The following is a 113,448-nucleotide window of genomic DNA, read 5'->3' on the forward strand; positions in this document are numbered from 1 at the left end:
GACGCCGGAGTCAGACCTCGGCCGGCCCGAGCCCCGCCCGTTCCAGGATCACCCCGACCTGCACGCGGCCCCGCACCCCGAGCTTCACGAACACCTGCTCGAGGTGCGTCTTCACGGTGCCTGCGGAGATGTGCAGGTCGGCCCCGATCTGCGGGTTGGTCGCGCCGGATGCCACGCCCCGTGCGACCGCCAGCTCGCGCTCGGTGAGCCCGGAGATCCGCTCCAGCGCGGGCTGCCGGCCGGCACCGCCCTCGCTGCTCACCGCTCGGCGCACCAGCTGTGCGGTGCTGGTTCCCGAGACCACGATCTCGCCCCGTGCAGTGCTCAGCACCGCGTCGGCGAACCGCTTCACATCGTCCTTCATCAGGTAGCCGCTCGCCCCCGCCGTCAGCATCTTCAGCAGCTGGTCCTCGGAGTCGAAGCTCGTCATCGCGAGCACCCGAGACGACGACTGCTGCACGATCGCCGCGGTCGCCTCGGGGCCGGCGACTCCCGGCATCCGCACGTCCATCAGCACGACGTCGGGGTGATGCGCACGCACGAACTCGACGGCCGCGCCGCCGTCGGCGGCCTCGCCGATGATCTCGATCCCCTGGTCGGGCTTCAGCAGCAGGCGCAGCCCGCTACGCACCAGCGGGTCGTCGTCGACGAGCAGCACCCGCACGGGCGACGGAAGTTCGGTGGTCACACTCCCGACCATATCGGCGACCTCGGACGCCCCGAGTGCTCAGGCGACCTCCTGCCACGGCAGGGTGACGTCGATGATGAATGCGCCGTCGTGCGGACCAACCCAGGCGGTGCCGTCCAGGGCCGCCGCACGCTCCCGGATGCCGAGGAGGCCGTTCCCGCCGCCCGGCATCGACGAGACCGCTCCCGGCGTCAGCGGATTCACGACGCGGATGCGCGCGCCGTCGGAGGGTTCCACCTGCACGTACAGCTCGATCGGCGCGGTGCGCGCGTGCTTGGCCGCGTTCGTGAGCGACTCCTGCACGATGCGATGTACCGCGCCGTGCAGCTGCGCCGATGCGCGCTCCGGCGCCTCGATGAGGATGAACGCGTTGATCACGACACCGGCCGCGCGGTACTCGGCGACCAGCGCGCCGATCGCCCTCAGGGTCGCCGGCGCGGACGAGCGGCCGGGGCCGGTGCGCAGATCGCCGATCAGCCCGCGCAGGTCCTGCAGCGCGGCGCTGCTCTGCTGCTGCACGACACGCGCCATCTCGGCGACATCCCCTCCGGCATCGCGTTCTCGAGTGCCCCGGCGTGCATCGACATGACGGCGAGTCGGTTGGTGAGGGAGTCGTGGATGTCGCGGGCGATGTTCTCGCGCTCGGACTGCCGCACCATCTGCTCGTTCAGCGCGTCGGCACGACGGTGCTCCTCCTCAGCGCGCACGTCGCTGCGGCGCGCGCCTTCGCGGGCCCGGCCGACGATCACGACCGCCACCGTCACCCCGAGCGAGATCACGGCCCAGATGAAGGATGCCGCGATCCATGTCGGCTCGTACTGCGCTTCAGCGCGGGTGGTGAACAGCCACGGCAGCGCACCGCCCAGGGGGTGAGCGCCTCGCGGACGACGAACAACAGCACCAGAGCGCCGACGCCGATGGCGATCCGCCACATCCAGGCGGGACGACGACGGATGCAGCAGACAGCGCCGATCAGCAGCAGCACGTACGAGACGCCGATGAGCGCGAGCACGGCACCGGCCAGCAGCGCGAGGAGCGGACCTCTGCGCCGCCAGAACACGGTCACCCAGGCGGCGATGACGACGACGGTCATGATGCCGCCGAAATCCGTGACCTTCGTCTCGCCGCCGCTGGTCGCCGGCAGGTCGAAGGTTCCGGGCACGTTGATCGTCGCAAAGACGTCGAACAGCACCCCGCCGATGAAGAGCGCGATCGTGCCCGCGTTCGCCGTGATACGGCGGCGCGGCGCAGCGGAGGAGTTCGGGGATGCCACGACCCGAGCCTACGGCGGGCCAGCGACGCCCGGCCCCCGCCGACCGGCGGCATCCGCCTCCGCCGTTCGGCAGAGGCGGATCCGCCCGGTCGGCCGATCCGCCGACCGGCGCGCGCCCCCGAGGATCGGATCGACATCGACCCGCACCTGATCACAGAGGACCCGGACATGACCTTCGATAACAGCAGCCACACCCCGCCGCCCGCACCGCAGGCTCCGCTGCAGACTCCACCGCCGGCATCCGGGCCGTTCCCCGCCCCGCCCGCCGGCGCACCCGTGCCGGCCGGCGAGCGCTCCTTCCTGCTCACCTGGCTGTTCGCGCTGTTCCTCGGCTTCTTCGGGGTCGACCGCTTCTACCTGGGCAAGGTCGGCACCGGCATCCTGAAGATCGTCACCTTCGGCGGCGCAGGGATCTGGGTACTCGTCGACATCGTGCTCGTGCTCACGAACCAGACGAAGGATGCCGACGGGCCGGCCTCTCGCCGGTTACCAGGAGCAGAAGAAGATCGCGTGGATCGTGACGGGCGCCCTGGTGGTGCTGAGCATCATCCTCGGTGCCGTGAACGGCGGATCCGGCGGCGCCGCGACGCCTGCGGCGGACAAGCCGGCGGTGAGTGCGCCGGCCGAGCAGCACGCCACCGATGCGGCCGAGGAACCGGCATCCGCCCCGGCGGAGGAGCCGTCCGACGAACCGGCCGAGCCCGCCGTGCCCGCCGAATACGCCTCTGCCGTGAACAAGGCGCAGTCGTACGCCGACATGATGCACATGAGCAGGCAGGGCGTCTACGACCAGCTCACCAGCGCCTACGGCGAGAAGTTCTCCGCCGAGGCCGCGAAGTACGCCATCGACAACGTCGAGGCGGACTGGAACGCCAACGCGCTCGCCAAGGCGAAGGACTATCAGCAGCTGATGTCGATGTCGCCCGCTGCGATCCGCGACCAGCTCACCAGCCAGTACGGCGAGAAGTTCACCGCCGCCGAGGCCGACTATGCGATCGCGCACCTGAACGACTGATCGCGGGGAGGAGAAGATCATGGAGACAGGCGCCATCCTCAGCTGGACGCTGCAGCAGGAGATCCCGGTTCCCGCGGACGTGCAGAACGTGCTCGCCCAGGGTGAGCAGGCCGTGGCCTCGTTCCGGACGTTCCGCGACTCGGCGACGTTCACCACCCGCAGGCTCATCGTGCGCGACGCGCAGGGCATGACCGGCAAGAAGGTCGAGATCTACTCGCTGCCGTACAGCTCGGTGCTGATGTGGTCGTCCGAGAACGCCGGGACGCTCGACTGGAACTCCGAGCTGGAGCTGTGGACCAAGGCCGGGCACATCAAGGTCAAGCTCGCGAAGGGTGTCGACGTGCGCCGGCTCGACAGCCTGATCGCATGGGGCGTGCTGAACGCACACTGACCGCGGGGCCGCGTGGGGACGCGGGAGGGGGCGCGGGTGGCCGGGGATGCGAAGATGTACGCGTGAGCGAAGCACTGAGCATCCCCGGCTGGCGGCACCTCTACTCGGGCAAGGTCCGCGACCTGTACGCCTCGGACGACCCGGCCGACACCCGCCGGCTGATGGTGGCGTCCGATCGGGTGAGCGCGTTCGACTTCATGCTCTCCCCCGCGATCCCGCAGAAGGGGGCGCTGCTCACCACGCTGAGCAACTGGTGGTTCGACCAGCTCGACTTCCCCAATCACCTCGCCGAGGGCGATGTGCCGGAGGAGGTCGCCGGTCGCGCGATCCTCGCGCAGTCGCTGGAGATGCTGCCGATCGAATGCGTCGTGCGCGGCTACCTGACCGGATCCGGATGGGCCGAGTACACCGAGCAGGGCACCGTCTGCGGCATCCCGCTGCCGGCCGGCCTGCACGACGGCGACCGCCTGCCCGAGCCGCTGTTCACCCCCGCTTACAAGGCGCCGATGGGCGAGCACGACGAGAACATCTCGTTCGAGCGCGTCGCCGAGATCGTCGGCCAGGAGCGCGCTGAGCAGCTGCGCGACGTGTCGATCGCGATCTATCGCCGTGCGGCGGAGATCGCCGAGGCGAAGGGCCTCATCCTCGCGGACACGAAGTTCGAGTTCGGGACGGATGCCGCCGGCACCCTGCGTCTGGGCGATGAGGTGCTCACGAGCGACTCGTCCCGGTACTGGGATGCCGAGGCCTGGCGCACCGGCACCACGCCGGCCGAGCGGATGGCGAGCTTCGACAAGCAGATCGTGCGCAACTGGCTGGCCGCCAACTGGGACAGGCAGGGCGAGCCACCGGCGCTGCCGGAGGACGTCGTGGAGCGGACCGCAGCCCGCTACCGCGAGCTGATCGAGCGCCTCACGGCGTGAGTCGGCCGCCGGTGCCTTCGACAGGCGCAGGGAGCCACCTCGTATCCCGATAGGGTTTGTGCAGCCTCCATCCCTATCCCCGAGGAGCCCGCATGTCGCTGTGGAAGATCCACGGCAACGGACGCACTGTCGCGCCCGACGCCGTCGTCCGTCCTGATGAGCGCCTGAACTGGCCCGCCACGATCGCGATCGGCGTGCAGCACGTCGTCGCGATGTTCGGCGCCACGTTCCTGGTGCCGATCCTCACCGGGTTCCCGGTGCCGACGACCCTGCTGTTCAGCGGTGTCGGAACGATCCTGTTCCTGCTCATCACGCGCAACAAGCTGCCCAGCTACCTGGGCTCGTCGTTCGCGTTCATCGCGCCGGTCACCGCCGCGACCGCGGTCGGCGGCACGGGCTCGGCACTCGCCGGCATCGTCGCGGTCGGCGTGCTGCTGGCGATCATCGGTGTCGTCGTGCACACGGCGGGCGTCGCGTGGGTCGACCGGTTCCTGCCGCCGGTGCTCGCCGGCACGATCGTCGCGCTGATCGGATTCAACCTGGCCGGCGCCGCGCACAACAACTTCGCCGCCGCCCCGGTCACCGCCACCGTCACGCTCGGGCTGACCATCCTGTTCGCGGTCGTGTTCCGCGGGTTCCTCGGCCGCATCTCTATCTTCCTCGGCGTGATCGCGGGATACATCTTCGCCGGCATCCGCGGCGAGCTCGACTTCGAGGCGGTCGAGAAGGCCGACTGGGTGGGTCTGCCCACCTTCCAGTTCCCGGACTTCGTCGAACCGAACACCTGGTCGGCGATGGCGATGTTCCTGCCGGTCGTGCTCGTGCTCATCGCCGAGAACGTCGGCCACGTGCGTGGCGTCGCCACCATGGTGAACGACCCGAAGATCAACGAGAACACCGGCAAGGCGCTGATCGCCGACGGCATCTCGACCACGCTCGCCGGCTTCTTCGGCGGTTCTGGCACGACGACCTACGGCGAGAACATCGGCGTCATGGCATCCACCCGCGTCTACTCGACCGCGGCGTACTGGGTGGCCGGCATCACGGCCATCCTGCTCAGCATGTCGCCGAAGTTCGGCGCCGTCATCAACTCGGTGCCCGCCGGCGTGCTCGGCGGCGTGACCACCGCGCTGTACGGCCTGATCGGCGTCATCGGCGTGAAGATCTGGGTCGACAACAAGGTCGACTTCTCACGCCCCGTGAACCAGTACACCGCCGCGGTCGCGCTGATCGTCGCAGTCGGCGGGTTCGCGATCAAGGGCGAGAGCGGCTTCGAGCTGGGCGGCATCGTCATCGCCACGGTCGCCGCGATCGTCATCTACCACGGCGGCAACGCGATCGCCCGGCTGCGGAAGACCGGCGCCGACGACCCGAAGCCGCTCGCGGCGGTCGGTCCGATCGGCGGCGACCCCACCGATCGTTGAGCGAGCGATGGTCGTTGAGCGAGCGATGGTCGTTGAGCGAGCGATGGTCGTTGAGCGAGCGCAGCGAGACGAAACGCAGAGACGAAACGCAGAGACGAAACGCCTTCAGCCGACCTGAGAGCGTTTCGGCTCTGCGTTTCGTCTTCGCTCCTTCGTCGCTCCGCGGGGCGACCACCTTCGTCGCTCGCGGGGCGACCCGGGGCTGAGAGCGTTTTCGTCTCGCTCGTTCCTCGCTCGCTCAACGACCGGGCGGACGCACCCAACGACAGGGAGGCGGCTACGCGTCGATCGCGCGCAGCGCGGTGGACGCGGGGTCGGATGCCACGAAGGGCAGCGGCTCCGCCGGATCGCCCAGCCCGTACATCCGGTGCACCCAGCACCGCGCCGCCTGCAGCGGATAGGTCCTCCCGTACACGGCGCGCTTGACGATCACGCCCTCCAGCACACTGCGCAGCATGACCTCCTCGAGGGCGGGGTCGTCGGCGCCGCGCTCGCGGAACAGATCCTGCATGAGCTCACCGGCCGCGAGCACCGCCTCGAGGCTGCGCTGCTCGGACTCGGCGTAGATGCGGTGCGTGGTGGGCAGAATGGACAGACCCAGGGTGATGCGCTGCTGCGGCATGCTCTGATCCGCGCCGATCAGTGACATGTCGATGATCGTGCGCAGCCGCTCGTCGGCGCTCTCGTCGTCGAAGGCGAGCGCCGTCATCTTCGCGAAGTAGGCGTCGAGCACGGCGCCGACGAGCTGCTCCTTGCCCCCGAAGTAGTAGCTGACGAGTCCCTGCGCGACCCCCGCGTGGCGGGCGATCTCGGCCAGACTCGCCTCGTGATATCCCTTGTCGCCGAACACCTCGAAGGCGGCGTGCAGGATGGCGGCCTGCGAGCGCTCGCGGGCGTCGCGGTTCTGCGCTGCGGAACGCGGCATCCTCAGTCTCCTTTCCGATGCGCGGGCGGTGAGACTCCCCAGTTCATACGGCTCCCCAATGTCCCCGAGTGATGATATCGTGTTCGTTGATTGGACCCTCAATCAACGAACCAGTGGATGGCGATGGGAGTCGCCATCCGATCGTTCCGAAGTCGATCCGGCACCCGACGGGATCGCGCACGGAGGAACGGTTGACCTCTCCGCGGTCGTTTCGGCGCTCACCGCGAGGAGCCGCTGCGACGCACGGGGGCTTGCGCGCAGCTCCGGGAGGAGGGAGGGGAGGGGGAGTCCCGGCTCCCTCCTCCCGGACTTTCAGGAGCGTCCCCCGGTTCACTCGATCGTCGCGAGCGGCGCGTCCGGCTCCAGCAGCGCGCCCACCTCCGCACGATACGCGATGGTGCCGCCGCGGTGCGCCGTCACCTGCGTCTCCATCTTCATGGCGTCCAGCACGGCGACCGCATCCCCCTCGGACACCTCCGCCCCGTCATCGACGAGCCAGCGCACCAGCGTGCCCGGCGACGGTGCGCGCAGCTCCGCCGGGTCCGGCCCGTGCTGCGGAGCGGATGCCGCCGGCACCGGCGAACCCGGAGAGCAGAGCCATGGGCAGTCCGAGCATCACGCGCCGGCCGTCGATCTCGACCGGGAAGCGCGCCAGCCCGGCATCCTCCACGGGTGCGGGCCGCAGCTGCGGCTCGAGCCGCGGCAGCAGCACCTGCTCGATCCACTGAGTGTGCACCGCGAAGCCGAAGGTCGAGAACTCCGGGGCGTCCACGGCGAGGCGATCGAAGCCGATCACCGTCGCCGGCCCCTCGACGTGCAGCTCGCGCAGCGCCCGGCGGGCACGGACCAGCGCCGCATCACGCGAGTCGGCGTACACGATGAGCTTGGCGATCATCGAGTCGAACGCGGGCTGCACGGCATCCCCCGCCTCGACTCCCGAGTCCCAGCGCACGCCGGGGCCGCCGGGGACGCGCAGGACGTCGACGCGAGCCGGGCTGGGCAGGAAACCGCGCCCCGGATCCTCGGCGTTGATGCGGAACTCGAAGGCGTGACCCAGCGGCCGCGGAGTCTCCCTGACCGAGGGACCGTCGCCGAACGCGATGCGGAACTGCTCCCGCACCAGATCGACGCCGGTGACCTCCTCGGTGACCGGATGCTCGACCTGAAGGCGCGTGTTCACCTCGAGGAACGAGATCGTGCCGTCAGCGGCGAGCAGGAACTCGACGGTGCCCGCGCTGCGGTAGCCCGCCTCGACGCAGATCCGTCGCGCGGCCTCGTGGATGCGCTCGCGCTGCTCGTCGGTGAGCCCGGGCGCGGGCGCCTCCTCGATGAGCTTCTGGTTGCGGCGCTGCATCGAGCAGTCCCGGTCGCCGACCACGACCACGCCGCCGCGGCCGTCGCCGAGCACCTGCACCTCGACGTGCCGCGGCGATTCCAGGAACCGCTCGACGAAGCACTCCCCTCGCCCGAAGGCGACGATCGCCTCGCGCGTCGCGGCGTCGAACGCCTCGGCGACCTCATCCAGCTCGCGCACCACCTTGAGCCCGCGTCCGCCGCCGCCGAACGCCGCCTTGATCGCGATCGGCAGACCGTGCTCCTCGGCGAAGGCCACAGCCTCTGCGGGGCCCTCGAGCGGATGATCGGTGCCCGCGGCGAGCGGAGCGCCGACCTTCTGCGCGATGCGCCGAGCCGTCATCTTGTCGCCCAGCGCGTCGATGCTCTCGGGCGAGGGCCCGATCCAGACCAGTCCGGCCTCCTCGACGGCGCGCGCGAACGCGGCGCTCTCGGAGAGGAAGCCGTAGCCGGGGTGCACGGCGTCGGCCCCGGCCCGGTGGGCGGCGGCGAGCAGCGCCTGGATCGACAGGTACGTCGACGAGGCGGTGGAGCCCCCCAGTCCCACCGCCTCGTCGGCCAGACGCACGTGCAGTGCGTCGGCGTCCTGGTCGGCGTACACGGCGACCGAGGCGTATCCGGCCTCGGCGCATGCGCGGATGACGCGCACGGCGATCTCGCCGCGGTTCGCGATCAGGATCTTCTTCATGACGGTGTCCCTTCGCCTTCTTCTTCGGTCGTTGAGCGAGGAGCGGAGCGACGAGACGAAACGCCCTCGGGTGGCCCGATGCGTTTCGTCTCCCTCCCTCCGGTCGGTCGCTCAACGACCGGTTGTGCAACGCGGAACCGCACCCGTGCCCCCGGCGGTAGCTGCCCGGCGAGATCGAGATCGGCGTCGATGACCGCGCCGATGATCGGATATCCCCCGGTGAGCGGATGGTCGGGCAGGAACAGCACCGGTTGGCCGTCCGGCGGCACCTGGATCGCGCCGGTCACGGCGCCCTCGCTGGGCAGCTCCCCCGCGACGGCGCGCTCCAGCGGCGTCACGCCGTGCAGCCGGATGCCGACCCGGTCGGACCGCGGGGTCACGTCCCACTCCTGGCCGGTGAGTGCCTCCAGCGCGCCGTCGGTGAACCAGTCGTCGCGCGGGCCGAGCAGGATGCGCAGCTCGGCGGTCTCGCCGGGCGCGGGCAGGTCGCGGGTGAGCGGCTCCGGCTGCACCGGGTGCGGAGCCGTGCGCGGGTCGCCCACGGCGATCAGATCACCGGCGGCGAGCGGCGCGGGGCCGAGCCCCGCGAGAGTGTCGGCTGCCGCGCTGCCGAGCGCCGGTGCGGTCCGGATGCCGCCGCGCACGGCGATCGCGTAACGCAGGCCGCGCACGGGGTGACCGATCCGCAGCTCGTCTCCGTCATCGAGGGCGAACGGCGCGCCGAGTCGGATGCCGCTGCCCATGCCGTCCGCGGCATACAGGCTTATCTCGCCGACCGCACCCGCGATTGCGGCGACGGTGGGCACGCCGTGATAGCGCAGCGAGGCTCCCCCGACGAGCTCCAGCACCGCGGCATCCGTCGCATTGCCTACGGCCCGGTTCGCGTCGCGCATCGCCGTGCGATCCGCCGCGCCGGAGGCGGAGACGCCGAGGGCCGCGTGCCCGGGACGTCCGGGGTCCTGCACGAGCAGCTGAAGGGCGGGGCGGAGCACCTCCAGCGAACCTCCCTCCGCGTCGTGACCACTCGGGGAGGGTGAAGGCGTTTCGTCTCGCTCCGCCCGCTCGACGACCGAAGAGCGACCACCCGGGGAGACCGAAGGCGTTTCGTCTCGCTCCGCCCGCTCAACGACCGAAGAGCGACCATCCGGGGAGACCGAGGACGTTTCGTCTCGCTCCGCCCGCTCAACGACCAAAGGGCGACCACCCGGGGAGACCGAAGGCGTCTCGTCTCGCTCCGCCCGCTCAACGACCGAAGGGCGACCATCCGGGGAGACCGAAGGCGTTTCGTCTCGCTCCGCCCGCTCAACGACCGAAGGGCGACCATCCGGGTCGTTGAGCGGAGGCGAGGAACGAGCCGCAGACGAAACGCCGTGAGACGCCTCCGCAGCTGAAGGCGTTTCGCCCGCGGAGGATGCGCCCTCGACGATCTCCCTCTCCGCACGCTCGAAGCGCACCAGCGTCCCCGGCGCGAACAGCGCCGGCGGGTCGCGGTCGATGTCCCACATCACCGCATCCGTCCGGCCGATGAGCTGCCAGCCGCCGGGGCTCTCCCGCGGGTACACCCCGCTGAACTGCCCGGCGAGGGCCACCGATCCGGCCGGCACGCGAGTGCGCGGGGACGACCGCCGCGGCACGTCGAAGAGCGGGTCCGATCCCACCGCGTAGCCGAATCCCGGGGCGAAGCCCGAGAACGCCACCTGCCACTGCGCGGCGAGGTGCCGGCTGACGACCTCGTCGGTCGAGACGTCGAGCAGCGCGGCGACGTCGGCCAGGTCCTCGCCGTCGTACCGCACCGGGATGGCGACCTCGCCCACGTGCGGCACGTGGGCGGCATCCACCGTCGTCGACGACAGCACCTCGGCCAGCGAGGCGGCGTCCACGAGCACCGGATCGAAGCGCACCAGCACGGTGCGCGCCCCGGGGATGAGCTCGACGACGCCCGGCACGCCCGCCCATGCCAGGTTCAGGCGCATCGCCTCGTCGAGGTCGGCGGCCTCGACGAGCAGCGCCCGGTCAGATGCGGTGAGGATGCGCATCAGACCACGTACTCCGCGTCGGGGATGTCCGTGAGGAACATGTAGCCCGGAGCGTGGGTCACCGCGAACGGCGGCTTCGATGCCATGATCGCAGCCTGTGGGGTGACCCCGCAGGCCCAGAACACCGGGATCTCGCCCTCGCGCACCTCGGGGGCATCGCCGAAGTCGGGACGGGAGAGGTCGGCGATGCCGAGCGACGCCGGGTCGCCGATGTGCACCGGTGCGCCGTGCACGGCTGGGGTGCGCCCCGAGATCTGCACGGCGTCGGCGACGCGGGATGCCGGGATCGGCCGCATCGACACGACCATCTCGCCGCGCAGCCGGCCGGCGGGCGCGCAGTCCACGCTCGTGCGGTACATCGGCACGTTCCGGCCCAGCTCCTGGTGCCGGATCGGGATGCCGGCCTCGGCGAGCCCGGTCTCGAACGTGAAGCTGCATCCGATCAGGAAGGCGACGAGATCGGGATGCTCGTCCCAGGCGCCCGTGGCGTCGGAGACCTCCTCCGCGAGCTGCCCGTCGCGCCAGATGCGGTACCGACCGATGTCGGTGCGGATGTCACTGCCCGGCGCGAGCTGGGACTCCACCTCGCCCTGCTCGATGACCTCGAGCACGGGGCACGGCTTCGGGTTGCGCTGCGCGTAGAGCAGCGTCTCGAACGCCCAGTCGGCGGGGACCGCGATGAGGTTGGCCTGCGTGAGGCCCGCGGCGACGCCGCTGGTGGGCTCGGCGAGGCCCTCGCGATAGGCACGACGAGCAGCGCGGGCCGATTCGCGCTGGGCGGGCGTGGCGACGACGGTCATGTCACCCTCCGGCGAACGGGGTGATGCTCACGCCGGAGGCCTCGAGCAGGCGCCGCGTCTCGGCGGCCATGGCGACCGAGCCCTTGCTGTCTCCGTGCACGCAGATCGACTGCGCCTGCACGCGCACGTCGGTGCCGTCGACGGCCCGGATGACGCCGGACTCGGCGAGGCGCAGCATCCGCTCGGCGACGGCGCTCGCGTCGTGCAGCACCGCCCCCTCCTCGGTGCGCGAGACCAGCTGGCCGTCGGGCTTGTAGGCCCGGTCGGCGAACGCCTCGGCCGCGACGGCGAGCCCAGCTCGCTCGGCGACGTCGAGCACGACACCGCCGGCGAGGCCGAGCAGGACCAGGCTCGGGTCGATCGCGCGGATCGCGGCGACGACGTCGTTCGCCTGCCGCTCGTCGCGGGCGATCGTGTTGTACAGCGCGCCGTGCGGCTTGACGTAGGCCACGGTCCCGCCCACCGCCTTGGTCAGGCCGGCGAGGGCGCCGAGCTGGTACTCCACATGCGCCTGCAGGGTGGCCGAGTCGATGTCGACCTTCGTGCGGCCGAAGTTCTCGTAGTCGCGGTAGCCGGGGTGCGCGCCGATCGTGACCCCGTTCTCGACGGCCGCGGCGAGAGTGCGCCGGATGCCCTCCGGGCTGCCGGCGTGGAATCCGCACGACACGTTCGCGCTGGTGACGATCGCGAGCATGCTCTCGTCGTCCGACACGATGCGGTCGGACACATTCTCGCCCAGGTCCGAGTTCAGATCGATGGATGCCATGTTCTTATGCTCCTGTCCCGAGGAAGGCGAAGATCGGGCCGATCGACACGGCGCCCATGTACCAGGTGAGGGCGGTGACCAGCGTGCCGGCGATGAGCAGCCAGCGCGGGTACCGCTCCACGCCGAGCAGGTCGGCGCGGAACCATCCGATGTACATGAACACCGTGAGGCCGATCGGCAGGATCAGTCCGTTGAAGCCTCCCACGAACACGAGGATCGCGGCGGGCGCGGTGCCGATGGAGAGGTACACGATCAGCGAGACGACGATGAACACGACGGTCGCCCACTGCAACGACCAGCCGCCGAGGAAGCGCTTGTGGAATGTCGAGAGGAACGTCGCCGAGGTGTAGGCGGCGCCGATCACCGAGCTGATCGCGGCGGCCCAGAAGATCGCGCCGAAGATGCGCATCCCGGCATCTCCCAGCACCGCGCCGAACGCCTGTCCTGCGGGGTTCGCCGCCTGCGTGGTCAGATCGAGCGTGACACCGGACGCCACGACCCCGAGGATCGCGAGGAAGAGCACGTACCGCATGATGCCGGTGACGAAGACGCCGTTCGAGGCGGCTCGCATGACGGGTCCGGCGTGCTCGGGGCCGGTGTTGCCCGAGTCGAGGTAGCGGTGCGCACCGGAGTAGGTGATGTACCCGCCGACGGTGCCGCCGACGATCGTGGTGATCGTCGCGAAGTTGATGGTGTCGGGCAGGAAGGTCTGACGCAGTGCGTCGCCGACCGGGGGCTGCGAGATGAACGCCACGATGACGGTCATCACGATCATGCCGACACCGAGGACGACGAGCACGATGTCCATCACCCTGCCGGCCTTCTTGATGAGGAAGATCGCGATGGCGATCGCCGCGGTGACGAGGCCACCGAGCTTCGGGTCGATGCCGAGCAGGGCGTTCAGGCCGAGTCCGCCGCCGGCGATGTTGCCGATGTTGAACGCCAGGCCGCCGATGATCACCAGCACGGCGATCACGTGGCCGGAGAACGGGATGGCGCTGTTCGCGAGCTCGCCGGCGCGCTTGCCGGACGAGGTGATCATGCGCCAGACGTTCAGCTGCACGGCGATGTCGATGATCACCGAGATGAGGATCGCGAAGGCGAAGGAGGCGCCGAGGGTCGCGGTGAAGGTGGCGGTCTGGGTGATGAACCCGGGGCCGATGGCGCTGGTGGCCATCAGGAAGATCGCGCCGATGACGCCGCTGCGGCCTACGCGCTTCTTGGTCGCGGCCAGGCGCGCGGCGTCTTCGGTGCTCGCAGAGGTGGTGGGGGATTCGGACATGGGGTTCCCATCGTCTTTGGTGGGCGGGAGGGGTTTCCATGATTGTAGAGCAGACGGCGACGGATTGTTCAACAATATTTCTCGTCGACGGACGCATATCCTGAACGCATGACCAACGCGGCTCCGCTCGCCGACGCACTGCGCCAGCGCATCATCGACGGCGAGTTCGCGCCCGGTTCGCGGCTGTCCGAGTCGGCGCTCGCCGAGCGGCTCGACGTGTCGCGGAACACGCTGCGCGAAGCGTTCCGGGTGCTCGCCGAGCAGGGGCTCATCGAGCACATCCCGCACCGCCGGGTCTCGGTGGCCTCCCCGTCGATGGCGGACGTGGTCGACATCTACCGCGCCCGCCGCGTGATCGAGTGCGCCGCGCTGAAGCAGGCCGAGCCGGAGCATCCGGCCGTCGAACTGATGCGCGCGGCCGTCGACGAGGCCGAGACGCATCTGAGCGGCACCGACTGGCGTCTGATCGGCAGCGCGAACATGGCGTTCCACGACGCGATCGTCGCGCTGGCCGACAGTCCCCGTCTCGCGCGCACCTATCGCGACGTCGCCGCCGAGCTGCGCCTGGCCTTCCTCGAGATCGACGACCCTCGTGCGCTGCACGAGCCGTTCGTGCGCAAGAACCGCGCCGTGCTGGACGCGTTCCTGCGGCGCGGCCCGGAGGAGGCCGCCGAAGAGCTCGAGAAGTACCTGATCCGTTCCGAGCGCACGGTGCTGGGCGCGTTCGCCCGCATGGGCAAGAGCTAGTCCCCCGGCACCGACCCGGTGCTCAGACCACGACCCTGCGCCGGGTGAGCTGCTTGAACCATGCTGCGTCGGGAACCCGCGCGATGATCGTTCCGAGGATGATCGTGGTCAGCACGTACACCGCCGCCAGCGCCGCGAGCTGGGGGACCACGCCCGCCGCGATTCCGGCGATCACGATCGAGAACTCGCCGCGCACGGTCAGCGCCACGCCGGTGCGCCATCGTCCCGGGATGCCGATGCCCGCACGCCGGGCAGCGATGTAGCCGGTCGCCACCTTGGTCGACATCGTCACGAGGGCGAGCAGGATGCCCGGGATCAGCCAGTCGGACAGATGCGTGGCATCCGTCGCCAGGCCGAAGAAGACGAAGAACACCGCGGCGAACAGGTCGCGCAGCGGGCTGAGCACCTGCTGCGCCCGGTGCGCCACTCTGCCGGAGAGAGCGATGCCGACCAGGAACGCCCCCACCGCCGCCGAGACGTTGACCTCTTCGGCGAGACCGGCCACCAGCATCGTCAGGCCGAGCACGCCGAGCACCAGGGGCTCGGCAAGATCGGGCGTGAACAGGCGCGAGACCAGCCTTCCGAACCGCATCGCCAGGAACAGGATCAGAAGCACGACGCCCACGGCGATCGCCACGGTGACGGCTCCGCGCAGCAGGCTGACGCCCATCACGAGCGCCGACAGGATCGGCAGGTAGAAGGCCATCGCGAGGTCTTCGATGACGAGCACCGAGAGGATGACCGGGGTCTCCCTGTTGCCGACGCGGCCGAGGTCGCGCAGCATCTTCGCCACCACGCCCGACGACGTCACCCAGGTGATGCCGCCCAGTGCGACCGCGGCGACGGGTCCCCAGCCGAGCAGCAGCGCGAAGGCCGCTCCCGGCAGCGCGTTCAGCGCCGCGTCGACGATGCCGGCGACCTTCGACCTGCTCAGGCCCTGCACCAGCTCCCGGGGGTGTACTCCAGGCCGAGCAGGGCGAGCAGCAGCAGCACGCCGATCTCCGCGCCGATCTGGAAGAACTCCTGACTGGCGTCCAGCGGAGCGATACCGCCGGTGCCGAAGGCGAGACCGGCGACCAGGTAGAACGGGATCGGGAGAGACCGATGCGGTCGGCGAGCCGGCCGAGCAGGCTCATCCCGAACAGCAGCGCGCCGACCTCGATCAGGATGATGGTGGTCTCGTGCATCGGCGCGGCGAGTTCTTACTCGGGACCGTGGTCGACGAGCTTCATCGCCGCATCGAGGCCGCTGCGGGTGCCCACCGCGATGATGATGTCACCGGCGATGAGCGGCTCGTCCGGCACCGGAGAGGGGATGACCTTGCGTTCGCGCAGCAGTGCCACGATCGACACATGCGTACGGGTGCGCATCTTCGTGTCGCCCAGAGTCCGGCCCGCGAACGGCGACGACTCGCCGACCTTGATCTTCTCCGTGTAGAGGCCGTCGGTCTCATCGCTGAGCTTCGTCAGCCGGGTGACGGCGACGGATGCTCCGAAGATGTCGGCGAGCGCCTCCGCCTCGTCCTCGGTGATCGACACGGAGTAGCGGCAGGAGTCCGGATCGTCGGCGTCGTAGATCGCGAGCTCGCGCTCGCCGTCGCGGAAGGAGATGACGCCGAGGCGGCTGCCGCTCTCGGTCACGAGGTCGTTGCGCACGCCGATGCCCGGCAGGTCGACCCTCTCGATGCGTATTGTCACGAGTGTCGAGGATACGCCGATTTCGGAGACGCGGCGCGAAAGGCGGATCAGGCGGACGCCCGCACGACGAGTTCCGTGGTGAGGATGGTGTGATGCGGAGCATCCGTTCCGGCGAGCACGTCGATCAGCACTGACGCCATCGCCTCGCCCTGGGCGAACATCGGCTGCCGCACGGTGGTCAGCGGCGGGTCGAGCTCCGCGGCGACCTGGGAGTCGTCGAAGCCGACCAGCGCGAGGTCGTCGGGCACGCGCAGGCCTGCGGCGCGCAGCACGCCGCAGGCGCCCCGCGCCATCAGGTCGCTCGCGATGAAGATCCCGTCCGGCGGCGAGGGCAGTTCGAGCAGGCGCCGCGCAGCGGCAGCACCGGATGCCTCGGAGAAGTCACCCGCCTCCTCGGCCACCGGCTCGAGACCGGCATCCGCCAGCACCTCCCGGAAGCCCTGCAGCCGGTCGAAGGTCACCGGCATGGAGGGCGGACCGGTGATGGTCGCCACCCTGCGGCATCCGCGATCGATCAGCCGCTGGGTGCCCTGACGTCCGCCGAGCACGTTGTCGACGTCGACAACGTAGTCGGTCTCGCGCTCCACTGCCCGGCGGCCGCCGAAGACCACCGGCACCGCCTCGGCGATGCGGTCGACGAAGGCGTCGCTGGTGTGGTGCGAGACGATCATCGCGGCATCCACACCGCCATTGCGCACGAAGCTGGTCATCTTGTCGCCGGGGTCGTCGCTCGCGATGAGCAGGTTCAAGATGTAGTCGGACTGCGTGACCCTGGCGCTGATGCCGGCGACGACCGCGGCGAAGAACGGGTCGCCGAAGAACGTCGTGGTGTCCTCGGGCACCACCAGGGCGATCGCGTGCGTCTGCCGGCTGGCCAGCGTGCGCGCAGCACGGTTCGGCACGTAGTTCAGCCGGCGGATGGCCTCCTGCACCGACTCCAGCGCCTCCGGGCTCACCGCCGTCGATCCGTTCACCACGCGTGACACGGTCGATCGCGAGACACCGGCTTCGGCGGCGACCTGTTCGATCGTCGGTCGTGCCATCCGGCGTCCTCTCCCTGTGGCGCGCGGGAATCAGACCGCCCGCGCGGCGATGATCCGAGAGTACTCGCGACCGCTGTCCTTCACGGTGCGCTCCTGGGTGTCGTAGTCGACGCGCACGATGCCGAACCGCTTCTCGTACCCGCACGCCCACTCGTAATTGTCCATCAGCGACCAGTAGAAGTAGCCGCGCACATCGACGCCCGACTCGATCGCGTCGAGCGTCGCAGCGAGATGGTCGCGCAGGAAAGCGGTCCGTTCCGGGTCCGCGACCCGCCCACCCTGCAGCACGTCGTCGTAGGCGGCGCCGTTCTCGGTCACGTACAGCGGCACCCCGACGGCGTACTCGCTCGAGACCCGCTGCAGCAGGCGCGTGAGGCCCTCCGGCTGCACCTCCCAGTCCATCCCGGTGCGCGGCAGACCGCGCTCGACCCAGTGGATGCCCTCGACAGACGGGAACGGCGACGCGATCTCGCGCTGCTGGCCCTGGGTCTCGTGCCCGGTGCCCTCCGGGCCATCCGGCTGCGGATGCCCCGACACCAGGTCGCCGTGGTAGTAGTTGACGCCCAGGGTGTCGATCGGGGTGGAGATGATGCCGAGGTCACCCTCGTGCACGGCTGCCTGCCAGCGCGTCACCGCCTCCGCGTCGACCTTGCGGAGGTCGCGCACGACGTCGTCCGGGTACTCGCCGTGGAACAGCGGCGAGAGGAACCAGCGGTTGAACTGGCCGTCGATCCGGCGGGCGGCGTCGAGATCGGCCGGGTCGTCGGCGTCGGCGGGATCGGCGACCGTGAGGTTGAGCGTGAGCCCGAGGTCGAGCGACTCGTCGCGAGCGCGCAGCTCCTGCGTGGTGCGGCCGTGCGCGAGCAGCAGGTGGTGGGCGGCGAGCAGCCCGTCGCCGACGTCGGTGCGCCCGGGAGCATGCACGCCGGCGGTGTAGGAGAGGAACGATGAGCACCACGGCTCGTTGAGCGTCGTCCAGGTGGGTACCCGGTCGCCGAGCGCGTCGTGCACGGAGAGCGCGTACTCGACGAAGCGGTCGACGGTGTCGCGGCTGGTCCAGCCGCCGCGCTCCTCCAGGGTCTGCGGCATGTCCCAGTGGTACAGCGTCAGCCAGGGCGCGATGTCGTTCGCGAGCAGCTCGTCGACGAGCCTGCTGTAGAAGTCGAGCCCCTTCGCGTTCACCGGCCCTCCGTCGGGGCGCACACGCGCCCACGAGGTCGAGAACCGGTAGGTCTGCAGGCCGAGGCTCTTCATCAGCGCGACGTCCTGCGGCATCCGGTGGTAGTGATCGCAGGCGACGTCGCCGGTGTCGCCGTTCACGACCGCGCCGGGCACGCGGGCGAACGCGTCCCAGATCGAGGCGGTTCGACCGTCTTCGAAGGCGGCCCCCTCGATCTGGTAGGCCGCGGTCGCGGCGCCGAACAGGAAACCATCGGGGAAGGAGCGAGTCATGGCCTCCATGATGCCACCATGGGAGCGCTCCCATCTACCCTGGATCGCGTAGCCGACGACGGATGCGCGGAGCAGGAGTCGGCGTACCCTTGAGCGGTGACCTCAGACGCCCTGTCCCGCGCCGAATCCCTCATCCGCTCCGTTCCGGACTACCCGCAGCAGGGCATCCTGTTCCGCGACATCACGCCGCTGCTGGCGGATGCCGAGGCGCTGCGCGTGACCACGGAGGCCCTGGTCGCGCCGTTCGCCGGAGAGTTCGATGTGGTGGCCGGAATCGAGGCGCGCGGCTTCATCCTCGCCGCGGCCGCCGCCGTCACCGCGGGGGTCGGGATGCTGCCGATCCGCAAGGCCGGGAAGCTGCCGCGGCCGGCGGCATCCGTCGACTACGACCTCGAGTACGGCACCGCGACCGTCGAGATGCACGACGACCTGCCTGGCGGGTCGCGCGTGCTGCTCATCGACGACGTGCTCGCCACCGGCGGCACGCTCGAGGCCGGGCGGACGATCGTCGACCGTCTCGGTTACCGGCTCGCGGGCATCTCGGTGCTGTTCGAGATCGACGGCCTCGGCGGCCGCGATCGCATCGGCGACCTGCACACCGTCTTCCGCTCCTGAGGTCCGCGCGTCAGCCCCGGGCGGGCGGCCGAGCCAGATCCTCCGGCGCATCGCCGCACGCGATCGCCGCCCGGATCGACACTGCCGCGTGGGCGAGACTGCTCACCGCGACCAGCTGCCGGGCGCGGGCGTTGATCGCCACGAGCATGCGTCGCGCGATCTGGTCGGCCGAGCCGGTGGGGCCGAGCGCCGTCACATTTCGATCGGCGAGCGGCTCCAGGGCGTCGGCATAGGCCATCAGATCATCGACGTCGTAGTCGAGTCCGACCGCGGCGGCCGTGGCCAGTGCGTGCGCGAGACCCTGTTCGGCGGCCCCGGGTAGCCGCGCCAGTCGCGACGTCGCATCAGCTCGTGCGTGCGCTCCCGGAAAGGCGCGAGAGCGGGGTCGTCCGCGCTGGCCGGCGGTGTGCCGAGCGCGAAGAACTGACACGCGTTCATCACGTCGAGCGTGCTCGACTCCTCGTCGTCGATCAGAGACGTGAGCGCGCGGATCTGCTCGACGGATGCCCGGTACTCGTCGCGCATCAGCGCGATCAGCTGAGCGCGATCGACGTGCCGCTGGTCGTAGACGGCCGTCGTCTTGTTCCGCAGCCGGCCCGGCGGCAGGATCCCGACACGGATCCAGTGCTTGAGCGTCGACGACGCCACACCGCTCCGCACCGCCATCTCGCTGAGTTTCACGACTTCCCCCTGCCTCATTGGAGAGCACGAGCCCCTCCTGCTCTCCACGATGCGCACACCTGTCGAAGACTCTAACCTCGGGTTGGGGAATCATCCCGCACCCGGCCTCCGGCCGCGGTGCGATGAGCGTGGGGTATCGCTCACCGGGCCGGGCGGATGCACGTCGGGGGTGCTGCATCCGCCCGGACGGACTCCCTCCGCCGGACGATAGACTTGTCGCATCCCCGCCCGCGACCTTCGGAGCCTGCTATGCCCACCATCGTCGTCGACGTCATGCCCAAGGCCGAACTGCTCGACCCGCAGGGGAAGGCCGTCTCCGGCGCATTCTCCCGCCTCGGGGTCGAAGGCTTCGAGGGCGTCCGCATCGGCAAGCGCTTCGAGCTCGCCGTGCAGGGCGAGGTCACCGACGAGCTGCTCGCCGAGGCCAAGCGCGTCGCCGACGAGGTGCTGTCCAACTCCGTGATCGAGGACGTCGTGGGCATCGAGGTCGTCGAATGACCGTGCGCATCGGGGTCATCACCTTCCCCGGTTCGCTCGACGACCGCGACGCGCAGCGCGCGATCCGCATCGCCGGCGCCGAGCCCGTCGCCCTCTGGCACGGTTCACACGACCTCGACGGTGTCGACGCGCTGGTGCTGCCCGGCGGCTTCAGCTACGGCGACTACCTGCGCTCGGGTGCGATCGCCGCGCTCTCGCCGATCATGACCGAGGTCAAGGATGCCGCGGCATCCGGCATGCCCGTCCTCGGCATCTGCAACGGCTTCCAGATGCTGGTCGAGGCGCACCTGCTGCCCGGCGGGCTGATCCGCAACGACAACCAGCACTTCGTGCGTCGCGACCAGAAGCTCACCGTCGAGAACTCCTCGACCGCGTGGACCTCGGCATTCGACGCCGGCCAGGAGATCGTCATCCCGCTGAAGAACGGCGAGGGCGGCTACATCGCCAACGAGGACACGCTCGACCGGCTCGAGGGCGAGGGCCTGGTGGCCTTCCGTTACGCCGGCGTGAACCCGAACGGGTCGCTGCGCGACATCGCCGGCATCACCAACCCGGCGGGCAACGTCGTCGGCCTCATGCCGCATCCCGAGCACGCCACCGAGCCGGGTTTCGGCCCCGACACGGCTTCGGCGATGCGCTCCGGCGTCGACGGCCTGGGCTTCTTCCAGTCGGCCATAGAGGCCGTCGCCCGCGTCGCGGCCTGACCCACTTCTTCCGAGGGCCACATCGCGGCATCCGGCTGCCGGGACGCAGCATTTGCTGGCCCCTCATCCGAGGGCGGCGGAACGGATGCACGACCCGGGCACGGATGCACGACCGGGAGCGCGCCGACGCCGTGCATCCGTTCCGCCGTCGTGCAGGTGTACCCGATCGACACGGCGCCAGGCGGCGGCTCAGAGGCCGGCCGGCGGCCAGACGCCGATGATCAGCGCCATCACGACCACGGTGATCAGCTCGTGCGCGATGTTCAGCGTGGTGAGCCTCGTCGACCGCCCTTCGAAGGCGTCATGCGTGATGAAGCGCGCGGCGGTGAACCCCGCCCACAGCACGATCGAGGTCGCGACGGCGGCCCACAGGAACGAACCCTCGTAGAAGTGCCACGAGATGGATGCCGCGCCGGCGAGCACCCACGCGGTGATGAAACTGACGATCACGGTCGTGATCATCGGCCACAGCGGTCCGCGCGACGGCTGGTCCAGGTTCACGCCCGCGAGCTTCGCCCAGCGGTCGCCCATCACGGGCCGCGCGTACCAGACCGCGCCCACCACCATGCTCGACACCGTCGCCAGCAGCACCGCCCAGTAGTTGATCTCGGGAACCATGAGAGCCTCCTCGCTCGTGCGGCCAGGATACTGCGCCGTGTCCGTTGCCGCGGGAGCAGAATGTACGCATGACCGCATCCGACGATCACGTGCTCGGCCCCGGCCTGCTGCCGACGCCGTTCACCGCGGCGCAGATCCGCGACGCGAGCCGGAGCGGCAAGGAGATCCGGATGCTCGTCGAGCAGGCCGACGGCACGTCGTCCGAGCGCCTCAACCGGTTCCACGGCGCCGACGACGAGGGCGCGACGCTGGACCAGTGGAACGCCGACACCCCGGCTGAGGTGTCCTCACGACGCGTCAGCTGGAACGAGCTGCAGGAGCACGCCGCGTTCCCGATCGACAGCACCACCTCCTCGAGAGAGACGGTCGACCTGCCGCTCGGACGGCTGGAGTGCCTGCGCTACGACACCACCGGTGGTCAGGAGACGGCGACCTTCTGGCTCTCGCCCGCCCACCCCGGCATGCCGGTGCGCTACGAGTTCCGGACGGATGCCGGGACGATGCGCACGACGGTCCTGGATATCCGCGTTCCGTGAGGCGATCGGCGGTCGTGTGACACGGAACGGGGTCGACACGCCAGATGTCGGACGGTTCCGCGGAATCCGTCCGACAAGTGGCGTGTCGGCCCCGAAGTGTGCCGGCCTGACCTCAGGCGATGCCGCCGCCGTCGACCACCAGGGCGGAGCCGGTGACGTACGACGACTCGTCGCTCGCCAGCCACACCACGGCGGCGGCGATCTCACTCGGCTGGCCCATCCGGTTCAGCGGACGCTCGGCCGCCTCGGCGAGGAAGCCGGCCTGGTCCTGACCCAGCTGCTTGGCCTCGTCGCGCAGCATCCCGGTGTCGACGTCACCGGGATTGACCGAGTTCACGCGGATGCCCTGCGGGCCGTGGTCGATCGCGAGCGCGCGCGTCATGTTGACCACGGCGCCCTTCGAGGCGCAGTACGAGATGGCCTGGCCGCCGCCCTTGAGACCCCACCCGGAGCCCGTGTTGACGATCGAGCCGCCGCCGGACGCGGCCATGACCGGCACGACGTGCTTGCACATCAGGAAGATCGACCGCACGTTCACGCCGAAGACGCGGTCCCACTCCTCGACGGTGGTCTCCACGGCGGTGGTGCGGCGGATGATGCCGGCGTTGTTGAAGACGACGTCGATGCCGCCGAGCTCGTCGACGACGGATGCCACGACCCGCTCGATGTCGGCCTCGCTGGACACGTCGGCGGCGAGCGCGATCGCGGTGCCGCCGGCCGCGCGGATCTCCTCGGCCACAGCCTCGGCGGCATCGGCGTTCAGGTCGACGACGGCGACCGACGCCCCTCCGCGGCGAAGGCGAGCGAGGTGGCACGGCCGATGCCGCCGGCCCCGCCGGTGACGATGGCGTTCTTGTTCTGCAGACGCATGGTTCTTCCTTTCAGGCGCTTCCGGAGACTAGCGTTCCCGCAGCTCCGGTCGCGATGGTTGCGGGTGTTCGGCGCCGACACCCGCAAACGTTGAGACCGGAGCGGGCGGGGCGTCAGGGGTGGGAAGGTCGTAGAGCCGCTCGGGGGCGGCGACAGGGTAGAACGCGGTGGTCGACGTCCCGGTCGCGATGCGGACATGGCCGGCCAGGCGCGCGTCGAGGTCCGGGTCGCCGGTGTCGACGATGAGCGGATGCCCGCCCAGGTCGATGAGCTTCTGCTCGGGGGCGACGACGAGCAGCGGGTCGTCGCCGAGCGCCCGGATGACGCGGGCGGAGAGCTGCTGATTGCCCCTGCCGAGCAGGAACCCCTGCCCGCCGATCACGGTGACGACCGCCTTCGCCGGGCCCTGCGCGACCTCGTCGAGCAGCTGCTGCTCGGATGCGGCGGAGACCAGCAGCTCGCCGTCGCGGATCACATCGACCCCGAGCGCCGTCGAACGGATGCCGAGGATGCGGGCGACCTCGGCCGTGGTGCCGCCTGGGCCGAGCAGGTACCGCACGCCGGGTTCGAGGCGGGCGACGATTCCGCGTGCGGCGGCCTCGACCGCGGCCTGCTCGCTCGCCGGCGTCGCGGCCTTGCGGGCCTGGGTGCGACCGGGAACGACGGGGACCGGCAGCGTGCCGAACAGGGTGGGGCTGACCCGCACCCGCCGCAGCTGCTCCTCGTCGATGTCGAGCACCTCGCGCTCGGTCACGGGCAGTCCGCCGCGGCTCAGCCACTCGGATGCCACGGAGCCGGCAGCCCGCGGACTCACTGCGAACACCGGCGAGTACATCTTGACGCCCGCCGGGATGCCCAGTACCGCCGGCATCCGCTCGTCCGAGGCGCACGTCTCTCCGGCATCCGGCTTCCCGGCACCCGTCTCTCCGGCGTCCGCCGCTTGCAGATGGCGGACCGATCTGCGCGCGGCGGCGGCCACGCCGCCGGATCCTCCGCCATCTGCAGATTCGTCCGCCCGCCGCGGCTCCGGGGCATCGATCACGGCGTCCGGGTCACAACTCGTCCCGCTTTCCGTGCCGAAACACGGAACGGACTGCGACCTGAACGGGGTGGTGAGTCCGCGAACAACGTCGCGCATCGTGCCGTCGCCGCCGGCAACGAGGATCAACTCGCAGCCCGCGGCGGCGAGAGCTGCGACCGCCGCTGCCGTGTCGGCGGCATCCGTCGCCGCTTTCGAGTCGCGCAACCTGCCGGAATCCGCGCCCAGATGCAGCACATCGAGCGATTCGAACCGAGATACGGGGTCGTACACGACCCACGGCACCAGGCCGGCGGCGCGCACGGCATCGGCGCCCATCGCGCCGGATGCCGTGGCGATCACTGCACCCGGATGCCGGGAGGCGAGGACCTCGAGCGCCGTCAACGCGCGCAGGCCGGCGCGCGGGGCGGCACCCCGCTCCCGCGCCGAGCGCTGCACGTCCGCGCCGTCGGACCCGGCGAGCCCTGCGGGCCCGCCGACTCCGGCGACGGGGTTGACGACGAGTCCGATCACGCGACCACGGACGCTTCGACAGGCTCAGCGACCCAGGTGGACTCCACGCCGTCGGCCGGAATCTCGCCGAAGTGCTTCCGGCGGTAGGCGCGCCAGGTGATGGCCCAGCGCTCCGGGTCGTCGAGGTCGTCGTGGTGAGTGTGGTGCACGGTCTGGTTGTGCGGGGCGGTGCGGACGACCTCGGGGGTCTCGCGCGCCTCGCGGGCGACCTCTGCCAGCGCCGCGACGTACTCGTCGATCTCGGCCTTGGAGTAGCACTCGGTCGGCTCGAGCGTGAACGGCTGCGGCACGACATAGGGATGGTGACTCGTCCAGTAGTGGAATCCGTAGTCGGCCATCCTGATGCCGATCTCCTCGGAGGTGATGCCGGTCTGCTCGTACAGCTCCTGCCACGAGTAGCGCACCTGTTCGATGCGACGGCGGCCCGGGGCGTACGGTGCCGATGCGCCGGGGATCTCGAGGACGCGCTTCAGCAGGTAGTTGTTGTTCAGCACGGCGACCTGCGAGGCGGTCAGCATTCCCTCCGCGCCCAGCGCCATGATCCACGCATAGGCCCGGACGACGTGCAGGATCACGCCATGCGCGGGTGCGACGTGCCCGATCGACAGCTCGCCCGGTTCGCGCACCACGAATCCGTCGTCCGTCTTCTCGACGCGAGGACCGGGCAGGAACGGGGCGAGCGCGGTGCTGACCGCGTTCGCGGCCGCTCCCGGCCCGCCGCTGCCGTGCGGCGCGGCGAACGTCTTGTGCAGGTTGAACTGGCACACGTCGAAACCGGCGTCCCGCGCCCGCGTGATGCCGAGGACTCCGGCGGCGTTGGCCTGGTCGTACGAGGCGAGGGCGCCGACCTCGTGCGCGGCGTCCACCCATTCCTTGATGGCCGGGTTGTAGATGCCGGTGTCCTCGGGGTTGGTCACCATGATCGCCGCGGTGCGGTCGGACAGTGCCGCCTTGAGGGCGGCGAGGTCGGGATAGCCGTCGGCGTCGGGATAGATCGTGATCACCTTGTAGCCGGCGACCTTCGCCGCCGCCGCGTTCGACGGGTGGCTGAAGATCGTCGTGATGACCTCGTCGCGCTGCTCGCCCTCGCCACGGGACTCGTGGTAGGCGCGGATCATCGCGATGTTCGTCCAGATGCCCGCCGATCCGCCGGGCGACGCCAGCGACACGGCATCCATTCCGGAGATCTCGGCCATCAGCTGCTCGAGCCGCCAGATCATCTCCAGCGCACCCTGCGTGTCGGCCGGGTCCTGCGCGGGGTGCAGCGCGCGCAGCTGCGGCACCTCGATGAGCTGGTCGTTGATCTTCGGGGAGTACTTGATGGTGCAGGTGCCCTGCCCGATGTCGACGTTCAGGTCGGAGCCGAGGTTCTCCTGCGAGAGCCGCAGGTAGTGCTTGAGCACTCGCATCTGCGCCATCTCTGGGAGGGCCGGCGGGGCGGGCCGGCGCATGCCCTCGGGCAGGTCGGCGACGACGTCGCCGACGGCCTCGCGCACGGCGGGCTCCACGGCCGGGATGGCGAGTCCCCGCTCGCCAGGCGTGCTCAGCTCGAAGACGATCGGCTCGTCCCAGCTGGCCTGATGGAACCGGCGGGGGCTGGTCTTGGGTGCGATGGGAAGGCTCACTTCGACTCCTCCCTTCGGTCGTCGCTCAGTGCATCGCATGCCGCCTGCTCCTCGGTGTCGATGGCGGCCGCGATCGCCGCGGCGAGTCGGTCGATGTCGGATGCCGGGGTCGCGTCGGTGACGCACACCAGCAGAGTGCGCTCGTCGATGACGACGCCCGGCTCGATGCCCTGCGCACGCAGCGCCGTGACGAGGTCCGGTGCCGAGTGCACGGTGATCGTGAACTCGCGCAGGTGCAGCGCGTCGTCCCCCAGCGCCACGCCGGGGATCGCAGCGAGCCTCTGCTGCGCGTAGCGGGTGCGGGCCAGCAGCAGCTCACCGAGTTCCGCCATGCCGGACGGGCCCATCAGCGCGAGGTGCACGCCTGCGGCGATGCCCCACAGCGCGGCGGCCGTGCCGACCCATTCCTTGCCCTCCTCCCGGTGCGCGAACGACGTGCGGTCGTAGGCGACGTCGCCGAAGCCGTACTCCCCGGGGACGTCGGTGGACTCGAGGCCGAACAGGCGGGAGGGCAGCTCCATCACGAAGCGCGGGTCGTCGTGCACGGCGATGAAGCCCGCGTGCGCCCCGCCGAACCACTGGTGCAGACCGAGCGACTGGATGTCGCCGGTGACGATGTCCGCACCCTGCAGGGCGGGCGGGGTGAGCACGCCGTAGCCGATCGGGTCGGTGCCGACGACGAGCACCGCGCCGGCTGCGTGCGCGGCATCCGCGATCTCGCGCAGCCGGGTCTCGACCGCGCCGGTGAAGCTCGGCGTCTCAACCCAGACCGCGGCGACGTCGCCGCCGAGGCGCTCGCGCAGCGCGTCGAGGTCGGCGACCCCGCCGACCGGTTGGATCGGCTCGATCTCGAGCTGGGAACGGGTGTAGTCGCGCACCTTCGACGCCTTCTCGGGCAGCACGTCGCTGACGGCCAGCACCCGGGTGCGACCGGTGAGCCGCCCGGCCATGGCCAGACCGGTCGCGGTCGCCTGGTACCCGTCGTAGGTGGGGACGTTGACGACGTCCATGGCCAGCAGCTCCGCCATGAGCGACTGGTACTCGAACAGCGCCTGGAAGCGGCCGTGGTCCTCGTAGGGCTCCCCGGCGTAGGCGGTGAGGAACTCGCTGCGGCGGATCACCTCGTCGACGACCGCCGGCACGTAGTGGTTGTAGGTGCCGGCGCCGAGGAAGCTCAGGCGCTCCTCCGTGGTGCGGTTCTGCGCGAGGATGCCCCGCACGTGCCGCGCCAGGTCCTGCTCGGCCGGCAGCGGATCGGGCACGTCGAGCGGACGACGCAGCCGCAGCGCCTCCGGCACGTCGGCGTAGAACTCCTCGATGGACTCGGCGCCGACGGCCGCGAGCATCGCCGCTCGCGTCTCCGGCGCCGTGTTGGGGATGTAGGGATGCACGAAGGCAGTCGTCATGCTTGCTCCTTCACGGTTGCGGTTGCGGTCAAGAGTTCAGGGAAGGGGATGTCGTCGGTGTGCGGTGCGGCGAGCACCGCGACGCCGTAGGGGCCGAGATCGACGCGACCGTCGTGGGCCGTGCCGGTGAGCAGGTCGGTGCCGCGGGCGCTCCACGTGATCGGCTCGGCGCCGTGGTTCAGCAGGAAGGTGTAGTCGGTGCCGCCGTCGGTGCGGGTCACCGCCTCGGCGTTCACGTCGACGTCGGCGCGAGCCGGCAGGCCGGCCTCCCGGAGCACGTCGCGGAACACGGTGACCAGCCCCTCGGGCCGGAGCATGGCGCTGACGTACCAGGCGGTGCCGTCACCGGCGCGACGCCGGGTCACGGCGGGCAGCCCGTCGAGCACGCCGCCGGCGTAGCCGCCGCGCACCTCGGTGCCCTCGTCGGCCTCGAGCCACTCGCTCCAGTGCGGCACGACCAGATCCTGGTCGCCGTACCGGATGCTCGTGACGAGACCGTCGGGGATCGGCCACTGCTCGTCGACCTCGACGCCGAGCAGGTCGCGCAGCGGGCCGGGGGCGCCGCCGTCGTGCACCTTCTCCGTGGCATCCACGACGCCGGAGAACGGACCGACGACCAGGTGCCCGCCGCTCTCGACGAAGGCCCGCAGAGCGTCGGCCTGAGGCTGCTCGAGGATGTAAAGGTTCGGCGCGATCACGACGTCGTACCCGTCGAAAGGTCCCGAGGCGCGCACGGCGTCGACCGGCTGGCCGAGCGCGTGCATGCCGCGGTGCCAGGCGCGGGCCTGCTGCGCCCACTGCAGTCGCTGCGAGGGCAGCGACTCGATCTGCGTCGAGCCCCACCAGGAGTCGTGGTCGACGACCAGGGCGACCCGCGAGCGCACCCGGGTGCCGCGCACCGGCTCGAGCCTCTTCAGCTCGAGGCCCAGAGCCTTGGTCTCCCTGAAGCTGCGCGAGCGCTCACCGCGGTGGCCGAGCATAGACGAGTGGAACTTCTCCTGGCCGTACCTGGCCTGACGCCACTGGAAGAACATCACCGCGTCGGACCCGTGCGCGACGGCCTGCAGGCTCTCGACGCGGATCTTGCCCGGGGCCTTCGGCACGTTGATGTCGCGCCAGCTGGTGGCGCCGGCCGACGACTCCAGCAGCAGCCACGGCCGTCCGCCCTTGAGCGAGCGCATGTAGCCGTAGTTCAGCGCCGCCCCGACGTGAGAGGCGGGGTCGGCGGGCTCCGGGTAGGCGTCGTCGGTGACGACGTCCTCGACGGCCGCGAAGTCCCAGTAGTTCAGGTCCCGCAGCATGCTCATGAAGTTCGTGGTCACGGCGATGTCGGGGGTGACCTCGCGGAGCACGTCGATCTCGACCTGGAACAGCTCGAGCATCGCATCCGACGAGAACCGCTCGAAGTCGAGCAGCTGGGTGGGGTTGACCGGGCCCGCCGCCTTCTTCGGCGCTTCGATGTGCTCCCACGAGGTGTAGCGCTGCCCCCAGACGCTCACGCCCCAGGCCTCGTTCAGTCCGTCGAGAGAGCCGTACCGATCGTGCAGCCAGCGACGGAAGTGCCGGGTCGACTCCGGACACCAGCAGCGTGAGACGTGGTCGCCGTACTCGTTCGAGATGTGCCACATCGCCAGGCCAGGATGGTCGCCGTAGCGCTCCGCCATCGTGCGGGTCATCCGGGCGACGTTCTCGCGCCAGACCGGCGACGACGGGCAGTAGGTCTGCCGCGAGCCGAACTCCAGCCGGTGCCCGTCGGCGTCCCACGGGGCCATCTCGGGATGTGCGCGCAGCAGCCAGGACGGCGGGGTGGCCGTGGCGGTGGCCAGGTCGATGCGGATGCCGGCGTCGTGCAGCAGATCGAGGATGCGGTCCAGCCACGCCCAGTCGTAGACCCCGGGCTCGGTCTCCAGCTGCGGCCAGCTGAAGACCGGCAGGCTCACCATGGTGACGCCCGCCTCCTTCATCAGGCGGATGTCCTCGACCCAGGTCTCCTCAGACCACTGGTCGGGGTTGTAGTCGCCGCCGAAGGCGAGGGAATCGATCCGGACCTCCCGGATGCGCTCGTCGTCGCGCTGCTGGGTCACGAAGGCTCCTCTCTGAGTCTGGACAGAACCACTGTTCAATGTATTCTGTATACAGCAAGCGTATGGCGAATGAGGAGTCCGGTCAAGCCGTAGGCTGACCGCACCGGCCGAAGGGGAGTATCGATGCCTATCGAGCGCAAGAACCTGCGATCCCAGGTTCGTGAGGAGCTGCTCACGCGCATGCGCACCGGACAGGTGCAGCCGGGCGAGAGCATCAACGAGGTGCAGCTGGCCGGTGAGCTGGGGGTCAGCCGCACTCCCCTGCGCGAGGCGCTGATCGCTCTGGAGTCCGAGGGACAGATCACCAGCGAGAACGGCAAGGGCTTCCGGTTCGTGCCGCTCAGCGCCGGGGAGTTCGAGGATCTCGCGCCGGTGATGGCCGCCCTGGAGAGCCTCGCCCTCGAGCTCAGCCCGCCCGACGAGCTGAAGCGCGTCGGCGTTCGGCTGGTCGAGCTCGCCGAGGGCTTCACCGACGAGCACGTCGAGCACGCGCTCGTCATGACCAAGGACGACGAGTGGCACGCCCTGATGCTCTCGGTGTGCCCGAACCGGCGGCTGCTCGACGTGATCGAGAGCGTGCGCGGTTCGTTCCACCGCTACGAGGCGCTCCTGGTCGCCGACGACGTCAAGGTCGACCGTGTCGCCGCCGAGCACGCCGCGATCGCGCACGCACTCGCGGAAGGCGACGTGCCCGCCGCGGTCGAAGCGCTCAAGCTGAACTGGATGCAGGGCATGCGCCGCATCCTGGACAACTCGTCCAGCGCGTACTTCGAGGCCTGAGAGGCGCGGTCAGCCCTTGACCGCGCCTCCGAGGAGTCCCGCGACGAACTGCTTCTGGAACACCAGGAACAGGATGAGCAGCGGCAGCGTCGCCAGCAGCGAGCCCAGCATCAGCCCGGAGTAGTCCACCCTGCTCAGCCCGATCATCGTGTTCAGCGCGACCGGGATCGTGTACCTGTCCTCGCTGTTCAGCATGAGCAGCGGCCAGATGAACGAGTTCCACTGGCTGATGAACGTGTAGATGATCAGCGCCGCGATCTGCGGGCGGGCCACCGGCAGCACGATCCGGTAGAACGTGCGCAGCTCGGAGGCCCCGTCGATGCGCGCCGCCTCGATCAGCGTGGCGGGGAAGTCGAGGAACCCCTGCCGCATCAGGAAGATGCCGAACGCGTTCGCCAGGAACGGGATGATCAGGGCCTGATACGTGTCGATCCAGCCGGCGCTGGCCATCATCTGGAACAGCGGCACCAGAAGCACCTGCATCGGGATCATCATCGTCACGAGGATGACGCCCAGCAGCACGCCGCGACCGTCGGAACCGGTAAGTCGCGAGCCCGTACCCGCACATCACGCTGATGATCGAGCTGAAGACCGTGTAGAGCACCGCGACCAGCACGCTGTTGAGCATCACCTGGCCGAAGCCGATGCTCTCCTGCAGCCGTCCGAGGTTCGCCCAGAACTCGCCGCCGGGCAGCAGCGGCAGCGGCGTGACGAACAGGTCGCTGGTCTTGTGCGTCGAGGCGATGACCATCCACAGGAAGGGGATCAGCGCGAGCGCGCTCGCGATGATCAGCACGAGGTAGACGGGGCTGCGCAGCACCATGCGCCGCAGCAGCGGCTCTCCGCGCCGGCGATCAGGCATCCCGCTGCGTCGCTCGCGGCCGGTCGTGATCAGCTGCGTGGTCATGGCTTCTCCCTCATGATGCGGAACTGGATCACGGCGATGATGCCGGTGAGGATGACGAGCATCCACGCCAGAGCGCTCGCGTACCCGAAGTCGAACTGCTGGAAGCCGATCTTGTAGAGGTAGAGCACCGGGGTGAGGGTGGCGTTGTTCGGGCCGCCGCCGGTGAGGATGAAGTTCTCGTCGAACAGCTGCAGCGCGCCGATCGTCGAGGTGACGGTCGTGAAGATCAGCACCGGGCGCAGCTGCGGGACGACCACGTGCCAGAAGGTCTGCCAGCGCCCGGCGCCGTCGATGCGCGCCGCCTCGTACAGCTCGGCAGGGATGGACTGCAGCCCGGCCAGGATGATGACCATGTTGTAGCCGGTCCAGCGCCAGGTGATCGAGGCGATCACGGCGACGCGCGCCCACCACTCGTTGTTCAGCCAGTCGATGGGCCCGGCGCCGAACAGGGCGAGGAACTGGTTGAGCATGCCGCCGTCGGTGGTCATGATCACCCGGAACACGACCGAGTAGGCGACCAGGGTCGTGATCGCGGGCAGGAACGTGATCAGCCGGAAGCCTGACCGGAACCGCAGCCAGGCCTGGTTCAGCAGGTAGGCGAGCCCGACCGCGAGGGCGATCATGATCGGCACCTGCACCACGAGGATCAGCAGCGCGTTGCCCAGGCTCTTGAGCACCAGCGGATCGCGGAGCATCCGGGTGTACTGGTCGATGCCGACGAACGTCGACACACCGCCCGAGGTCTTGAAGAAGCTCTGCAGCAGCGAGACGGCGAGCGGATAGGCGAAGAAGATCACCAGCAGCGCGGCGGCGGGAAGGGCGAACCACATGCCGGGCCGGTGCATCCGAGCGGCGAACCGCCGGGCGGATCGGGATGCTCGGGGCTCAGGGCCGCCGGCATCCTGCGGGGCCTCGGAGCCGCGGCGGCTCGCACCGCGGCTCCGGGTCGTACTGGCGACGCTCATGTCAGCCGGCGATCTTCCGGCCGGTGGAGTTCGCGATCTGGGATGCCGCGTCGTCGAGCACCTTCTTCGGGTCCTCGCCGTTCAGCACGGCCGCCGCGACCGCGTTGGAGACCGCGTCGGCGGCGACCGACTGGTCTGATGTGAACGTGATCGACGGGATCTGCGGCGTGAGCTCGGCGAAGGTCTGGAACACCTTCTGTCCGCCGAAGTACTCGCTCGGCTGCTGGAAGTAGTCCGACTGCAGCGCGGGCAGGTAGGCGGGGAACAGCCCCTCCTCCTTCATCATGCTCGCCTGGTTGTCGCTGTTCGCGAGCACGAAGTCCATGAAGTCGGCCGCCAGCTGCGGGTTCTTCGCCTGAGTGGGGATGGCCAGGCCGGAGCCGCCGTTGTTCGACGTCGGCGCACCGCCGTCCTCGAACACCGGGAGGTCGCGCACGGCGTACTTGCCGGACAGCTCGGGGGCCTCCCCCTCGAGCGTGCCGATCCACCAGACCGCCTCCGGGGTGACGGCCGAATCGCCGTCCTTGGCGCTGGTGACGCTGGCGTCCCAGCCCTTGGCGTTCTTGATCAGCCCCTTCTGCTGCATGCTCTGCAGCAGTGTCAGGGTCTGCACGGCCTGGGAGGTGTTCACGGTGATCTCGCCGTCGGCGTCGAACAGCCCCTGACCCTGCTGCTGCAGCATCATCGAGAACGGCCCGCCCGACGACAGGTCGGCGGTGAGCAGCGTCTTGCCGGTCTTCGCCTTGATGGTCTCGCCCGCGGCGACCAGGTCGTCCCAGGTCTTGACGGATGCCGGGTCGATGCCGGCCTGCTCGAAGTAGTCGGTGCGGTAGAACAGGCCGACGGTGCCGGAGTCCCACGGCGCCATGCGCAGCTTGCCGTCGTCGTCGGTGCCGGTGTCCCATTTGAACGGGTCGAAGTCGGCCTTCTGGTCGCCGAACACCGGCGAGAGGTCGGCGAAGCCCTTCGGGAACTGGGTGATGTAACTCTGGTTCTTGTCGGTCTCGAGCGTGATCATGTCGGGAAGTCCGGTGCCCGCCTGCAGCCCGACCGAGATCTTGTCGTAGGCGTTGTCGTAGCCGATGTCGACGACCTTGATCGTGACGCCCTCGTGGTCCTTCTCGTAGTCGGCGCCGAGGCGCTTGAGCGCCGTGGCGGCGACATCCCAGGACCAGATGGTGATCTCGCCGGTGGCGCCGCCGTCCTTCTTCAGGGCGTCCCCTTCGCCTGCGGGGGCACCGCCGCCGAAGGCGCATCCGGACAGGGCCATGGCCGCCGTCGCCGTGATCGCCACCGCAAGAATTCCGCGTCGCTTCATCCTGACCTCCTCGTCATGAATTGGATATTGCATACAGTACACGGATGTTGACGTGGCCACCAGACCCCGCTCTCCATCTGCCGAGACCCCTCCAGAATGCCGAGACCCCTCCGCAGCGACGTGACTGCGGAGGGGTCTCGGCCAACAGGGAGGGGCGTCGAGAGACAGGTCAGTCCCGGCTGAGCATCACCGCCAGGTCGAGGAACAGCGCCGCCGACCAGCCGAAGGCCGTCGTCGCGCGCTCGGCCTTGAAGCCCGTGAACGGGTTGTAGTACTCGTGCGGCCCGCCGCCGTGCACGACCAGCCGAACGGTCTGCTCGCGCAGCGCGCGGGCGCGCTCCGGGTGGCCGGATGCCTCCAGGCCCTCGGCCACGAGGGCGCTGGTGTTGATCCAGATCGGGCCGCGCCACATCCGCTCCGGCGAGAAGTCGGGATCGGATGCCGCGACGGTGGGCAGCCCCCACTCCAGCGCGAAGCGCGCGGGGTCGTCGACCGCGGCGAGCAGCGCATCGCGGATGCCTCCCGGGAGCGTTCCGGTGAGCAGCGGCATGAGCCCCACCACCGTGTCGCTGTCGATGCGCCGGCCGTCGCCGAACGCGAGGAAACGACCGAGCCCCTCATCCCACATGCCGTGCAGCAGGCGCTCGGTGCGCGCTGCGCGCTCGAGGAAGCGCCCCGTCGCGGCATCCGGCTCGTAGCGCGACAGCAGATCGGCGATCTCACGGTCCTGGCGCACCAGGTACGCCCCGAGGTCGGGCGCAGCGGTCGGGATCGGCCCGTCGAAGATCGGGCTGTCGTCGAGACCCGACGAGTACGGATGCCCGTACTCCGGCATCCCGTCGCCGTCGAGATCGGAGCCGGTGAACCACCAGTCCTGCGAGCGGATGATCGTGGCGAGCTGCGTGCGCGCCCAGTCCGGGGCGTCCTCCGCCTCGAGCACCTTGCGCAGCGCCCAGGCCGCGAGCGGCGGCTTCGTCAGCGGCACCGGTGCGCTCGGGTCCGCCACCGCCGAGCCGGTGCGGCGCAGCTTCGCCCGATCGCCTTCGGGCAGGTCGTCGCTGGAGGCCAGCACGCCGAGCTCGTGCACGACGTCGGGCAGCTGCCCGTCGGCGCTCGGGAACCGGAACGCGATCTCGAGCTGCTCCCGCGCGAGTTCGGGATCGCCGTGCCGCAGGCCGACCGCGATGAAGTACGCGTCCCACTGCCACACCCCGACATAGCCGATCTTCGAGGGTACGACGCCTCGGGCGTCGCCGAGGGCGGGCAGCGACACGATGTTCGCGCCGAGCACCCACCAGCAGAACGCCGCCATCTGCTGCAGGTCGTCGCGGACGACCGGGCACTTCGCGAACCAGGCATCCCACCGCGCCTCGCACGCGGCGAGCGCCGCGGCGTGGTCGCCGTGTGACACGGTCACGGACCGGTCGGCGACGACCCCCAGCCGGATGCCGGCTTCGAGCGGATGCTCCTCGACCCGTCCGTCCGGGAACGCGAGGCGCACGCGGGTACCCGCCGAGCCGGACAGGCTCAGCGCGCCCGGCCCGTCAAAGGTCAGCGACGCCGCACTGACCGGGTCGTTGAGCGAGGGAGCGGAGCGACCGAGCGCCGTACTGAGCGAGCGAAGCGAGTCGAAGTGACGAAACGCGTCCACGTCACCCGAAGGCGTTTCGTCTCGCTTCGCTCGCTCAACGACCGGTGCGTCGCCGAAGGCGATGCGGTGCGGGAGCACGTCAGCCACCGGAAGGACCCGGCCGGCGGCATCCAGCACCGCGAGGCCGTCGAGCACGCGGCAGTCGTCCAGCCGGCGCTCGTACTCGGAGGTGTGCACGCGGAGCGTGCCGTCTGCGGCATCCTCGTCCCGGAAGACGAGCACCCGCGACTCCGGCAGGGTGAACGGGGCGGTGATCAGGTCGAGACGGCGACCTGCCAGGGCGGCGAGGCTCATCGTCCTCCCAGTCCCGAGGCGGCCATGCTGTTCAGGATCTTGCGCTGGCCGATCACGAACACGATCAGCATCGGCACCGTCGCGATCGCGGATGCCGCCATCACGAGCCCGTAGTTGATCGAGCCGAACTGGCTCTGGAACGAGGTCAGCAGCAGCGGCACGGTGAACAGGTCCGGCGAGTTCAGCAGCACCAGCGGGAACAGGAACGCGTTCCAGACGCCGAGGGCCGTGATGATCGCGAGGGCGGCGAGGCCCGGCTTCAGGTTCGGCAGCACGATGCTCCAGAAGATGCGCCAGCGTCCGGCGCCGTCGACCAGGGCGGCCTCCTCGAGCTCCCTCGGCAGCCCGAGCACGAACTGCCTCATCAGGAACACGGCGAACGGATTGGCGATCATGCCCGGCACGATCAGTGCGAGGTGCGAGTCCACCCATCCGAACTGCGACATCAGCAGATAGAACGGGATCAGCGTGACCTGCGAGGGGATCATCTGCGTCGCGAGGAAGATGATGAACAGCGCCTTGCTGCCCTTGAACCGGATGCGGGCGAACGCGTATCCGGCCATCGACGCGGTGATCAGGGTGCCGACGACGACCAGGATCGTGATGTACGCGCTGTTCAGGTACGCCTGCCCGAACGGCACCGCGTTCCACGCATCGACGTAGTTCTGGCTGGTCCACGGGCTGGGGAAGAAGGACAGCGGGTCCTTCAGCAGCTGCGGCAGCGTCTTGAACGATGTCAGAACCATCCAGATGAACGGGAAGACCATCGACAGGCCTGCGACGATCAGCAGGATGTGCAGCACGACGCTGCCGCCACGGCGCCTGGCGCCGCCGGTGGGGCGCCGGCGCTGCTTCCTGCCCGGGGCGATCAGCGCGACGGTCGAGTCGGTCGCCGGAAGCAGCGAGCCGTCGGTGAGGCTGGGGGTCGTGGTGCTCATTCGGGGTCGTCCTCGTAGTGCACGAACTTCTTCTGCGCGCCGAACTGGATCGCGGTGATGATCAGGGTCAGGATCAGCAGGATGATGGATGCCGCGCTCGACGGCCCGAACTCGAAGCGCCCGAAGCCCAGATCGTAGATGTGGTACACGATCGTGCGGGTGGCGTTGTCGGGGCCGCCGCCGGAGACCAGCACGTAGACGATGTCGAACGTCTGCAGCGACGAGATGAACGCGATCACCGACGAGAAGAACATGATCGGCGAGAGCAGCGGCAGACGGATGCTCCAGAACAGCCGCCAGGCACCCGATCCGTCGATGCGCGCCGCCTCGATGACCGAGGGCGAGATGTTCTGCAGCCCCGCCAGGAAGATGATCACGTTCAGCCCCAGCGACGACCAGATCGCGACGATGCACACCGCGATCAGGGCGAGCTTGGGGTCTTCCAGCCAGGCCGGCGGCGCGATGCCGAACACCTTCGCAATGAACGCCGACATCACGCCGTCGGAACGGAACATCTGCTGCCAGATCATCGCGATGGCGACCGTGGAGGTCATCACCGGGGCGAAGAACAGCATCAGATAGAGGGTGCGGGTCTTCAGCTTCTCCAGCGCGACCGCGACGATCACCGCGAGACCGAGGCCGATCGGCACGGTGACGGCCGCGATGATCAGGGTGTTCAGGATCGAGCGCCAGAGCAGCTCGTCCTGGAACTGCGAGGTGAAGTTCTCGAATCCGACCCATTCCAGGTCGCTCAACCCGTCCCACTTCGAGAACGCGAGCACGAGGCTCGCCGCGAACGGGACGACCACGAACAGGAACATGCCGATCAGCTGAGGACCGACGAAGACGTACCCCCATCGTCGGTCGCGGCGGCGCCAGGCCGCCTCCTTGCGCGCCACAGGGGCGGATGCCGCAGGCGTGGCCTGCGGCATCCCCCGTCGGTCAGAACAGCGGACATGTCACTTGGCCGAACGCTTCTTCACCAGGTCGGCAGCCTTGTCCAGCGCCGTCTGCGCGTCTTCCTTGCCCTCGTAGAGCTTCTGGAACTCCTCGGCGATCGCCACCGGCAGGCCGGGGATGCGGGCCTCGGCCGGGTAGTCCTCGAAGCCGATGTCGCGCATGTCGAGGAAGGTCTGGGCGTGCGCCGGATAGTCGTCCTCGAGCACGACGTCGTCGGCGCCCTTGATCGACGGCACGGCGTTGCCGCCGCCCTGCAGGCGGAAGGTCTGCCCCTCGGCACTCAGGAACTCGGTCCAGAACGTGAACGCGGCATCCTTGACCTTGGTCTTGCCGTTGATCGCGAGGAAGCTCGTCGCGACGCCGGTGGGCGCGGGCTCGCCGTCGGGGGTGGGCCAGCGCACGATGTCGTACGAGTCGTTCTTCACGTCGGCGCCCTCGAGCGATCCGATCGTGTAGCGGCCCTGCACGAAGAAGCCCGCCTTGTGGGTGACGAACTGGCTGTCCGCGCCGGCCGTCTCCGGCATGGTGTCGGCGACGACGAACGTCTTGCTCTGGAACAGGTCGCCCAGCTGCGCCATCAGGTCGACGGTCTGGTCGTCCTTGTTCGCTGTGAACTCGCCGGCCTCGTTGTAGGGCTCCTCCGCACCCTGCGACGACAGCCAGCTCCAGTGCGTCGCCCAGTAGTTCCAGAACATCGAGCCGATGAGCCCCTTGTCGTGGAGCTTCTGGTTCATCTCGAGGTACTTGTCTGTGGTCCACTCGCCGTTCTCGGCCAGGGTCGCCGGGTCGTCGGTCACGCCGGCGGCCTTGAGAGCCTCCTTGTCGTACCAGAGCACGTCCGGGTTGGAGTCGTTCGGGGCGGCGTAGTACTCGCCGTCCTTCTCGGCGGCGCCGAACAGGCCGGGGAAGAAGTCATCTGGCTTGGTCTCGCTGGCGTCCGACTCCATGAGCTTCTTCAGCGGCATGAGGCGCTTCGAGTCGACGAACTGCCCGACCATGTCGTCGCCGACGTAGAAGACGTCGGGTGCGGTGTTGCTGGTGAGCTGGGCGAGCAGCTTGGAGTGGTAGTCGCCGTAGCCCGCAACGGGCTGCAGCTTGACGGTGATGTCGGGGTGCCGCTTCATGAACTCCTTGTTGAAGTCCTTGTAGCGGCTGAGCTCGTCCGCCGAGCCCCAGGTCGACCAGACGACGGTCGCCTTGCCGTTCGCGTCGACGCTGCCGCCGCCGGAGTTGCCGCCGCTGCAGGCGGCCAGACCCGCGCCGAGCGCGAGGATCGCGCCGAGGGCGAGGGACTTTCTGATCGTTGCACGTGAGATTGCCAACGCTCTACCTCTTTCGTCCTTGGAAGGGTTCCGGTCGGGTGCCCGGGGTTGTGACTGCATCCGTATTCTGTATACAAAACGCAGTTATTGTCAAGGGTCGCGGACTAATCTCGGGTGCATGACCCTTGTCGTGACCGTGCCCACCGCCCGCCTCGCCACGAACATCGGCAGCCTGCCCGATGGGGTCGAACTGCACGTCTGGGACTTCACGACACCTCCGCCGGCATCCCGCCTCGACATCGTGGTGCCGCCCTACATGGGCGCGACCGGGTCGCTGTCGGCGCTGCAGGGACTGGATGTCGGACTCGTGCAGAGCCAGTCGATCGGCTACGACGGCGTCGCCGAGCGACTGCCGGACGGGATGCCGTTCGCGAATGCCGCCTCGGTGCACGAGACCTCGACCGCCGAGCTCGCAGTCACCCTGATGCTCGTCGCCCAGCGGCAGTTCCCCCGCTTCGTGCGCGCGCAGGACCGCGGCGAGTGGTCGCCGGTCTTCGCCGAGAGCCTCGCCGACCGTCGCGTGCTGCTGGTCGGGTTCGGCGGCGTGGGCACCGGAATCGCGAGACGACTGGCGCCGTTCGAGGTGGAGATGACCGCCGTCGCGCGCAGCGCGCGCGTGGAGCAGGTGGACGGCGTCGGCGAGATCGTCGTGCACGGCATCGAGGAGCTGTCCGCCCTGCTGCCAGAGGCCGAGATCGTCGTGCTCTCACTGCCCGGCGGTGACGCGACCAACCACCTGTTCGACTCCGGCGTGCTGGGCCGGATGGCCGACGGCGCCCTGCTGGTGAACGTCGGCCGCGGCCGCTGATCGACCCGGACGCCCTGCTCGCCGAGCTGCAGAGCGGTCGGCTGCGCGCCGCCCTCGACGTCTTCGAGCCGGAGCCGCTGCCCACCGGGCATCCGCTCTGGTCGGCGCCTGGTCTGGTCGTCAGCCCGCACGTCGGCGGCGCGTCGACGGCGATGAATCCGCGCATGGCGCGCCTGGTGCGCACGCAGATCGAGCGGATGCTGGCCGGCGAGCCCCTCTGAACGTGGTGATCGCCGGCGCCTGAGCGGTGCCGGGCCGGCGGCAGTTCGCCACAGTCATCGGCCGACTCACACGCCCAGGTCGCACTTCGTCACGCTCTCCCGCCCGCATTCCGGGACGAACTGCGACCTGAGCAGCGACCTCCCCGCCCCACACCGTGACCAACTGCGACCTGAGCACAGGTGGGCACGCGGGCCGGCGCGGAACGGGTCGCCGCCCGCCATTACGGTTGAAGGATGACGATCACCGCCGCCGCAGACGGCTCCGCCCTGGGCAACCCCGGCCCGAACGGCTGGGCCTGGTACATCGACGACGCGAACTGGGCGGCCGGCGGCTCTCCGCACGGCACCAACAATCAGGGCGAGCTGCAGGCGGTGCTCGAGCTGCTGCGCGCGACCGCCGGCACGGACGAAGACCTGCGCATCCTCTGCGACAGCAAGTACGTCATCGACTCGATCACCAAGTGGATGCCGGGCTGGAAGCGCCGCGGATGGCGCAAAGCCGACGGCGGCGCGGTGCTCAATCGCGACCTCATGGAGGCCCTCGACGAGGAGATGGCGGGGCGTGACGTGCGCTTCGAATGGGTCAAGGGGCACGCCGGCCACGATCTGAACGAGGCCGCCGACGAGCGCGCGAACGCCGCGGCCAAGGCGTATCAGCAGAAGCAGGAGCCGCGCCGCGGACCCGGCTTCACGATGGCGACCGGCGCCGGAGCGGCGGCAGCCGCGTCCGCCCCCGTCGCGGCTCCCGCGTCCGCGCGGACCCCGGAACGCGACGCCGCCGTCCGGTCCCGCGGGACCTCCGCGTCCGGCGCATCCGATTCCCGCGGGCCGGCCGGATCTGGCACATCCGCCACCTCACGCGCAGCCGCCGCCACCGCTCCCGCCGTCGCGCCGCAGCTCTGGGCCGAGGCATCCGATCTGCTCGAGGCGCTCGACCTCGGCCCCGCGGCCTCGCCCATCGAGCTGCGTGTGACCCTCTCGGCGGAGGAGCACGCGCGTCTGCGCGACCGTGCCGATGCGCAGGGCGTGTCGCTCGAGGAGGCCCTGCGCCGCCTGATCTGATCGAGTGGCCGCGCGGCGGCAGCCGAATCGATTCGAACCCAGCCCTGGCGCGACTGTAAGCGTTTGCAGTACCCTGGTGCTCATGACCCTCGAGCAGATCGCCGCCCCCGGTTCCGAATGGTGGCGCAGCGCCGTCATCTACCAGATCTACCCCCGCTCCTTCGCGGACGCGTCCGGTGACGGCATCGGCGACCTGCCCGGCATCACCAGCCGGCTCGACGCGCTCGAGCAGCTCGGCGTCGACGCCATCTGGCTGAGCCCGTTCATGACGAGCCCGCAGCGCGACGCCGGGTACGACGTGGCCGACTACCGCGACGTCGACCCGCTCTTCGGCACGCTCGCCGACTTCGACGAGATGCTCGCGCAGGCGCATGCCCGTGGCATCCGGGTCATCGTCGACCTCGTGCCGAACCACTCGTCCGACCAGCACGTCTGGTTCCAGGAGGCGCTGAGGGCCGCTCCGGGCAGCCCCGAGCGCGCGCGCTACGTCTTCCGCGACGGGCGCGGCCCCGGCGGCGACGAACCGCCGAACAACTGGGAGTCCGTGTTCGGCGGGGGCATGTGGGAGCGCGTCACCGAGGCCGACGGCACCCCCGGCCAGTGGTACCTGCACATCTTCGACGCCACGCAGCCCGACTTCGACTGGACCAACGAGGAGGTGCGGGAGGAGTTCCGCAGCATCCTGCGCTTCTGGCTGGACCGCGGCGTCGACGGCTTCCGCGTCGACGTGGCGCACGGCATGATCAAGGAGGCCGGTCTTCCCGACTACGCCCCGTGGCCGACGCCGACTCGATGGGCGGCGGCGAGGAGAACGTGCCGTACTGGGGGCAGAACGGCGTGCACGACATCTACCGCGACTGGCACAAGGTCATGGCCGAGTACGACGGTGACCGGGCCCTGTGCGGCGAGGCATGGCTGCCCACGCTCAAGCAGACCTCGCTCTGGGTGCGCCCCGACGAGATGCACCAGACCTTCAACTTCCCGTACCTGATGACGCCGTGGGATGCTGCGGCGCTGCGCGCCGTCATCCGCGAGTCGCTCGACGAGTTCGGCGGCGTCGGCGCGCCGAGCACCTGGGTTCTCTCGAACCACGACGTGGTGCGGCACGCCTCGCGCCTCGCGCTGACGGCGGACAACCCGCAGGGCGAGGGCATCGGGCCGAAGTCGGCGGGCAAGCCCGATCCGGTCGTCGGCCTGTCGCGCGGCCGCGCGGCGACCGCGCTCATGCTGTCGCTGCCCGGCTCGGCCTACCTGTACCAGGGCGAGGAGCTCGGCCTGCCCGAGGCGATGGAGATCCCCGACGAGTTCCGGCAGGACCCCACCTGGTTCCGCACGCACGGCGAGCGCTACGGCCGCGACGGATGCCGCGTTCCGCTGCCGTGGACGGCGGATGCACCGGCCTACGGCTTCAACGACACCGGAGACTCCTGGCTGCCGCAGCCCGACGAGTGGGCGCGCTTCGCGCGCGACGCCGAGGAGGGCGACGCCGGCTCGACCCTCAACCTCTACAAGCGCCTCATCGAGCTGCGCCGCGAGCACACCCTCGGGTGGGGCTCGCTGGTCTGGGAGGATGCGGGCGCGAACACCGTGGCGTTCCGCCGAGGCGGCATCCACGTCGTGGCCAACATGGGCACGGTACCGGTGGAGCTCGGCGACGACGTGACCTTCCTGGTGCAGAGCGAGCCGTTCGCCGGAACCGCCCTGCCCCCGAACACGACCGCCTGGTTCACGAGGGCCTGACCCCGTCTCGAGACTGCAGGCCCGCGCCGAGCCGGGGCGGCAACGCCACAGTCTCGGCGCGGGCTTGCAGTCTCGCAAAGCTCAGGAAGGAACGACGACGATGACGAGTATCGACGAGGTCGCCAAGCTGGCGGGCGTCTCCACGGCGACCGTGTCGCGCGCGCTCAGCGGACGCGGCCACGTGTCGGCCGCGGCGCGCGAGCGCGTGCAGGAGGCCGCCGAGCAGCTCGGCTACGTCGTCTCGTCGCGCGCCTCGAGCCTGGCATCCGGACGCACGCGCAACATCGGCGTGATCGTGCCGTACCTCGACCGCTGGTTCTTCGCGACCGTGCTGTCCGGAGTCTCGTCAGCGCTGATGAAGCAGGGGTACGACATCACGCTGTACAACATCACGGCGGATGCCGCGGTGCGGCGCGAGGTGTTCCACACGGCGCTGCGGCGCCAGCGGGTCGATGCGGTGATCGCTGTGTCGATCGAGCTCGACGACGACGAGTCGGCGCAGCTGCTCGCGCTCGGCCTTCCGGTGATCGCGATCGGCGGTCCGAACCCGCAGCTGAACACGCTCACCGTCGATGACACGGCGATGGCGCGGCTCGCGACCGAGCACCTGCTGGGCCTCGGGCACCGCGACATCGCGCACATCGGGGCGAACCCGGAGTTCGACCTCGACTTCCACGTGCCCAGCCAGCGCCGGCTCGGATTCGAGCAGGCGCTGGAGGATGCCGGGGTGCCGGTCAACCACGCGTTCCTCGAACCCGCGGACTTCACCGTCGACGGCGGCTTCCGTGCTGCGAAACAGCTGCTCGGGCGGCCCGGTCCCCGACCCACCGCGATCTTCGCGGCATCCGACGAGATGGCGATCGGCGCCATCCTGGCCGCGCGCGACCTGGGCTTCCGCGTGCCGGAGGACCTCTCGGTGATCGGCATCGACGGGCACGAGCTGGGCGAGTTCTTCCAGCTCACCACGGTCGACCAGTTCCCGCTGGGCCAGGGCGAGCGGGCTGCGACCGCCGTGCTGGCCCGACTCGAGGACGACGCCGCGCCCGCGCCGCAGACCGCGCTGCCCTTCGAGCTCATCGTGCGCGGCACGACGGCTCTGCAGCATCCGCGCACCTCGTCCCGGCGCTGAGCCGCCGCGACCAGAGGGACACCGCCCTCAGAGCACCGGGCGCTTGTCGCCGCGGCGCATCAGGATCAGGTGCACGGTGAGCGACATCGTCAGGAACACGGATGCCAGCGGGATGAGCATGTCCGCCGGCAGGCCCGCGGCGAGCGCCGCGCCGCCGGTCGCGCTGCCGATCGCCGAGCCGAGCATCATGGCGCTGGTGTTCAGCGCGACCACCAGGGCGACCGAGTCCGGCGCCAGCATCGCGAGTCGCGACTGCAGCGAGACACCCGATCCTCCGTTGAACGTGGCGGTGCCGAAGAACCAGACCAGGATCGAGACGACACCCCAGACGCCGGTCAGAGCGAGGCCCGCGGTGCCGAGGAGCATGAACCCGATCAGCGCGATGATGATGATCGTGATGACGGGGTCGGGGCCGTGGCGGTCGATCGACCGGCCCGCGATCATGTTGCCGAAGAAGCTGAACACTCCGTAGCCGAACAGCACGCCGACCATCGCCAGGCCCAGCCCCGTGCGCGGGCCGATGATCAGCGCAGCGTAGGTGAAGCACAGGTAGCTGGCTGCCATCAGTCCGGTCGGCACCAGCAGCGCAGTCAGGATCGGTCCGCGGGTGAGCGGCTGCAGCGTCTCGCGCAGCGGCAGCGAGGGCAGATGCAGTTTGGGAACGAAGGCGAGGATGCCGATCAGCGCGACCGTGCCGATGCCGGCGACGATGAACAGCGGGATGCGCCAGTTCGCCTCACCGAGGAGCAGCCCGACGGGCACGCCGAGGGCGGTGGCGGCGAGGAAGCCGCCCATCACGATCGACAGCGCCCACCCGCGGCGCTCCGGCGGAGCGATCGCGATGACGTAGGCGGCGACGACCGCGCTCAGCAGCGCCCCGCCGATCGACGAGATCATCCGGCCGGCCATCGCCCAGGCGAAGTCGGGCGCGATGCCGACGATCACGTTGCCGACCACGAACACGGCGAGCGAGATCGCGATGGTGCCCCTGCGCTCGAACCGGCCGGTGAGGGCGCCGAGCACGGGGCCGGCAATGGCGCTGGTGAATGCGAACACGCTCATCAGCTGTCCCGCGGCGGCCTCGGAGACGCGCAGATCGCCGGCGATCTGCGGCAGCAGACCGGTCAGGACGTAGCCATCGATCCCCATCGAGAAGTTGGCGAGGAACAGCCAGAGCAGAGCGCCGAGGCCTGCGGCGCGCCCGGCGTCGCGAGTTAGTGAGTGCACCGAACTATCAAACCAGCATCCTCCGACGTCGGCGCTTGCGCTGGTGGCTTCGTCCGCGGAAGGGCGTGCCCACCACCGCTCCGGTCTCACTCGATGCGGGTGCGGGACCGAAACACCCGCAACCGTTGGGACCGGAGCAAGGAGGGGAGTCAGCGCACCGTGAAGCCGGCCCGCAGCAGGACCTCCTCGCGCGACGAGGGACCCACCAGCAGCTCGAAGTCGCCGGGTTCGACGACACGTCGCCCCCGGGCATCCACGATCGAGCAGTCCGCCACGGGCACCTCGATGCGCACCCGCTGCGACTCGCCGGGCTCGAGCGAGACCTGGCGGTAGGTCTTCAGCTCCTTGTCGGTCCAGCTCACGCTCGTGACCTCGTCGCGCACGTAGACCTGCACGGTCTCGCGCACCGGCCGCGAGCCGGTGTTCGCGACGGTGACCTCCGCCACCAGAGTGTCGTCCCGGCCGACCGACGACGACACCAGCCCGAGCCCCGAGTACTCCACGGTCGTGTACGACAGGCCCTCGCCGAACGCCCACGCGGGCGACTGGGTCAGGTCGGCGTAGCGGTGACCGTGCTGCCCGCGGATCTGGTTGTAGTACGTCGGCTGCTGACCGACGTGCCGCGCGAACGAGATCGGCAGGCGGCCCGAGGGCTCGATCGCTCCCGAGATCAGCTCGGCGACCGCGCGGCCGCCGTGCATCCCCGGGTTCGCCGCCCAGATCACCGCGGCCGCCTGCGCGGCGGATGCCGGCAGCACGAGCGGCTTGGAGGCGAGCAGCACGATCACGACCGGCTTGCCCGTGGCGATCATCGCGTCGAGCAGCGCGTTCTGCCCGCCGACGAGCTCGAGCGTCGCGGTCGAGCGCCCCTCGCCGACGAGCTCGATCCGGTCGCCGACGACGGCGACGATCACGTCGGCGGCGTTCGCGGCCCGGACCGCGTCGCCGAGCAGGCGCTCATCGGATGCCGCGGGCACCACCACCGGCGGGCGGGGCTGTCCATCGGGGAAGGTCGCGCCGAGCGGGTCGTCCTCGAAGGTGAGGATCTCGGCGCCCTGCGCGTATCGCACGGCGTATCCCTCGACGTCGCGAAGGCCGTCGAGCACCGTGGTGATCATCTCGCGCGGCTGCCCGTCCAGCCATCCGGCCTGGCCGGATCCGCCGGCCCAGTCGCCGAGCTGGTTCTGCGCGTCGTCGGCGAGCGGGCCGACGACGGCGACCCGGATCGGGTCGAGATCGCTCAGCGAAACTGCACCACCGCGCCGAGACCCGGGTGCTGCGCCCCCGTCTCGGCGCGGGCTTGCAGTTTCGGGAGTGGGAAAACCCGCAGCGCCCAACGGCAGCGTCCCGTCGTTCTCGAGCAGCACCAGCGAACGCCGCGCCACCTCGAGGTTCAGGTCGCTGTGCGCGCCGCTGCCCACGACGGCGCCGAGCTCGTCCGACGGCAGCCGCGGGTCCTCGAACAGCCCCAGGTCGAACTTCAGCGTGAGGATGCGCGCGACGGCCGCGTCGAAGGCGTCCGCCGCCAGCATCCCCTTCTCCACCGCCTCGAGCGCCCCCTCGAAGAAGTGCGGCGTGGTCATCGCCATGTCGTTGCCGGCCTTCACCGCCGCGGCGGCGGCGTGCGCGTAGTCGGGCTGCACGCGCTGCTCCCACACCATCCGGCCGACGTTGTCCCAGTCGGTCACGAGCGTGCCCGTGTAACCCCACTCGCCGCGCAGCACGTCGTTCAGCAGCCAGTCGTTGACCGTGATCGGCACGCCGTCGGTGGTCTGGTAGCCGAGCATGAACGTGCGGCAGCCCTCGCGGGCAACCCGCTCGAAGGGCGGCAGGAACCACGAGCGCAGCTTGCGCTGCGAGATGTCGGCCTCGCTGGCATCCCGCCCTCCCTGCGTCTCGGAGTAGCCGGCGAAGTGCTTCGCGGTCGCGAGGATCGCGGTGCGGTCGTCGAGGCCCTCGCCCTGGTACCCGCGCACCATCGCGCTGGCCAGCTCGCCGATCAGGAACGGGTCCTCGCCGAACGTCTCGTCCACGCGTCCCCAGCGCAGGTCGCGCGCGATGCACAGCACCGGCGAGAAGGTCCAGTGGATGCCGGTCGCGGCGACCTCCTCGGCGGTCGCCCTGGCGACCCGCTCCAGCAGATCGGCGTCCCAGGACGCCGCCATGCCGAGCTGCGTCGGATAGATCGTGGCGCCCGGCCAGAACGAGTGCCCGTGGATGCAGTCCTCGGCCACCAGCAGCGGGATGCGCAGCCGGGTCTGCCCGGTCAGCCGGTTCGCCTCCAGGATGCGCTCCGGCGAGGTGTGCAGGATCGATCCCGCGTGCCTGTGGTGCACCGAGTCGATGAGGTCCTCGCGGGCGTCGAGCTGCAGCATCTGCCCGACTTTCTCCTCGAGGGTCATCCGGGCGAGCAGGTCCTCGACCCGCTCGGCGGTGGTCAGCGATGCATCCTGGTAGGGCAGGGTCTCGGTCTGGGTCGTCATCTCTTCACGTTCTGTTCTGCGGCTGGCGCGGTGGCATCCGGCTCCGACCGGACGGCGGTGACGGCGTCGTTGACGTTCAGCCCCTTCTTCTTCATGGCACGGGCGCGCTCGCCCGCCGACCGCAGCCGCGGGTTGACGTACTCGTCGATGCCGAAGTTGATCAGTGCGAGGCCGACTCCCAGCAGCGAGATGCACAGACCGGCCGGCACGTACCACCACCAGTAGTCCGGGAACGCGCTGTTCTGCTGCGCCCAGAACAGGATGGTGCCCCAGTTCAGGTTCGACACCGGGATGACGCCGATGAACGCGAGGGTGGTCAGGCCGAGCACGGCCGCCGTCATCGTGCCGACGAAGCTCGACGCGATCAGCGCCATGAGGTTCGGCAGCATCTCGACGAGGATGATGCGGTGCAGGGGCTCGCCGTTGGCGCGCGCCGCCTGCACGAAGTCGCGGTTGCGCAGCGACATCGTCTGCGCGCGCAGCACCCGCGCGCCCCAGGCCCAGCCGGTGAGGCCGAGCACGATGGCGATGAGGTAGAGCGGCGGATCCTCGAACTGCGAGGCGATGATGATCATCAGCGGCAGGGCGGGCAGCACGAGGAACACGTTCGAGAGCGCCGACAGCGCCTCGCTCTTCCATCCGCGCAGGTAGCCGGCGGTCACGCCGACGACGACCGCGAGGACGGTCGCCAGGATCGTCGCGAGGAAGCCGACGACGAGCACGCCCTGGGTTCCGTAGATGAGCTGACTGAAGACGTCCTCACCGATGTGCGTGGTGCCCATCAGATGCTGGAAGGACGGCGGCTGCAGCGTCGCGTCCAGGTTCTGGGCGGTCGGGTCGTAGGGCGCGATCAAGGGGGCGAAGATCGCGACCAGCGTGAAGATCCCGAAGATGATGAGTCCGGCCGCGGACTTGCGGTTGCTGAACATCGCCATCGAGGCCGACAGCTGGGTCCAGAACGTCTTCTTCCTCGGGGCCGGATGGTCGGCGGTGAGCACCACCGCGGTCTCGGGAGTGCCCACACCGGCGGGCGGCACGGCCGCCGAGGACGTGTTGTCTGCAGGAGCGTTCATGGTCAGGCCTCCGTCTGGCGGGTTCGGGGATCGAGGATCGCGTAGACGATGTCGGCCAGGATGTTGGCGACCAGCACGGCCAGGACGAGCACCAGGAAGATGCCCTGCATCAGCGCGTAGTCCTTCGCGTTCGTCGCGCTGAGCAGCAGCAGGCCGATGCCGGGATAGGAGAACACCATCTCCATCACGATCGTGCCGCCGACGATGAACCCGAGCGCCAGGGCGAAGCTCTGGATCTGCGGGAGCACCGCGTTGCGCGCGGCGTACCGCCAGAGCACCCGGTTGTTCGGCATGCCCTTGGCCTGGGCGACCGTGATGTAGTCCTCGTCGAGCACGGTGAGCATCATGTTGCGCATGCCCAGCAGCCAGCCGCCGATCGAGGCGATCACGATCGTGAGCACCGGGAGCGCGGCATGCGAGACGACCTCGGAGATGAACTCGGCGTTCCAGCCCGGCTCCACGCCGACCTCGTAGGCGTGCCCGCCGGGAACCAGCCGAGCACCGTCGAGAAGATCGCGATGAAGATCAGTCCGAGCCAGAAGTAGGGCACGGTGCCGAAGAACGTCGTCACCGGGATGAGGACGTCCAGTCGCCCGCCGCGACGCCAGCCGACGATCGCACCGAGCACGGTGCCGACCACGAACGAGATGATCGTGGCCACTCCGACGAGTCCGAGCGTCCAGGGCAGCGCGGCCGCGATCGCATCGCCGACCGGCGCCATGCCGGTCGAGATCGACACCCCGAGATCGCCGCGCAGCAGCATTCCCCAGTAGTCGAAGTACTGCTGCCAGAGGGGCACAGAGCTGTCGACGCCGAACAGGGCGCGCAGCGCCTTCTCGGCCTCGGGCTGCAGCTGGCCCTGGCTGCGGGCCATGTACGCGGTGACCGCGTCTCCCTTCATCATCCGGGGGATGAAGAAGTTGATCGTGATCGCCGCCCACGCGGTGAACAGGTAGAACGCGACACGCCCGCCGATGAACCGCCACGGCACGCGCACTCCGCGTCGCTCGGCCGTGGTCGCGGTCGTGCCGACCAGCGTCGGGTCGACGGCGGCGAGCGCGGCCTGCGCGGGCGTCTCGTCCTGCGGGCTCCGGCTGGTGGGCGTCGTGGTGTCGGTGCTCATCGCGCGCCTCCTGTCGTCTGTGCGGACGGGGTTCGGAAGAACTCCTCCGGGTCGGGCGAGGCCGCGCGCAGCTCGCGGGTGTACGGGTCGCGCGGATGCAGGATGACGTCGTCGGCCGCGCCGTGCTCGACGACCCTGCCCTGGTTGAGCACCATGATCTCGTCGCTGAAGTGCCGCGCGGTGGCGAGATCGTGCGTGATGTAGAGCACCCCGAGTCCTTCCTCGCGCTGCAGGTCGGCGAGCAGGTTCAGCACGCCGAGACGGATCGAGACGTCGAGCATCGACACCGGCTCATCCGCGACGAGAAGTGCGGGGCGGGACGCCAGGGCACGGGCGATCGCGACGCGCTGACGCTGGCCGCCGGACAGTTCGTGGGGCCGCCGCTCCATGACGGCGTCCGGGTCCAGGCGCACGCGCTCCAGCAGACGTCGCACCTCGTCGTCGACCTCCTGGCGCGGGACGACCCTGTCCAGCCGCAGCGGTCGCTCGATGTGGTGCCGGATCGAGTGGTAGGGATTCAGTGACGCGAACGGGTCCTGGAACACCATGCGCAGCTGCTGCCGGTATCTGCGCAGCCCCTTCCCGCCGCGCGGGATGGGCTTGCCGTCGAGGAGCACCTCACCGCTGGTCGGGACCTCCAGCTGCGTGAGGATCTTCGCGATGGTCGATTTGCCGCTGCCGGACTGACCGACGAGGCCGATGGTCTGACGCGAGCGCAGCGTGAAGCTGACGTCGTCGAGAGCCTTGATCTGGCCCGATCCGCGGACGTTGTAGATCTTCGTCACGTTGGTGAACTCGAGGGTCGTCATCGGACCACCACTCCCTCTCTCCCGTCAGGCGCGGGAACGAGCGCAGCAGGCTGCGGGTGTACTCGTGCTGCGGGTTCGTCCAGATCTCCCTGGCCTCGGCGAGCTCGACGATCTCGCCCTCGCGCATGATCGCGATCCGGTCGCTGATCTCGAGCAGCAGGGGCAGATCGTGGGTGATGAAGATCACGGAGAACCCGAACTCGTGCCGCAGCTGCGAGATCTGTTTGAGGATCTCGCGCTGCACCAGCACGTCCAGGGCCGTGGTCGGCTCGTCCATGACCATCAGCTGGGGGCGCAGCGCGAGCGCCATCGCGATCATCACGCGCTGGCGCATGCCGCCGGACAGCTCGTGCGGGTACGAGCGAGCCCGCTGCCTGCCGACCTTCACGATCTCGAGCAGCTCGTCGACGGCCGCGCGGCGCTCCTTCCGGTTCATCCCCGGGCGGTGGATCACGAACACGTCGTCCAGCTGGGAGCCGATCGTCGCGACGGGGTTGAGCGCGTTCATCGCTCCTTGGAACACCATCGAGATGCGGTCCCAGCGGAACCGGCGCATCTGCTCGGCGTCGAGGGCGTGCAGGTCGATGTGCTCGCCGCTCTCGTCATGGAAGACGACGTCACCGCTGGTGATGACGGCCGGCGGCTTCAGCAGCCGCTGCACGCCGTAGGCGAGCGTGGTCTTGCCGCTGCCGCTCTCGCCGGCGAGGCCGACGATCTCGCCGCGCCGGATGTCGAGGGTGACGTTCGAGACCGCGCGGACGGGCGGATCCACGTCGTACACGACCGAGAAGTCGCGCACGGAGAGGAGGGATTCTGTCATGGGAAGAGTCCTTCGTTGCTTCGCTTCGACAGGCTCAGCGACCCAGCCGAGTGGGTCCCTGAGCCTGTCGAAGGGGCGACTACTTGACGGGCTTCAGCTTCATCAGCACCTGGACCGCCGACGGCTGAGTCGGGTCGGCCGTGGCGTACTGGTCGTCCTCGCTCGGCCAGCCCGTGTAGTTCCGGGTGTTGTACTGCGCCAGCTGCGGGTGGGTGCCGATCGGAATGGCCGGAACGTCCTCGACGAAGATCTTCTGGATCTTGTTGAGCGCGTCGGTGCGGGTCGCGTCATCCGATGCCTGCTGGTACTCCTTCAGCAGCGCGGTCGCCTCGGGGTTGTTGTAGCGCCCGAAGTTGTCCGACACCTTGCCGTCGACGGCCTGCTCGAGGTACGCCCCGTTCATGACGTCGTCGTAGATGTGCCACGGGTTGGAGCCGGAGCCCGACCAGTGCAGCGCGGCGTCGAAGTTGCCCGTCGCCATGTTGGCGAACCAGGTGTCGGCGTCGGGCGTGGCGACCTTGGCGTCGGCGCCGAGGGTCTTCTTGATCTGGGTGGCCACCAGCTGGATGCCGGTGACGTAGTCGTTCCAGCCCTGCGGGTCCTGCAGCGTGAACGAGACCGGCTTGCCGGACGGGTCCATCAGCGCGTCGCCCTTCCAGGTGTACCCGGCGTCGGTGAGCACCTGCTTGGCACCGTCGACATCGATGGTGAAGGTCTGGTCCTTGTACTCCGGAGCGATGTACTGGTCGCCGGTCGGCTGAGGGATGCCGGTGACGTTGGTCAGCTCGGGGCCGGCGTTGCTGCGTGCCTTCTCGGCATGCGCCTTGCGGTCGACCACCATGTTCACGGCCTTGCGGAACGCGACGTCGTTGAACGGCGCCTTGGTGGTGTTGACCAGCACCATGTCGGGGCTGAGCACGTTGGCGCCCCAGAACACGTTGTGCTTCGGGTCCTTGTCGACGTAGTTGGTCTGGTAGTCGGTGATGAAGATCTGCGCCCAGTCGGTCTCGCCGCTCTGCAGCGCCCGGAGCAGGCCGGTGTTGTCGTTGTACTCCAGGTACTTCAGCTGCGGAACCGGCACGTCGCCGCCCCAGTAGTCCTTGCGCGCGTCGAGCACGACACCCTGCGACGAGAAGGTCTTGATCGTGTAGGGACCGGTGCCGATGGCGTCCTTGACCGCGTCCTTCGACGGGTCGGCGATGTCCTTCCACTGGTGCTCGGGCACGATGCTGATCTGCAGCACGTCGCCCTGCTTGACGAACTTCGACTCGCTGAAGGTCATGACGACGTCGTCGCCGTCCTTCTTGATGTCGGCCAGCTTCAGACCGCCCAGGTCGAGCGCAGGCGTGTTCTTGATGAGGTTGAACGTGAAGACGATGTCATCGGCGGTGAAGGGCTCGCCGTCGTTCCACTTCACATCCTTGCGCGGGGTGACGGTGAGCTGGGTGTAGTCACTGTTCCACTCCACCTTCTCGGCCAGCCACGGCGTGGTCTCGTTCTTGCCGACCGGGTTCACCATCGCGAGCGGTTCATAGATCATGCGGTCGTAGCCGAGCGACATGCCCGAGCCGGTGCCGATGAACGGGTTGTTGATCTGCGTCGACAGGACGCCGGATCCGTCCGGCTTGGCGACGGTGAGCGCGGGCGAGGCGCCGGTGCTCTTGTCGTCCGAACCACCGCCCGACGAGCATCCGGTCAGCGCCATGGCACTGAGGGCGGCGATCGCGGACACCGCGATCAGGGTCTTCCTGAGCTTCATTGCATCTCCTTGGCACTGTCCGTTGTGCTGTAGGTCACCGGTGCGGGGGCATCCGGCTTTTCACTTACTTACGGGAAAGTAAGTTAGCGTGAGATTACTCATCAGTAAGCTGAACGCGCAAGTGCCGGACGGCGTCGAACGAGGAGGTGTGACCGGAACGTGACCAAAGAGAGCACCCGCACCCGCCGCGAGACGGAGCGCGCGCGCAAGCGCGTCGACATCCTGAAGGCCGCCGTCGAGACCTTCGGCACGAAGGGCTCGGCCAACGGCACCCTCGCCGACATCGCCCAGCAGGTCGGCATGACCCATGCCGGCGTGCTGCACCACTTCGGGTCGAAGGAGAACCTGCTGCTCGAGGTGCTCGAGTACCGCGATCGCACCGACGTCGAAGGGCTCGCCGAGAAGCACATCCCCGGCGGCCCCGACCTGTTCCTGCACCTGGTGCGCACCGCCTTCCTCAACGCGCAGCGTCCCGGCATCGTGCAGGTGTTCACCGTGCTCTCCGCGGAGTCCGTCACCGAGGGGCATCCGGCGCGGGAGTATTTCGAGAAGCGCTACCAGAACCTGCGAGACGACGTGGATGCCGCGTTCCGGGCGCTCTGCACCCAGGAGGGCGCGACCGATGAGGTCGCGATCGAGATGGCGTCCGCCTCGATCCTGGCCGTGATGGACGGCCTGCAGCTGCAATGGCTGCTCGACCCGAAGGCGATCGGCCTCGGCGAGGCCAGCGAGTTCGCCATCCGCTCGATCGTGAACGGCGTGCTGAAGCCCGGTCCCGCCCTCGGCGCCTACAAGCACTGACCTCTCCCTGGGTCCCCGAGCCTGTCGAAGGGCCCTAGGCTCGGTTCATGACGATCGACCTCGACGCGCTGTACACCGATCTGCACAGGCATCCCGAGCTGTCCTTCCAGGAGACCCGCACCGCCGGCATCGCCGCCGGGCACCTGCGCGACCTGGGCCTGGAGGTGCACGAGAACATCGGCGTCACCGGCGTGATCGGCGTGCTCGCCAACCCTTCGACCGGCTCAGGGACCCGAGGTCCGGTCGTCTGGGCGCGGGCGGACATGGACGCGCTGCCGGTCGAGGAGGACACCGGTCTGTCCTACGCCTCCACCGCGACCGGCGTCGACCCCGACGGCGACACCGTGCCGGTGATGCACGCCTGCGGGCACGACATGCACGTCACCGCGATGATCGGCGCCGTGGAGCGGCTCGTCGCCGATCGCGACAAGTGGAGCGGTACGCTCGTCGTCGTCATCCAGCCCGCCGAGGAGTACGGCGCGGGAGCCAGGGCCATGCTCGACGACGGCGCCCTCGACCGGTTCCCGCGTCCCGACATCGTGCTCGGCCAGCACGTCACCCCGCTGCCCGCCGGCGTCATCGGCGTGCGCCCGGGCCCGCAGATGTCGGCGTCCGACGGCCTGACCGTCACCTTCCACGGCCGCGGCGGGCACGGCTCACGACCGCACTCGACCATCGATCCGATCGTGATGGCGTCCGCGGCGGTGATGCGGCTGCAGACCGTCGTCTCGCGCGAGGTCGACCCGCACGACCTCGCCGTGGTGACGGTGGGATCGTTCCACGCGGGTACGAAGAACAACATCATCCCCGCCGAGGCGAAGCTGCAGCTCAGCCTGCGCTACCCCGACGAGGCGCTGCGCGAGAAGGTGCTCGAGAAGGTCGAGCGCGTGGTGCGCGCCGAGGCGCAGGCCTCGGGCGCGGAGCGCGAGCCCGAGATCAAGACGCTGCACACGCTGCCCGCGACGATCAACGACGCGGATGCCACGGCCCGTGCCGTCAGTGCGTTCCAGGCCGCCTTCGGCGAGGCATCCGTCATCGACCCCGGCCTGTTCACGGGCAGCGAGGACGTCTCATGGTTCGCGCGGGATGCCGGCGTGCCGCTGGTGTTCTGGTTCTGGGGCGGCACGGATGCGGCGACCTTCCGCGCAGCCGCCGAGGCGGGAACGCTGGAGCGGGACATCCCGACCAACCACTCGCCGTTCTTCGCGCCCGAGATGCATCCGACGATCGAGGTCGGCGTCGCGGCCATGGTCGCCGCGGCCCGGGAGTTCCTGGACTGATCCGCGGCGGGTCCGGCGCGGATCAGCGCGGCAGCACGACCGGCGTGCCGGTGTCGGGGTCGATCAGGATCTTCGAGCGCAGCCCGAACAGATCGGCCAGCAGCTGCTCGTCGATGATCGCGGACGGCGCTCCCTCGGCCACGATCCGCCCCTGCTTCATCGCGACCAGGTGCGAGGCGTAGCGCGCGGCCTGGTTGATGTCGTGCAGCACGGCGACGACCGTGCGTCCCGCGTCGCGCAGGCCGGTCACCAGGTCGAGCACCTCGACCTGGTGACCGATGTCGAGGAACGTGGTCGGCTCGTCCAGCAGCAGGATGTCGGTCTGCTGGGCCAGCACCATGGCGATCCACACCCGCTGCCGCTGCCCGCCAGAGAGCTCGTCGACGTGACGCTCGGCGAGATCCGTGATGCCGGTGGCGGCCATGGCCGACTCCACGGCGCTCTCATCGTCGTGCGACCAGCTCGACAGCACGCTCTGGTACGGATAGCGTCCGCGTCCGACCAGATCGGCGACGGTGATGCCCTCCGGGGCGAGCGGACTCTGCGGCAGCAGTCCCAGTCGCCGCGCCACCTGCTTGGTGGGCAGCCTCCAGATGTCCTCGCCGTCGAGCAGGACCGCGCCCGATCGCGGCGCCAGCAGCCGCGAGAGCGACCTGAGCAGGGTGGACTTCCCGCACGCGTTCGGGCCGACGATGACGGTGAGCTCGCCGTCGGGGATCGACACGTCGAGTCCCTCGAGCACGCCGCGACCGCCGTAGCCGGCGCTGAGCTGTTCGGTTCGCAGGTGGGTCATGATCGTCCTTCCCGGCCCAGACGGCGGCTCTCCCTGGCGAGCAGCACCAGCAGATATGCTCCGCCGATGCACACCGTGACCGCCCCGGTCGGCAGCGGCAGTCCCGGCAGCGCGTGCTGGGCGACGATGTCGGCCGAGAGCAGCAGCACGGCTCCGGTGAGCGCCGAACCCGCCAGATCCGCGGAGGCGCCGTGCCCGGTGAGACGCCGGGCGATCTGGGGCGCGGCGAGAGCGATGAAGGCGATGGGCCCGGCCGCGGCCGTCACCGCCGCGGTCGCGGCGACGCCCAGCAGCACGAGAAGCGCCTTCGTGCGCTCGACCGGGACGCCCAGCATCGCGGCGGCGTCGTCGCCGAGTTCGAGCCGGCGCATCCGCCGGGCCGCTGCGGGCAGGGCGAGTGCGACCATCGTCAGCACGATCGCGGCCGCGGCGAGCGTGTCGCCGTCGACCACGCTGAGCGATCCGGCACCCCATACCGCGGCGCGCAGCGCGAGGTCGACGTCGGCCTTGACCATGAACCACGAGTTCATCGCGCCGAGGAACGCGCCGACGGCGATGCCGACGATGATCAGTCGGAAGCCCTGAAGACCCTGCCGGAATGCCAGCAGGTACACGGCGGCCGCCGTCAGCAGTCCGCCGATCAGGGCGCCGCCGCTCAGGGCGGCGTACCCCGTGCCGCCCAGCAGCATCGCCACGACCACACCGGTGAACGATCCGGTGGTGAAGCCGATCACGTCAGGGCTGCCCAGCGGGTTGTGCGTGAGCGACTGGAAGACGGCCCCGGCGACGCCGAGCGCGGCGCCGAACAGCACGGCCGCGCCCACGCGCGGCGCCCGCCACTCCATCACGACCTTGTGGACGGCCGGTTCCGCTCCGCCGGAGAGCGCGGCGATGACCTCGCCGATCGACACCCGGTAGGACCCGAGCATCATCGCCCATGCGGCGAGCGCCACGACCACGAGGCACAGGAGTGCACAGACGACCAGCATGCGGCGCGTGGTGCGCACGCTGAAGGGTCCGGCACGCAGCACGAGTGGCCGGCTCACAGCGCCGCCGCCCTGCGTCTGCGCACCAGCGCGACCAGCACCGGGGCTCCGATGAGCGGCATGACCACACCCACCTGCAGTTCGGCGGGGAAGACGACGAAGCGCCCGATGATGTCGGCGCCGAGCAGCAGCACCGGCGACAGCACCGCCGAGTACAGCAGGATCCACGGCCAGTTCGGACCCGTGATCCAGCGCACGATGTGCGGCACGACGAGGCCGACGAAGACGAGCGGGCCGGCCGCCGCCGTCGCGGCGCCACACAGCAGGGTGACGGCCACGAGCACGCCGAGCCTGGTGAGCCCCAGCCGGATGCCCATCGCCCTGGCTGTGTCCTCGCCGAGCGCGATCGCGTTGAGCGGGCGGGCGCACAGCGCCGCGACGACCAGCCCGATCAGGATCGCGGGCAGGATGGCCGCGACCGTGCCCTCGGGGCGGTCGGCGATCGTGCCCGCTCCCCAGAACCGCATGCGGTCGAAGGTGTCGGTGTCGATCAGCGCGAGGGTCTGCGACACCCCGGTCAGCACGGCGGCCATCGCGACGCCCACCAGCGTGAGGCGCACGGGTGATGCCGCGTCGCGCACGCCACCGGCGATCGCGAAGACCAGCACGACCGCCAGCACCGCGCCGGCGAAGGCGAGCGGCAGGTACTGGTCGATGCGGGTGATCCCCAGCACCGCCACGCCGATCGCCACCGCGAACGCGGCGCCGGCGTTGACGCCGAGCACACCGGGATCGGCGAGCGGATTGCGGGTGAGCGCCTGGATGAGCGCCCCGGCGACGCCGAGCGCCGCCCCGACGAGCAGTCCGAGCAGCGTGCGGTCCACGCGGGACCGCGTGATCGTGGCGTGGCTGGCGGAGCCGTCCGGTGCTGTGAAGGCCTGCCAGACGACGTCGAGCGGCAGCATCGCCGAGCCGACGACCACGCTGAGCGCGAGCACCGCGGCCAGCAGGACGAGGGCGACGACAAGACCCGCGATGCGCCTCCGGGTTCGCGTCCTGGTGCGCACGCGGCGGTCCGCGGGCGCGGTCAGCGTCGGCGGCATCGTGCGGTCACTCCGGGTACTCCGTTCTGCGGCAGACGAGAGGGCGCTGCGGACGTCGACACGCTAACAGGCGCGCGGGGCGGGTTCTCACGCGGCGAGCGCTCCCGCCGGGTCGTCCGCGATGCGCGCCGTCGGCACTCCGGTCTCTCTGCTGAGGGCGCGGATCAGCCCGGCTCTGGTGGCGAATCCGGCGACGCGCGCCGCCGAGGTCACCTCCCCACCGCCGAGGATGTGCGCCACTGCCGCGTTCAGTCGCGCCCTCGTCCGCCACCTGGCGAACGGATAGCCGGTCTCGGCTGTGAAGATGCGCTGCACCTGGCGGGTGCTCATCCGGTGCCGTGCGGCCAGCTCGTTCAGTGGCCCTGCCGAGCGCACCGCATCGCGCGCCAGCAGTCGCGCAGCCGGATGCGTCGGATAGACCACGGGGAAGCGCGGGCGCGTGAGGTTCTCGAGCACGGCGCCCAGCGCACGGCGGAACGGCAGCACCTGCTCGGGAGTCGGCGGCGCCGCCACGAGCACGGTGGTCATGAGCTCGACGACGGCGGGCACGACGCCCAGCATCCTCACCGGTGCGGCCGGAGCCGCGTGGTCGTCGAGGAGCGGGCCCAGCACCATCCCGCCGTCGTGCACGCGCAGGGCGTGCGGAACGCGCGGCTGCAGCCACACCGCCTCATGCCGTCGCAGCGCGATCTCGGCGCCGTCCGCGACGAGCGTCGCCGAGCCCGAGACGACGTACACCAGGTGGGGTTCGTCGTGGACGTGCTCCTCGTGCCCGAGGAAGCGGATGGCATTCTCCGCGACGACGGATCCGAGCGCGGCGATCGGCATGGTCCCCTCCGGGAGATGTCCTGTCCGTCACCGACGATGTCGCATCCGTCACGGGACGACAAACTTGTAAGAATAGGCTTACCTTACCTGATCTGCGTACGTCTCCCGAGGTGACCTCATGCCCTTCCCCGCATCCGCGCGCGCCCTGGCGGCGCTCCCGCTCGCCGCTGTCCTGCTGCTCGCGTCCTGCGCGTCCACGCCCGCCGAGGGCGACGACAAGCCCGCCGCCAAGACCGGCGTGAGCACGTCCGCGCACACGGTGAAGACCGACTACGGAGACGTGAAGATCCCCGCAAGCCCGCAGCGCGTGGTGGTGCTCAACTACGCCCTGGCCGGCTATCTCTACGATCTCGACGTGCCGGTCACCGCGACGATCCCGGAGGATGCCGACGGCACCGGCGAGTACTCCGACTTCTGGGCCGACGATGCGAAGGCCGACAGCACCGAGTTCCTGCCGTGGAGCGTCGACGGCTTCGACCTCGAGGCGATCCTCGCGCTCGACCCCGACCTGATCATCGGCGGCGGCTGGGGCTTCCCGCTGTTCCAGGCGGCGCAGGTGTACGACGATCTCAGCGACATCGCCCCCACCGTGCTGGTCAGCGGGAAGTACAGGAACTGGCAGGAGCAGTTCGAGTTCCTCGCCGTCGACGTGTTCGAGCAGGACGACGTCTACACCGACGCCGTCGAGCAGTACGACGCGCGCGTCGACGAGGTCGCGGACGCGATCACCCCGCCCGAGGGGCCGACCGCCACCCTGGCGATGACCGCCGACCAGACGACCTACGTCTACTACGCCGACGAGGCGCTCACCGGAGTGCTGGACTCGGTCGGCATCGAGACCGATCCGTCGTTCACGCCCGACGGGTACAAGCCGTACACCGATGGCGGTGACATGTTCGAGCTGTCGACCGAGCAGGCCGGGCAGGTGCTGACGCAGCCGACGGTCTTCGTCACGGGCTTCAACGGCGCCCCCGTCGACGTCGCCACGCTGAACGAGAACGCCGTCTTCGCCGCTCTGCCCGCCTTCCATGACGAGACCGCCTACGACCTGCCGTACTGGGTGAGCCGCGCCGACTTCCACGAGACGATGGCGCTGCTCGACCTGCTCGAGGAGATGTTCGGCTGACATGGGGCACCGCGCATTCACCTCGCATCCGCTCGTCGTGCGCCGCGTGGCGGTGCGCCGCGTCGAGGACGTCACGCCGCGCATGCGCCGCGTGATCGTCGGCGGAGAGCAGCTCGGCCCGATCGTCGCTGCCGGCCACGAGCAGCGCGCCTTCGCCGCCCCGGGATTCGACGATCACATCAAGCTCGTCTTCGCCGACGACGGCGACATGGCCTCGGCGCTGCCGACGCAGCTCGCCACGGGGATCGAGTGGACCCCTGCGCCGAACCGTGTGGCGCGCGACTACACACCGCGCCGGGTCGAGCTCGACGCGGGTGAGATCGCCCTCGACTTCGTGCGGCACGGCGACGGTCCCGCCGCGACCTGGGCCGAGACGGCGCAGCCGGGTGACGAGCTGTGCTTCGTGGGGCCGAAGTCGTCGGTGCGTCTTCCGGACGACATCGACTGGATGGTGCTGATCGCCGACGAGACCGGGCTGCCCGCGGTCGGCCGCTTCCTGGAGGAGCGTCCCGTCGAGGCTCCGGTGCACGTGCTGGTCACCGTCGGCGACGAGTCGGCGGTGCAGGGTCTGGATGTGCGCGAGGGCGACACGATCCGCTGGGTCGTCGCCGACGGTGCGGATGCCGCCGCGCTGGAGACCGCGGTGCGGGCGCTGCCGGTGCCCGACGGCGCGGGCTATGTGTGGGCGGCGGCCGAGAGTCGCGCGCTGCTCCCCGTGCGCCGCTACTACCAGCGCGAGCTGAAGCTGGCGAAGGACAGGCTGAACATCACGGGGTACTGGCATGCCGAGCCCGCGCACGACACGGATGCCGCAGATGCGCCCGCGTTCGCGGCCGTGCCCGATCCGCTGCCGTGGTTCGTCGTGCGCGCCGCCGTGCAGCTGGGCCTCGTCGACGCGCTCGCCGGCGGCCCGCTGAGCCTGGACACCCTGGCGACCCGTCTCGGCGTCGAGGCGACGGCGCTGTCGGTGCTCCTGCCCGTGCTCGCCGAGCACGGCGTGGTGGTCGGCGGATCGGATGCTCTGGCGCTCGGCGCCCCCGGTGAGCTGCTGCTCGACGAGCACGAGCGCGAGGAGTACGACGGCTTCGACGCCGATGTGCTGCTGACCCTGGCCGCTCTCGCCCCCGCGCTCCGCGAGCGCCGCTCGGCCTGGCACGCGGCGCACGGTGCGACGCTCGCCGAGACCGCCGGTATCCGATGACGAGACCGCCGCCGAGCTCGTCGAGGAGGCTGGCCGGCTGTCGTATCTGCTCGACGGCCTGCTCGCCGACCCGCTGTGGGCCGACGCCGCATCCTGCCTGGTCGCCGGTCCGGGCACGCCCGCGGTCGTCGGAGCCCTCGATGACGCCGGACGCGACGGACTGGTGCTCTCGGGCCTCGACGGCGGCGCCGTGCGCCGGGCCGTCGAGGACGCCCTGGAGGATCCGGCGCGTGCACCCGTGACGACGGGACCGGCCGATGTGGCGGTGCTGGCCCTCGCCCTCGAGCATCGCACGGACGCCGAGTGCACCCGGCTGCTCGAAGAGATCGCCGGCCGGACGACCAGGGCGGTCGTGATCGAGCAGGCCCGCCCGGACGACCTGGGTGGCGGCGCGGACGAGCTGCGCGTGCTCGCACAGGCCCGCAGCGGCGCCGCTCTGCGCGACGGTCAGGCGATCGCCGCGCTCGGCGCCGCATCGGGATGGAGTTCCGAGCGGGAGATCGAGCTCGGATGGGGCATGGTCGCGACGGTGCTGAGCAGGGACTGAGGGGCGCCGAGTTCCCTGCATCCGCACCCGGGCCGCGGCGGCTCAGGCCTCGAGCACGCGGTGATTGATCTCGTGCGCCTCGCGGTGCAGCCGCTCCATGCGCAGATCGAGCTCGCCGGCCGCTTCGGCGGCCTCGGTGAGACTCTGCACGAGATGTCCAGGCACCCGCCCGTCGAACTTGTAGTGGATCTTGTGCTCGAGGCTGGCCCAGAAGTCCATCGCGATCGTGCGGAACTGCACCTCGACGGGCACCGGCACGGCGCCGGTCGAGAGGAACACCGGGATCTCAGCGATCACGTGCAGGCTGCGATAGCCGTTCGGCTTGGGCTCGGCGATGTAGTCCTTGACCACCCGGACCGTCACGTCGTCCTGCTGGGTGAACAGGTCGAACAGCCGGTACACGTCGGTGACGAAGCTGCAGGTCACCCGCACGCCCGCGATGTCGGTGATCTCGCGGCGGATGCTGTCGAAATCGGGATCGATGCCCTTGCGCGCCACCTTCTCGACGATGCTGTCCGGCGACTTCAGCCGGCTCTTGACGTGCTCGATCGGGTTGTAGGCGTGGTTGTGCGTGAACTCGTCGCGCAGGATCGAGATCTTCGTCTCGACCTCGCGCATTCCGAACTCGTACTCGCGCAGGAACCGCTGGAACTCGTCCCGCAGCTGCCTGGCCTCTGCGATCGCGACGTCGTCGACGGGTACCGTGCTCATGCCCACGACGTTACGCATCGGTGATCAGAATCGGCTGGATGCCGGAGAGCGTCCCACCGCGATCGTCAGCGCCGCGGTGTAGCCGTCGGCGATGCTCCCGGTCATCGTCGCGATCTGATGGATGCCGCCGTCGTCACTGAACACGTTGTCGCCGGTGAGCGTGACCTGCGAGGCGTTGCGGACGCTCCGCTCGTAACCGGCGGTGGCGTAGACCTTGGCGTTGGTCTCCTCTGGCAGGGCGATCTGCGAGGCCTTCACGATGGGCCCGGTGGCGACCGCGGTGTCGACGTCCTCGTAGACCTCGAAGTGGATGTGCGGCCAGCGTCCCGAGTAGCACGCCGGGTAGATCGACGCGAACCGCACGGTGCCGTCCTCATCTGTCTGCTGCACCCGCGCAGGTAGTTCTCGTCCTTCAGCGAGTCAGAGTACAGCGAGTAGTTCCCGTCGCGATCGCAGTGCCAGAGGTAAACGCCGGCGCCGGCGAGTGCCGAGCCGGTGGCGGCATCGCGCACGGTCAGCACGATCTCGAGGGGACGCCGTCGGCGGTCACTCGCGAGGAGCCGAAGCTGGAGCGGATGTCGCTGCGGACGATGCCGGAGTCGTCGAGCACGTTCACGTCGTTGGAGCCGTCGGCGGGGTAGGGGCCTGCGGTCTCGTTCGGCACCTCTCCCTCGAGCAGGTCGCTGTTGTCCTCTGCCGGAGGAGCGCCGCCCGGACCGCCATCGCCCGGCCCGCCCTGCGGCTGCTCGGATGCCGCCGGAGGTGCCGGTCGGTGCGACGTTTGACCTCCTTGTTCACCCGCTCGAGCGGGTTCGTGGACCAGATCTGACGCCAGTGCTGCTGCGGGAACCCGCAGAACGCGAGGATGTCGTCCTTCGCGTCCTCCAGCATGTCAGCGATCTTCGGATACGACCGTGTCAGCATCCGGACCACCTCGTGGAACTGGGCAAATACGTGCTCCGTGTCGGGCTGGGCGAAGATCGTGCGGATAATCGACGCGACCATCGGCCCCGACGCCCTCGGAACGTTCGAGAGCACGTTCCGCATGAAATGGACCCGGCACCGCTGCAGGGCGGCGCCAGCGAACACAATGCCTATCGCGGAGATCAGGCCGGTGTGCGCGTCGGAGATGACGAGCTTCACCCCGCCGAGCCCGCGAGCCTTCAACGACCGCAGGAAGCTCGTCCAGAAAGGTTGCGACTCGGTCTCGCCGACTTCGAACACGAGGACTTCGCGGCGTCCGTCGGCTGCGACACCGATGGCGACGACGACTGCTTGGGACACGACTCGTCGGCCGACCCTGGCTGTGCAGTAGGTAGGCGCTGAAAGGACTTGATCCGGATAGAGTGCGAAAGTCAACCAACTGAGGTAATGTGCGAGCCAGCACGCGTCCATTCGAAGGGGAACGGGGGTCCTAGGTTGGTGGATGCTCTGTTCCATGATGATCGGCGCTACCTTGTGCTAAGGGCACAGAATGCCGTCACAATTAGGCGAGTTCTATCAGATACGCGCTCTGGTTTGGGCATTACCTTTGAGCAGGTCGCGCTTTTGAGCGGTGTCACAACCGCGACCTACCGTCACTTGGAGTCGGATTCCGTCACGAGTGCGCGGATCGACACACTGTTGCGCGCCATGACTGCTCTTGGCATACCGAATCTAGGCCTGACAGGAAAAGGCGAGGACCATGAAACAAATGCGTAGGACAGTCGCGGTTCTGGGAGTTGCATCGATCATGGCTTTGACGCTCGCCTCCTGCACTTCAGGTGAGAAGTTTTCGAAAGCATCACCAGCAGAACTGCCTCAGATTGTTTCCAGCGAAGTACCGCTACCAGAAGCAAACTCAGTACGCCTCCTCGGAGAGGATAGCGAGGGTGTGACCTACTATGTAGGGCGGTGGAACGAGGACGCTGCGGATCAGTACTGCCTGGTGATCGTCAATGGTGATCAGTACAGAAGATCGTGCGGAGATCAACTCCCCGTTGTTGGCCTCTTTGGCAATATTCACGCCACCGTCAGCGACCCGCTTGTCGTAGACCAGGAAAAGGGAACGGAGTTGGTGGGCGACTATCTGGCAGTGCTGCGGGGTTAATGTAGAGGGACGTTCAGGACCTTAAGCCCAGAACGCCCCTTCGAGTTAGGGCACTCGCGACCAGCACTGTGATGTTGGACTCCCCTTGCCGCTTTGGCCGTTCACATAAACCCACCAACAACGATTCCACGCCTGAGTTCCAAGTGCGTGAGTCGAGCCGACTCCAGCTCCGTTGGAACCCTCGGCGGCGAATTGTACGCCCGCGGTCGTAATGGTGTCGGTATGGGCCTTTCCGAAGACAATACCGAAGCCGGTAAGGCTGATATTGATTTCACTACCCACGGTATTGCGCCAGGAACTGGATGAGGCAATACTGTTTGCAGGTTGCGGGCCGTTATGGTACCTAACGCTCGTGTAGGCGAACGCTGTGCTAGCGGGCAAGACGACCGCGATAGCGACAAGAGCCGCTACAAGTCCGTTCTTCTGGGTTCTCTTCATGATCTTCCTCACGTGAGCCAGCTGCACACAACCCACGGCGATGCTTCTGCCGCGCCGGCAAATCGGCGTTGGAAACACCGAGCCTTGACGCTGACGGAGGCATGCGTCACCTGAGCTGCCCCGGCCGTTGCCTCTGCTGATCCGTAGATGCCGACTGGAGTCACCGTCTGCGCCCAGACGGTGACGTTGATTCCGATGGATCCGCCTATACGGGAACCGATCATCTGCTTGGTTGCGCTGGTTTTCGTAACGTAGGCATCGAGAGGACCGCTAAAATATTCATGCGTAGTAACTGCCGAGGCAGCCGCAGGTGTCAGTACGATCAGGACGAGGACTGAAAGGGCCGCAATGAGCCCTTGGGCGCTTTGCCTTTTGCTCACTTTGGGTCCTCCAACGTGAAGGGTTCCTCGAAGTATGCAAGCCTGAACCCGGAGGATCGGTCGTCGGCGGCCAACTTGTTGTTTGCGGCACGCACCGAAGTAGGTGTGTATGGATCCACGACATAGAGGTTCGTCGTGACCTTGTCGGCTAGGCCAGCGACCGTTGCGCTGTCCGGTACCAGGTACGCCTCGATAAGACCCTCGGGGCCGTACAGGCGAAGCCCGGCTCCTTGTTTTGCGAACACCTCGGGCGTTGTGCATGCCTGTCCCGAAACCCAGTCTGCTGAACCGAAGTACGCCGCCAGACAGATGTTGTTCGCATCGTCGAGGCCGACCCAGTACCTCGTGCCCTCGTGTTTCGTGAGTAGGCGAAGGCTGTCCACCTGTAGTGAGGTGTCCGCTTCCGTCATCTCGGCAGGAACATCGGAATCGGCGGGCTGGCCAGAGAGCACTTTAAGGCCGTAGTCCCCCAACGTGGGGGACTCGTTAGCCGCGGCCATACCGGCCACAGCTCCGCCTGTGAGGCTCGCGGCGGCGAGAATGGAGAGCACGAGCGCGAGTTTCCGCCTCCGTGCTCTTGATTTTGGATTGATCATCATCGATCTCCTCCCGATTGTCGACAGCATTTCGAAGACTTTCCCAGCCTGTCGTCGGCGCCTCAATGCAGCGCAGAGCCTTGACATTCGGGCGTGCCGCTCCGGCGCGGTTGGGCATCGGTGGCGGTTAGACCCAGGCGTCGGTGCGTTGCGCGAGACGCTGGCACGCCCCCTGCCAGATCCAGCGACGCGGGTTCTCGCCGCCGTCGACGGGCAGCTCCACACCTACGGCATCCGCCGTCCAGCGGCGCACCAGGACGGTGCAGCGCACGTCGGCGTCGCCGAAGCGCAGCCATGCGTGGCCCAGATGTGGAGGCTGTCCTGAACGACGGTGACGGGCTGCTCACTCAGCCGCAACTGCACGGGTGTGAGCGATTGTGCAGAGGGCCGCGTCGGCGGGCGGCCTGCACCTGGCGCTCCTCGAGGCGCTGCGAGCGCCTGGTCACCGACCACGCTCGGGTCGATCCACTGCAGCCACATGTGCTCCGGGAGGATCACCGGGGTGCGGTCGTGGATGCCGGCGAGGGTCTGCACGGCGTCAGAGGTGACGATCGTGGCCGTGAGGGTCCACCGCTCCGGGTCGTCCTTGTCCTTGGTCGGGTCCGGCCACCACGAGCACAGGCCGGCGAAGCCCATCAGTGCGCCGTTCGGGTGGCTCATGAACCAGGGTGTCTTACTGCCCCGCTCCCCCGTCCACTCGAAGAACCCGCGTGCGAGGACGATTGCGCGGTGCGTCTGCCACGGCTTGCGCCAGGTCGTCTTCTCCGCCATGCCCTCGGCCCGAGCGTTGAACGTCGGGAGCTTCAGTTTGAGTGTCGGTGACCATGCCGGCGCGAGCGACCATCGCGCCGTCTCGAAGCGCAGCTCCCCCGTCTTGGCGGAGTCGATCAGCACAGGGATCTGCTCGGTCGGCGCGATGTTGTACGCGGCCTCCCAGTTCGGCGCCCATTCCTCCGGCCGCCGACCGGTGCGCTGCACAAACTCCGTGATCTCCGTGTTCACTCTGTCGGTGGAGAGCAGTATTCCCGAGGGAAGTATTCCGCCACGAATTTGCGCACTGGACCCGCGTGGTGGCCTACTGTGGGAGCTTCTGGGGACTCCTGCTTCGCGCCTGCTGAGCAGGCCAATCTCGAACACGAACTTCGTCCCGGGCCACACCTGGATCCTCTGAGAACGGTCACTCGAACATGGATCGCCTCAGCGACACCGAGATCCTCGCGGCGATACGGCCACTGCTCGAGATGACGGCGGAACGTGCCGTACACGCATCGACAGCGGAACGCCTCAGAAACTCGGTGACGGAATCCGAGAGGATTGAACGGAACACTGCCGGTCAGCGCGTCGCGGAAATTGACCGGGAGATCGCCGAACGATTGATCCAAGCGCTTGACCGGATCGGACCTAAGTTCTATCGCCCTCAGGTCGATCAACTTCTTGCCTTGTTTGTCGGTGGAGTGCGGTGCGCGATGAGTTGTTTGAATCTGGACCAGCGCGTCTAGGAGGGGCTTGCACAATTGTGACCACTCGCCAAGGCCGCTGTGTCCGACCCCCGTGCCTCAGCCGTGGCTTCAATGCCAGTCCATCGGCGGGCCCGAGGTTGCTTCCCGACAAGGCGCGCTCGCGGTTCGATGATGGGACCGGCTAGCATCCCGGTATGGAAAAGAGCCTCACAGCACGCACACCAACCCGCATTTTCGTGGCCGCGATTGCTCTCGTTGTCGGGTTGTGGCTGCTGCTGGAGCTGGGCAAGAGCGTGGTATTGCTTACCCTCGACCCCTCCAAGGTCATCGACAGCAGTGGCGCCCCTGTGGCAACCGATGCGATCGCAAGCTCGGCTGTCCCGATCCTGTTTTCTGCAGGACTTGGCTTCCTCGTTTCAGTCGCCGCGATCGTCATGATTCTGACTCGGCACCCAGTCCCAGGTTCAGTGAGCTTTGCCGCCGGCTCAATCGCACTCGTAGTACTAGGGATCTATCTGAGTTTCGTGGCTGCCCCTGCGGACCAAGACGCACCGCTCGCGTTGCTCATCTCTGTGTCCGTGGCAGCCTTCTCGTATGGGGCGCTTTGCCTAGGGAAGTCATCCGCCCTGTCGAATCAAGCCCACGGGGCTCTTGATCAGGAGCAATAGGTACCCCAGCGGCAACGCCAGTGACAAGAGGCAGAACATCTGCCCGAAGGACAGCAGCATGATCCGGGTGATCAGGGGGTTGGTCGACGTGACACTAGCTAGGAGGGCAAACGCCATCCCGCTCGCTGCAGGCCCGAAGAGCAGCATGCTTGCTTCGATGACCAGTTGAGCCGCAACCGCTCCTCTGTCTGCTCCAAGCATCCTGTACAACGCGAAGTCCGAAATGCGAACCATCCAGAACAATAGGAGAAACACGACGCAACCGACAGCGACCGCAGCGGGCACGATGCGACTCGCGCGTGCTTCCATCAAGGCTTGAGCAGTTATCTCACTGCCTGAAGAGGGCCGCAATGGCGATACGTCGACGCCGTCATGCAGGAACCAGGTGGTCAATAGCGCCTCGACTCCCGCCGATGCTCCATCTTCGGCGATGACGAAACACTCCTGCGCCTGCCCGACCGGCGGCTGAACTAGCAGCAGCTCAGAACTTGCTCTAGGGTCCCTCGGGGTGGGAGGCGCCACTATTGAAACCTGCAGGGTCTCCCCGGGCAATTCCTCCTGCGTTAGGCGGGAGCCGGCAACCAACCTATTCGATGCAGCGACCTTATCGCCGGCGACAACCTTAGGGTTCGAATTAACTGTTGGCATGACCGCTTTCACGTAGCCTGGAGTGACGACGCGCATGACAAGCGCTGAGGAGGAACGCTGGGTCGTCGATGCCCGGGCTCCCGCCGCGTCCACACCGGCCACATTATTGAGTTGCTCGCAACGAACAGACGAGAGTCCGTCCGCAGTCGTGCTAGTCACCGCAAACCCGGTCGCTCCGCGCTCGACGAGGGACTCATGCAGTTGCGATGCCGCTCGAACTTCGGCGGCCACTAGCAAACTTGATCCGAAGCTTCCAGCGAAGACCAGTAAGGCTATCAACGTAGCGAATAGCCAACGGGATTCGAGATTCGCGAGCGCCTCGGCGATCGCATCACGTAGCGACATCCTTTTACGGGGTTTTGTGCTCAAGAACCTTGCCATCCTCAAGTCTGATAACGCGGTCGCATCGGCTCGCCACGTAGGGATCATGCGTCGCGATGATGACGATCCGCCCCGACCTGCTTGTACGTTCAAGCGCGTCGCAGACTGCAGATCGTGCTTCCGGGTCAAGCGATGCGGTCGGTTCGTCGGCGAGCAAGACGGAAGCTTCCGACGCGATGCCCCGAGCCACGGCCACCCGTTGTCGTTCGCCACCAGAGAGGTACCGTATCTGCTTCGTAGCGAGGTCTTCGATCAGAAGATCGCTTAGGGTCACGGATGCGTTCGTCTGAGCATCCGTGAGCGGTAGCCCACGACAAATCGCACCTAGGAGCACGTTCTCAATGACTGTTCGTCGAGTGAGCAACGGCGAGGACTGAACTATCCAGGCGATAGACGAGTCCGAGTCCTTTCCGTCGACGTGAACCCGTCCGCTGTCCAAGGACTCGGCACCAGCGATAATCCCAAGCACGGTGGTCTTGCCCGTCCCAGAGGGTCCCATGACCGCCAATGACCCCGGCCCGTCGAAGCGGAACGACACATCATTCAGGATCGTTCGTTGATCGAACGACTTGGAAACGTTCACCAATTCTACGAACATGTGGTTGCGATCCCTCGCGGATCCAAAGCGAAGAGGTCGCCGTCCTCAAAGTCGGCGGCCACGCTCGTTGAAGTCTGTTGCACCCCGCGAATATCAACTCGCAAACCGGAAACGCGAGAGTCTCGCTTCACCGTGACGCAGGTAGTGCCCTGAGAGTCAACATAGACGCTGGTCGAGGGGAGCACCCAGAGATTCGTGGGCGACTTCGCAATGGTGTCAATGATGGTTGCCTTCGCCTCATTGGAGACGTGGCTCTGGACCGTCTTCAAGGATGCGGAAGCGATTGCAGTTCTCTTGTCATCTAGCGTCAGGGGCTCGCCCGCCAGTTCGACCTCAGCCCCTTCCGGAACTGGAACCACCGCGATGGTCGTTCCTTCCTCGCTTTGGAGCAACCCCTTTGCCGTCTCTACATCAACGACCGCCGCCGAGCTGACCTCCGCTTTTGGCTCCACCAAGTGTTGGCCTGCAGCAGGTGCCGGCGCTCCAACAACGAGTGCGAGCTCGTTGACCGTCACACTGCGGGGAAGGTAGACGAGCCAGCTCGGATCAAAGACGGCGACGGATTCGCCGGCTCCGATCGACTTTGCAAACTCGCGGACTCCGATCCTCGTTTCCCAAGTGAACCTCGCAGCCGACGCGTGGCGTAGCCCTCGGGACTCGAGCAAACTGTTGAGTTCTGCAACGTCGGCGCCCTCCATGCCCACTTCAAGCGGCCGCGTGAACGGCTCCCGGGACCCGTAGGCGATGCGGTCGACTCCCTGAATCTTGGTCAACGAGGAGCCTGAGCTGATGACGTCACCAACTTTTACGTACACCGCCTGAACGACACCGTCCCAGGCCGGGGCGACGATGGCCGGCGGTGGGCTCCAGGTGAGGGACAACCCCAGTTGCTCGCGAACCACCGAGTCTGAGCGTTCGGGCGATGCCCAGACTTGTCTCTCCTCGACCACCTTCGCACTGTTCGCCAGGTAGATGAGATAGGTCGATGCCAGCGCCGGCACAACGATCCAGAGCACGACAGCGATCGAGATCACGACCCGACGCGCGATTGAACGGCGACCCTTATTTTTCACACGCTCAGTGTATGAGTCAACTCCGGCGATCAGCCTGACGCTCAACTAACGAGGTGCGCTGACCTGGCCCTTGACGTTGAGGCTCGCGTCTCATAGCATGCTCAAAACTGTGAGTCTGCTGGGGGTTAGATGTATGACTCACGAGACCGAGGAGGTAGTCATGCCCGCAGAATTGTTCTCCACTTACCAACATCACCCAAGAACGCGCCGAAGCCGCGCCCTCACCGCTTTGGTGGCGACCGTCGTGGTCATGATGGTCGCCTTCTTCGGTGCATCGCCTGCCATGGCAGAAGGACATTTCACGCAGAAGGTCACTCCTGGTTCGTGCACGCAGACAGACTGGTCTGGGGAAACACTCACCCCGAGCAAGACAGGCTGGACCAAGAACGGTTCCGTCATCTGTGTCACGCACCTCATGGACACCATCAGGCTCAACCGCGGCGGAGTTTACGGATCCACCAAGACGTCGACCGGCGGGTATGTTAGCACTACGCTCAGCGGGAATGGCACGCTCTACGGCACGCACCAGCTGTGCGTCTATGTTGCAGCTGGCCTCTACAACTGCGACTTCACCCGTTACACGTGAGTCGGATGCGAAAGGCGGCGGCGACCATCGTTCTTTGCGTCGCCGCCGTCGCGTTATCATCCTGTGTCGCCGACACCGGTTCTCCCCAGGATGATGTGCCCTTCACCTCCGAGAAGATCAAGGCGATTTCTGACTACCAGGACAAGCAGGGGAACCGTGAGCAGGCTGAGATCTTGTCGGATGGTGAGATCACCGAGGACGAGTACTGGCAAGCTCTGACTGCTCTTCGCGAGTGCGTCGAGTCCAAAGGGTACGGGTTCAGCGAGCCGGTCCTGAGCCCGGTCACCGGAATCACTTACGAGTTCGTCTACTACGGAAATGGTCGCGCGGAGGATCAGGTTCTTTCAGACACGGCAGCCTGCGAATCCAAATACTGGGAGCCAACCTCGTCCGCCTTTCAGTCAACCCACGAGCAAGTCATGGATCGGGCACTTAGGACCGCAGTCCTGTCCTGCCTCGACCACGGAGGACATCCGGGGGTCGCCGACGGCAGGAACTTGGCGGAAATATCGCCCGTCATAGACGATGACTTCTCCACGAGAGAAGCAGCACGAGAGTGCACCAGCGCGGAAGCGCAAAAGCTCTATCCGAACCTCCCGTCCGTCACAGTTATCGATTGAGCCGCTACGCTGCACTGCAGCCTACGTGATGATGAAAGTTCGTCGTCGTTCTCTACCTAAGGGGCCGCGTAGGCAGTGTGCGCGGTCATGCGAGGGCGAAGTCCCTCGTACCCGCGAACCCCAGGATCAGTCAGAGCCGAAACTTCGAGATCGAAGGTTCGGGTAGGCCGCCCAAGATCCGCCGGCCCTGCTCTTTCGACGGTCGGCGGTGTGGTTGCCGATCCCGATGACGTCGGCAACCACCGCTGCGGGCATGCGCATCGCCAACAGGTTCATGCGTGTTTCGCGGGAGATGCGCGTGCGGATCCCGATCTCCGTGAGGCGCAGCCGGATGTAGGCCGCAGTCATGTGACGGCCGGGTGAGAGTCCCTCGAACAGCCAGCTTGAGTCCCCTGCGGCATAGCCGCGCCGGGGTGGCGCGGAGAGTTGTCTGCGGACGAGGTTGCCGACCGCGTCGTCGAGCACAACAGGGGTGATACCGAACCGCACTGTCACCCGCTCCGCTGTGGCGTCAACCTGATCGCGAGTCATGCTGACGGCGCGGCCGAGTATCTGGGCATAGAGCAGCACGAAGAGGCCGGCGACGCGTACTTCCAGCTCGATGTCCTCATCATCGAGGAGACGGTCGATGCCACTCCACAGCTCCTCTTCGGTCATGTTTGACATCGTGTTCCGGGCGGCGCGGACGTTTGTGCTGAGATCGCCGGCCAACCGTGATCGGGTCGCCCACCGCACGAAGTGCTCCACAGGCTCGCGCGTCTTCACGCGGGCGATGTAGAGGTCAAGCGTGCGCTGTTCCAGGTCGCCGACGGTCAGCTTTCTGGCATCCATCCAGGTTAGGAACCGGACGACCGCAGCGAGATGGCTCCGCTGTCCGTGGAAGGCTTCCAAGGATAGGTCGCGACCATGGTCTCGGTAGCGGCGGTGCAGTTTCGGCAGGATGGCCCATCTGTAGAAGCGGCGAAGCTTGTTTCCGGTGGGGCGCTCGAGCGTGGCCGCCAAGGCGGCGACGTGCAAAGTGAGCTCGTGCTGGAACACGTGGATCTGCGGCAGCACACCGGCCTCGATGAGCAGACGCCGGAAGTAGCGCGTTGACGGCCGTTGCGGCAGAAGATCAAGTGCCGAGTGGTCGAGAGGCAGTGCACCCGTTGCCATGCCTCTCAACGTTTCAGTCACATGCTGTCGCCGGAGCCAGCGGACAATCGAGCGCGGGTCCATCGGAGCCTTCGTGAGGTGTTTGCGGAGCCTGATCAGCTCGATCGGCGCCTCTGCCGCGGTGCCGATGAGCTCGTCCAGACGCGCCTGCAGCCTGCAGCGGCCGCAGTGAGTTCCGGTCAGGAATTCCTCGCTGCCGCATGTGCGGCACGCGAATCGGGGCGATTGGCCGGCGCAGGCCGCGCAGGTGATCACGCCTTCATCAGTGATGAAGGCGAGGACTCGGATGTTCCCGCACGACGGGCACTCAGACGGGTTCCGTCGGAGGGCGCTGTAGCAGACGTTGCAGATCTTCCCGCCGAGGAGGGAGTACAGGCCCACGGCTGAACGGCCGCAGCGGTCACAGGACCGCAACGGCACTGCCGCCGTCATCGGCCGGGATCGGCGGGGCGATGAAGCCGCGCGCGCACCGGACGAAGGTCCCCGATCGCCGTGTCACGCCCCCGCCCGGTGCCGGTCTTCTTCGCCGCTGCTGGCTGCGCCGTGACGGTGATGAGGTCGTTCGGCTGGCATCCGAAGATGCGGCACAGAGCAGCCAACACCTCGACGTTCAACCGCTCCGGTGCTTTGGTGACCAGTCGATACACCTGCTCGCGGGACAGGACGATGCCCTGTTCACGCAGCGGCGCGAGCAGCTCCGTGGTCTGGAACATCCCAGCCTCGGCCATCAGAGCGCGCAAGTGCCAGTCGATCGGCCCCTTCGAGTCAATTGTCATCACGGTCCTCCGTGTTCCTCTTGAGCGCATCGGCGAGCACCCGGTTCTTATAGTCGTCCCCGACAGACGTGTAGATCGCGGTGGTCGAGGCGAACGTGTGGCCCACTTGATCCTGCACGAACTTCTCGCTGTAGCCCCACTCGATGAGGTTCGTCACATAGGTGTGCCGCAGCGAGTGCAGAACAAGTTCTTCCGGAAGTCCGGCCTCGTCGCGCAGCTCGGCGAAACGGTCGTTCAGATAGCGGCCACCGATTCTGGTCTTGCGCTCCGTCGGCCAGAGAATGTCCGTCTCCCAATCACCGACCACCCGCGGCCGGCCCTGGTCCACCCAATGGGTGAGGCCGTCAACGACCCAGTCGAACTCGGGCAGAGTCAGCACGGTCCGTCGCTTCGGACCGGTGCCCCGACTGCCCTTCCCGTGCCGGACATACGCCGCTCCGAAACTCCCGAACCCGGGGGCCACCGGGTTCGACCGCAGATCGGCAACGTCGAGTCCGATGCACTCGGATCGCCGCAGCCCAAAGGCGTAGATGGTCTTGAACATCTGCGCGTTCCGGAGCGCAGCAAGCGCCCCCTTCCTCCTGGCTCGCACGATCGCCTCGACCCGAGCATCCGCAGCCTCGAAGAACCGCTCCAGCTCGTCGAAGGTGAGGGCACGGCGCCCCGGATCTCCCTCATAGTCGAGCAGGTGCGAGATCGTGTTCCAGTCATGGCAGATCTGCTGCGGCGCATCCCCGAACCGAGCCAGACACTCGGCCTGCCAGCCGTACCGCGGGTCAGTGAGGAAGTCGCAGAACAGGCGGATCCTCGTCTGATACCCCCGAATCGTTGACCGCTTCAAGGGCCCCTTGCCGGGGCGCACGCGCACTGAGTAGTCCTCGAGGTCCCGCGGCTGCCACTGCCACGGGTACGCCGCGCAGAACACCGCGAAATCCTCGATGAACCGCCGACGCGAATCGATGGTGGTCGCCTGCAAACCGCGACTGGTCTGCTGGTTTGCCCAGCCATCCAGCATCGACTCGAAGACGTACTTCCCCTCATCGAGGGCGACGACATTTCCTGTCAGCCGCAGCGAAGAGCGACCATCATCATCTGAACCAGAACGCACGCCTCCATGGTTGCAGTAGTTGCATCATTGTTGCAACTGCTCTCCATGATCTGCATCCGCAGAGGTTGATGGACACGTTCTTGAAGCACCGCCCCGGCAGGCAAGAAGGTGACTTGATGGCCAAATCACCCTTGTCGGAACCATAAGCGACAGCCACGCCGACCGTGATCCACTCCTGGGCTCGGCGGCCAGCTCCCGCCGAGCCTCCTGCCACGACCTAGAAACTCCAGATCCACCATGCAATCGCAAGCAAGTGATGCATCTGATGTCGATACTGCTTGGTCTGTCGTCCATCGCGCATCAACCACACATCGACGGCATCCATGCAGACAGCGTTCGAACAGGTCGGGATGCCGCCGCTACGCATCGCGGGAGCGCCAGAGCAGCCAGACGAAGTACGGGGCGCCGATCAGGGCGACGACCAGACCCGCGGGCAGCTGCGCGGGAGCGAGCACGGTGCGGCCGATCGCATCCGCGACGCCCACGAGCACGGCACCGAGCACCGCCGCCACGGGGAGGACCCGGGCGTTGCGCGCGCCGACAAGGGCACGGGCGGCGTGCGGAGCCACCAGCCCGACGAATCCGATCACGCCGACGGCGACCACGCTGAGCGCAGCGAGCACTGCGGCAGCGACCAGCAGTGCCAGGCGCACCCGCTCCAGGCGCACCCCGACCAGACGCGGAGTGTCCTCGTCGAGAGCCATCACGTCGAGCTCGCGGCGCCGGGTCAGCACGAACGGCAGCACGATGACGAGCACGATGGCGAGCGGGATGACCTGCTCCCAGATGCGCCCGTAGGTGGTACCCGAGAGCCAGGTGTAGATCTTCGGGGTGTCCCACGGGTTGCTGCGCAGCAGCACGAAGGTCGTCAGAGCGGTGGCACCGTACGAGACGCCGATGCCGATCAGGATGAACCGGTCGGCGCCGAGACCGCCCTTCCAGGCCAGCAGGTACACCAGGGTGAAGGCCAGCAGTGCTCCGGTCACGGCCGCCACCAGCATCCCGAACGTCGAGGCGGCGGCGCCGGTGATGATGAGCACCGCGCCGAGTCCGGCACCGCCGGTGATGCCGAGCAGCCCGGGATCGGCGAGGGGGTTGCGGCTGACCGCCTGTGTGATCCCGCCGGCCACGGCCAGCGCGGCCCCGGCGAGCACGGCGGCGATCACGCGCGGAGCGCGTTCATCCAGTGCGAAGCCGATCTGCGGCGGCGCCAGCCCCTGCAGCCAGAGCACGATGTCGCCGGTGAGCAGCGGTGTGCTGCCGAGCAGCAGTCCGCCGATCACCACGGCGACGAGCGCCGCGAGACCGACCAGCAGCGTGACGCGGTACCGCACCGCACCGCGCGCACGGAACCGGATGGTCGGCGGCTGACGGGTGGGACCGGAGTCGCGCAGCCGGCGCGCCATGATCACCAGCACGATCGCGCCGAGCACGGTGGTCGCGACGCCGGTCGGCACGGCGAGCGCTCCCTCGGCGCCGATCAGCATCCGCAGCACGGCGTCGGCGGCGATCACGACGATCGCGCCGATGAGTCCCGAGGTGGGCAGCAGCAGCGCATGCTTGCCGAGTGCGGGAACGACGCGCGAGAGCAGCCGGGCGAGCACCGGAGCGCACAGGCCGATGAACCCGATCGGGCCCGCGAGCGTCACGGAGGTCGCGGTGAGCACGACGGCGAGCAGGATGCCGGATGCCCGGGTGGAGCGGATCGGCACTCCGAGCGACGACGCCGTGTCATCACCGAGCGCCAGCACGTCGAAGCGGCGCGACATCACGAGTGCGAGCACGGTCGCGATCACCACGACGGGCGCGGCGCGCAGGAACGACTCGAGCCCGAGCTGCGACAGGCTGCCGCTGCCCCAGGCCAGCAGACCCTTGGTCTGCTCCTCGAACAGGATGAGCATGGTGGCCGTGCCTGCCTGGAACGCCATGGCGAGCGCCGAGCCCGCGAGCACCAGCCGAGTGGTCGAGGTGCCCGCCCCGCCGGCGAGCCCCAGCACGAGGCCGGCCGCGACGAGACCGCCGGCGAAGGCGACGATCCCCGACGCCCAGAACGGCACCGAGACGCCGAACGCGGCCACCGCCGTCACCGCGAAGTACGACCCTCCGGTGACGCCGAGGGTGTCGGGCGAGGCGAGCGCGTTGCGCGACAGCGACTGCATGATCAGGCCGGCGACCCCGAGCGCGAACCCGACCGCGACGCCCGCCGCGAGCCGCGGCACGCGCGACCCCCAGAGCACGTCCGCCTCCGGCCACACCGCCCCGCTGGTCCCCTGCGTCAGGTGCCACGCCGACACCCCCAGCAGCACGACGACGAGCGCGCCCATGACACCTGCAGCAGTCAGCTTCGCGGCGGCAGGCATTCCGGCATCCTTCGATGGGACGCCGACGGCATCCTGCACCTCACTGCTCAACGCGTTCACTTACTCAACAACCTTCCGAGCGGAGCGACGGACATCCGAGCCCCCACCGGGTCGTTGAGCGAAGGCGAGGAACGAGCCGAAGACGAAACGCGGTGAGATGCCTGGAGAGGCTTGGGCGCTTCGTCTCGCTCCTTCGTCGCTCGCTCAACGACCGCGGGGCGACGGACCGGGTCGTTGAGCGAAGGCGAGGAACGAGCCGAAGACGAAACGCGGTGAGATGCCTGGAGAGGCTTGGGCGCTTCGTCTCGCTCCTTCGTCGCTCGCTCAACGACCGAGAGACTTGGCAGCGTCGACGAAGGCGTCGACGATCTGCTCGGCCGAGCGCGGGCCGCCGAAGGTCCAGATCCCGGCCGGGAACGCGAAGGTGCGGTCGTCCTTCACCGCGGGGATCGATGCCCACGCCGGGTTCTTCTTCGCGGCGTCGATGAAGTTGTCCGACTCCGTGTCCTCGGTGCCGGTGTAGAACAGGTTGGCGTCGCCGATCGTCGTCATGCCCTCGATGTCGGTCTGCCCCAGGCCGTAGGCCTCGTCGACCTCACCGGTCCAGGCGTTGGTGAGGCCGACGGCCTCGCCGAGCTCGCCGATCAGCGATCCCTGCCCGAACGGGCGGATCGAGACGTTGCCGCCGTCGACCCAGCCGTCGATGTAGACGAAGTCTGTGCTCGTCGGCGCAGCATCCGCGACCTCTGCCTTGGCCTCGGCGAGGTGCTTCTCGAACTCGTCGGTGACGTCCTTCGCGCGGTCCTCACGGCCGGTGGCCTGGGCGATCAGGTCGAAGGTCGAGAGCATCTGCTTCACCGGGTCCTTCGCGTCGGCGCCGAGGGTGGCGAGCACGGGGACGCCGTACTTCTCGAGCTGGCCGATGATGGCGTCGTCGCGGGTGTAGGCCTCGACGATCACGAGGTCGGGCTTGGTGGCGAAGAGCGCGTCGAGGTTCGGCTCCTGGCGGGTGCCGACATCCTTCACGTCCTCGGGAAGCTCCTCGGCGGTGTCCCAGGTGCGGTAGCCGTCGGCGTCGGCAACGGCGACGGGGGTGACGCACAGGGTCAGCGCATCCTCGACCTGCTGCCATTCCAGCACGGCGACCCGCTCGGCGGGCTTCTCCAGCTTCACGGTGCGACCGAACGCGTCGGTCAGCGACACCGGTCCGGTCGACGTCGTGACGTCGGCGCAGCCGTCACCCGACGCGGCAGGAGCGTTCGACGACGTCGGCTCGGTGACCGAGGTGGTGCCGCATCCGGCGAGCGCGAGCGTCAGGGCGCCGAGGACGGCGAGGGCGGCGAGGGGCTTCTTCATTCGGGTTCCTTTACGTGGACGGGCAAGTCGTTGTCGGGCAAGGTGCGTCGAGGCCCCTCCGTGTCGTCGAGGCCGTGAGACGACGTGATCAGGCGGGTGTGCGGATGCTGGGGGAAGGCACGGACGCCCCGCGTTCGTGGTGGCGCCCCCTCGGGATGACGCGCACCCGGCCGGTGTCGGCGTCGAGCACGGTGTCGATCCGCAGGCCGTACACCTCGGTGAGGTTCTCGCCGGTCAGCACGTCCCGCGGGAGGCCGGCCGCGTGCACCCGGCCGCGGTGCAGCAGCACGACCCGGTCGGCGACGGAGGCCGCGTGATCGAGGTCGTGCAGCACGACACCGAGCGCCGTGCCCCGGTCGGCGAGGTCGCGCACCAGATCGAGGGTCTCGATCTGATAGCGCAGGTCGAGGTGGTTGGTCGGCTCGTCGAGCAGCAGGATGCCGGTGCTCTGCGCCAGCGCGGTGGCAAGCCAGACGCGCTGCAGCTCGCCGCCGGAGAGCTCGTCGACGGGGCGGTCGGCCATCTCGGCCAGACCGGTCAGCTCGAGCGCGCGGGCGATGGCCGATCGGTCGGCATCGGCGAAGCCGGAGAACCGGCTGCGGTGCGGGTGCCGGCCGTAGGCGACGACGTCGCGCACCTCCAGCCCGGACGGGTGCGGCCGTGACTGCGACAGCATCGCGACGGTGCGGGCGAAGTCCTTCGCCGAGAGCGATGCCGCGTCGCGGGCATCCGTCTCGGGCGCGACGCGCCCGCTGCTCACCGTCACGGTGCCGGAATCGATGGCGTGCAGGCGGGCGAGGGCGCGCAGTGCGGTGGATTTGCCGCTGCCGTTCGGGCCGACGAGCGCCGTGACGAGACCGGGTTCGAGGTGAAGGGAGACGCCGTGCACGACCTCGGTGCGGCCGTAGCTCAGCACGAGGTCGTCGCCGCGCAGTTCGTCGGCGAAGGGGGTTCGGAGAGTCACGCGATCCTTCACGTTAGGGAAGCCTAACCTATAGTAGAGAGGTGAGCTACCCCGCCTACCGCACTTTCTCCACGACCGTCAGCCGAGTCACCGCGCTCTCCCCCAACTTCACGCGCATCACTCTCACCGGTCCCGACCTGGTGCACTTCGCGACCGACGGCCTGGACCAGCGCATCAAGCTGATCCTCCCGTTCGCCGACGGGACGATCACCGACGTGGGTCAGTTCGACGAGCAGGGCTTCAGCGGGGGCTGGTACCAGCAGTGGCGGGCACTGCCCGACGAGAAGCGCAATCCGATCCGCACGTACACGGTGCGTGCGGCACGGCCGCATGAGTGCGAGATCGACGTGGACTTCGTCCTGCACGGAGTCGAGGGCCCGGCATCCGCCTGGGCGAGTGCTGCGCAGCCGGGCAGCGTCGTGCAGATCGTCGGACCGGATGCTCGCGCCGCCGAGCGCGGCGGACTGGAATGGAAGCCCGGCGACGCCGGCACCGTGCTCATCGCCGGCGACGAGACCGCGGCTCCCGCGATCTGCGCGATCGTGCAGTCGCTGCCCGCCCATGTGCGTGGCGAGGTCTTCGTCGAGGTGCCGACGGCGGCGGATGCTCTGCCGCTGGACGCTCCGGATGCTGTCCGCGTGAACTGGCTCGGACGCGACGGCGCCCCGCACGGCGAGCGCCTCACCGCCGCCGTGCGCGCGTGGGGTGAGCGGCGCGCCCTGGTCGTTGAGCGAGGGAGCGGAGCGACTGAGACGAAACGCGCTGCGGCGACTGAAGACGTTTCGTCTCTGCGTTTCGGCTCACCTTCGGCTCGCTCAACGACCACCGCTCGCGGGGCGACCGAGGAGGATGACACCGACGAGATCCTCTGGGAGGTCCCCGACGCGACATCCGGCTCGGAGTACGCATGGCTGGCCGGCGAGGCGGGCACGATCACCGCTCTGCGCCGGCACCTGGTGCGCGACCTCGGCATCGACCGCCGGTCGGTCGCGTTCATGGGCTACTGGCGGACCGGCCGCGCCGAGGCCTCCTGACGAGACTGCACGCCCGCGCCGAGACCGCGGTGGTACGCCCACTTCTCGGCGCGGGCGTGCAGTCTCGAGGTCAGCGCGGCTCGCGAGCGTCGCGCAGCTGCTGATCGGACAGGATGCCGGGCAGCCCGCGGCCGTCGCGGGTGAAGAACAGCATCACGCATGCGAGAACCGTGAGCAGCCAGGACAGCGCGCCGAACAGACCGCCCGGCAGTCCGATCGCGGAGAGCCCGGCGATGCCGCCGACCCAGCGCAGCAGCCGGGCCGGCAGCTGCGGCATCCGGCTTCCGGTGTAGCGCAGCTGCACGGCGAGATCACCGATCGACCTGCCCGTCGCGAGGATCACGACCAGCCACAGGATCACCGCGCTGGCCGTGCCGATGAAGCCGGCGACCACGCCGTCGACCATCGTCTGCCTGTCGTGCAGCACGTAGCCGATGAACAGCTGCGCACCGATCGAGACGCCGACCGTGACGAACCAGAAGCCGAGCCCGTCGCACAGCATCGCCAGCGCACGGCGTCCGCGGGTGACGGCCGCGGCAGTCCGGCATCGGGCGCCGGCCTCATGCCGCGGTACGCGCGCGGCACGACGAGACCCACGACCGCGCCGAGGACGGCGCCGGTGGTGTTCGTCATCAGGTCGCCGACGTCGAAGAACCGGTAGGCGCACGGGTACAGGCCCCACACGCCGGTCAGCTGGGTCGTCTCGATGAACAGCGAGAGCCCGAACCCGACGAGCAGCGCGGCGAGGATGCCGCGACCGCCGATCACCCGCACGAAGAATCCGAGCGGAATGAAGAGCATCACGTTGAACACCAGCTGCAGCATCGCCGGGTTGGTGATCGTGCGGCCCGGTTCGGAGATCGCCTTGCGGATGTCCCGCACGACCGACATCGGATCGGTGATCGCACCCACGCAGCGGATCGTGTCGGGGTCGGGCAGCGGCAGCAGGGTGTAGGTCCAGATGGCCCAGAAGTAGATGAGCGCGGCCAGCCAGAGCAGCAGGCGTCCGGCGGAGAGCCGCCCGCGACGGCGGTAGCTGACCATGACGAACGGCACGAACAGCACGACGCCGATGGCCAGCCCGACCACGATCGCGAGCACGCCGAGGACGATCTGATCCTGCATGCGACGAGTCTATTTTCCCGGGCTCAGGCTGCCGGATTGCAAGGCGGCATCCGCAGGCGTAGTGTCGCCGTTCGTGGCAAGTGAAGAACGCCCCGCCGAGCAGACCGCCAAGCGGCTGCTGCTGGGGGAACCGCTCACCTCTGAAGCGGCCGACGAGCAGCTGCTGCCCAAGCGCATGGCACTGCCGATCTTCGCCTCCGACGCGCTCAGCTCGGTGGCCTACGGGCCGCAGGAGATGCTGATGATCATGCTGATCGGCGGCACGGCGTTCCTGACTCTGAGCCCCTGGGTCGCGGCGGCCGTCGTGCTGCTGCTGATCGTCGTGGTGCTCAGCTACCGGCAGATCATCAAGGCGTACCCGTCGGGCGGAGGGGACTTCGAGGTGACGCAGAAGAACCTCGGCGAGATCCCGTCGGTGATCGTGGCGGCAGCGCTGCTGGTCGACTACATCCTCACCGTGTCGGTGTCGATCGCGTCGGGCGTCGACAACATCATCTCGGCCGTCCCGGGGCTGAACCCGGTGCGCGTGGAACTGGCGGTCGGATTCGTCATCCTGATCGTGATCGTGAACCTGAGGGGCGTGCGCGAGGCATCCGCCGTGTTCGCGATCCCCACGTACATCTTCATCGGCTCCGTGCTCGTGATGATCATCTCGGGTCTCGCGCGCACCGCCTTCGGCGATGCGCCTGTGGCGGCGAGCGCGTCGTACACGGTGCATGCCGACAGTCTGGGGCAGGCGGCGATGGTGCTGCTGATCCTGCGCGCGTTCTCGAGCGGATGCTCCGCCCTGACCGGCGTGGAGGCGGTGTCGAACGGCGTGCCGGCCTTCCGCATGCCGAAGATCCGCAACGCGCAGACGACGCTCGCGATGATGGGCTCGATCGCCGCCTGCCTGTTCGCCGGCCTCACCGCACTGGCGCTGATCTCGGGCGTGCAGTACGCCGAGAACGCCTGCGACCTGGTCGGCTTCGACTGCACGACTCCGCAGCCCAGCCTGATGGCACAGGTCGCAGCGGCGACCTTCGGGCAGGGCAGCATCATGTTCTTCGTGATCCAGGCGGCGACCGCCTGCGTGCTGCTCCTCGCCGCAAACACCGCGTTCAACGGATTCCCGCTGCTGGGGTCGGTCCTCGCGCGCGAGGGCTACGCGCCGAAGGCGCTGAACACCCGCGGCGACCGCCTGGTGTTCTCGAACGGCATGATCCTGCTCGGCATCGCCGCCGTGGGGGTGCTCGTGGTGTTCCAGGCGAACCTCACCAATCTCATCCAGCTGTACATCATCGGCGTGTTCGTGTCGTTCTCGCTGGGACAGATCGGCATGGTGAAGCACTGGCGGCGCCTGGCCCGCGACGCCAGGACCGACGGCGTTCCCGTACCGCACGACGTGTACACGGGCATGACGGTGAACCTGGTCGGCGCGATCATGACCGTCTCGGTGCTCGTGATCGTGACCATCACGAAGTTCACGCACGGGGCGTGGCTGGTGTTCCTGGCGATCCCCGTGCTGGCTCTGCTGATGGTCGGCGTGAAGCGGTACTACCGCGACGTCGAGCACGAGATCGCGATCGACGACACCACGCACTTCGGGTCGGCGGGCGACGTCGCGATCGTGCTGGTGAACAGGCTGCAGAAGCCGGTGATCAAGGCCGTCGACTACGCGCTGGCCGCCCGGCACGACAAGACCGTCGCCCTGCATGTGGCGACCGATCCGCACGACGGCGAGCAGCTGCAGCAGGAGTGGGCGGAGCACCGCATCCCGGTGCCGCTCGTGATCGTGGACAGCCCCTACCGTACGTACGCGCAGCCGGTCGAGGCCTATATCCGGAAGTACCGCGACGAGCACGGACCGTCGGTGATCACCGTGTATCTGCCGCAGTACATCGTGGGGCACTGGTGGGAGAGCGTGCTGCACAACCGCCGCGCCCGCCGCATGGCGAACCAGCTCATGCTCGTGCACGGCGTCACCATCACGCTGGTGCCGTGGCTGCTCGATTCGTCCGAGCTGATCTACGGCCGCCGCTCGCGCCCCGTCCCCGGACAGGAGCGCGCCGGCCGCCCCGTCACGCAGGCCACCGGCCGCCGCGCGCATCGGGATGTCGGACCGCCGGACGACGGCACGCACGACTGAGCGGGGTCCACCGTCGAGCCGGGATCTTGTCAGTGGCCGTCGCGGGCCCGAGCGACGCGGATGCCGCGCTGGGAGGTCGGGAAGCGGTCGAGCATGGCGCGCAGCTCGACGGCGTCGACGTCGGCGCCGAACGCCTCGGCACCCGGCTCGAGCATGATCCCCGCGCTGAGCGGCCCGGCGACGACGGGGTCGAAGCCGAGGGCGTCGACGAGCTGCGCGACGGTCTCCAGGTCTGCGGGGTCGTCTCCGGCGATCGCGATGGCCTTGCGATCCGGGGATCCGGCCGGGCGGCTGTCGTCCTCGAGGTCGTGATATCCCATGTGACTCAGGGCCTTCACCACCCGGGCATCCGGCAGGTGCGCCTGCACGATCTCGCTGGTCGTGGTGCGCAGGTCATCGAACTCGGGACGGATGCCGTCCGATCCCCACCAGTAGTTCATCGCGTCGATGACGAGCTTCCCGCGCAGAGCATCCGCCGGGATCGTGCGGTGCTTGCCCAGCGGAAGCGCGAGGATGACGGCATCCGCCTGCTCGGCGATCTCGCGCGCGGTGAGCGCCACCGCTCCGACGCCCTGTGCGGACGAGCGGATCAGCGCCGGATCGCCGGAGCCGGCCAGGAGCACGGTCATGCCGGCATCCGCCGCGAGCCGCGCGAGCACGAGTCCCACCCGCCCGGCACCGAGGATTCCGAGCGTGCCGATCATGACTCGATCGTATTGCCGCCGCCGGATGTCGGGAGTAGACCTGGAAGCCCCAGTGAGAACGGAGCAACGCCATGACCTACCGCATCGGATACCTCATCGGAAGCCTCGCGAGCGACTCGATCAACCGGGTGCTGTCGAAGGCGCTGGTCCGGCTGGCCCCGGAAGACCTCGAGATGTTCGAGATCCCGATCCGCGACCTGCCGCTGTACAACCGCGACGAGGAGCACGACCCGGGCCCTGCGGTGACCGCGTTCAAGCAGGCGATCGAGGGTGCGGACGGACTGCTGTTCATCTCGCCCGAGTACAACCGCTCGATCCCCGGCGCCCTGAAGAACGCGATCGACATCGGATCCCGCCCGTGGGGGCACAACTCGTTCGCGCGCAAGCCCACCGGCATCATCGGGGCCTCCACCGGGGCGATCGGCACGGCGGTGATGCAATCGTCGATGCGCGGCGTGCTGAGCTTCCTGGATGCGCCTCAGCTGAACTCGCCTGAGGCGTACATCACGTTCAAGCCCGAGATCTACGGCGATGACGGCTCTGTGTCGGACGAGAGCACGGCGCAGTTCCTGCGGCACTACATGGAGGAGTACTCGGCGCTCGTCGCGCGCGTGCTCTCCAGCGCGCTCCCCGGGCACATGGGCGACTCCGACCCGGACGTCATGCACTGAGGATGGTCGCGATGACCGGCGAGGAGCGCCCTGGCGCACGGCAGTGGGTTCCCGAGCGGGGCGGGATCAGGGCGCTGCGAGCGGCCGCGCCGGACTGCCGCGGCTGCGAACTCTGGCAGGACGCGACCCAGGTGGTGTTCTCCGAGGGACCGGCCAGGGCCAGGATGATGCTCGTCGGCGAACAGCCCGGCGACCGGGAGGACCTCGAGGGCGAGCCGTTCGTCGGCCCCGCCGGACACCGGCTCGACGACGCGATCGCCGAGGCGGGGCTGGACCGGAACGGTCTGTACCTGACGAACGCCGTGAAGCACTTCCGCTTCGAGCGCAGCGGCCGCCGACGCATCCACGAGAAGCCCGCCGTCGGGCACATCGACGCCTGCCGACCGTGGCTGGCGGCGGAGATCGCCGTCGTTCGGCCGGACGTCGTCGTCGCGATGGGCACGACCGCCGCCCGATCCGTGCTCGGCAGGAATGTGCGCATCGGAGCGGTGCGCGGCACCGTGCTCGAGTCCGCCGACTCCTCGGCGACCCCGGTCATCGTGACGGTGCATCCGTCCAGCCTGCTGCGGATGCCCGAGAAGGCGGAGCGTGAGGCCGCCTTCCGGGCGTTCGTCGCTGACCTGCAGCGCGCGGCCGAGATCGTCGGAGGGGACGTGCATGATCCGGACTAGCCTGGGCGGATGAGCGACCCCTGGCCGATCCGCACTGCGCGCCTCGAGATCCGGCGCTGCACGCCCGAAGACCTCGACGCCGTCTGGGAGTACCGCCGCCTGCCCGAGGTGAACCGCTGGCTGGGCCGGGCTCCTCAGAGCAGCGAGGCGTTCCACGAGCTCCACGCCGACCCGGCCCGGCTCGCGATGACGTTCGTGATCGACCTCCTCCACGGTGGGGAGCAGGAGGAGCCCGTGCTGATCGGCGACATCATGGTGCGTATCGAAGACGGCTGGGCCCAGGCGGAGGTCGCCGACGACGCGCGCGCGGTGCAGGCCGAACTGGGCTGGGTGCTGCATCCGGAGCACGGCGGTCAGGGCTACGCGACCGAGGCGATCCGCGCCGTGATCGGCACCTGTTTCCGCGACCTCGGCCTGCGTCGGGTGCACGCTGGATGCTTCGCCGCCAACGAGCCTTCCTGGCGGCTGATGGAGCGGCTCGGGATGCGCCGCGAGGAGTCCAGTCGCCGGACCGCGCTGCATCGCTCCGGCGAATGGATGGACGGCCTGGACTACGCCCTGCTCGCCGAGGAGTGGCCGACGCCCACCGCTCGTTGAGCGAGCGAGGAACGAGCGAGACGAAACGCCCTCAGGTCGACCGCAGGCGTTTCGACTCGCTTCGCTCGCTCAACGACCGAGGCGGTCAGGACGCAGGTCGAGGCGGCGCAGGGTCTGGGCGTTGAGCGCCACGACGACCGTCGACAGGCTCATCAGCACCGCACCGACCGACATCGGCATGACGAATCCGATCGGTGCGAGCACGCCGGCCGCGAGCGGAACCGAGATGAGGTTGTATCCGGCCGCCCACCACAGGTTCTGCGTCATCTTGCGGTAGCCGGCCCGCGACAGCTCGATCACGGAGAGCACCGAACGCGGGTCGTCGGAGGCGAGGATGACACCGGCCGAGGCGATCGCGACGTCCGTTCCGGCGCCGATCGCGATGCCGACATCCGCCTGCGCGAGCGCGGGAGCGTCGTTCACCCCGTCGCCGACCATCGCGACCTTCTTGCCCTCGCGCTGCAGCTCGGCGACCTTCGCGGACTTGTCCTCGGGGCGGACGCCGGCGAACACGCGCTCGATGCCGAGTTCGGCTGCCACGGCGTGCGCGACCGCCTCGGCATCGCCGGTGATCATCACCACCTCGACGTCTTTCGCGCGCAGCGCCTCGACCGCCTCGCGCGACTCGGAGCGGATCTCGTCGGCCAGCTTCAGCCCGCCGATCACTTCGCCGTCGCGCACGACGTGCAGGATGATCGCGCCGTCGGAGCGCCAGTCCGTGGCATCCGGCACCTCGGCGGCGCCGACCTCGTCGAGCAGCCGCGGACCGCCGACGCGCACCTCGTGGCCCTCGACCGTCGCGGTCACGCCGACGGCCGGCGAGGAGGCGAAACCGGTGGCCTTCGCGATCGTGAGGTCGGATGCCGCGCGCACGATCGCCTTCGCGAGCGGGTGCTCGCTGTCGGCCTCGGCGGATGCCGCGAGCGCCAGCACCTGGTCTGCGGTCCACTCCGCGACCGGCGCGATGCCGGTGACGGTGGGCTCGCCCTTGGTGAGCGTTCCGGTCTTGTCGAACAGCACCGCGTCGATGTCGCGCATGCTCTCCAGCGCCAGGCGGTCCTTGACGAGCACGCCGGCTCGGGCGGCACGTTCGGTCGCGATCGAGACGACCAGCGGGATGGCCAGGCCGAGCGCGTGCGGGCAGGCGATCACGAGCACGGTGATGGTGCGGATGACGGCCTCATCCGGCAGCCCGATGGCAGACCACACGATCGCGGTGATCGCCGGCGGCGCCCAGCGCGAACCAGAACAGCCAGGCGGCGGCGCGGTCAGCCAGGCGCTGGGCGCGGGAGCTGGACGCCTGCGCATCGGCGACCAGCTTGCGGATGCCGGCGAGCGCAGTGTCGTCGCCGATGGCAGTGACCTCGACGCGCAGCCCCGAATCGGTGGCGACGGTGCCGGCGGTCACCGGGTCGCCGGTGCCGCCGGAGACGGTGCGGGACTCACCGGTGAGCATGGACTCGTCCATGTCGGCGCGGCCGTCGACGATGCGGCCGTCGGCGGGAACGCTGCCGCCGGGGCGGACGATGACTACGTCGCCGACGCGCAGGTCGGTCGGGGAGACCACGGTGCCGTCCACCAGCTCGGCCTCATCCGGCAGCAGCGCGGCCAGGGAGTCCAGCGCTGAACTGGTCTGCGCGAGAGAGCGCATCTCGATCCAGTGGCCGAGCAGCATGATGACGATCAGCAGCGCGAGCTCCCACCAGAACTCGAGTTCGTGGTGCAGCAGGCCGAGGCTCGCGCCCCAGGAGGCCAGGAAGGCGACGGTGATCGCGAGGGCGATCAGCAGCATCATCCCGGGCTTGCGGGATCTGAGCTCGGAGACGGCACCGGTCAGGAACGGGCGGCCACCCCAGACGTACATGACCGTGCCGAGCACCGGGGCGATCCACCCTGCCCACCCCGGGACCTCGTAGCCGAGGATCATCGCGAACATCGGCGACAGTGCGACGACCGGGACGGCGATGATCAGGTTGATCCAGAACAGCCGCCGGAACTGCCCGACGTGGTCGCCGTGGCCGGCGTGGCCCTCATGCGCATGCTGAGACCGTTTCGTATCGCTCGTTCCTCGCTCGCTCAACGACCCGGTGGCGTGCGCATGCTGAGACCGTTTCGTCTCGCTCGTTCCTCGCTCGCTCAACGACCCGGTGGCGTGCGCATGCTGAGACCGTTTCGTCTCGCTCGTTCCTCGCTCGCTCAACGACCCCGTGGCGTGCCCCTCGTGCTTGTCCATGTCCATCCCATCCCACTCAGCGGAACCGGCGCAGCCGCAGGCTGTTCCCCACCACGAAGACGCTCGAGAACGCCATCGCGGCGCCCGCGATCATCGGGTTCAGCAGGCCGAGCGCCGCGAGCGGGATCGCCGCCGTGTTGTACGCGAAGGCCCAGAACAGGTTGCCCTTGATCGTGCCGAGCGTGCGTCGAGACAGCCGGATCGCGTCGGCAGCGGCGCGCAGGTCGCCCCGCATGAGGGTGATGTCGGATGCCTCGATCGCGACATCCGTGCCGGTGCCCATCGCCATGCCGAGATCGGCCTGCGCGAGCGCCGGTGCGTCGTTCACGCCGTCGCCGACCATCGCGACGATCTTCTCCTCGCCCTGCAGCCGGGCGACGACCGAGAGCTTCTCGGCCGGCAGCACCTCGGCGACGACCTCGTCGATGCCGACCTGCGTGGCGATGTGCCGGGCGGCCGCCTCGTTGTCGCCGGTGAGCAGGATCGGCGTGAGTCCGAGCTTCACGAAAGAGGCCACGGCTTCGGCCGAGGTCTGCTTGACCCGATCCGACACGACGATCACGCCGCGCGCCTCGCCGTCCCAGGCCACGAGCACCGCGGTCTGACCGGACGCCTCGGCCTGCGCCTTCGCGGCGAGCAGGTCCTGCGACGGGTGGATGGCCCAGTCCTCGAGCAGCGAGAGCCGCCCGACGAGCACGGCGCGCCCGTCGACGACGCCGGTGACGCCGCGGCCCTCCACGTTCTGGAACGACTCGACCTCACGCAGCCCCCTGGTCATTGAGCGAGGGAGCGAAGCAACCGAGACGAAACGCTCCACGCCGTCTGAGGACGTTTCGTCTCGCTCCGCTCGCTCAACGACCGGAGAGGTTTCGTCCCGCTCCGGTCGCTCAACGACCGGAGGCGCAGGCGCCGCGACGGCGGCCTTCGCGATCGCCTGGGCGATCGGGTGCTCGCTGGCGTCCTCGACCGCTCCGGCCAGGCGCAGCAGCTCGGCAGCATCCGTTCCCGAAGAGGGGATGACGGATGCCACCGACATGCGCCCCTCCGTCACGGTGCCGGTCTTGTCGAGCACGATGGTGTCGACACGGCGGGTGGACTCGAGCACCTCGGGTCCCTTGATCAGGATGCCGAGCTGCGCTCCGCGGCCAGTGCCGACCAGCAGCGCGGTCGGGGTCGCCAGACCCAGCGCGCAGGGGCAGGCGATGATCAGCACGGCGACCGCCGCGGTAAAGGCCATGCTCCAGTCGGCAGAGATCAGCGCCCAGGCGACGAGCGTCACCACGGCGACCGCGATCACGATCGGCACGAAGACGCCAGAGATGCGGTCGGCGAGTCGCTGGACCTCCGCCTTGCCGGACTGCGCCTCCTCGACCAGCCGCGCCATCTGCGCGAGCTGCGTGTCGGATCCGACCCGGGTGGCACGCACGACCAGCCGGCCGCCGGCGTTGACCGTGGCACCGGTCACGGCATCCCCCGGTTCGACTTCGACCGGCACCGACTCCCCGGTGATCGTGGATGCGTCGACGGCGGAGGTCCCTGACACCACCACCCCGTCCGCGGCGATCTTCTCGCCGGGGCGCACGACGAATTCGTCGCCGACGCGCAGCTCCTCGACGGGGATGCGCGCCTCTGTCCGGGCCCCTGGGGCCTGTCCTGAGCCTGTCGAAGGGCGCAGCACCGCGACATCCTTCGCGCCGAGTTCGAGCAGCGCCCGCAGCGCGGCCCCCGCCTGCCGCTTGGCGCGCTTCTCGAAGTAGCGTCCGGCGAGCACGAAGGTGGTCACCCCGGCGGCGACCTCGAGATAGATGTTGCCGGCGCCGTCGGTCGGCGTGACCGTCCAGGAGAACCCGTGCGTCATGCCGGGCATCCCGGCGGTGCCGAGGAACAGCGCGTACAGCGACCACAGGAACGCGGCGGACGTGCCGAGGCTGATCAGCGTGTCCATCGTGGCGGCGCCGTGCCGCAGGTTGACCCACGCGGCGCGGTGGAACGGCCAGGCGCCCCATACGATCACCGGTGCGGCGAGCACCAGCGACGCCCACTGCCAGTACGTGAACTGCAGCGCGGGGATCATCGCCAGCAGGATCACCGGCAGGCTCAGCACGGCCGAGCCGATCAGGCGCTGCCGCAGCGAGCGCAGCTCCGGCGCTTCAACGGGCTCAGCATCCGAACTCCGGGTCCCCGAGCCTGCCGAAGGGAGCGCCACGGGCAGCTGCGCCGTGTAGCCGGCGTTCTCGACCTCGGCGACGAGCACCGCCGGGTCGACATCGCCGTCGACGCTGACCTGCGCCTTCTCGGTCGCGTAGTTGACCGTGGCCGTGACGCCATCGAGCCTGTTGAGCTTCTTCTCGATGCGCATCGCACAGGACGCGCACGTCATCCCGCCGATGGCGAGTTCGATGCGATTGTCAGCTGCTGCGGTGCTCATGATTCGGATGCTCCGGTCTCGATGGATGCGGGTGTCAGGCGCTCAGGACCCACGATGAGTGAGACCGGAGCGGAGGATGGCTGCCCTCAGGCGGCGACGGCTGCGTAGCCGGCCTCGTCGACCGCGGCGATCACGTCGGCGGCGTCGACCGCGCCCGCAGAGGTGACGACGAGCCTGCCGGTCTGCGCGCTGACGGCGACGCCCTCGACGCCGGCGATCTGCTCGACCTCCTTGCGCACGGACATCTCGCAGTGTCCGCAGGTCATCCCGGTCACCTGGAACTCGGTCGTGGTCATGGTTCGCACCTTTCTCGTCCTGCCTTCAGAGTACCCCCTGGGGTACCGCCTCACCAGCATACGACAAAATACCCCCTGGGGTATTCCCAGAGGGGTATTCCGTATGTCGGCGCGCGGGTCAGGGAGTGTCGCCGACCGCGTGCGGACGCGGCACCGTCAGCATCGTCCCGGTCTGGGTGAACTCCTTCTGGATCTCCTCGTTGTGCTTGTACGTGAACAGGCTCACCACGACGGCGGCGACGAACGCGAGCACGAACGCGGGCAGCAGCTCGTACAGTCCGGTGTTCAGCGCCTTCCAGATGAACACCGTCGCCGCACCCACGAACATGCCGGCCAGCGCACCCCAGTTGGTGAGGCGTCGCCAGAACAGGCTCAGCAGGATGATCGGCCCGAACGCGGCCCCGAATCCGGCCCAGGCGAACGAGACCAGCCCGAGCACCGTGTCGTTCGGGGTGATCGCCAGCAGGATCGCGATGATCGCGACCACCAGCACGGCCATCCGCCCCATCAGCACGAGCCGCTTCTGCGCGGGCGGCGTCTTCTTGAACACCTTGTACAGGTCCTCGACCAGCGCCGACGAGCACACCACGAGCTGGCTGGACACCGTGCTCATGATCGCCGCGAGCACCGCCGCCAGCACCAGACCCGCCACGAACGGATGCAGCAGGGTGCGCGACATCACCAGCACCACGGTCTCGGGATCATCGAGCGTGATCCCCCTGCTGGCCATGTAGGCGACGCCGACGATGCCCGAGATCACCGCCCCCACCATCGACACGACCATCCACGAGATCCCGATGCGGCGCGCGCTCTTCGCCTCCTGCGGCGAGCGCAGCGCCATGAAGCGCACCACGATGTGCGGCTGGCCGAAGTAGCCGAGACCCCAGGCGAGCGCCGACACGATCGCCAGCACCGTGCCGCCGGTGACGGTCTCGGTGCCCATCAGCGACAGGAAGCCCGGATCGCGTTCGGAGTCGATGAGGGTCGCCGTCTCGTCGAGACCGCCGATCGCGATCACCGCAGCGACCGGCACGACGATCAGCGCGATCACCATCATCAGTCCCTGCACCACGTCGGTGAGGGATGCTCCGAGGAAGCCGCCGAACAGGGTGTACAGCAGCGTGATGCCGCCGACCAGCAGCATCCCCCAGAGGTAGTCGCCGTTGAACGACCCCTCGAAGAACTTGCCGGCCGCGACCATGCCCGACGAGATGTACAGCGTGAAGAACACCAGGATGACGACGCCGGAGAGCAGGCGAAGCATCCGGGTCCTGTCGCGCAGCCGGTTCTCGAAGAAGCTCGGCACCGTGATCGAGTTGCGCGACACCTCGGTGTACGCGCGCAGTCTCGGCGCGACCAGCAGCCAGTTGAGATAGGCGCCGATGGTCAGTCCGATCGCGATCCACGCCTCGATCAGGCCGTTGAGATAGATGACGCCGGGCAGACCCATCACGAGCCATCCGGACATGTCTGCGGCGCCGGCACTGATCGCCGCCACCCACGGGGGCAGGTTGCGCCCGCCGAGCATGTAGTCCTCGTGATCGTCGGTGCGCTTGTATGCGAACCAACCGATCAGGAGCATCCCGGCGAAGTACACGCCGAGCGCCACGTAGGTGAAGATCGAATCGGACATCGTCGTCCCTTCCGCGATGCGGCGCACCGCTTCGCCATCAAGACTGCCAAACGGTGCGGACGAGCGCGATAGCCGGCACGGCGCGGCGGCGCCTCGGCACGCTGCGGCGGCGCCTCGGCACGCCGCACCGTGCCGGCCCGACTCACTCCACGAGCTTGCCCTCGACCGCGTCGGATGCCGCTTCCTCGGCCAGCGCTCGGAACGACTCGGGTGCATCGGGCAGCGGCTCGAACTCGACGCCGCCGTCCGGCGTCCAGATCATGTTGCCGCGCAGCGCCGGGTCGGTCTGCGGGAAGTCGGCGCGGTTGTGGCATCCGCGTGTCTCGCGGCGTTCGATCGCGGACTCGAGGGTGGCACGTGCGGCGAGCAGCGACCCGAGCAGGTCGAAGGCGTGGGCGAGGTCGTCGAAGCCGGCGATGTCGGGATGCGCGGTGACGTTCTTCGCGCGCCGCTCCAGTTCGGCGAGCTTCTCCAGCCCCTCGCGCAGCGACTCCTCGGTGCGGATCACGCCGGCGTGCTCGGTCATCAGGTCGCGCACGGCCCGCTGCAGCCGCCGGGGCGTCTCGGTGCCCGTGCTGTGCAGGAAGCCCTCCAGCTCGGCGCGTGCCTCGGCGACGGCCTGCGGATCGCGATGCGCTTCGGTGCGACCGCGCACGTACTGGGCTGCGGTCTCGCCGGTGATCCTCCCGTAGACCATCAGCTCGATCAGCGAGTTGCCGCCCAGCCGATTGGCGCCGTGCAGGCCGCTGGAGGCCTCGCCGATCGCATACAGGCCCTCGACGCCGGTGCCGTGATCCTCGGCCCGCACCCACACGCCGCCCATCGAGTAGTGCGCCGTCGGCGCGATCTCCATCGGCTGCTCGGTGATGTCGAGCATCTGCAGGTCGATCATCGCCCGGTACAGCCTCGGCAGCTTCTCGAGGATCTGCTCGCGCGGCAGGTGCGAGACGTCCAGCCACACGCCGCCCTTCTCGGTGCCGCGCCCCTCGGCGATCTCGGTGTAGTTGGCCAGCGCCACCCGGTCGCGGGTGGACAGCTCCATGCGCTCGGGGTCGTAGCGCTGCATGAAGCGCTCGCCCTGCGCGTTGGTGAGGATGCCGCCCTCACCGCGCGCCGCCTCGGACACCAGCGTGCCCGCGGCGTCATCCGGCTCGAGCAGTCCGGAGGGGTGGAACTGCACGAGCTCGGCGTCGCGGATGCGCGCGCCGGCCAGCGCGGCGAGGCGGAACGAGTCGCCGGTGTTCTCGTCACGACGAGAGGAGGTGTAGCGCCAGATGCGGGTGTGCCCGCCGGCGGCGAGGATGACCGCGTCGGCGTGGATGACGATCGGCGTGCCGTCCACGATGTCGAAGCCGTAGGCGCCGAACACCGTGCCGTCGGCGGTGAGGATGCGGGTGATGTAGACCGTGTCGATGATCGGCACCGCGAGCTCGGCGGCCCTGCGCACGAGCGTGCGCTGGATCTCGAGGCCGGTGTAGTCGCCGGCGTAGGCGGTGCGGCGGTAGGTGTGCGCGCCGAAGAAGCGCTGGCTGATGCGGCCGTCGGCCTCGCGCGCGAAGGGCATCCCCCAGCGGTCGAGGTCCTCGATGCCGCGGGCCGCGTTCCGTGCGACGACCTCGACGACCTCGGGGTCGGCGAGGAAGTACGACTCGCGCAGCGTGTCGGCGGCATGCTGCTGCCAGGAGTCCTCGGGATCCATGGTGCCGAGGGCCGCGTTGATGCCGCCGGCCGCGAGGGTGGTGTGCGCGTCGTGCTTGCGGCGCTTGCCGACGGCGAGCACCTGGATGCCGCGCTCGGCGAGCTCGATCGAGGCGCGGAGGCCGGCACCGCCGGTGCCGATGACGAGGACGGATGTGGTGAGGTGACGTTCAGCGGGTTCGGGGGAGACCATGCCTTCCACGCTAGAAACCTCAGATCGATCCCGCCAATGCATAATCAGTCTGAATTCGATACATTTGACGCATGAGACTCGAGGAGCTGCGCTCGTTCGAGGCCGTCGCGAGACTGGGCCACTTCACTCGTGCCGCCGATGAGCTGTTTCTGACCCAGCCGTCCCTGTCACGGCAGATCCAGGCCCTGGAATCCGATCTCGGCACGATCCTGTTCCAGCGCGACCGCACGGGCGTCGCGATCACCACCGCCGGCGAGGCGCTGCTGCCGATCGCCCGACGGATGCTGGCGGATGCCGAGGCGGCGCGCCACGAGATGGACGAGCTGGCGGGACTGCGGCGCGGCCGCATCCGCCTCGGCGCACCGCCGACGCTGTGCGTCTCGGTGGTGGCCGAGGTGGTCGCGGTGTTCCGCCGCGCGCACCCGGGCATCGACCTGCACATCACCGAGGCGGGATCGCGCGCCCTCGTCGACGCACTCAGCGAGGGCGCCCTCGACCTCGCCCTCACGATCACGCGGCCGAGCGTGCGCGATGACCCGTCTGTCGAGCTGGTGCCTCTGTTCACGGAGGAGCTGGTCGTGGTCTCCGCCGCCGACACCGCGCTCGCTCCGCCCGAGGGCGTGCCGTCGCGCCTCACGATCACGGAACTCGCCCGGCTGCCGCAGGTGGCCTTCAACCGCAGTTACGATCTGCGAGTCGCCACCGACGTCGCCTTCGAGGCGGCCGGTCTCACCCCGGTGATCGCCGTGGAGGGCGCCGAGATGGATGCGGTGCTGCGGTTCGTGGCCCGCGGGATCGGCGTCGCCGTGGTCCCGGCGACCGTGCTGCTGGGCCGGCCCGAGCTGCGGGGCTCGCAGCTGCATGACCCGTCGCTCACCCGAACCGCGAATCTCTCCCGTCGCACGACGGTGCGCTCGAGCGTCGCCGTCGCGGCGATCGAGTCGACGATCTTCGACGTGGTGGCCGGGCTGGCGCACGAGAGCAGCGGCCTGGGCGGCCGGATCACGCCGGTGGGCTGATCTGGCGCCTAGACCCCGGCCCCGGCGCGCAGCCGTGCCGCCGCCTCGGTGCGCGAGGAGACGCCGAGCTTGCGCAGGATGGACGAGACATGCACGCTGACGGTCTTGATGCTGATGAACAGCTGATCCGCGATCTCACGGTTGCTGTGCCCCTCGCCGATCAGATCCAGCACCTGCCGCTCGCGCTCGGTCAGTTCGGCGCCGTCGCCGCGGGCGTGCGCGAGCGCGAGCCCGGATGCCGCCGTGAAGTCGGCCACCTCGCGCGCGAGACGCACATGTCCGATGCGCGCGGCGATGGCGGACGCCTCGGCGAGCGCCTCGATCGCCTCGGCGCGGTCACCGCGCTCCGCGACGATCGCCCGGGCGAGCTCCAGCCGCACCAGTACGGCCTGCAGCACCGGAGCATCCGTGTCGTCGGCGCGCGGGAGTGCCGCGCGCAGCGAATCGGGTGACGGGTCGAGCAGGGCGCGCAGCACCGGATCGCCCTGCGGATGCCGCAGCTCGCCGGGCAGCGCGTCGCAGGCCGCGATGAGGCGGGCGGCGAGCACGTCGGCGCGCGCCTCCTTTCCCTGCACGCGCAGCCCGACCACGGTCCACGGGCTCTCGCTGAGCACGCGGGCGAAGTGCGCGGGCAGCCTTCCGGGGTCGTCGAGCAGGCTGTCGAGCAGGTCGGCTGCGGCGTCGACCCGTCCAGCGTTCATCTCGATCGTGAGCGCCGACATGAACCTGCCGTACCAGACCTGGGTCTCGACCTCGGCGGCATCGTCGACACGTGTGCGCCACTCGTCGCGCAGCGAGGTGGCTTCATCGATGCGACCGCGCCAGGCGAGCGCCTTGATGCGGGACGCGGTCGTGTACACCCGGAAGATGCGGTGCGTTCGGATCGCGAGGTCGTTCGCCAGCAGTTCATCGACGCGATCGATCTGCCCGAGCTGCAGGAGCGGCTCGACCAGGTTCTGGGTGAGGATCGACCCGCTGGTGCGCTCGAGTCCGAGCGCTCGCGCGTGCGCGATGCCCTCCTCGGCGACGCGGATCGCCTCGTGATGACGCCCCAGCAGGCAGAGCGCGTCGGAGTAGTTGACCCGGTACTTCAGCTTGGCGTCGTTGTCGGTCGCGTGCTCCCAGGAGCGCCGGAACCATGCGTACGCGCCGGCGAGGTCGCCCCGTTCCATATGGCACACCGCGATGGTGTTCGCCGCGATGGAGACCACCGAATCCGCGCCGATGCTCTCGCCGATCCGGATCGCCTCGGCGCCGGCCCTCTCGGACTCGTCGAACCGCGCACTGATCATCAGGCGCCCGGCGAGCATCACGAGCACCAGCGCGCGAAGCCGCTGGTCGTCGAACCCGTCGTCCATCAGAGCGAGCGCCTTCTCGGAGTACTCGATCGCCCCCGTGCGCCCGGCGTTCTGCAGGAACATCGCCTTGTCGCGCAGCAGGCGCACCCACACACCGGTCTCGGCGTTCTCCTCGTCGGCCTCCCGCAGGGCGAGATCCACCACGGTCAGAGCACGTTCGCTGTCGCCCGCGTTCCGCATGATGGAACCGAGCTTGGCCAGCAGCTTGACCCGTGGCATGCCGACCAGGTCAGCAGCATCCGGCACCTGATCCCACAGCTCCAGCGCGAGCTCTCCGAACCGCGCTGCCGACGAGAACGCGTAGTCGGTGCGCGCCTGCGTCATGGCCTCCACTGCGGCGGTGAGTGCCCGGCGCGCGTCGTGCGCCTGATGCCAGTGGTACGCGAGCTGGGACGCCCGCGGGCACGCCTGCGGCGATCGCTGCTCGAGAGCCTCGGCATAGGCCCGGTGCAGCCGGCCGCGCTCGCCCGGCAGCAGATCGTCGTGCACGGCCTCGCGCAGCAGCGCGTGCCGGAAGGCATAGGCGTCGTCATCGCGCACCGCGAGGATCGATGCGACCATCGCCTCGCGCAGCGCCTCGTCGAGCCGCTCGTCGGGCAGTGCCGCGAGCGTGGACACCAGCTCGTGCGACACCGATCCGTCGGAGGCCGATGCCAGTCGCACCACCTTCTTCGCGTCGTCGCCGAGACCGTCGAACCGCGCCAGCAGCACGTCGCGCAGCGTGTCGGGGATCGGACCGTCGGCGTTGCAGGAGAGCTCTTCGACGAAGAACGGCACGCCCTCGGAGCGCTCCAGCATGCGTGCGAACGCGGCGTCGTCGACGCCCCCGCGCAGAGACTCGGCCAGCGAGCGCACCGCGACGGCGTCGAGACGCTCCAGACCGACGCGGTCGAGCAGCCGGGCGGACTCGGCGGAGACGAGGAACGACCGGACCGCGCCGCCCCGGCCGATCTCGTCGGTGCGGCAGGTCAGCACGAACATGACCCGCTCGCGCGCGAGCGCGCGCAGCAGGAAGGACAGGATCGACAGCGTCGCGGGGTCGGCCCAGTGCAGGTCCTCCACGACGACGACGAGCGGATGCCGCCGCGCGGCGGCCTCGAACACGTCGGCGAGCGCCTCGCCCAGACCCTCCGGCGCGATCGCGGAACGATCGATCGGCCCGTCGCCCAGTTCGGGAAGCAGCAGCCGCAGCGCCGCACGCCCGGGGCCGGCGGCCTCGGCGGACGGGTCGTCGAGCGCCTCCAGCGCCGCCCGGACGATCGCCGGGAGCGGGCCGTAGGGCACCGGGATGGAGCCGAAGTCGAGGCACCACCCGGTCAGCAGCGTGGCGCGCCCGTCGAGCCGCTGGGCGAATTCGGCCAGCAGCCGTGTCTTGCCGATGCCCGCCTCGCCCCCGACGAGGACGGATGCCGGCTCGCCGCCGCCCGCGCGGTCGAACGCCCGCTCGAGCAGCCCGAGCTCGGCATCGCGGCCCACCATCGTGGCGGACGGGGAGATGAGGGGCATGTCCCCATCGTGCCACCGGCCACGGACATCGGGCCCGCTCATGTCGCGGCTCACAGCGGAACCGCGCCGATCACGCGGCCGCGGGGCAGTCCGTGCACGGCACCTCTCGGCCGGCGGGACTCGACCCGGCACGGGCCGTGGTGGCGCGTGCCCCGCCGGCGCTTCCCGCGCGGCGAGCGGCGAGGGCCGCGCGCATCCGACGGATCAGCCCGTCCCGACGCTCCGGCAGTCCGAGACGCTCGCGCAGCGCCCTGGCGCGCTCGGCCCGGCGCGTGGCCTGTTCGAGCTCGATCTCGGTGATGCGACCGTGGTAGAAGCTCTGCTCGTACATGGGATCTCCTCTTCTGCGACATCCCTACACTCCGCTCTGAGGCGGGGGCGCTGCATCGGGAGGAATCCCTATTCACGAGGCGATCCGCCTCAGACGACGAGCATCCGGATTCAGCAGATCCACTTCCGTTGCATAGGACTTTCACGGTAAAAGGGAACTTGTGCGCCTGATCGGCGCATACCGTTCGCGCCGTAGCGACACCCTCGCGCGGCGCGTGAAGGGAGAAGCAATGTCAGAACAATCCGCCCGCACACGAAGGCGTGTAGCGGCGACCACTTCGGCGTTCGCGCTCGCGGTCGCCGGCGTCACGGCCTTCGGCGCCGTTCCGGCCAGTGGCGCTCCGTCCGACGACACGACCTCACCCCCGTCTGCCACGATCGGCGCAGACGAGTACTACATGAACTACGCCGCCCCGAACGTCGAGAGCGCTTTCGGCGAGTCCGACGACTCCCCCATCGCGACCGCGCAGGGCCGCACGAAGAACTATCCGGGAGGCAAGGCGCTCGAGCGCGCGAAGGCGTACGACCACAAGTACGCCCAGGGCAACCCCAAAGCGGCCAGGCAGCTCGCCAGGGGCGAGGCCAAGGCGCACCGGTCGCACAAGAGCCCGAAGAACCTGAAGCACTCCAAGACGACGCAGCAGGCCAAGCTGCTCACGATCCTCGTCGAGTTCGACGGCACCGAGGACTTCAGCGACCTGCAGGTGCCGACCGAGTTCGGCGCCACGACCTGCAAGCCCGGCGACGTGCAGGGCCCAGTCCTGCACAACAACATCCCGGACCCCGCGAAGCTCGCGCACAAGGACAACAACACCATGTGGGTGAAGGACTTCTCGAGTGACTTCTACAACAGGATGCTGTTCTCGAAGAAGGGCATCACCGAGCGGGTGCGCACCGACCTGCGCGGCCCCGACGGGCGTCGCGGGATCGACATCTCGGGCTACACCATGAAGAACATGTACGAGGAGATGTCGCGCGGCGCGTACACCGTCACGGGCTCGGCCACGGCGTGGGTCAAGGTCCCGCACTCCGAGGCCTACTACGGCGCGACGGTCTGCAGCCAGGACGAATCGGGCAACTGGGTCGCCGGCCCCATGCAGGACATGCAGGGCCACCCCGACAACCCGCTCGGCCCCGGACAGCTGCCGATCGACGCCGTCGAGGCGCTCTCGGCTCAGAACCCCGACTTCCCGTGGGCGGACTACGACATCGAGGACCAGGGCGACCGTGACGGCGACGGCAACGTCAACGAGCCCGACGGCGTGATCGACCACGTCGTGCTGGTGCACGCCGGCGAGGACAAGTCCGGCGGCGGCGGCGCGCAGGGCACCTACGCGATCTGGGCGCACTCCTCGGCCGTGGCCGGCGGTGCCTCGATCCCGGGCACGAACCTCAAGCTGTCGAACTACATCGTGCAGCCGGAGAACTCCGGGGTGGGCGTGTTCGCGCACGAGTACGGGCACGACCTGGGTCTGCCCGACCTGTACGACACCTCGAACGCGGGCAACTCCGACATCGACTTCTGGGACCTGATGAGCTCGGGCTCGCACTCCGGCCCGATCTTCCAGTCGATGCCGACGCACATGGGCATCTGGGACAAGTGGGTGCTCGGCTGGATCGATCCCGAGGAGGTCAACCCCGGCGACCGCACCAGGACGTACAAGGTCGGCCAGGCCTCGCGCCCCGCACGGGGCACCGAGGACGGTATCAAGGTGAACCTGCCCGACAAGGAGATCGTCCTCGCCGAGCCGCACAGCGGTTCGGAGATGTGGTACTCCAACGCCGATCAGGACTGGGCCGACGCCCGGCTGACCCGCTCCGTCGACGACGTCCCCGCTGATGCGCGGTTCTGGATGTGGAACGACTACGTCATCGAGCAGGACTGGGACTTCGGCTTCGTCGAGGTCTCGACCGACGGCGGCAGCACCTGGAGCGAGCAGAAGGTGTACGACGAGTCCGGCGCGCTGGTCTCGACGGACGACGGCTACTCCGACCCGAACGGCCGGATGGCGGACTTCGGCGGCAAGAAGTACGGCCTGACCGGGTCCACCGACGGCTGGCGTCACGACTACGTCGACCTGTCGGCGTACGCCGGTCAGGACATCCAGCTGCGTCTGCGTCAGGCGACCGACGCGGCGTTCCAGGAGCGCGGCTGGTTCTCGGACGACTTCTCTCTCACCAGCGGCACCGAGACGGTCTGGAGCGACGACGTGGAGTCCGGCGACAACGGCTGGACCGCGACGGACGCGAGCTTCACCGACACCTCGGGTCTCGGCTGGGCCCGCGACAGCGGCACGCAGATCAAGGCGCAGTACTACCTGGTCGAGTGGCGCAACCTCGACGGCTTCGACGAGGGCCTGAAGTACGGCTACACCACGGTGTACAGCGACGGGGCCTGGAAGGTCGAGAAGGTGCCCTACAACGCGCCCGGCGCGCTGGTCTGGTACCGCGACGCGGTCTACGGCAATGCCAACCAGGTCGCCGCCAACCTGGCGAACCTGCCGAGCTACGGGGCGAAGGGCGGTCTGCTCCTGGTGGACAGTCACTTCGACCCGCTGCGTCGCACCGGCGCCGAGGCCGCGCTCGATCCGTCCCTGCAGAAGAACATCTCCAGCCGTGCGCAGTCGTCGAACGCCGCGTTCGGTCTGCAGCCGACGTACCGGTTCAAGGACTGCCTCGTCGACGCGTCGTACAAGGAGGCCTGCACGGTGATCGCTCCGCAGCGGCCGGTGCGGACGTTCACCGATGACAAGGGCTGGGTCGCCGGCATCGAGGTGCGTCCCGACGGACTGTACAACCGCCTGCGCGACGCGTCGGTGGTCGTGCCCTCGGTCGACGGTGCGCCGTACACCACGCGCGTCGTCAACCCCGACGGCACCCCGGCGAAGGACTACTACGGTCTCGACCTCGGGTTCACCGTGCTCGGCACCGGCAACCCCGCCGACGCCGGCGTGGGCTACGGCACCGTCATCTCGGTGAAGAAGTCGATGCAGCACAACACGGCAGCGCTCATCACGGTCAAGCCGCCGAAGAAGGGCTGATCCCCTCCTGATGCGACGGCCCCTCGACGCGAGTCGGGGGGCCGTCGTCCGTCAGCGTCACTGCAGCCGCGGATCGTAGGTCGGGTCGGGGTACGCCGCCGGGCATCCCTTCCGAGGAGCCGATGCCCGGTACTCGAAATGCCAGCGCTCGTTGGCGTAGGTCTGGCACAGTCCGAACTCGCGGCCGTGGTCGCCGAGCCAGATCGCGGCGTCCAGGTCTCCGACGTCCACCGCCTCGCCGTGCACGTGCGACGACTTGTCGGCCGGCGCGACCCATCTCGCCGCCGCCTCGCGCGATCCGTAGGTCGAGATCGCGTCGGACAGCAGCTGCTCCTGACGCTCCGGCGTGCGCCATCCGCTGTTCACGACCATCTCGACACCGTCCAGCTGCGCGGCCGTGGCCGCCTCGCGCAGCGCCCCGCGCAGCTCGGGATCGAGCCTCGCCACCGTCGGATTCGTGTCGTCGAACGGCGACGCGGGGCCGTCGACGACCTCTGACGTGGCGGATGCCGCGGATGCCGGTTCCCCACCCGGCGTCCCGGCATCCGGCGCCGCCGTGTTCGTCTGCACGATGACGCCCGTCGCGATCATGACGAGGCCCAGCAGGGCGAGGACGAGAGCGGCCACGAGGGCGAACGGGGCACGAGGGCGCTGCGCGAGAGTACTCATGCCCTCCACGCTCGCAATCCGGATGTTGCCGCCCCGTATGCGCGGGAGCATACGTTTTCTGAACATCCCGGCTCGTAGACTGCGAGCGTGCGGGTGCTGATCCTGGAGGACGAGGCGCTTCTCGCCGAGGCCATCCGTGACGGCCTGCGGCTGGAGGCGATGGCCGCCGACATCGCCCCCGACGGGAACGCCGCCCTCGAGCTGCTCTCGTACAACTTCTACGACGTCGCCGTGCTGGACAGGGATGTGCCGGGGCCGACCGGCGACGAGGTCGCGCAGTCGATCGTGGCATCCGGCTCGGGAACGCCGATCCTCATGCTGACCGCGGCCGACCGGATCGATGACAAGCAGACCGGGTTCGAGCTGGGCGCCGACGACTACCTGACCAAGCCGTTCGCGCTGCGCGAGCTCGTGCTGCGGCTGCGGGCGCTCGCCCGCCGCTCGGCGCACGCCGCCCCGCCGGTGCGGGAACTGGCGGGACTGCGCATCGATCCGTTCCGGCGCGAGGTCTTCCGCGACGGCCGGTACGTGCCGCTGACCCGCAAGCAGTTCGCGGTGCTCGAGGTGCTGGTCGCCGCCGACGGCGGCGTGGTCAGCGCCGAGGAGCTGCTCGAGCGGGCCTGGGACGAGAACGCCGACCCGTTCACCAACGCGGTGCGCATCACCATGTCTGGCCTGCGCAAGCGGCTCGGCGACCCCTGGGTGATCGTGACGGTGCCCGGTGTCGGATACCGGATCGACGATGGCGCGTAGCCGCGGGATGTCGGTGCGAGCGCGGCTCGCGCTGAGCTACGCCGGGGTCATCGTGCTCACCGGCGCGGCGCTGCTGACCGTGGTGTGGGCGTTCCTGCTGCGGTATGTGCCCAGCGGGTCGGGGTGGATGCAGGGCGCGGACGGCACGGTCCGGGTCGTGCCCTCGCAGGGCGATCTGGTGCGCGCGTTCACCCCTCCCACGGTGGCGATGTTCGCACTGCTGGTCGTCTGTGGCCTGGTGGGCGGCTGGTTCCTGGCCGGACGGATGTTGCGCCCGCTCGGCCGGCTGCACGAGGCCGCGGGGCTCGCTGCCTCGGGTTCGCTGTCGCATCGCGTCTCGCTGCCCGGGCGCGGGGACGAGTTCACCGACCTCGCCGACGCCTTCGACCGGATGCTGGCCGAGCTGGAGCGCCACGTCGGGGAACAGCAGCGCTTCGCGGCGAACGCCTCGCATGAGCTGCGCACGCCACTGGCGATCACGCGGACGATGCTCGAGGTGGCCGCCGCCGATCCCTCGATCGACCGTGAAGAGCTGATCGCGCGACTGACCGCGGTGAACACCCGCGCGATCGGGCTGACCGAATCGCTGCTGCTGCTGTCGCGCGCCGACCGGGCCGTGCGCGAGAGCACGCCGGTCGATCTCGCACTGCTCGCCGAGGACGCGATCGAGACCCTGGCGCCGCTGGCCGCGAGCCGGGGCGTCGTGTTCGACACCGAGCTGTCGTCGGCGGTGACCGCCGGCTCGCCGACGCTGCTGCAGCAGCTCGCGACGAACCTCGTGCACAACGCGATCGTGCACAATCTGCCCTCCGGCGGAGGCGTCGCCGTGCGCACTTCCTCGGAGGCCGAGGCGGTCGTGCTGGTCGTCGGCAACAACGGCGCGGAGCTGTCGGAGCAGGAGGTCGCTCACCTGACCGAGCCGTTCCAGCACGGTGCCCGCACGACGGAGCACGGCGAGGGCGTCGGCCTCGGGCTGGCGATCGCGGCATCCATCGTCCGCGCGCACGACGGAACCCTTTCCCTCGCCCCTCTCGCGGGCGGCGGTCTGGTCGCGACGGTGCGCCTGCCCGCGGCCCCCGCCCGCGAGAAACCACCTGCGGCCTGAGAAACCATGCGCCACGTGGTTTCTCACGCGGGAGGTGGTTTCTCGCGAGAGTCCGTAGGCTGACGGGATGACGGATGCCACGGTCGACAGCGTGCTCGCGGAGCTCGCGGCCCTCGAAGACCCGAAGGCGCGCGCGGTCAACGAGAGGCACGGCGACGACCACGGCGTGAACCTCACGAAGCTGCGAGCGGTGGCGAAGTCGGCGGGCACATCGCCGCAGCTGTCCCGCGACCTGTGGACGACCGGCGACACCGCCGCGCGCCTGGTCGCGCTGCTGATCGTGAAGCCGAAGGAGTTCCCGGCCGACGACCTCGATCGCATGATGCGCGAGGCGAACGGTCCCAAGGTCTCCGACTGGCTTGTCAACTACATCGTCAAGAAGTCTCCCCTGGCCGAGGAGATGCGGCTGCGCTGGTTCGATGACGCCGACCCGGATGTCGCGGCATCCGCCTGGTCGCTCACCACGACGCGGGTGATGAAGGATCGCGACGGGCTCGACCTCGACGCCCTGCTCGATCAGATCGAGCACGAGATGAAGGATGCTCCGGAGCGCCTGCAATGGGCGATGAACGAGACTCTCGCCAACATCGGCATCTACGATCCGTCGCGTCGCGAGCGCGCCGTCGAGATCGGTGAGCGCCTGCAGGTGCTGGCCGACTACCCCACGGCTCCGGGCTGCACGAGCCCGTTCGCGCCGAGCTGGATCGCCGAGATCGTCCGTCGCCGCGAAAGCTGAGTCCGCCCGCAATAAACCAGTTCCCGCGCGAGACACCATGTGGCGCATGGTTTCTCGCGCAGCAAGTGGTTTCTCGCCGCCGCTCACCGTGTGCGACGCGTGAGAGTCGCCAGAAAGGCAACGTCGCGTGGGCGAACGGAGCGGATGCCGGCGGCGCGCAGCGCCCGCGCGAGGGGATCCACCCGCCAGGCATCCGACAGATCCCAGCGCGCGAACGGATGCCCGTTCCTGCGCAGCCGGTCCTCGCGGCGCTTCTCGTCCGCCAGTCGCCGCACGGCGGCATCCGGGTCATCCAGCGCGTACTTCTGCCATCCGTCCGACTCGCCGATCGCGCGAGTCTGAGCGAAGTGGAAATCGACGCGGTCGAGGCAGTCCTCGTACCGGAACTCCCGCTGCAGTTCCGGCTGGGGGAAACCCGCCCCTTCGATCACCGCACGGCTCACGCTCTCGCCCGGGGATTCCGCGGCACCGTCCACATGGTCCCAGAGCCAGCGCAGTCGCGCGCGGCCCCGCTTCGTGCTCTGGCCTGAGGAACGATCGCGTAAGTCGGCGAGCGATGCGGTTCCGCCCTGCGCCGGGGAGACCGCCGAGTCCGCGACGGCCAGCGCAGGCGCCGGCTGGAGAACGCGTCCGAGATCGACGACGGTGTCGACGAGCGCCGTCACGAGGATGCCGTCGACTTCGTCGACGTCGCGCGGATCATCCCAGGTGTGGACCGCGACATCGCCGAACCGGCGGGACGCTGTGCGTCCCGGGTCGTACACGTGGATGTCGCGGGGCGCTCCGAACAGCGGCAGCCCGTGAACCACGGCCGCGGACTCCAGACAGAGGACGGCGGAGGGATGCCGCAGCACGAACGCATGCACACGCACGGCGTAGCGCTCCCAAGGCTTGAGCGCGAGGTACGCGGCGCGGTCGACGTAGATCCCCTTGCGCAGGCGGGCGTGCGTCGACGGGTCGAGACGGATGCCGAGACGCCGCGCCTCCGCCGCCTGGATGAGCGGGAGCGGGGAAGCGGTCACGGCGCGTGCGGAGAGCAGAAGCGACATCCGCCCATACTGACCGCTCTGCGGCCTCCGTGCCGCTCGCCGAACAACTTCCGCCCCGTTCCGCACTTGTGGAGGACGAGTAGGAGCCCGCGATAAACCACCTCCTGCTCGAGAAACCACGTGGCGCATGGTTTCTCGAGCGGGAAGTGGTTTCTCGGAGACGGGTCGGGTCCGCGTCAGAGGCCCCGCAGCGGGGAACGCACCTCGGACGGGCGAGACACGTCGGGGACCAGGATCGCGAGCAGGCGCACGAGCGTGGACATCCAGAGCAGCGCCAGCCCGACCACGATCGCCTCGAGCGCCGTCGCCGAGAACAGCCGCACGGCGAACGAGAGCACGACCGCGAGGATCACCACGGCGATGACCGCGACGGTCGTCGCGCGCAGGGTGCGTGAGACCTCCCGGGGCAGCGCCGTGGCCGTCACCGCGGCGGCGGCCACGAACAGCACGAGCGCGGCGGTCGCGGCGACGAGGTGCGCGGTGGGCACGCTCGTGATCGGCAGCAGCCCGACCGCGGCGAGCGCGGCACCCGCCAGGGCCCAGGCGACCACGACGACCGCGATCCGCCGCAGGGCCCCGTCGCCCAGCAGCCTGTGCAGGTCGCGGCCGACGTACGAGCCGACGGTCGCGATCAGCAGCCCCGCGATCACCAGCGTGCCGTTGAACGCCCAGGCGCCGGCGCCGCCGCCCAGCTGAGAGAAGTTCTTCTCCCACCAGCGCGGGTCGACGGCGGTGATCATCGCGAACATCGTGCCGATGATGAGGAAGCCGAACAGCAGAGCCGCGAGGTCGCCCGTGCGCAGATCGACCCCGGCCGCGAACGCCAGTCGTCCGCCCACGGCAGACGCGACACCCGTGAAGACGCCACCCGCGAGCGGCACGAGCGAGATCCCCTGCAGGCCGTTGGCGAAGACCTCGGCGGCCAGCAGCGTGCCGAGCGCGGTCACCCCGCCGAACGCGATCGTGACGGCGATCGACGACACGTCCGACACGACGGTCTGCCAGCGCGGCATCCCAGATGTCTCGCCGCGCCGGTGCATCAGCGTGCTGACGACGAAGGCCGCGGCGGCGATCGCGCCGGCGACCAGCGCGGCGGGCATCATGATCGATCCGGGTCCCGCCAGCGGCCGCGGTGGCCCGATCAGCAGCAGGGTGCCGAGGGCGACGCCGAGCACGAAGCACGCCGCCGTGGCCCACAGACCGCGGTCCTGCTCCCGCAGAGCCCGCTCCGTGTCGTCCATGCCCCCATGGAACCACTCGGCAGCGACATCCCGCCGTCCGCCGCTCCGGCTCCGGCCGCTCCGATCGGCCCGGCGATCGACGCGAACCGCACGCTCAGGTCGCAGAATCCGTCGCCACGACACGACTCCCGGCGACAGGAACTGCGACCTGAACAGAGACGCTCAGGCGGGACCGACCTCGATACCACCGCACCGGAGACCATGGCCGTTGCCATGACCGTTTCCGTGGCCACCGCCGTTGCCGTGCCCGCCGCCGTGCCCGTGGCCGCCGCCGTGACCGCCGCCGTTGCCGTGCCCGCCGCCGTTGCCGTGACCGCCGCCGTTCCCGGCCCTGACCACGACCTTCTGCTCGGCTCGTGTCCGGTCGGGTCCGCTTGCGACCAGCAGGTACGTCCCGGGAGCGACTCCGGCGATGTGCAGCGTGGCCGAACCCGCGCCGGAGGCATCCGTCGTGATCGTCGCCTTCGGCCGTGCCTTGCCGTCGAAGCCGACGGTGACCTTCGCCCTGGCGGGGAAGTCGGCCACCGAGACGGTGACCTTCGAGCCGACCTTCACCGGGTCCGCGCCGATGCTCACGCTCGGCGCCGCATCGCGGAGCGCGATCCGCCAGCCCTGCGCCTCGAGGCCTTCGAACACCTCGCGCGCCGAGCGCTCGCCGAACGTGGGCGGCTCGCTCCCGCCGTACAGATCGACGACGATCGGCTTCTCGGCGGTGCCGTAGCCCCAGAACGGAGTGTCCGAGTCGGCGCAGGAGACGCCTGCGCGCAGGTGCACTGCGGCACCGGGTGCCAGTTCCGTCTCGCGGAACTGCTCGAGCGACGAGAAGGGATGCGCTTCGGATCCGTCCCCGGCGCGCTCCGCTGTGCAGTCCAGCCACACCTCGGACAGACGTCCCGGGTCCTCGGTCAGCGTGGGGTGCAGAGCGAGCTTCGCCAGGGCGAACGGTCCGCGCGCCGAATCGACCACCACCCGGAACCGCTGCGCCGTCGTCGGCGCCGTCAGCGTGACGATGCGGCTCACCCCGATCGTGCCGGCGCCTCCGACCTTCTTCCAGGCGCCGTCCACCTCGGCCTCGATGTGGAACGCATCGACCGACTGGCCTGCGACATCCACGCCCTCGGCGAGCGTGACACGCGTGACGGTCTGCGGCGATCCGAGGTCGACGGTGAAGGTCGCCCCCGCCCCCTCGCCCTTCCAGGCCGAACGGCGGCTGCCGTCGGTGAGCGCTGCGGTCGACCCGTCAGGCGCCTCGACCGGAAGGCCGAGCGCGAGGTCGGTGCCGAGGGCCTTGCGGCGCTCGGCCGCGAACGAGTCCAGCGCGGCGACGGATGCCGGGGCGAACGAGCCGTCCGTCGTGGGCGGGTTGTTCAGCAGCATCACCGAGTTGCGACCCACCGTGTTCAGGTAGTGGTTCAGCAGGGTCGGCCCGCTCTTCGGGGTGTCGGTGGGGTGCGCGAACCAGCCCTGGGTGAGCTTCATGTCCGACTCGGTGGGCCACCAGTGCAGCGCGTTCGCTCCGCCGGCCGCGCCCGCGATCAGCGTGGCATCCGATCCGACCTGCTCGAAGGAACCGCCGCCGACCACGCCGATCTTGCCGCCGTCATCCGGCACCTTGACGGCCATCGGCGCCCACTCGTTCTGCCTGGCGGTTCCCGACTCGTTGCCGACCCAGCGCACGTCGCGCCCGCCGACCGCGACGACGGCGTTCGGCTGCAGCTTGCCGATGAGGTCGTAGAACGCGGGGTAGTCGAACAGCTCCTGCTTCTCGGTGTTGCCGTTGGATCCGTCGAACCAGACCTCGTCGATCTGGCCGTACTGGGTGAGGATCTCGTACAGCGAGTTCAGGAAGTACGCGCCGTAGTCGGTGGCGTCGTAGCTGAACGTGGGGATGTCCTCACCGGCCCGGTCGTCGCCCTCGACGAGCGTCGGAATGGTGCGCTCCGACTTGGGGCTGCCGTTGCCGAAGCGTCCGGTGAGCTCCTCGTGCGAGTCGGCGGGCGACATGTACAGGCCGACCTTCATGCCGTACTTGCGCGCCGCGTCGGTGAACTCCTGCACGAGGTCGCCCTTGCCGCCCTTCCACGGCGTCGCGGCGATGTCGTAGTCGGTGTAGCGCGACGGGTAGAGCACGAAGCCGTCGTGGTGCTTGAGAGTGAGGATGGCCATGCGATGGCCGGAGTCGCGCAGGGTCTTCATCCAGCCGTCCACGTCGACGTCGCCGGTCGGGTCGAAGCGTGCCGGGTCCTCGGTGCCGTGGCCCCACTCCTGGTCGTAGAAGGTGTTGATGCCGAAGTGCACGAAGGCGGTGAGGCCCATCTCCTGCCAGCGCAGCTGCTGCGGGGTCGGCCGTACGAGCGTGGACTTCGCGATCACGTTCGCCGGGCAGTCGTCGGCCGAGATCTGCACGTAGTCGCCCGGCTCGACGTCGCCGAGGTCGGCGCACGGGATGACCGGCTTCAGCTGCTGGTACTCGAAGGACTTGGCGCTGAACGGCTCGGTGAGCAGCGCGAATCGCGCCCGGTCGATCTCGCCGACGAAGGCGCGTCCGCCGATGTTCGGGATCTCGTTTCCGAAGGAGGCCGTCACGGTCGCGCCCGTGTTGCGCGTGGAGCGCTCGTCCGCCTTCACCGCGGGCAGCTCGGTCCCGTCGAGCCAGGCGATCATCTCGGCGCCGCCGTCGTCCAGCGGCTGATACGCCACCGAGACGATGTGCGCCTTGCCGTTCGCCGGCAGGCCGGTCGTGCCCATGTGGTCGGTCCAGGTGCCGGACTGATTCGAGCTGAAGCCGTACTGCAGCGCGTCGTTCCGGTAGCGCACCGAGAGGTTCCCGCCGACGGCGGCGAGGGTCGCGAGGTCCTTCTGCGCCGTGTCGGCGGTGAACTCCAGTTCGATCACGAATCCGGCATCCAGCGCCGCTCCCGTGAACGGCGCGTCGGATGCGGTGAAGTCGGCGGCCTGCGCGGCCGACGCGAGCGCCAGCTTCCCGGAGGCGACCGTCGCCCCGCTGCGCATCGTGAGCGCGCCGTCGAGTGCGTCGCCCGCGCCGGCCCGGTACGTGCTGCCGTCGACGGTGCCCGAGAACCCGGCGTTCAGCAGTGCCTTCGTCACCGGCGCCGGCTGGTAGGTGTTCTGCGCGGGGTCGTAGGCGGTGAGCCCGGATGCCACGCGCACGCGGCCCAGGTCGCCCTGATATCCGCGGCTCGTGGCAGCCGGGTGCACGTCATTGCCGAACCCGAACGAGGCTGCGGCGGACGCGTTGATCGCGGCGGGGGCGTCGGAGACGACCGGCGCGAGCTCGACGCCGTCGAGTGCCAGGTGCAGCTCCGCACCGGAGCCCGCGCGGATGTACTGCACCGAGAGATCGTGGCCGGTGCCGCCTGCCGGTGCGGGAGCGGTCAGGCGGTGCTTGGTCCAGGCGCTGCCGCTGACCGAGTCGAAGCCGTAGACCAGCTGACCGCCCTCGACGCGCACGAACAGGTTGCCGCCGGCACCGAACAGCGTCGCCATGTCGGTCTGGCTCGTCGCCGGCGTGATCGACAGCTCGGCGACGAAGCCGCTCGTGGCGTCCGGATCTGCGAGCGTGAAGCCGGAGGCGTCGAAGCGGATGCCCTGACCGCCGCCGCCCAGCGTCACTCCGCCACCGGGGATCTGCTCCTCGCCGCCGTCCATCCGGTGCACCGTGCCGCGCATGGTCTCGCCCTCGACCGTCGTGTAGGTCGTGGTGCCGACGAGCGACCCGCCGAACGCGATGTCGAGGTCGTCCGTCTCAGCGGCGGACGCCGCTCCAGGTGTCATGAGAGCTCCGATGACGACGGTCGCGCTGAGCGCGGCGAGGGCGCTGCGGACCGCGCGCCCTCCGGCACGCGATCCGGGCCGGGGTGTGTAGGGGACACGCATCCTTCTGCTCCATTGCGTCGGTGGTGGGGATCACCGAGGACGCTAACAGAGATCGGATGTATCGACAAGGGATTCCCCTCAGAATGCACGGAACGCGCGAATGTTTGCGCTTTCATCGGGTGTCTACAATGATGGTACTCAGTGCCGGAACAGGCGCAGCCCGGTCTGCACGTGCGTGATGCCGTGCTCGGCCGCGGCAGCGACGACCTCGTCGGTGCGCGTCGATCCGCCCGGCTCGACGATCGTCGCGACACCGTACTCGGCGGCGTGGTCGACGTTGTCGCGGAACGGCAGGAAGCCGTCCGACACCAGGGTCACGCCGGCGAGGTCCGCGCACCAGGCGTCGCGCCAGCCGGCATCCGCGTACCGATCGGATGCCTCGGCCCCGAACAGCTCCGCGAACTCCGCGCGCTGCGCGCGGGTCATCTCGGCACCGGCGAAGCGGATCTGCCAGTTCAGCCGGTCCTGCCGCCGCATTCCGGCGACCTCGGGCAGCTCGCACACGAAGGCGTGCCGGCGCAGCCACCACACCCGCGCCTTGGCGCCGGCGAGGCGCACGCAGTCGACGCGGTTCTGCTGTCCCGCCCTATGCCGATCGCGGCACCGGCACGCACCAGCACGACGGAGTTCGACTGGGTGTACCGGGCGGCGATCATGCCCAGCAGCGCATCGCGGCGGCCGGCGTCGTCGAGCACTCCGGCCGGCAGCGCGGTCGCGACGTCGGCGGCATCCCGGTCCTGCTCGAGCACCGCGCCGAGCAGCTCGCGGCGCTCCCGGCGCGGCGGCTCCGCCGGCATCCGCCTCGAACACCAGAAACCGGCCGCCGCGCTTCCCGCTCAGCAGCGCGACCGCACCCTCCTCGTAGCCCGGGGCGATCACGGCGTCGCAGATCACGCTGCGCAGGAACTCGGCGGTCGCCGTGTCGACGGGGCGCGAGAGCGCCACCACGTCGCCGAACGACGACTTCGGGTCGGCGTCGCGGGCGCGCACATAGGCCGAGATCAGGCCTCCGTCGTCGTGCACGCGCCAGGTCTCGGATGCCACGTCGTCGATCTTCCCGGCGACGGCGGCGCCGGCCGGCGAGACGTGCTTGAAGGATGCCGCGGCGGGCAGTCCGGTGGCGGCATCCGCCTCGCGCACCAGAGCCGACGCGTTCAGCGCATCGAGGTAGTTGATCATCGAGGGCTCGCCGTTCAAGGCGGCCGGCCCTCCGGTGACCTCGGCGGCCTGGTGCGGATTCATCCCGTATCGCATGTGTGCTCCCATCGTTCCGATGGGCACCCAGGCGGTCGATGCCGTACTCCACGCTCCCCGCCGGTCACCCGGCCACGCCAGTCGCGGTTCCAGGCTACCGCGCGGATAGCCTGGCTGAATGAGCACTCCGCACATCGCCGCAGCCCCCGGCGAGATCGCCCCCATCGTCCTGTTCCCCGGAGACCCGCTGCGGGCGAAGTGGATCGCCGAGACCTTCCTCGACGACGCGGTGCTGTACTCGCAGACCCGCGGGATGCTGGGCTTCACCGGCACCTGGCAGGGGCACCGCGTCTCGGTGCAGGGCTCCGGCATGGGGCAGCCGTCGATGTCGATCTACGCCAACGAGCTGTTCGACCAGTACGACGT

At 69.2% G+C, this 113,448-nt stretch carries 101 protein-coding genes, 6 pseudogenes and 1 riboswitch (1 of these 108 cut by a window edge); of the genes and pseudogenes, 37 read left to right on the forward strand and 70 right to left on the reverse strand.

Annotated elements, in window-relative coordinates:
- Nucleotides 1-10: 10 nt before the first annotated feature.
- Genes L2X99_RS12455 through L2X99_RS12470 form a run of 4 tightly spaced genes read right to left on the reverse strand, consistent with a single transcriptional unit; the run spans nt 11 to nt 1,961 of the window.
- On the reverse strand, nt 11-688 hold the full coding sequence (locus L2X99_RS12455) for a response regulator (protein ID WP_236126458.1): 678 nt from the start codon (nt 686-688) through the stop codon (nt 11-13).
- A gap of 39 nt (nt 689-727) precedes the next feature.
- A complete protein-coding gene (locus tag L2X99_RS12460) occupies nt 728-1,219 on the reverse strand; it encodes a sensor histidine kinase (protein WP_236135190.1) in 492 nt (163 codons plus the stop codon).
- On the reverse strand, nt 1,162-1,467 hold the full coding sequence (locus L2X99_RS12465) for a histidine kinase (RefSeq protein WP_236126456.1): 306 nt from the start codon (nt 1,465-1,467) through the stop codon (nt 1,162-1,164). Before L2X99_RS12465 ends, L2X99_RS12460 begins: the two co-directional genes overlap by 58 nt.
- The gene (locus L2X99_RS12470) at nt 1,464-1,961 is read right to left on the reverse strand and encodes a hypothetical protein (protein ID WP_236135191.1); all 498 of its coding nucleotides are present in this window, start codon (nt 1,959-1,961) and stop codon (nt 1,464-1,466) included. Before L2X99_RS12470 ends, L2X99_RS12465 begins: the two co-directional genes overlap by 4 nt.
- A gap of 168 nt (nt 1,962-2,129) precedes the next feature.
- Here L2X99_RS12470 and L2X99_RS12475 point away from each other — a divergent pair.
- The 5 genes and pseudogenes from L2X99_RS12475 to L2X99_RS12495 all read left to right on the forward strand — a co-directional run.
- Nucleotides 2,130-2,336: pseudogene (locus L2X99_RS12475) on the forward strand (TM2 domain-containing protein); the annotation flags it as partial.
- 85 nt (nt 2,337-2,421) lie between these two features.
- Nucleotides 2,422-2,976, forward strand: a complete 555-nt coding sequence (locus tag L2X99_RS12480) for an Ltp family lipoprotein (protein WP_236135192.1) — start codon at nt 2,422-2,424, stop codon at nt 2,974-2,976.
- Nucleotides 2,977-2,995: 19 nt separating this feature from the next.
- Nucleotides 2,996-3,367 carry a PH domain-containing protein gene (locus L2X99_RS12485; RefSeq protein ID WP_236126453.1) on the forward strand — a complete coding sequence of 124 codons (372 nt, stop codon included), beginning with the start codon at nt 2,996-2,998 and terminating at the stop codon, nt 3,365-3,367.
- 62 nt (nt 3,368-3,429) lie between these two features.
- Complete coding sequence (locus tag L2X99_RS12490; RefSeq protein ID WP_236126452.1) at nt 3,430-4,290, forward strand: phosphoribosylaminoimidazolesuccinocarboxamide synthase; 861 nt, start codon at nt 3,430-3,432, stop codon at nt 4,288-4,290.
- Between the two features lie 92 nt (nt 4,291-4,382).
- The gene (locus tag L2X99_RS12495; protein ID WP_236126451.1) at nt 4,383-5,714 is read left to right on the forward strand and encodes a uracil-xanthine permease family protein; all 1,332 of its coding nucleotides are present in this window, start codon (nt 4,383-4,385) and stop codon (nt 5,712-5,714) included.
- 277 nt (nt 5,715-5,991) lie between these two features.
- Here L2X99_RS12495 and L2X99_RS12500 read toward each other — a convergent pair whose 3' ends face one another.
- From L2X99_RS12500 to L2X99_RS12530, 7 genes are all read right to left on the reverse strand, one after another.
- Entirely contained in the window at nt 5,992-6,639 is a 648-nt protein-coding gene (locus L2X99_RS12500; RefSeq protein WP_236126450.1) for a TetR/AcrR family transcriptional regulator, read from the reverse strand.
- Between the two features lie 330 nt (nt 6,640-6,969).
- Entirely contained in the window at nt 6,970-7,143 is a 174-nt protein-coding gene (locus L2X99_RS12505) for an acetyl-CoA carboxylase biotin carboxyl carrier protein subunit (RefSeq protein ID WP_236135193.1), read from the reverse strand.
- A complete protein-coding gene (locus L2X99_RS12510) occupies nt 7,124-8,680 on the reverse strand; it encodes an acetyl-CoA carboxylase biotin carboxylase subunit (protein WP_236135194.1) in 1,557 nt (518 codons plus the stop codon). The genes L2X99_RS12505 and L2X99_RS12510 overlap by 20 nt, the downstream gene beginning before the upstream one ends.
- Nucleotides 8,677-10,716: a carboxyltransferase domain-containing protein gene (locus L2X99_RS12515; protein WP_236135195.1), complete on the reverse strand. Its 2,040-nt coding sequence runs from the start codon at nt 10,714-10,716 to the stop codon at nt 8,677-8,679. The genes L2X99_RS12510 and L2X99_RS12515 overlap by 4 nt, the downstream gene beginning before the upstream one ends.
- Entirely contained in the window at nt 10,716-11,516 is an 801-nt protein-coding gene (locus L2X99_RS12520) for a putative hydro-lyase (protein WP_236126449.1), read from the reverse strand. Before L2X99_RS12520 ends, L2X99_RS12515 begins: the two co-directional genes overlap by 1 nt.
- Nucleotide 11,517: 1 nt before the next feature.
- Nucleotides 11,518-12,282, reverse strand: coding sequence for a LamB/YcsF family protein (locus L2X99_RS12525; RefSeq protein ID WP_236126448.1), 765 nt, complete (start codon nt 12,280-12,282; stop codon nt 11,518-11,520).
- A 4-nt stretch (nt 12,283-12,286) separates the two neighbouring features.
- A complete protein-coding gene (locus L2X99_RS12530; protein ID WP_236126447.1) occupies nt 12,287-13,564 on the reverse strand; it encodes an NRAMP family divalent metal transporter in 1,278 nt (425 codons plus the stop codon).
- A 108-nt stretch (nt 13,565-13,672) separates the two neighbouring features.
- Between L2X99_RS12530 and L2X99_RS12535 the strand changes: the two genes are divergently transcribed.
- Complete coding sequence (locus tag L2X99_RS12535; protein WP_236135196.1) at nt 13,673-14,311, forward strand: GntR family transcriptional regulator; 639 nt, start codon at nt 13,673-13,675, stop codon at nt 14,309-14,311.
- A 22-nt stretch (nt 14,312-14,333) separates the two neighbouring features.
- On the opposite strand, the gene L2X99_RS12540 is transcribed toward L2X99_RS12535, so the two are convergent.
- From L2X99_RS12540 to L2X99_RS12555, 4 genes are all read right to left on the reverse strand, one after another.
- Nucleotides 14,334-15,254 (reverse strand): cation:proton antiporter, encoded by a 921-nt coding sequence (locus L2X99_RS12540; RefSeq protein ID WP_236126444.1) that lies wholly within the window; start codon nt 15,252-15,254, stop codon nt 14,334-14,336.
- Nucleotides 15,255-15,513: 259 nt separating this feature from the next.
- Nucleotides 15,514-16,008: a cation:proton antiporter regulatory subunit gene (locus L2X99_RS12545; RefSeq protein WP_236126443.1), complete on the reverse strand. Its 495-nt coding sequence runs from the start codon at nt 16,006-16,008 to the stop codon at nt 15,514-15,516.
- Between the two features lie 47 nt (nt 16,009-16,055).
- A complete protein-coding gene (locus L2X99_RS12550) occupies nt 16,056-17,051 on the reverse strand; it encodes a LacI family DNA-binding transcriptional regulator (RefSeq protein WP_236126442.1) in 996 nt (331 codons plus the stop codon).
- 30 nt (nt 17,052-17,081) lie between these two features.
- Nucleotides 17,082-18,503 (reverse strand): GH1 family beta-glucosidase, encoded by a 1,422-nt coding sequence (locus L2X99_RS12555; protein WP_236126834.1) that lies wholly within the window; start codon nt 18,501-18,503, stop codon nt 17,082-17,084.
- 96 nt (nt 18,504-18,599) lie between these two features.
- Here L2X99_RS12555 and L2X99_RS12560 point away from each other — a divergent pair, with 96 nt between their 5' ends.
- Entirely contained in the window at nt 18,600-19,118 is a 519-nt protein-coding gene (locus tag L2X99_RS12560) for an adenine phosphoribosyltransferase (protein ID WP_236135197.1), read from the forward strand.
- A 10-nt stretch (nt 19,119-19,128) separates the two neighbouring features.
- On the opposite strand, the gene L2X99_RS12565 is transcribed toward L2X99_RS12560, so the two are convergent.
- The gene (locus L2X99_RS12565) at nt 19,129-19,356 is read right to left on the reverse strand and encodes a hypothetical protein (RefSeq protein WP_236126441.1); all 228 of its coding nucleotides are present in this window, start codon (nt 19,354-19,356) and stop codon (nt 19,129-19,131) included.
- On the reverse strand, nt 19,356-19,799 hold the full coding sequence (locus L2X99_RS12570; protein WP_236126440.1) for a MerR family transcriptional regulator: 444 nt from the start codon (nt 19,797-19,799) through the stop codon (nt 19,356-19,358). The genes L2X99_RS12565 and L2X99_RS12570 overlap by 1 nt, the downstream gene beginning before the upstream one ends.
- A gap of 249 nt (nt 19,800-20,048) precedes the next feature.
- Here L2X99_RS12570 and L2X99_RS12575 point away from each other — a divergent pair, with 249 nt between their 5' ends.
- Nucleotides 20,049-20,297 carry a phosphoribosylformylglycinamidine synthase subunit PurS gene (locus L2X99_RS12575; RefSeq protein ID WP_236126439.1) on the forward strand — a complete coding sequence of 83 codons (249 nt, stop codon included), beginning with the start codon at nt 20,049-20,051 and terminating at the stop codon, nt 20,295-20,297.
- Nucleotides 20,294-21,001 carry a phosphoribosylformylglycinamidine synthase subunit PurQ gene (purQ, locus tag L2X99_RS12580; RefSeq protein WP_236126438.1) on the forward strand — a complete coding sequence of 236 codons (708 nt, stop codon included), beginning with the start codon at nt 20,294-20,296 and terminating at the stop codon, nt 20,999-21,001. The genes L2X99_RS12575 and purQ overlap by 4 nt, the downstream gene beginning before the upstream one ends.
- Before the next feature lie 189 nt (nt 21,002-21,190).
- On the opposite strand, the gene L2X99_RS12585 is transcribed toward purQ, so the two are convergent.
- Nucleotides 21,191-21,619, reverse strand: coding sequence for a DUF1761 domain-containing protein (locus L2X99_RS12585; RefSeq protein WP_236126437.1), 429 nt, complete (start codon nt 21,617-21,619; stop codon nt 21,191-21,193).
- 68 nt (nt 21,620-21,687) lie between these two features.
- Here L2X99_RS12585 and L2X99_RS12590 point away from each other — a divergent pair, with 68 nt between their 5' ends.
- Nucleotides 21,688-22,155 (forward strand): DUF3108 domain-containing protein, encoded by a 468-nt coding sequence (locus tag L2X99_RS12590; protein WP_236126436.1) that lies wholly within the window; start codon nt 21,688-21,690, stop codon nt 22,153-22,155.
- Nucleotides 22,156-22,267: 112 nt separating this feature from the next.
- On the opposite strand, the gene L2X99_RS12595 is transcribed toward L2X99_RS12590, so the two are convergent.
- The 5 genes from L2X99_RS12595 to L2X99_RS12615 all read right to left on the reverse strand — a co-directional run bounded on the left by L2X99_RS12595 (nt 22,268) and on the right by L2X99_RS12615 (nt 29,692).
- Nucleotides 22,268-22,918: an SDR family NAD(P)-dependent oxidoreductase gene (locus L2X99_RS12595; protein WP_236126833.1), complete on the reverse strand. Its 651-nt coding sequence runs from the start codon at nt 22,916-22,918 to the stop codon at nt 22,268-22,270.
- Between the two features lie 135 nt (nt 22,919-23,053).
- Nucleotides 23,054-24,577 (reverse strand): ATP-NAD kinase family protein, encoded by a 1,524-nt coding sequence (locus L2X99_RS12600; protein WP_236135198.1) that lies wholly within the window; start codon nt 24,575-24,577, stop codon nt 23,054-23,056.
- Nucleotides 24,574-26,202 (reverse strand): aminomethyl-transferring glycine dehydrogenase subunit GcvPB, encoded by a 1,629-nt coding sequence (gcvPB, locus tag L2X99_RS12605; protein ID WP_236126434.1) that lies wholly within the window; start codon nt 26,200-26,202, stop codon nt 24,574-24,576. The genes L2X99_RS12600 and gcvPB overlap by 4 nt, the downstream gene beginning before the upstream one ends.
- Nucleotides 26,199-27,608, reverse strand: a complete 1,410-nt coding sequence (gcvPA, locus tag L2X99_RS12610; protein ID WP_236126433.1) for an aminomethyl-transferring glycine dehydrogenase subunit GcvPA — start codon at nt 27,606-27,608, stop codon at nt 26,199-26,201. Before gcvPA ends, gcvPB begins: the two co-directional genes overlap by 4 nt.
- The gene (locus L2X99_RS12615) at nt 27,605-29,692 is read right to left on the reverse strand and encodes a beta-galactosidase (RefSeq protein WP_236126432.1); all 2,088 of its coding nucleotides are present in this window, start codon (nt 29,690-29,692) and stop codon (nt 27,605-27,607) included. The genes gcvPA and L2X99_RS12615 overlap by 4 nt, the downstream gene beginning before the upstream one ends.
- A 123-nt stretch (nt 29,693-29,815) precedes the next feature.
- On the opposite strand from L2X99_RS12615, the gene L2X99_RS12620 reads away from it, so the two are divergent.
- The gene (locus L2X99_RS12620) at nt 29,816-30,472 is read left to right on the forward strand and encodes a GntR family transcriptional regulator (RefSeq protein ID WP_236126431.1); all 657 of its coding nucleotides are present in this window, start codon (nt 29,816-29,818) and stop codon (nt 30,470-30,472) included.
- Between the two features lie 9 nt (nt 30,473-30,481).
- On the opposite strand, the gene L2X99_RS12625 is transcribed toward L2X99_RS12620, so the two are convergent.
- The 7 genes from L2X99_RS12625 to L2X99_RS12655 all read right to left on the reverse strand — a co-directional run bounded on the left by L2X99_RS12625 (nt 30,482) and on the right by L2X99_RS12655 (nt 38,827).
- Nucleotides 30,482-30,994: a carbohydrate ABC transporter permease gene (locus L2X99_RS12625; protein WP_236126430.1), complete on the reverse strand. Its 513-nt coding sequence runs from the start codon at nt 30,992-30,994 to the stop codon at nt 30,482-30,484.
- A gap of 381 nt (nt 30,995-31,375) precedes the next feature.
- Nucleotides 31,376-32,344: a carbohydrate ABC transporter permease gene (locus tag L2X99_RS12630; protein WP_236126429.1), complete on the reverse strand. Its 969-nt coding sequence runs from the start codon at nt 32,342-32,344 to the stop codon at nt 31,376-31,378.
- A 1-nt stretch (nt 32,345) separates the two neighbouring features.
- The gene (locus L2X99_RS12635) at nt 32,346-33,662 is read right to left on the reverse strand and encodes an ABC transporter substrate-binding protein (RefSeq protein ID WP_236135199.1); all 1,317 of its coding nucleotides are present in this window, start codon (nt 33,660-33,662) and stop codon (nt 32,346-32,348) included.
- Nucleotides 33,663-33,831: 169 nt separating this feature from the next.
- Entirely contained in the window at nt 33,832-35,607 is a 1,776-nt protein-coding gene (locus L2X99_RS12640) for an amylo-alpha-1,6-glucosidase (RefSeq protein ID WP_236126427.1), read from the reverse strand.
- Nucleotides 35,604-36,545, reverse strand: a complete 942-nt coding sequence (locus L2X99_RS12645; RefSeq protein WP_236126426.1) for a carbohydrate ABC transporter permease — start codon at nt 36,543-36,545, stop codon at nt 35,604-35,606. Before L2X99_RS12645 ends, L2X99_RS12640 begins: the two co-directional genes overlap by 4 nt.
- Entirely contained in the window at nt 36,542-37,477 is a 936-nt protein-coding gene (locus tag L2X99_RS12650) for a carbohydrate ABC transporter permease (RefSeq protein WP_236126425.1), read from the reverse strand. Before L2X99_RS12650 ends, L2X99_RS12645 begins: the two co-directional genes overlap by 4 nt.
- A 27-nt stretch (nt 37,478-37,504) precedes the next feature.
- Nucleotides 37,505-38,827, reverse strand: a complete 1,323-nt coding sequence (locus L2X99_RS12655) for an ABC transporter substrate-binding protein (protein ID WP_236126424.1) — start codon at nt 38,825-38,827, stop codon at nt 37,505-37,507.
- A 118-nt stretch (nt 38,828-38,945) separates the two neighbouring features.
- On the opposite strand from L2X99_RS12655, the gene L2X99_RS12660 reads away from it, so the two are divergent.
- From L2X99_RS12660 to L2X99_RS12675, 5 genes and pseudogenes are all read left to right on the forward strand, one after another.
- Nucleotides 38,946-39,635 carry an NAD(P)-dependent oxidoreductase gene (locus L2X99_RS12660; RefSeq protein ID WP_329608016.1) on the forward strand — a complete coding sequence of 230 codons (690 nt, stop codon included), beginning with the start codon at nt 38,946-38,948 and terminating at the stop codon, nt 39,633-39,635.
- Nucleotides 39,636-39,676: 41 nt separating this feature from the next.
- Nucleotides 39,677-39,856 carry an NAD(P)-dependent oxidoreductase gene (locus L2X99_RS18380; protein ID WP_329608183.1) on the forward strand — a complete coding sequence of 60 codons (180 nt, stop codon included), beginning with the start codon at nt 39,677-39,679 and terminating at the stop codon, nt 39,854-39,856.
- A 234-nt stretch (nt 39,857-40,090) separates the two neighbouring features.
- Nucleotides 40,091-40,918 carry a ribonuclease H family protein gene (locus L2X99_RS12665; protein WP_236126423.1) on the forward strand — a complete coding sequence of 276 codons (828 nt, stop codon included), beginning with the start codon at nt 40,091-40,093 and terminating at the stop codon, nt 40,916-40,918.
- Between the two features lie 82 nt (nt 40,919-41,000).
- A pseudogene (locus L2X99_RS12670) lies at nt 41,001-42,658 on the forward strand (glycoside hydrolase family 13 protein).
- A gap of 100 nt (nt 42,659-42,758) precedes the next feature.
- On the forward strand, nt 42,759-43,787 hold the full coding sequence (locus L2X99_RS12675) for a LacI family DNA-binding transcriptional regulator (RefSeq protein WP_236135200.1): 1,029 nt from the start codon (nt 42,759-42,761) through the stop codon (nt 43,785-43,787).
- Nucleotides 43,788-43,814: 27 nt separating this feature from the next.
- On the opposite strand, the gene L2X99_RS12680 is transcribed toward L2X99_RS12675, so the two are convergent.
- From L2X99_RS12680 to L2X99_RS12710, 7 genes and pseudogenes are all read right to left on the reverse strand, one after another.
- Nucleotides 43,815-45,014: an MFS transporter gene (locus tag L2X99_RS12680; protein WP_236126421.1), complete on the reverse strand. Its 1,200-nt coding sequence runs from the start codon at nt 45,012-45,014 to the stop codon at nt 43,815-43,817.
- Nucleotides 45,015-45,163: 149 nt separating this feature from the next.
- Nucleotides 45,164-47,497 carry a glycoside hydrolase family 3 N-terminal domain-containing protein gene (locus L2X99_RS12685; RefSeq protein WP_236135201.1) on the reverse strand — a complete coding sequence of 778 codons (2,334 nt, stop codon included), beginning with the start codon at nt 47,495-47,497 and terminating at the stop codon, nt 45,164-45,166.
- Nucleotides 47,494-48,570 (reverse strand): ABC transporter permease, encoded by a 1,077-nt coding sequence (locus L2X99_RS12690; protein WP_236126420.1) that lies wholly within the window; start codon nt 48,568-48,570, stop codon nt 47,494-47,496. Before L2X99_RS12690 ends, L2X99_RS12685 begins: the two co-directional genes overlap by 4 nt.
- Before the next feature lie 2 nt (nt 48,571-48,572).
- Nucleotides 48,573-49,567, reverse strand: a pseudogene (locus L2X99_RS12695) (ABC transporter permease).
- A gap of 122 nt (nt 49,568-49,689) precedes the next feature.
- Nucleotides 49,690-50,502 carry an ABC transporter ATP-binding protein gene (locus L2X99_RS12700; RefSeq protein WP_236126419.1) on the reverse strand — a complete coding sequence of 271 codons (813 nt, stop codon included), beginning with the start codon at nt 50,500-50,502 and terminating at the stop codon, nt 49,690-49,692.
- Nucleotides 50,503-50,515: 13 nt separating this feature from the next.
- Nucleotides 50,516-51,322 (reverse strand): annotated as a pseudogene (locus tag L2X99_RS12705) (ABC transporter ATP-binding protein); the annotation flags it as partial.
- A gap of 79 nt (nt 51,323-51,401) precedes the next feature.
- On the reverse strand, nt 51,402-53,081 hold the full coding sequence (locus L2X99_RS12710; protein WP_236126418.1) for an ABC transporter substrate-binding protein: 1,680 nt from the start codon (nt 53,079-53,081) through the stop codon (nt 51,402-51,404).
- A 159-nt stretch (nt 53,082-53,240) separates the two neighbouring features.
- Here L2X99_RS12710 and L2X99_RS12715 point away from each other — a divergent pair, with 159 nt between their 5' ends.
- Both L2X99_RS12715 and L2X99_RS12720 read left to right on the forward strand, forming a co-directional pair.
- Nucleotides 53,241-53,882 carry a TetR/AcrR family transcriptional regulator gene (locus tag L2X99_RS12715; RefSeq protein ID WP_236126417.1) on the forward strand — a complete coding sequence of 214 codons (642 nt, stop codon included), beginning with the start codon at nt 53,241-53,243 and terminating at the stop codon, nt 53,880-53,882.
- A gap of 47 nt (nt 53,883-53,929) precedes the next feature.
- A complete protein-coding gene (locus L2X99_RS12720; protein WP_236126416.1) occupies nt 53,930-55,162 on the forward strand; it encodes an amidohydrolase in 1,233 nt (410 codons plus the stop codon).
- 22 nt (nt 55,163-55,184) lie between these two features.
- On the opposite strand, the gene L2X99_RS12725 is transcribed toward L2X99_RS12720, so the two are convergent.
- The 4 genes from L2X99_RS12725 to L2X99_RS12740 form a co-directional block, all read right to left on the reverse strand.
- Nucleotides 55,185-55,955: an ABC transporter ATP-binding protein gene (locus tag L2X99_RS12725; protein WP_236126415.1), complete on the reverse strand. Its 771-nt coding sequence runs from the start codon at nt 55,953-55,955 to the stop codon at nt 55,185-55,187.
- The gene (locus L2X99_RS12730; protein ID WP_236135202.1) at nt 55,952-57,001 is read right to left on the reverse strand and encodes a FecCD family ABC transporter permease; all 1,050 of its coding nucleotides are present in this window, start codon (nt 56,999-57,001) and stop codon (nt 55,952-55,954) included. Before L2X99_RS12730 ends, L2X99_RS12725 begins: the two co-directional genes overlap by 4 nt.
- Complete coding sequence (locus L2X99_RS12735) at nt 56,998-58,044, reverse strand: iron chelate uptake ABC transporter family permease subunit (RefSeq protein ID WP_236126413.1); 1,047 nt, start codon at nt 58,042-58,044, stop codon at nt 56,998-57,000. Before L2X99_RS12735 ends, L2X99_RS12730 begins: the two co-directional genes overlap by 4 nt.
- 87 nt (nt 58,045-58,131) lie before the next feature.
- Nucleotides 58,132-58,872: a helix-turn-helix domain-containing protein gene (locus L2X99_RS12740; RefSeq protein ID WP_236126412.1), complete on the reverse strand. Its 741-nt coding sequence runs from the start codon at nt 58,870-58,872 to the stop codon at nt 58,132-58,134.
- A gap of 118 nt (nt 58,873-58,990) precedes the next feature.
- Between L2X99_RS12740 and L2X99_RS12745 the strand changes: the two genes are divergently transcribed.
- The 3 genes from L2X99_RS12745 to L2X99_RS12755 are packed head-to-tail and all read left to right on the forward strand — an operon-like array spanning nt 58,991 to nt 61,746.
- Nucleotides 58,991-59,998 carry an ABC transporter substrate-binding protein gene (locus L2X99_RS12745; RefSeq protein ID WP_236126411.1) on the forward strand — a complete coding sequence of 336 codons (1,008 nt, stop codon included), beginning with the start codon at nt 58,991-58,993 and terminating at the stop codon, nt 59,996-59,998.
- A 1-nt stretch (nt 59,999) separates the two neighbouring features.
- Nucleotides 60,000-61,199 carry a siderophore-interacting protein gene (locus tag L2X99_RS12750; RefSeq protein WP_236135203.1) on the forward strand — a complete coding sequence of 400 codons (1,200 nt, stop codon included), beginning with the start codon at nt 60,000-60,002 and terminating at the stop codon, nt 61,197-61,199.
- Nucleotides 61,165-61,746 (forward strand): hypothetical protein, encoded by a 582-nt coding sequence (locus tag L2X99_RS12755; protein ID WP_236135204.1) that lies wholly within the window; start codon nt 61,165-61,167, stop codon nt 61,744-61,746. Before L2X99_RS12750 ends, L2X99_RS12755 begins: the two co-directional genes overlap by 35 nt.
- Before the next feature lie 42 nt (nt 61,747-61,788).
- Here L2X99_RS12755 and L2X99_RS12760 read toward each other — a convergent pair whose 3' ends face one another.
- The 3 genes and pseudogenes from L2X99_RS12760 to L2X99_RS12770 all read right to left on the reverse strand — a co-directional run.
- A complete protein-coding gene (locus L2X99_RS12760) occupies nt 61,789-62,457 on the reverse strand; it encodes a GTP pyrophosphokinase (RefSeq protein ID WP_236126408.1) in 669 nt (222 codons plus the stop codon).
- 24 nt (nt 62,458-62,481) lie between these two features.
- Nucleotides 62,482-62,847, reverse strand: a complete 366-nt coding sequence (locus L2X99_RS12765) for a hypothetical protein (RefSeq protein WP_236126407.1) — start codon at nt 62,845-62,847, stop codon at nt 62,482-62,484.
- Nucleotides 62,848-63,225: 378 nt separating this feature from the next.
- Nucleotides 63,226-63,774: pseudogene (locus L2X99_RS12770) on the reverse strand (IS256 family transposase); the annotation flags it as partial.
- Nucleotides 63,775-64,189: 415 nt separating this feature from the next.
- Here L2X99_RS12770 and L2X99_RS12775 point away from each other — a divergent pair.
- The gene (locus tag L2X99_RS12775) at nt 64,190-64,546 is read left to right on the forward strand and encodes a hypothetical protein (RefSeq protein ID WP_236126406.1); all 357 of its coding nucleotides are present in this window, start codon (nt 64,190-64,192) and stop codon (nt 64,544-64,546) included.
- Nucleotides 64,547-65,360: 814 nt separating this feature from the next.
- Here L2X99_RS12775 and L2X99_RS12780 read toward each other — a convergent pair.
- Complete coding sequence (locus tag L2X99_RS12780) at nt 65,361-65,990, reverse strand: hypothetical protein (RefSeq protein WP_236126404.1); 630 nt, start codon at nt 65,988-65,990, stop codon at nt 65,361-65,363.
- A gap of 195 nt (nt 65,991-66,185) precedes the next feature.
- Nucleotides 66,186-66,962, reverse strand: coding sequence for an SOS response-associated peptidase (locus L2X99_RS12785; RefSeq protein WP_236135205.1), 777 nt, complete (start codon nt 66,960-66,962; stop codon nt 66,186-66,188).
- A 185-nt stretch (nt 66,963-67,147) separates the two neighbouring features.
- On the opposite strand from L2X99_RS12785, the gene L2X99_RS12790 reads away from it, so the two are divergent.
- Both L2X99_RS12790 and L2X99_RS12795 read left to right on the forward strand, forming a co-directional pair.
- On the forward strand, nt 67,148-67,459 hold the full coding sequence (locus tag L2X99_RS12790) for a hypothetical protein (protein ID WP_236126403.1): 312 nt from the start codon (nt 67,148-67,150) through the stop codon (nt 67,457-67,459).
- Nucleotides 67,460-67,614: 155 nt separating this feature from the next.
- Complete coding sequence (locus L2X99_RS12795; protein ID WP_236126402.1) at nt 67,615-68,088, forward strand: hypothetical protein; 474 nt, start codon at nt 67,615-67,617, stop codon at nt 68,086-68,088.
- Here the strand turns inward: L2X99_RS12795 and L2X99_RS12800 are convergent.
- The 3 genes from L2X99_RS12800 to L2X99_RS12810 are packed head-to-tail and all read right to left on the reverse strand — an operon-like array spanning nt 68,038 to nt 70,749.
- Nucleotides 68,038-69,081 carry a hypothetical protein gene (locus tag L2X99_RS12800; protein ID WP_236135206.1) on the reverse strand — a complete coding sequence of 348 codons (1,044 nt, stop codon included), beginning with the start codon at nt 69,079-69,081 and terminating at the stop codon, nt 68,038-68,040. The genes L2X99_RS12795 and L2X99_RS12800 overlap by 51 nt on opposite strands.
- Nucleotides 69,082-69,085: 4 nt before the next feature.
- Nucleotides 69,086-69,700: an ABC transporter ATP-binding protein gene (locus tag L2X99_RS12805; protein ID WP_236126400.1), complete on the reverse strand. Its 615-nt coding sequence runs from the start codon at nt 69,698-69,700 to the stop codon at nt 69,086-69,088.
- Between the two features lie 5 nt (nt 69,701-69,705).
- A complete protein-coding gene (locus L2X99_RS12810) occupies nt 69,706-70,749 on the reverse strand; it encodes a hypothetical protein (RefSeq protein ID WP_236126399.1) in 1,044 nt (347 codons plus the stop codon).
- A 199-nt stretch (nt 70,750-70,948) separates the two neighbouring features.
- Here L2X99_RS12810 and L2X99_RS12815 point away from each other — a divergent pair, with 199 nt between their 5' ends.
- Together L2X99_RS12815 and L2X99_RS12820 are read left to right on the forward strand one after the other, a co-directional pair.
- Nucleotides 70,949-71,374, forward strand: coding sequence for a hypothetical protein (locus L2X99_RS12815; protein ID WP_236126398.1), 426 nt, complete (start codon nt 70,949-70,951; stop codon nt 71,372-71,374).
- A gap of 5 nt (nt 71,375-71,379) precedes the next feature.
- The gene (locus tag L2X99_RS12820) at nt 71,380-71,994 is read left to right on the forward strand and encodes a hypothetical protein (protein WP_236126397.1); all 615 of its coding nucleotides are present in this window, start codon (nt 71,380-71,382) and stop codon (nt 71,992-71,994) included.
- A 126-nt stretch (nt 71,995-72,120) separates the two neighbouring features.
- Here the strand turns inward: L2X99_RS12820 and L2X99_RS12825 are convergent, their stop codons facing one another.
- The 6 genes from L2X99_RS12825 to L2X99_RS12850 form a co-directional block, all read right to left on the reverse strand.
- Nucleotides 72,121-73,530, reverse strand: coding sequence for a hypothetical protein (locus L2X99_RS12825; protein ID WP_236135207.1), 1,410 nt, complete (start codon nt 73,528-73,530; stop codon nt 72,121-72,123).
- Between the two features lie 47 nt (nt 73,531-73,577).
- Nucleotides 73,578-73,925: a helix-turn-helix domain-containing protein gene (locus L2X99_RS12830; protein WP_236135208.1), complete on the reverse strand. Its 348-nt coding sequence runs from the start codon at nt 73,923-73,925 to the stop codon at nt 73,578-73,580.
- The gene (locus L2X99_RS12835; protein WP_236126394.1) at nt 73,915-74,940 is read right to left on the reverse strand and encodes a tyrosine-type recombinase/integrase; all 1,026 of its coding nucleotides are present in this window, start codon (nt 74,938-74,940) and stop codon (nt 73,915-73,917) included. The genes L2X99_RS12830 and L2X99_RS12835 overlap by 11 nt, the downstream gene beginning before the upstream one ends.
- 452 nt (nt 74,941-75,392) lie before the next feature.
- Nucleotides 75,393-77,393 carry an iron ABC transporter permease gene (locus L2X99_RS12840; RefSeq protein WP_236126393.1) on the reverse strand — a complete coding sequence of 667 codons (2,001 nt, stop codon included), beginning with the start codon at nt 77,391-77,393 and terminating at the stop codon, nt 75,393-75,395.
- Between the two features lie 324 nt (nt 77,394-77,717).
- Nucleotides 77,718-78,749 carry an ABC transporter substrate-binding protein gene (locus L2X99_RS12845; RefSeq protein ID WP_236126392.1) on the reverse strand — a complete coding sequence of 344 codons (1,032 nt, stop codon included), beginning with the start codon at nt 78,747-78,749 and terminating at the stop codon, nt 77,718-77,720.
- 88 nt (nt 78,750-78,837) lie between these two features.
- Nucleotides 78,838-79,713, reverse strand: coding sequence for an ABC transporter ATP-binding protein (locus L2X99_RS12850; RefSeq protein ID WP_236126391.1), 876 nt, complete (start codon nt 79,711-79,713; stop codon nt 78,838-78,840).
- A gap of 41 nt (nt 79,714-79,754) precedes the next feature.
- On the opposite strand from L2X99_RS12850, the gene L2X99_RS12855 reads away from it, so the two are divergent.
- The gene (locus L2X99_RS12855) at nt 79,755-80,747 is read left to right on the forward strand and encodes a siderophore-interacting protein (RefSeq protein ID WP_236126390.1); all 993 of its coding nucleotides are present in this window, start codon (nt 79,755-79,757) and stop codon (nt 80,745-80,747) included.
- Between the two features lie 70 nt (nt 80,748-80,817).
- Here the strand turns inward: L2X99_RS12855 and L2X99_RS12860 are convergent, their stop codons facing one another.
- Together L2X99_RS12860 and L2X99_RS12865 are read right to left on the reverse strand one after the other, a co-directional pair.
- Nucleotides 80,818-81,153, reverse strand: a complete 336-nt coding sequence (locus tag L2X99_RS12860; protein WP_236126389.1) for a hypothetical protein — start codon at nt 81,151-81,153, stop codon at nt 80,818-80,820.
- Complete coding sequence (locus tag L2X99_RS12865; protein WP_236126388.1) at nt 81,105-81,872, reverse strand: VanZ family protein; 768 nt, start codon at nt 81,870-81,872, stop codon at nt 81,105-81,107. The genes L2X99_RS12860 and L2X99_RS12865 overlap by 49 nt, the downstream gene beginning before the upstream one ends.
- A gap of 61 nt (nt 81,873-81,933) precedes the next feature.
- On the opposite strand from L2X99_RS12865, the gene L2X99_RS12870 reads away from it, so the two are divergent.
- Nucleotides 81,934-84,000: an APC family permease gene (locus L2X99_RS12870; RefSeq protein ID WP_442923448.1), complete on the forward strand. Its 2,067-nt coding sequence runs from the start codon at nt 81,934-81,936 to the stop codon at nt 83,998-84,000.
- A gap of 29 nt (nt 84,001-84,029) precedes the next feature.
- On the opposite strand, the gene L2X99_RS12875 is transcribed toward L2X99_RS12870, so the two are convergent.
- Nucleotides 84,030-84,704 (reverse strand): NADPH-dependent F420 reductase, encoded by a 675-nt coding sequence (locus L2X99_RS12875; RefSeq protein ID WP_236135209.1) that lies wholly within the window; start codon nt 84,702-84,704, stop codon nt 84,030-84,032.
- Between the two features lie 71 nt (nt 84,705-84,775).
- On the opposite strand from L2X99_RS12875, the gene L2X99_RS12880 reads away from it, so the two are divergent.
- The 3 genes from L2X99_RS12880 to L2X99_RS12890 are packed head-to-tail and all read left to right on the forward strand — an operon-like array spanning nt 84,776 to nt 86,643.
- Complete coding sequence (locus L2X99_RS12880) at nt 84,776-85,375, forward strand: NADPH-dependent FMN reductase (RefSeq protein WP_236126387.1); 600 nt, start codon at nt 84,776-84,778, stop codon at nt 85,373-85,375.
- 11 nt (nt 85,376-85,386) lie between these two features.
- On the forward strand, nt 85,387-86,046 hold the full coding sequence (locus L2X99_RS12885; RefSeq protein WP_236126386.1) for a UdgX family uracil-DNA binding protein: 660 nt from the start codon (nt 85,387-85,389) through the stop codon (nt 86,044-86,046).
- Between the two features lie 9 nt (nt 86,047-86,055).
- Nucleotides 86,056-86,643: a GNAT family N-acetyltransferase gene (locus tag L2X99_RS12890; protein ID WP_236126385.1), complete on the forward strand. Its 588-nt coding sequence runs from the start codon at nt 86,056-86,058 to the stop codon at nt 86,641-86,643.
- Nucleotides 86,644-86,712: 69 nt separating this feature from the next.
- On the opposite strand, the pseudogene L2X99_RS12895 reads toward L2X99_RS12890, so the two are convergent.
- The 5 genes and pseudogenes from L2X99_RS12895 to L2X99_RS12915 form a co-directional block, all read right to left on the reverse strand.
- Nucleotides 86,713-88,876 (reverse strand): annotated as a pseudogene (locus L2X99_RS12895) (copper-translocating P-type ATPase).
- A 16-nt stretch (nt 88,877-88,892) separates the two neighbouring features.
- Entirely contained in the window at nt 88,893-91,304 is a 2,412-nt protein-coding gene (locus L2X99_RS12900) for a heavy metal translocating P-type ATPase (protein WP_236135210.1), read from the reverse strand.
- Between the two features lie 86 nt (nt 91,305-91,390).
- Nucleotides 91,391-91,600, reverse strand: a complete 210-nt coding sequence (locus L2X99_RS12905; protein ID WP_236126384.1) for a heavy-metal-associated domain-containing protein — start codon at nt 91,598-91,600, stop codon at nt 91,391-91,393.
- A gap of 118 nt (nt 91,601-91,718) precedes the next feature.
- Nucleotides 91,719-93,233 carry a sodium/proline symporter PutP gene (gene putP / locus L2X99_RS12910; RefSeq protein WP_236126383.1) on the reverse strand — a complete coding sequence of 505 codons (1,515 nt, stop codon included), beginning with the start codon at nt 93,231-93,233 and terminating at the stop codon, nt 91,719-91,721.
- 142 nt (nt 93,234-93,375) lie between these two features.
- Nucleotides 93,376-95,124: an FAD-binding protein gene (locus tag L2X99_RS12915; RefSeq protein ID WP_236135211.1), complete on the reverse strand. Its 1,749-nt coding sequence runs from the start codon at nt 95,122-95,124 to the stop codon at nt 93,376-93,378.
- Nucleotides 95,125-95,195: 71 nt separating this feature from the next.
- On the opposite strand from L2X99_RS12915, the gene L2X99_RS12920 reads away from it, so the two are divergent.
- Nucleotides 95,196-96,143: a LysR family transcriptional regulator gene (locus tag L2X99_RS12920; RefSeq protein ID WP_236126382.1), complete on the forward strand. Its 948-nt coding sequence runs from the start codon at nt 95,196-95,198 to the stop codon at nt 96,141-96,143.
- Nucleotides 96,144-96,151: 8 nt separating this feature from the next.
- On the opposite strand, the gene L2X99_RS12925 is transcribed toward L2X99_RS12920, so the two are convergent.
- Entirely contained in the window at nt 96,152-99,007 is a 2,856-nt protein-coding gene (locus L2X99_RS12925; RefSeq protein ID WP_236135212.1) for a helix-turn-helix transcriptional regulator, read from the reverse strand.
- Nucleotides 99,008-99,077: 70 nt separating this feature from the next.
- Complete coding sequence (locus L2X99_RS12930) at nt 99,078-99,338, reverse strand: hypothetical protein (protein WP_236126380.1); 261 nt, start codon at nt 99,336-99,338, stop codon at nt 99,078-99,080.
- A gap of 229 nt (nt 99,339-99,567) precedes the next feature.
- On the opposite strand from L2X99_RS12930, the gene L2X99_RS12935 reads away from it, so the two are divergent.
- Nucleotides 99,568-102,378 (forward strand): immune inhibitor A domain-containing protein, encoded by a 2,811-nt coding sequence (locus tag L2X99_RS12935; protein ID WP_236135213.1) that lies wholly within the window; start codon nt 99,568-99,570, stop codon nt 102,376-102,378.
- Between the two features lie 57 nt (nt 102,379-102,435).
- Here L2X99_RS12935 and L2X99_RS12940 read toward each other — a convergent pair whose 3' ends face one another.
- Nucleotides 102,436-103,047, reverse strand: a complete 612-nt coding sequence (locus L2X99_RS12940) for a M15 family metallopeptidase (protein ID WP_236135214.1) — start codon at nt 103,045-103,047, stop codon at nt 102,436-102,438.
- 87 nt (nt 103,048-103,134) lie between these two features.
- Here L2X99_RS12940 and L2X99_RS12945 point away from each other — a divergent pair, with 87 nt between their 5' ends.
- The 3 genes from L2X99_RS12945 to L2X99_RS12955 all read left to right on the forward strand — a co-directional run bounded on the left by L2X99_RS12945 (nt 103,135) and on the right by L2X99_RS12955 (nt 105,641).
- Nucleotides 103,135-103,800, forward strand: coding sequence for a response regulator transcription factor (locus L2X99_RS12945; protein ID WP_236126378.1), 666 nt, complete (start codon nt 103,135-103,137; stop codon nt 103,798-103,800).
- Entirely contained in the window at nt 103,790-104,905 is a 1,116-nt protein-coding gene (locus tag L2X99_RS12950) for a sensor histidine kinase (RefSeq protein WP_236126377.1), read from the forward strand. Before L2X99_RS12945 ends, L2X99_RS12950 begins: the two co-directional genes overlap by 11 nt.
- Before the next feature lie 67 nt (nt 104,906-104,972).
- On the forward strand, nt 104,973-105,641 hold the full coding sequence (locus L2X99_RS12955; protein ID WP_236126376.1) for a DNA alkylation repair protein: 669 nt from the start codon (nt 104,973-104,975) through the stop codon (nt 105,639-105,641).
- 83 nt (nt 105,642-105,724) lie between these two features.
- On the opposite strand, the gene L2X99_RS12960 is transcribed toward L2X99_RS12955, so the two are convergent.
- The 4 genes from L2X99_RS12960 to L2X99_RS12975 form a co-directional block, all read right to left on the reverse strand.
- Nucleotides 105,725-106,690, reverse strand: a complete 966-nt coding sequence (locus L2X99_RS12960) for a hypothetical protein (protein WP_236126375.1) — start codon at nt 106,688-106,690, stop codon at nt 105,725-105,727.
- Nucleotides 106,691-106,866: 176 nt separating this feature from the next.
- Nucleotides 106,867-107,931, reverse strand: a complete 1,065-nt coding sequence (locus L2X99_RS12965) for a DUF998 domain-containing protein (RefSeq protein WP_236126374.1) — start codon at nt 107,929-107,931, stop codon at nt 106,867-106,869.
- A gap of 162 nt (nt 107,932-108,093) precedes the next feature.
- Nucleotides 108,094-111,828 (reverse strand): alpha-L-fucosidase, encoded by a 3,735-nt coding sequence (locus tag L2X99_RS12970; protein WP_236126373.1) that lies wholly within the window; start codon nt 111,826-111,828, stop codon nt 108,094-108,096.
- A 138-nt stretch (nt 111,829-111,966) separates the two neighbouring features.
- A complete protein-coding gene (locus tag L2X99_RS12975; protein WP_442923449.1) occupies nt 111,967-113,094 on the reverse strand; it encodes a hypothetical protein in 1,128 nt (375 codons plus the stop codon).
- Between the two features lie 6 nt (nt 113,095-113,100).
- Nucleotides 113,101-113,177, reverse strand: a riboswitch (ZMP/ZTP riboswitch).
- 23 nt (nt 113,178-113,200) lie between these two features.
- Here L2X99_RS12975 and deoD point away from each other — a divergent pair.
- Nucleotides 113,201-113,448, forward strand: the beginning of a protein-coding gene (gene deoD, locus L2X99_RS12980; protein WP_236135216.1) for a purine-nucleoside phosphorylase. It continues 466 nt past the right edge of the window; the window shows 248 of its 714 coding nt (coding positions 1-248); its start codon is at nt 113,201-113,203; its stop codon lies beyond the right edge, outside the window.

The sequence above is a fragment of the Microbacterium sp. KUDC0406 genome, from assembly GCF_021582875.1.
Taxonomy (GTDB): Bacteria; Actinomycetota; Actinomycetes; order Actinomycetales; family Microbacteriaceae; genus Microbacterium.

What these genes read in the sequence shown, in the direction of transcription:
- L2X99_RS12630 (WP_236126429.1), bottom strand. Translation starts at nt 32,344, where the DNA reads ATGAGCGTCGCCAGTACGACCCGGAGCCGCGGTGCGAGCCGCCGCGGC.
- L2X99_RS12525 (WP_236126448.1), bottom strand. Translation starts at nt 12,282, where the DNA reads ATGGCATCCATCGATCTGAACTCGGACCTGGGCGAGAATGTGTCCGAC.
- L2X99_RS12815 (WP_236126398.1), top strand. Translation starts at nt 70,949, where the DNA reads ATGCCCGCAGAATTGTTCTCCACTTACCAACATCACCCAAGAACGCGC.
- L2X99_RS12925 (WP_236135212.1), bottom strand. Translation starts at nt 99,007, where the DNA reads ATGCCCCTCATCTCCCCGTCCGCCACGATGGTGGGCCGCGATGCCGAG.
- L2X99_RS12495 (WP_236126451.1), top strand. Translation starts at nt 4,383, where the DNA reads ATGTCGCTGTGGAAGATCCACGGCAACGGACGCACTGTCGCGCCCGAC.
- L2X99_RS12920 (WP_236126382.1), top strand. Translation starts at nt 95,196, where the DNA reads ATGAGACTCGAGGAGCTGCGCTCGTTCGAGGCCGTCGCGAGACTGGGC.
- L2X99_RS12725 (WP_236126415.1), bottom strand. Translation starts at nt 55,955, where the DNA reads ATGACCCACCTGCGAACCGAACAGCTCAGCGCCGGCTACGGCGGTCGC.
- gcvPA (WP_236126433.1), bottom strand. Translation starts at nt 27,608, where the DNA reads ATGACGACTGCCTTCGTGCATCCCTACATCCCCAACACGGCGCCGGAG.
- L2X99_RS12500 (WP_236126450.1), bottom strand. Translation starts at nt 6,639, where the DNA reads ATGCCGCGTTCCGCAGCGCAGAACCGCGACGCCCGCGAGCGCTCGCAG.
- L2X99_RS12620 (WP_236126431.1), top strand. Translation starts at nt 29,816, where the DNA reads ATGCCTATCGAGCGCAAGAACCTGCGATCCCAGGTTCGTGAGGAGCTG.
- L2X99_RS12865 (WP_236126388.1), bottom strand. Translation starts at nt 81,872, where the DNA reads ATGCAGGATCAGATCGTCCTCGGCGTGCTCGCGATCGTGGTCGGGCTG.
- L2X99_RS12835 (WP_236126394.1), bottom strand. Translation starts at nt 74,940, where the DNA reads ATGCTGGATGGCTGGGCAAACCAGCAGACCAGTCGCGGTTTGCAGGCG.
- L2X99_RS12675 (WP_236135200.1), top strand. Translation starts at nt 42,759, where the DNA reads ATGACGAGTATCGACGAGGTCGCCAAGCTGGCGGGCGTCTCCACGGCG.
- L2X99_RS12760 (WP_236126408.1), bottom strand. Translation starts at nt 62,457, where the DNA reads ATGAGCACGGTACCCGTCGACGACGTCGCGATCGCAGAGGCCAGGCAG.
- L2X99_RS12710 (WP_236126418.1), bottom strand. Translation starts at nt 53,081, where the DNA reads ATGAAGCTCAGGAAGACCCTGATCGCGGTGTCCGCGATCGCCGCCCTC.
- L2X99_RS12515 (WP_236135195.1), bottom strand. Translation starts at nt 10,716, where the DNA reads ATGCGCATCCTCACCGCATCTGACCGGGCGCTGCTCGTCGAGGCCGCC.
- L2X99_RS12585 (WP_236126437.1), bottom strand. Translation starts at nt 21,619, where the DNA reads ATGGTTCCCGAGATCAACTACTGGGCGGTGCTGCTGGCGACGGTGTCG.
- L2X99_RS12955 (WP_236126376.1), top strand. Translation starts at nt 104,973, where the DNA reads ATGACGGATGCCACGGTCGACAGCGTGCTCGCGGAGCTCGCGGCCCTC.
- L2X99_RS12775 (WP_236126406.1), top strand. Translation starts at nt 64,190, where the DNA reads ATGGCTTTGACGCTCGCCTCCTGCACTTCAGGTGAGAAGTTTTCGAAA.
- L2X99_RS12780 (WP_236126404.1), bottom strand. Translation starts at nt 65,990, where the DNA reads ATGCTGTCGACAATCGGGAGGAGATCGATGATGATCAATCCAAAATCA.
- L2X99_RS12885 (WP_236126386.1), top strand. Translation starts at nt 85,387, where the DNA reads ATGACCGGCGAGGAGCGCCCTGGCGCACGGCAGTGGGTTCCCGAGCGG.
- L2X99_RS12550 (WP_236126442.1), bottom strand. Translation starts at nt 17,051, where the DNA reads ATGGCACGACCGACGATCGAACAGGTCGCCGCCGAAGCCGGTGTCTCG.
- L2X99_RS12735 (WP_236126413.1), bottom strand. Translation starts at nt 58,044, where the DNA reads ATGCCGCCGACGCTGACCGCGCCCGCGGACCGCCGCGTGCGCACCAGG.
- L2X99_RS12535 (WP_236135196.1), top strand. Translation starts at nt 13,673, where the DNA reads ATGACCAACGCGGCTCCGCTCGCCGACGCACTGCGCCAGCGCATCATC.
- L2X99_RS12875 (WP_236135209.1), bottom strand. Translation starts at nt 84,704, where the DNA reads ATGATCGGCACGCTCGGAATCCTCGGTGCCGGGCGGGTGGGACTCGTG.
- L2X99_RS12830 (WP_236135208.1), bottom strand. Translation starts at nt 73,925, where the DNA reads ATGACAATTGACTCGAAGGGGCCGATCGACTGGCACTTGCGCGCTCTG.
- L2X99_RS12860 (WP_236126389.1), bottom strand. Translation starts at nt 81,153, where the DNA reads ATGGTCGACGGCGTGGTCGCCGGCTTCATCGGCACGGCCAGCGCGGTG.
- L2X99_RS12530 (WP_236126447.1), bottom strand. Translation starts at nt 13,564, where the DNA reads ATGTCCGAATCCCCCACCACCTCTGCGAGCACCGAAGACGCCGCGCGC.
- L2X99_RS12480 (WP_236135192.1), top strand. Translation starts at nt 2,422, where the DNA reads ATGCCGACGGGCCGGCCTCTCGCCGGTTACCAGGAGCAGAAGAAGATC.
- L2X99_RS12915 (WP_236135211.1), bottom strand. Translation starts at nt 95,124, where the DNA reads ATGGTCTCCCCCGAACCCGCTGAACGTCACCTCACCACATCCGTCCTC.
- L2X99_RS12820 (WP_236126397.1), top strand. Translation starts at nt 71,380, where the DNA reads ATGCGAAAGGCGGCGGCGACCATCGTTCTTTGCGTCGCCGCCGTCGCG.
- L2X99_RS12650 (WP_236126425.1), bottom strand. Translation starts at nt 37,477, where the DNA reads ATGCCGCAGGCCACGCCTGCGGCATCCGCCCCTGTGGCGCGCAAGGAG.
- L2X99_RS12510 (WP_236135194.1), bottom strand. Translation starts at nt 8,680, where the DNA reads ATGAAGAAGATCCTGATCGCGAACCGCGGCGAGATCGCCGTGCGCGTC.
- L2X99_RS12640 (WP_236126427.1), bottom strand. Translation starts at nt 35,607, where the DNA reads ATGAGCCTCGCCGCCCTGGCAGGTCGCCGTCTCGACCTGATCACCGCC.
- L2X99_RS12575 (WP_236126439.1), top strand. Translation starts at nt 20,049, where the DNA reads ATGCCCACCATCGTCGTCGACGTCATGCCCAAGGCCGAACTGCTCGAC.
- L2X99_RS12965 (WP_236126374.1), bottom strand. Translation starts at nt 107,931, where the DNA reads ATGGACGACACGGAGCGGGCTCTGCGGGAGCAGGACCGCGGTCTGTGG.
- L2X99_RS12720 (WP_236126416.1), top strand. Translation starts at nt 53,930, where the DNA reads ATGACGATCGACCTCGACGCGCTGTACACCGATCTGCACAGGCATCCC.
- L2X99_RS12935 (WP_236135213.1), top strand. Translation starts at nt 99,568, where the DNA reads ATGTCAGAACAATCCGCCCGCACACGAAGGCGTGTAGCGGCGACCACT.
- L2X99_RS12800 (WP_236135206.1), bottom strand. Translation starts at nt 69,081, where the DNA reads ATGTCGCTACGTGATGCGATCGCCGAGGCGCTCGCGAATCTCGAATCC.
- L2X99_RS12975 (WP_442923449.1), bottom strand. Translation starts at nt 113,094, where the DNA reads ATGGGAGCACACATGCGATACGGGATGAATCCGCACCAGGCCGCCGAG.
- L2X99_RS12740 (WP_236126412.1), bottom strand. Translation starts at nt 58,872, where the DNA reads ATGCCGATCGCCGCGCTCGGATCCGTCGTCGCGGAGAATGCCATCCGC.
- L2X99_RS12635 (WP_236135199.1), bottom strand. Translation starts at nt 33,662, where the DNA reads ATGAAGCGACGCGGAATTCTTGCGGTGGCGATCACGGCGACGGCGGCC.
- putP (WP_236126383.1), bottom strand. Translation starts at nt 93,233, where the DNA reads ATGTCCGATTCGATCTTCACCTACGTGGCGCTCGGCGTGTACTTCGCC.
- L2X99_RS12565 (WP_236126441.1), bottom strand. Translation starts at nt 19,356, where the DNA reads ATGGCCTATGCCGACGCCCTGGAGCCGCTCGCCGATCGAAATGTGACG.
- L2X99_RS12685 (WP_236135201.1), bottom strand. Translation starts at nt 47,497, where the DNA reads ATGACGACCCAGACCGAGACCCTGCCCTACCAGGATGCATCGCTGACC.
- L2X99_RS12930 (WP_236126380.1), bottom strand. Translation starts at nt 99,338, where the DNA reads ATGTACGAGCAGAGCTTCTACCACGGTCGCATCACCGAGATCGAGCTC.
- purQ (WP_236126438.1), top strand. Translation starts at nt 20,294, where the DNA reads ATGACCGTGCGCATCGGGGTCATCACCTTCCCCGGTTCGCTCGACGAC.
- L2X99_RS12460 (WP_236135190.1), bottom strand. Translation starts at nt 1,219, where the DNA reads ATGGCGCGTGTCGTGCAGCAGCAGAGCAGCGCCGCGCTGCAGGACCTG.
- L2X99_RS12690 (WP_236126420.1), bottom strand. Translation starts at nt 48,570, where the DNA reads ATGAACGCTCCTGCAGACAACACGTCCTCGGCGGCCGTGCCGCCCGCC.
- L2X99_RS12750 (WP_236135203.1), top strand. Translation starts at nt 60,000, where the DNA reads ATGGGGCACCGCGCATTCACCTCGCATCCGCTCGTCGTGCGCCGCGTG.
- L2X99_RS12520 (WP_236126449.1), bottom strand. Translation starts at nt 11,516, where the DNA reads ATGACCGTCGTCGCCACGCCCGCCCAGCGCGAATCGGCCCGCGCTGCT.
- L2X99_RS12845 (WP_236126392.1), bottom strand. Translation starts at nt 78,749, where the DNA reads ATGAAGAAGCCCCTCGCCGCCCTCGCCGTCCTCGGCGCCCTGACGCTC.
- L2X99_RS12940 (WP_236135214.1), bottom strand. Translation starts at nt 103,047, where the DNA reads ATGAGTACTCTCGCGCAGCGCCCTCGTGCCCCGTTCGCCCTCGTGGCC.
- L2X99_RS12745 (WP_236126411.1), top strand. Translation starts at nt 58,991, where the DNA reads ATGCCCTTCCCCGCATCCGCGCGCGCCCTGGCGGCGCTCCCGCTCGCC.
- L2X99_RS12665 (WP_236126423.1), top strand. Translation starts at nt 40,091, where the DNA reads ATGACGATCACCGCCGCCGCAGACGGCTCCGCCCTGGGCAACCCCGGC.
- L2X99_RS12960 (WP_236126375.1), bottom strand. Translation starts at nt 106,690, where the DNA reads ATGTCGCTTCTGCTCTCCGCACGCGCCGTGACCGCTTCCCCGCTCCCG.
- L2X99_RS12700 (WP_236126419.1), bottom strand. Translation starts at nt 50,502, where the DNA reads ATGACGACCCTCGAGTTCACCAACGTGACGAAGATCTACAACGTCCGC.
- L2X99_RS12950 (WP_236126377.1), top strand. Translation starts at nt 103,790, where the DNA reads ATGGCGCGTAGCCGCGGGATGTCGGTGCGAGCGCGGCTCGCGCTGAGC.
- L2X99_RS12880 (WP_236126387.1), top strand. Translation starts at nt 84,776, where the DNA reads ATGACCTACCGCATCGGATACCTCATCGGAAGCCTCGCGAGCGACTCG.
- L2X99_RS12840 (WP_236126393.1), bottom strand. Translation starts at nt 77,393, where the DNA reads ATGCCTGCCGCCGCGAAGCTGACTGCTGCAGGTGTCATGGGCGCGCTC.
- L2X99_RS12660 (WP_329608016.1), top strand. Translation starts at nt 38,946, where the DNA reads ATGACCCTTGTCGTGACCGTGCCCACCGCCCGCCTCGCCACGAACATC.
- L2X99_RS12970 (WP_236126373.1), bottom strand. Translation starts at nt 111,828, where the DNA reads ATGCGTGTCCCCTACACACCCCGGCCCGGATCGCGTGCCGGAGGGCGC.
- L2X99_RS12555 (WP_236126834.1), bottom strand. Translation starts at nt 18,503, where the DNA reads ATGACTCGCTCCTTCCCCGATGGTTTCCTGTTCGGCGCCGCGACCGCG.
- L2X99_RS12795 (WP_236126402.1), top strand. Translation starts at nt 67,615, where the DNA reads ATGGAAAAGAGCCTCACAGCACGCACACCAACCCGCATTTTCGTGGCC.
- L2X99_RS12890 (WP_236126385.1), top strand. Translation starts at nt 86,056, where the DNA reads ATGAGCGACCCCTGGCCGATCCGCACTGCGCGCCTCGAGATCCGGCGC.
- L2X99_RS12900 (WP_236135210.1), bottom strand. Translation starts at nt 91,304, where the DNA reads ATGAGCACCGCAGCAGCTGACAATCGCATCGAACTCGCCATCGGCGGG.
- L2X99_RS12645 (WP_236126426.1), bottom strand. Translation starts at nt 36,545, where the DNA reads ATGAGCACCACGACCCCCAGCCTCACCGACGGCTCGCTGCTTCCGGCG.
- L2X99_RS12790 (WP_236126403.1), top strand. Translation starts at nt 67,148, where the DNA reads ATGGATCGCCTCAGCGACACCGAGATCCTCGCGGCGATACGGCCACTG.
- L2X99_RS12590 (WP_236126436.1), top strand. Translation starts at nt 21,688, where the DNA reads ATGACCGCATCCGACGATCACGTGCTCGGCCCCGGCCTGCTGCCGACG.
- L2X99_RS12905 (WP_236126384.1), bottom strand. Translation starts at nt 91,600, where the DNA reads ATGACCACGACCGAGTTCCAGGTGACCGGGATGACCTGCGGACACTGC.
- L2X99_RS12485 (WP_236126453.1), top strand. Translation starts at nt 2,996, where the DNA reads ATGGAGACAGGCGCCATCCTCAGCTGGACGCTGCAGCAGGAGATCCCG.